Origin of the sequence: Segetibacter sp. 3557_3 (assembly GCF_004354985.1) — a bacterium.
Lineage (GTDB): Bacteria > Bacteroidota > Bacteroidia > Chitinophagales > Chitinophagaceae > Segetibacter.
The window spans coordinates 1-88,280 of record NZ_SMSK01000022.1 but is presented as its reverse complement, the minus strand read 5'-3'; the positions used below and the strand labels follow the sequence as shown (position 1 = coordinate 88,280).

At 44.7% G+C, this 88,280-nt stretch carries 73 protein-coding genes and 2 tRNA genes; 41 read left to right on the top strand and 34 right to left on the bottom strand.

Annotated elements, in window-relative coordinates; translation table 11 throughout:
* Window positions 1–143: 143 nt before the first annotated feature.
* Window positions 144–857: a response regulator transcription factor gene (locus tag EXU57_RS22570; protein ID WP_133270529.1), complete on the bottom strand. Its 714-nt coding sequence runs from the start codon at window positions 855–857 to the stop codon at window positions 144–146.
* A 176-nt stretch (window positions 858–1,033) separates the two neighbouring features.
* On the opposite strand from EXU57_RS22570, the gene EXU57_RS22565 reads away from it, so the two are divergent.
* The gene (locus tag EXU57_RS22565; RefSeq protein WP_133270528.1) at window positions 1,034–1,405 is read left to right on the top strand and encodes a co-chaperone GroES family protein; all 372 of its coding nucleotides are present in this window, start codon (window positions 1,034–1,036) and stop codon (window positions 1,403–1,405) included.
* A 368-nt stretch (window positions 1,406–1,773) separates the two neighbouring features.
* On the opposite strand, the gene EXU57_RS22560 is transcribed toward EXU57_RS22565, so the two are convergent.
* Complete coding sequence (locus EXU57_RS22560) at window positions 1,774–2,175, bottom strand: DUF3592 domain-containing protein (protein ID WP_133270527.1); 402 nt, start codon at window positions 2,173–2,175, stop codon at window positions 1,774–1,776.
* A gap of 164 nt (window positions 2,176–2,339) precedes the next feature.
* Between EXU57_RS22560 and EXU57_RS22555 the strand changes: the two genes are divergently transcribed.
* Entirely contained in the window at window positions 2,340–3,896 is a 1,557-nt protein-coding gene (locus tag EXU57_RS22555) for a helicase HerA-like domain-containing protein (protein ID WP_243745694.1), read from the top strand.
* 59 nt (window positions 3,897–3,955) lie between these two features.
* On the opposite strand, the gene EXU57_RS22550 is transcribed toward EXU57_RS22555, so the two are convergent.
* Together EXU57_RS22550 and EXU57_RS22545 are read right to left on the bottom strand one after the other, a co-directional pair.
* On the bottom strand, window positions 3,956–5,866 hold the full coding sequence (locus EXU57_RS22550; RefSeq protein ID WP_243745693.1) for an ATP-dependent DNA helicase RecQ: 1,911 nt from the start codon (window positions 5,864–5,866) through the stop codon (window positions 3,956–3,958).
* A gap of 75 nt (window positions 5,867–5,941) precedes the next feature.
* Window positions 5,942–8,059, bottom strand: coding sequence for a heavy metal translocating P-type ATPase (locus tag EXU57_RS22545; protein WP_133270526.1), 2,118 nt, complete (start codon window positions 8,057–8,059; stop codon window positions 5,942–5,944).
* A 281-nt stretch (window positions 8,060–8,340) separates the two neighbouring features.
* Between EXU57_RS22545 and tsaE the strand changes: the two genes are divergently transcribed.
* Window positions 8,341–8,760: a tRNA (adenosine(37)-N6)-threonylcarbamoyltransferase complex ATPase subunit type 1 TsaE gene (gene tsaE / locus EXU57_RS22540; RefSeq protein ID WP_133270525.1), complete on the top strand. Its 420-nt coding sequence runs from the start codon at window positions 8,341–8,343 to the stop codon at window positions 8,758–8,760.
* 100 nt (window positions 8,761–8,860) lie between these two features.
* Window positions 8,861–10,081, top strand: coding sequence for an alanine dehydrogenase (locus EXU57_RS22535; RefSeq protein WP_133270524.1), 1,221 nt, complete (start codon window positions 8,861–8,863; stop codon window positions 10,079–10,081).
* 9 nt (window positions 10,082–10,090) lie between these two features.
* Here the strand turns inward: EXU57_RS22535 and EXU57_RS22530 are convergent, their stop codons facing one another.
* The 5 genes from EXU57_RS22530 to EXU57_RS22510 form a co-directional block, all read right to left on the bottom strand.
* Complete coding sequence (locus tag EXU57_RS22530; RefSeq protein ID WP_243745692.1) at window positions 10,091–10,732, bottom strand: ATP-binding cassette domain-containing protein; 642 nt, start codon at window positions 10,730–10,732, stop codon at window positions 10,091–10,093.
* A complete protein-coding gene (lpxA, locus tag EXU57_RS22525) occupies window positions 10,710–11,516 on the bottom strand; it encodes an acyl-ACP--UDP-N-acetylglucosamine O-acyltransferase (RefSeq protein ID WP_133270523.1) in 807 nt (268 codons plus the stop codon). Before lpxA ends, EXU57_RS22530 begins: the two co-directional genes overlap by 23 nt.
* Before the next feature lie 4 nt (window positions 11,517–11,520).
* Complete coding sequence (locus EXU57_RS22520; RefSeq protein ID WP_133270522.1) at window positions 11,521–12,939, bottom strand: bifunctional UDP-3-O-[3-hydroxymyristoyl] N-acetylglucosamine deacetylase/3-hydroxyacyl-ACP dehydratase; 1,419 nt, start codon at window positions 12,937–12,939, stop codon at window positions 11,521–11,523.
* Window positions 12,940–13,205: 266 nt separating this feature from the next.
* Window positions 13,206–14,276 carry a UDP-3-O-(3-hydroxymyristoyl)glucosamine N-acyltransferase gene (lpxD, locus tag EXU57_RS22515; protein ID WP_133270521.1) on the bottom strand — a complete coding sequence of 357 codons (1,071 nt, stop codon included), beginning with the start codon at window positions 14,274–14,276 and terminating at the stop codon, window positions 13,206–13,208.
* A gap of 71 nt (window positions 14,277–14,347) precedes the next feature.
* Complete coding sequence (locus tag EXU57_RS22510; RefSeq protein WP_133270520.1) at window positions 14,348–15,559, bottom strand: HD domain-containing protein; 1,212 nt, start codon at window positions 15,557–15,559, stop codon at window positions 14,348–14,350.
* Between the two features lie 92 nt (window positions 15,560–15,651).
* Between EXU57_RS22510 and EXU57_RS22505 the strand changes: the two genes are divergently transcribed.
* From EXU57_RS22505 to EXU57_RS22480, 6 genes are all read left to right on the top strand, one after another.
* Window positions 15,652–17,211, top strand: a complete 1,560-nt coding sequence (locus tag EXU57_RS22505; RefSeq protein WP_133270519.1) for a response regulator — start codon at window positions 15,652–15,654, stop codon at window positions 17,209–17,211.
* 304 nt (window positions 17,212–17,515) lie between these two features.
* Window positions 17,516–17,791 (top strand): hypothetical protein, encoded by a 276-nt coding sequence (locus EXU57_RS22500; RefSeq protein ID WP_133270518.1) that lies wholly within the window; start codon window positions 17,516–17,518, stop codon window positions 17,789–17,791.
* A gap of 14 nt (window positions 17,792–17,805) precedes the next feature.
* On the top strand, window positions 17,806–18,582 hold the full coding sequence (locus EXU57_RS22495; protein ID WP_133270517.1) for an MBL fold metallo-hydrolase: 777 nt from the start codon (window positions 17,806–17,808) through the stop codon (window positions 18,580–18,582).
* Window positions 18,583–18,630: 48 nt separating this feature from the next.
* On the top strand, window positions 18,631–19,602 hold the full coding sequence (locus EXU57_RS22490; RefSeq protein WP_133270516.1) for a ComEA family DNA-binding protein: 972 nt from the start codon (window positions 18,631–18,633) through the stop codon (window positions 19,600–19,602).
* An 85-nt stretch (window positions 19,603–19,687) separates the two neighbouring features.
* The gene (locus EXU57_RS22485) at window positions 19,688–20,833 is read left to right on the top strand and encodes an acyl-CoA dehydrogenase family protein (RefSeq protein ID WP_133270515.1); all 1,146 of its coding nucleotides are present in this window, start codon (window positions 19,688–19,690) and stop codon (window positions 20,831–20,833) included.
* 100 nt (window positions 20,834–20,933) lie between these two features.
* Complete coding sequence (locus EXU57_RS22480) at window positions 20,934–22,862, top strand: tetratricopeptide repeat-containing sensor histidine kinase (protein WP_133270514.1); 1,929 nt, start codon at window positions 20,934–20,936, stop codon at window positions 22,860–22,862.
* Here the strand turns inward: EXU57_RS22480 and EXU57_RS25235 are convergent.
* The 6 genes from EXU57_RS25235 to EXU57_RS22455 form a co-directional block, all read right to left on the bottom strand.
* Window positions 22,859–23,014 carry a hypothetical protein gene (locus EXU57_RS25235; protein ID WP_165958246.1) on the bottom strand — a complete coding sequence of 52 codons (156 nt, stop codon included), beginning with the start codon at window positions 23,012–23,014 and terminating at the stop codon, window positions 22,859–22,861. The two genes, EXU57_RS22480 and EXU57_RS25235, sit on opposite strands and share 4 nt — an antisense overlap.
* Before the next feature lie 165 nt (window positions 23,015–23,179).
* A complete protein-coding gene (gene clpX, locus EXU57_RS22475; protein WP_133270513.1) occupies window positions 23,180–24,415 on the bottom strand; it encodes an ATP-dependent Clp protease ATP-binding subunit ClpX in 1,236 nt (411 codons plus the stop codon).
* A 169-nt stretch (window positions 24,416–24,584) separates the two neighbouring features.
* On the bottom strand, window positions 24,585–25,226 hold the full coding sequence (locus EXU57_RS22470; RefSeq protein ID WP_207955579.1) for a ClpP family protease: 642 nt from the start codon (window positions 25,224–25,226) through the stop codon (window positions 24,585–24,587).
* Between the two features lie 52 nt (window positions 25,227–25,278).
* The gene (locus tag EXU57_RS22465; protein ID WP_133270512.1) at window positions 25,279–25,971 is read right to left on the bottom strand and encodes a ClpP family protease; all 693 of its coding nucleotides are present in this window, start codon (window positions 25,969–25,971) and stop codon (window positions 25,279–25,281) included.
* Between the two features lie 194 nt (window positions 25,972–26,165).
* Window positions 26,166–27,527: a trigger factor gene (tig, locus tag EXU57_RS22460; RefSeq protein ID WP_133270511.1), complete on the bottom strand. Its 1,362-nt coding sequence runs from the start codon at window positions 27,525–27,527 to the stop codon at window positions 26,166–26,168.
* A 108-nt stretch (window positions 27,528–27,635) separates the two neighbouring features.
* Window positions 27,636–27,717: transfer RNA gene (locus tag EXU57_RS22455), tRNA-Leu, on the bottom strand.
* A gap of 358 nt (window positions 27,718–28,075) precedes the next feature.
* Here EXU57_RS22455 and EXU57_RS22450 point away from each other — a divergent pair.
* Complete coding sequence (locus EXU57_RS22450; protein ID WP_133270510.1) at window positions 28,076–30,319, top strand: RelA/SpoT family protein; 2,244 nt, start codon at window positions 28,076–28,078, stop codon at window positions 30,317–30,319.
* A gap of 173 nt (window positions 30,320–30,492) precedes the next feature.
* Here the strand turns inward: EXU57_RS22450 and EXU57_RS22445 are convergent, their stop codons facing one another.
* Window positions 30,493–30,720, bottom strand: a complete 228-nt coding sequence (locus tag EXU57_RS22445) for a hypothetical protein (RefSeq protein ID WP_133270509.1) — start codon at window positions 30,718–30,720, stop codon at window positions 30,493–30,495.
* Between the two features lie 238 nt (window positions 30,721–30,958).
* On the opposite strand from EXU57_RS22445, the gene EXU57_RS22440 reads away from it, so the two are divergent.
* The 3 genes from EXU57_RS22440 (at window position 30,959) to EXU57_RS22430 (ending at window position 34,090) form a co-directional block, all read left to right on the top strand.
* The gene (locus tag EXU57_RS22440) at window positions 30,959–32,221 is read left to right on the top strand and encodes an adenylosuccinate synthase (protein ID WP_133270508.1); all 1,263 of its coding nucleotides are present in this window, start codon (window positions 30,959–30,961) and stop codon (window positions 32,219–32,221) included.
* 87 nt (window positions 32,222–32,308) lie between these two features.
* Window positions 32,309–32,767 (top strand): hypothetical protein, encoded by a 459-nt coding sequence (locus EXU57_RS22435; protein WP_133270507.1) that lies wholly within the window; start codon window positions 32,309–32,311, stop codon window positions 32,765–32,767.
* Window positions 32,768–32,794: 27 nt separating this feature from the next.
* Entirely contained in the window at window positions 32,795–34,090 is a 1,296-nt protein-coding gene (locus EXU57_RS22430) for an anthranilate synthase component I family protein (protein ID WP_243745691.1), read from the top strand.
* Between the two features lie 11 nt (window positions 34,091–34,101).
* Here the strand turns inward: EXU57_RS22430 and EXU57_RS22425 are convergent, their stop codons facing one another.
* The 6 genes from EXU57_RS22425 to rny form a co-directional block, all read right to left on the bottom strand.
* Window positions 34,102–35,181 carry a lytic transglycosylase domain-containing protein gene (locus EXU57_RS22425; RefSeq protein WP_165958244.1) on the bottom strand — a complete coding sequence of 360 codons (1,080 nt, stop codon included), beginning with the start codon at window positions 35,179–35,181 and terminating at the stop codon, window positions 34,102–34,104.
* A 224-nt stretch (window positions 35,182–35,405) separates the two neighbouring features.
* Window positions 35,406–36,851, bottom strand: coding sequence for an Asp-tRNA(Asn)/Glu-tRNA(Gln) amidotransferase subunit GatA (gatA, locus tag EXU57_RS22420; protein ID WP_133270505.1), 1,446 nt, complete (start codon window positions 36,849–36,851; stop codon window positions 35,406–35,408).
* Between the two features lie 27 nt (window positions 36,852–36,878).
* On the bottom strand, window positions 36,879–37,112 hold the full coding sequence (locus tag EXU57_RS22415) for a twin-arginine translocase TatA/TatE family subunit (RefSeq protein ID WP_165958243.1): 234 nt from the start codon (window positions 37,110–37,112) through the stop codon (window positions 36,879–36,881).
* Window positions 37,113–37,422: 310 nt separating this feature from the next.
* Window positions 37,423–37,770, bottom strand: coding sequence for a 50S ribosomal protein L19 (gene rplS / locus EXU57_RS22410; RefSeq protein WP_133270504.1), 348 nt, complete (start codon window positions 37,768–37,770; stop codon window positions 37,423–37,425).
* Window positions 37,771–37,848: 78 nt separating this feature from the next.
* Window positions 37,849–38,484 carry a TylF/MycF/NovP-related O-methyltransferase gene (locus tag EXU57_RS22405; RefSeq protein ID WP_133270503.1) on the bottom strand — a complete coding sequence of 212 codons (636 nt, stop codon included), beginning with the start codon at window positions 38,482–38,484 and terminating at the stop codon, window positions 37,849–37,851.
* A 227-nt stretch (window positions 38,485–38,711) separates the two neighbouring features.
* The gene (rny, locus tag EXU57_RS22400) at window positions 38,712–40,277 is read right to left on the bottom strand and encodes a ribonuclease Y (RefSeq protein WP_133270502.1); all 1,566 of its coding nucleotides are present in this window, start codon (window positions 40,275–40,277) and stop codon (window positions 38,712–38,714) included.
* A gap of 394 nt (window positions 40,278–40,671) precedes the next feature.
* Here rny and EXU57_RS22395 point away from each other — a divergent pair, with 394 nt between their 5' ends.
* On the top strand, window positions 40,672–41,070 hold the full coding sequence (locus EXU57_RS22395; protein WP_133270501.1) for a hypothetical protein: 399 nt from the start codon (window positions 40,672–40,674) through the stop codon (window positions 41,068–41,070).
* A 22-nt stretch (window positions 41,071–41,092) separates the two neighbouring features.
* Here EXU57_RS22395 and EXU57_RS22390 read toward each other — a convergent pair whose 3' ends face one another.
* The 3 genes from EXU57_RS22390 to pheT are packed head-to-tail and all read right to left on the bottom strand — an operon-like array spanning window position 41,093 to window position 44,173.
* Window positions 41,093–41,404: a cell division protein ZapA gene (locus tag EXU57_RS22390; RefSeq protein ID WP_133270500.1), complete on the bottom strand. Its 312-nt coding sequence runs from the start codon at window positions 41,402–41,404 to the stop codon at window positions 41,093–41,095.
* 7 nt (window positions 41,405–41,411) lie between these two features.
* A complete protein-coding gene (locus EXU57_RS22385; protein ID WP_133270499.1) occupies window positions 41,412–41,699 on the bottom strand; it encodes a hypothetical protein in 288 nt (95 codons plus the stop codon).
* Window positions 41,700–41,749: 50 nt separating this feature from the next.
* Complete coding sequence (pheT, locus tag EXU57_RS22380) at window positions 41,750–44,173, bottom strand: phenylalanine--tRNA ligase subunit beta (protein ID WP_133270498.1); 2,424 nt, start codon at window positions 44,171–44,173, stop codon at window positions 41,750–41,752.
* Window positions 44,174–44,936: 763 nt separating this feature from the next.
* On the opposite strand from pheT, the gene dnaB reads away from it, so the two are divergent.
* Window positions 44,937–46,514, top strand: coding sequence for a replicative DNA helicase (dnaB, locus tag EXU57_RS22375; protein ID WP_133270497.1), 1,578 nt, complete (start codon window positions 44,937–44,939; stop codon window positions 46,512–46,514).
* A gap of 85 nt (window positions 46,515–46,599) precedes the next feature.
* Window positions 46,600–47,295, top strand: a complete 696-nt coding sequence (locus EXU57_RS22370; RefSeq protein ID WP_133270496.1) for an RsmE family RNA methyltransferase — start codon at window positions 46,600–46,602, stop codon at window positions 47,293–47,295.
* Between the two features lie 79 nt (window positions 47,296–47,374).
* Here EXU57_RS22370 and EXU57_RS22365 read toward each other — a convergent pair whose 3' ends face one another.
* Window positions 47,375–47,896, bottom strand: a complete 522-nt coding sequence (locus EXU57_RS22365) for a YcxB family protein (protein ID WP_133270495.1) — start codon at window positions 47,894–47,896, stop codon at window positions 47,375–47,377.
* 1 nt (window position 47,897) lies between these two features.
* Window positions 47,898–48,947 (bottom strand): quinone-dependent dihydroorotate dehydrogenase, encoded by a 1,050-nt coding sequence (locus EXU57_RS22360; RefSeq protein ID WP_133270531.1) that lies wholly within the window; start codon window positions 48,945–48,947, stop codon window positions 47,898–47,900.
* Between the two features lie 245 nt (window positions 48,948–49,192).
* Here EXU57_RS22360 and EXU57_RS22355 point away from each other — a divergent pair, with 245 nt between their 5' ends.
* The 9 genes from EXU57_RS22355 to EXU57_RS22315 all read left to right on the top strand — a co-directional run bounded on the left by EXU57_RS22355 (window position 49,193) and on the right by EXU57_RS22315 (window position 60,786).
* Complete coding sequence (locus EXU57_RS22355; RefSeq protein ID WP_133270494.1) at window positions 49,193–50,368, top strand: acetyl-CoA C-acyltransferase; 1,176 nt, start codon at window positions 49,193–49,195, stop codon at window positions 50,366–50,368.
* Between the two features lie 266 nt (window positions 50,369–50,634).
* Window positions 50,635–50,973 carry a hypothetical protein gene (locus EXU57_RS22350; RefSeq protein WP_133270493.1) on the top strand — a complete coding sequence of 113 codons (339 nt, stop codon included), beginning with the start codon at window positions 50,635–50,637 and terminating at the stop codon, window positions 50,971–50,973.
* Between the two features lie 70 nt (window positions 50,974–51,043).
* Complete coding sequence (locus EXU57_RS22345) at window positions 51,044–53,479, top strand: TonB-dependent receptor (RefSeq protein WP_133270492.1); 2,436 nt, start codon at window positions 51,044–51,046, stop codon at window positions 53,477–53,479.
* 71 nt (window positions 53,480–53,550) lie between these two features.
* The gene (locus EXU57_RS22340) at window positions 53,551–53,985 is read left to right on the top strand and encodes a DUF2721 domain-containing protein (RefSeq protein WP_133270491.1); all 435 of its coding nucleotides are present in this window, start codon (window positions 53,551–53,553) and stop codon (window positions 53,983–53,985) included.
* Between the two features lie 75 nt (window positions 53,986–54,060).
* On the top strand, window positions 54,061–55,404 hold the full coding sequence (locus tag EXU57_RS22335) for an APC family permease (protein ID WP_133270490.1): 1,344 nt from the start codon (window positions 54,061–54,063) through the stop codon (window positions 55,402–55,404).
* A 4-nt stretch (window positions 55,405–55,408) separates the two neighbouring features.
* Window positions 55,409–56,575: a trans-sulfuration enzyme family protein gene (locus EXU57_RS22330; protein WP_133270489.1), complete on the top strand. Its 1,167-nt coding sequence runs from the start codon at window positions 55,409–55,411 to the stop codon at window positions 56,573–56,575.
* 100 nt (window positions 56,576–56,675) lie between these two features.
* Complete coding sequence (locus EXU57_RS22325) at window positions 56,676–58,100, top strand: TolC family protein (protein ID WP_165958242.1); 1,425 nt, start codon at window positions 56,676–56,678, stop codon at window positions 58,098–58,100.
* 223 nt (window positions 58,101–58,323) lie between these two features.
* Window positions 58,324–59,691, top strand: coding sequence for an efflux RND transporter periplasmic adaptor subunit (locus tag EXU57_RS22320; RefSeq protein ID WP_133270487.1), 1,368 nt, complete (start codon window positions 58,324–58,326; stop codon window positions 59,689–59,691).
* 93 nt (window positions 59,692–59,784) lie between these two features.
* Window positions 59,785–60,786 carry an NAD(P)H-dependent glycerol-3-phosphate dehydrogenase gene (locus EXU57_RS22315; protein ID WP_133270486.1) on the top strand — a complete coding sequence of 334 codons (1,002 nt, stop codon included), beginning with the start codon at window positions 59,785–59,787 and terminating at the stop codon, window positions 60,784–60,786.
* Window positions 60,787–60,941: 155 nt separating this feature from the next.
* Here the strand turns inward: EXU57_RS22315 and hemW are convergent, their stop codons facing one another.
* Window positions 60,942–62,060, bottom strand: a complete 1,119-nt coding sequence (hemW, locus tag EXU57_RS22310) for a radical SAM family heme chaperone HemW (RefSeq protein WP_133270485.1) — start codon at window positions 62,058–62,060, stop codon at window positions 60,942–60,944.
* A 31-nt stretch (window positions 62,061–62,091) separates the two neighbouring features.
* Here hemW and EXU57_RS22305 point away from each other — a divergent pair, with 31 nt between their 5' ends.
* The 8 genes from EXU57_RS22305 to gldN all read left to right on the top strand — a co-directional run bounded on the left by EXU57_RS22305 (window position 62,092) and on the right by gldN (window position 73,051).
* The gene (locus EXU57_RS22305) at window positions 62,092–63,885 is read left to right on the top strand and encodes a POTRA domain-containing protein (RefSeq protein ID WP_165958241.1); all 1,794 of its coding nucleotides are present in this window, start codon (window positions 62,092–62,094) and stop codon (window positions 63,883–63,885) included.
* A 97-nt stretch (window positions 63,886–63,982) separates the two neighbouring features.
* The gene (locus EXU57_RS22300) at window positions 63,983–64,984 is read left to right on the top strand and encodes a DUF4271 domain-containing protein (protein WP_133270483.1); all 1,002 of its coding nucleotides are present in this window, start codon (window positions 63,983–63,985) and stop codon (window positions 64,982–64,984) included.
* A gap of 65 nt (window positions 64,985–65,049) precedes the next feature.
* Window positions 65,050–65,805, top strand: coding sequence for a uroporphyrinogen-III synthase (locus EXU57_RS22295; RefSeq protein WP_243745689.1), 756 nt, complete (start codon window positions 65,050–65,052; stop codon window positions 65,803–65,805).
* Window positions 65,806–65,949: 144 nt separating this feature from the next.
* Window positions 65,950–67,989, top strand: coding sequence for a thioredoxin domain-containing protein (locus tag EXU57_RS22290; protein WP_133270482.1), 2,040 nt, complete (start codon window positions 65,950–65,952; stop codon window positions 67,987–67,989).
* A 145-nt stretch (window positions 67,990–68,134) separates the two neighbouring features.
* Window positions 68,135–69,412 (top strand): SUMF1/EgtB/PvdO family nonheme iron enzyme, encoded by a 1,278-nt coding sequence (locus EXU57_RS22285; RefSeq protein ID WP_133270481.1) that lies wholly within the window; start codon window positions 68,135–68,137, stop codon window positions 69,410–69,412.
* Between the two features lie 137 nt (window positions 69,413–69,549).
* A complete protein-coding gene (gldL, locus tag EXU57_RS22280; protein WP_133270480.1) occupies window positions 69,550–70,305 on the top strand; it encodes a gliding motility protein GldL in 756 nt (251 codons plus the stop codon).
* 53 nt (window positions 70,306–70,358) lie between these two features.
* Complete coding sequence (gldM, locus tag EXU57_RS22275) at window positions 70,359–71,882, top strand: gliding motility protein GldM (RefSeq protein WP_133270479.1); 1,524 nt, start codon at window positions 70,359–70,361, stop codon at window positions 71,880–71,882.
* 14 nt (window positions 71,883–71,896) lie between these two features.
* Window positions 71,897–73,051 (top strand): gliding motility protein GldN, encoded by a 1,155-nt coding sequence (gene gldN / locus EXU57_RS22270; RefSeq protein ID WP_133270478.1) that lies wholly within the window; start codon window positions 71,897–71,899, stop codon window positions 73,049–73,051.
* Window positions 73,052–73,659: 608 nt separating this feature from the next.
* Here gldN and uvrC read toward each other — a convergent pair.
* The 4 genes from uvrC to EXU57_RS22250 all read right to left on the bottom strand — a co-directional run bounded on the left by uvrC (window position 73,660) and on the right by EXU57_RS22250 (window position 78,222).
* Window positions 73,660–75,480 carry an excinuclease ABC subunit UvrC gene (uvrC, locus tag EXU57_RS22265; protein ID WP_133270477.1) on the bottom strand — a complete coding sequence of 607 codons (1,821 nt, stop codon included), beginning with the start codon at window positions 75,478–75,480 and terminating at the stop codon, window positions 73,660–73,662.
* Between the two features lie 5 nt (window positions 75,481–75,485).
* Window positions 75,486–76,061: a hypothetical protein gene (locus tag EXU57_RS22260; RefSeq protein ID WP_133270476.1), complete on the bottom strand. Its 576-nt coding sequence runs from the start codon at window positions 76,059–76,061 to the stop codon at window positions 75,486–75,488.
* Between the two features lie 80 nt (window positions 76,062–76,141).
* The gene (locus EXU57_RS22255) at window positions 76,142–77,626 is read right to left on the bottom strand and encodes a hypothetical protein (RefSeq protein WP_133270475.1); all 1,485 of its coding nucleotides are present in this window, start codon (window positions 77,624–77,626) and stop codon (window positions 76,142–76,144) included.
* Between the two features lie 17 nt (window positions 77,627–77,643).
* The gene (locus EXU57_RS22250) at window positions 77,644–78,222 is read right to left on the bottom strand and encodes an RNA polymerase sigma factor (RefSeq protein ID WP_133270474.1); all 579 of its coding nucleotides are present in this window, start codon (window positions 78,220–78,222) and stop codon (window positions 77,644–77,646) included.
* A gap of 330 nt (window positions 78,223–78,552) precedes the next feature.
* Here EXU57_RS22250 and EXU57_RS22245 point away from each other — a divergent pair, with 330 nt between their 5' ends.
* On the top strand, window positions 78,553–79,374 hold the full coding sequence (locus EXU57_RS22245) for a universal stress protein (protein WP_133270473.1): 822 nt from the start codon (window positions 78,553–78,555) through the stop codon (window positions 79,372–79,374).
* A gap of 113 nt (window positions 79,375–79,487) precedes the next feature.
* Here EXU57_RS22245 and EXU57_RS22240 read toward each other — a convergent pair whose 3' ends face one another.
* Window positions 79,488–81,002, bottom strand: a complete 1,515-nt coding sequence (locus EXU57_RS22240) for a glycosyltransferase family 39 protein (protein WP_133270472.1) — start codon at window positions 81,000–81,002, stop codon at window positions 79,488–79,490.
* A gap of 147 nt (window positions 81,003–81,149) precedes the next feature.
* Complete coding sequence (gene gltX, locus EXU57_RS22235; protein WP_133270471.1) at window positions 81,150–82,679, bottom strand: glutamate--tRNA ligase; 1,530 nt, start codon at window positions 82,677–82,679, stop codon at window positions 81,150–81,152.
* Window positions 82,680–82,865: 186 nt separating this feature from the next.
* On the opposite strand from gltX, the gene EXU57_RS22230 reads away from it, so the two are divergent.
* The 6 genes from EXU57_RS22230 to EXU57_RS22205 all read left to right on the top strand — a co-directional run bounded on the left by EXU57_RS22230 (window position 82,866) and on the right by EXU57_RS22205 (window position 88,138).
* The gene (locus tag EXU57_RS22230; protein WP_133270470.1) at window positions 82,866–83,840 is read left to right on the top strand and encodes an ARPP-1 family domain-containing protein; all 975 of its coding nucleotides are present in this window, start codon (window positions 82,866–82,868) and stop codon (window positions 83,838–83,840) included.
* 288 nt (window positions 83,841–84,128) lie between these two features.
* The gene (locus EXU57_RS22225) at window positions 84,129–84,770 is read left to right on the top strand and encodes a polysaccharide deacetylase family protein (protein ID WP_133270469.1); all 642 of its coding nucleotides are present in this window, start codon (window positions 84,129–84,131) and stop codon (window positions 84,768–84,770) included.
* A gap of 185 nt (window positions 84,771–84,955) precedes the next feature.
* On the top strand, window positions 84,956–85,723 hold the full coding sequence (locus EXU57_RS22220) for a TatD family hydrolase (protein ID WP_133270468.1): 768 nt from the start codon (window positions 84,956–84,958) through the stop codon (window positions 85,721–85,723).
* A gap of 32 nt (window positions 85,724–85,755) precedes the next feature.
* Window positions 85,756–85,845: transfer RNA gene (locus tag EXU57_RS22215), tRNA-Ser, on the top strand.
* Between the two features lie 241 nt (window positions 85,846–86,086).
* Window positions 86,087–87,301 (top strand): site-specific integrase, encoded by a 1,215-nt coding sequence (locus tag EXU57_RS22210; RefSeq protein ID WP_133270467.1) that lies wholly within the window; start codon window positions 86,087–86,089, stop codon window positions 87,299–87,301.
* Window positions 87,302–87,547: 246 nt separating this feature from the next.
* The gene (locus EXU57_RS22205; protein WP_133270466.1) at window positions 87,548–88,138 is read left to right on the top strand and encodes a hypothetical protein; all 591 of its coding nucleotides are present in this window, start codon (window positions 87,548–87,550) and stop codon (window positions 88,136–88,138) included.
* Window positions 88,139–88,280 lie beyond the last annotated feature (142 nt).

Here is an 88,280-nt window from a genome sequence, read left to right as displayed (position 1 = left end):
TAAAGCATAACAACCAGAAAGGATCAACGAGAATATAGATAGAAAAATTCACAGTAGTATAGGAACGTATACAGCCTAATAGAAAAAGCCGCCTCAAACTTTAGTTTTGAGACGGCCTCTTTTTGATTATTTAAACAATGCTGCTAAGCTTCGGCAGGTGCAACCGGTGCAACCAACCTGAAGCCATTACCATGGATGTTTACAATTTCGATATCCGGATCGTCTTTCAGGTATTTACGGAGTTTGGCAATGTATACGTCCATACTTCTGCCATTAAAGTAAGTATCGCTACCCCAGATTTTCTTAAGTGCCTGTTCGCGTGGCAACAAGTCGTTTTTGTGCTCAGCCAACATTTTCAACAGTTCATTTTCCTTTGGCGATAGCGTGTTGGTAACGGTGCCACGGCTCAGTTGACGAAGTTTCGGGTTGAAGTGATAGCTGCCCAGGTCGAACTGGATGTTCTCGTTAATTTTGTTTTCTTCTTCATTGCGCTTCAGTATTACTTTGATCTTTAGCAGCAGAACTTCGCTGTCAAAAGGTTTTGTAATGTAGTCGTCGGCGCCAAGTTTATAGCCCTGGATAATATCGTCTTTCATGGTTTTTGCACTCAGGAAAAATAATGGAATATCCGGGTCAACATCCCTGATCTCTTCAGCAAGGGTAAAACCATCCATGTTTGGCATCATTACATCAAGCAGACAGATATCAAATTTTTCGCGCTGAAAAGCTGCAAGTCCCAACCGGCCATCACGTTCAAGCACCACATCATAATCATTCAATTCAAGGTAGTTTTTCAGTACCATTCCGAGGTTGGTATCGTCTTCGCAAAGGAGAATTTTGTATTTTCTTGATTCCATGATTTTATTTTTGAATAGTTACGTATTAAAGTTAGAACATCGCACCGAAGCTATACAAGTTGCCGGTAAATATTTGTTAATACACTATTTACGCGGTCTCAGCAATTTAGTGCACGAATAACTTTTATAAACAGCATGCCAACCCTGTAATTTTGCAGCTGGTTAAAGCATAAAGCATGGTACTAACGAACGATAATAAATTGAAGAAGGTAGTGGTAATTGGCGACCGGGTACTGATACGACTGGCGAAACCGGAGGATCGTACCGAAAGTGGTCTTTATCTTCCGCTTGGTGTGCAGGACAAAGAGAAGGTGCAACAAGGTTACGTAATCAAGACGGGTCCAGGCTATGCCATTCCGATGCCGGCGGAAAACGAGCCCTGGAAATCGGAAGAGGAGCAGGTAAAGTATATACCGTTACAGGCCAGGGAAGGTGATCTTGCAATCTTCCTGTTGAGCGGCGCAACGGAAGTAATGTACCAGGGCGACAAATATTATATTGTTCCACAGGGCGCTATTTTGATGCTCGAGCGCGAAGAAGACTTATAGTGCGAATGCAGGGATAACAGCGTCGAATGCTAACGGCTTTTTTCTGGTGATTAGCTATTGTAACATAGATGCGGCTTTGGTTACCCGCCCAGCTACGCCTAAGGTTTACCAACATCTTTTTGGTTGAAATTTTTTTAAGTACCAGCATTGTTTTTCATAGCATCATCCTTGCCCGCCCGGATGCCAGACGGACGGGCGTCGCAATCAGTTCATCGGCAAAGCAACAAGCATCTTCGGTCTTCAAACTGAAGGTTTTATTAATTCTCATGTCGTTTGAGATCGAAGTGGAATTGATTATAGACGGCAGGGCTGAGCCAGTCGGACGGGCGACGCTCCACTACATATACCGTTTCAGCTGAAGGGAGAAACTATTTAAACGTTTCCGGGAAGATGTAAGGGATGAGCACAATGCTTACACCGATGATGATCCAGATCACCGGTATGAGGTAGCCATTTACAAAGTCGTGCACCAGGAAACGGCTTGCATCGTCGGGATGAACCAGCAAGGTAAGTTTTGCTCCATCTTTATATATGGGTCTTCCGGGATTGTCTTCCCCGCAGATCATCTGTTTTAATTCGCCCGATTTATCGGTGAATTCAACAATCGGGGCATAGAAATACTTTGGTCCCATCAGCGGATCTTCTACAGTCTTGATGTCATTACCTACGATTGTTGCAGCCACCTTGTAGTAGTTTTTTACTTTACGCACATACATATAAAGCCGGTAAAAGCTAAGACCCAGGATTAAAGCAGCAAGAAACCAAAGCATAGTGGATGGATTATTTTCAATGCGTTATGTTGCATTGCTCAATAAAGTTAAACCGTACAAGAGTGCGACGCAAGTAAAGCTTCATTAGTGGTATTCTGCCCGGTCCATAAAAAATTTCCCAAATCCTAAGTTTGCGTATATCGTAACTTCCTTAAAAATTTCTGATGATGCCAGATAAACAAACGTTTGCAGCAGCTATTGCAGCCGGCTATACATTTAAGGGTGATAGTGTAAAAATTGGAGGTGCAATGTTTAACGGAGAAGTTGTACCGGGTGCTGATGTTTTCCTGCCTTTAAAAACAATGAACCGTCATGGATTGATTGCAGGGGCCACGGGCACCGGTAAAACAAAAACGCTCCAGATGATGAGTGAAGCATTAAGCGACGCAAGTGTTCCTACCCTGCTGCTTGATATCAAAGGCGACCTCAGTGGTATAGCAATGCCGGGAACCTTAAACGAAAAAATTACCGAGCGGAGCAACATGATCGGTATAAACTATTCGCCATCGGGCTACCCCGTTGAACTGATGACGTTAACCAATTCAGGCGGGGTTAAGCTGAAGGCAACGGTAACTGAATTTGGACCGGTGCTACTAACAAAGATCCTTGGATTGAATGATACCCAAGGCGGGCTTGTAGCCATAATTTTTAAATATTGCGACGACCATAAGCTGCCGCTTCTCGACCTGAAAGACTTTATAAAAGTGCTCCAATATATCGGCGATGAAGGCAAAGCAGATCTTGAAAAAAGCTATGGCAAAATTTCAACTACAAGTACCGGAACGATATTGCGTAAGGTGGTAGAACTGCAACAACAGGGTGCTGATGTTTTTTTTGGCGAGCGCAGTTTTGACGTTGATGACCTAATGCGCATAAGTGACGATGGGAGAGGGGTGATTAACGTTTTAAGGGTTACCGACCTGCAGGATAAGCCAAAACTGTTTTCCACGTTTATGCTGCAGCTGCTTGCTGAACTTTATGCAGTATCGCCCGAAGAAGGCGACCTGGACAAACCCAAACTGGTGATGTTTATTGATGAGGCCCACCTGATTTTCCAGGAAGGCAGTGCTGCATTGATGCAGCAAATTGAAACGGTCATCAAGCTCATTCGCTCAAAAGGGATCGGGATATTTTTTGTAACACAAAACCCGATGGATGTACCCGCAGGCGTACTTGGCCAGTTGGGTATGAAGGTTCAGCACGCGTTGCGGGCATTTACCGCCGTTGACCGGAAAGTAATAAAACAAACGGCTGAAAACTACCCCGAAACCCAGTACTATAAAACGGAGGACCTGATAACCGGCCTGGGCATAGGTGAGGCACTGGTAACAATGCTTAACGAAAAGGGCATACCAACCCCGCTTGTACATGTAATGCTTCGGCCGCCGCGCAGCAGGATGGATATCTTAAGTGCTAACGAAATCGAAAGCCTGACCCAAAACAGCAAGCTGGTTGCCAAGTACAACCAGGTTATAGACAGTGAAAGCGCTTACGAGATCTTAAACGAGAAGTTAGAAGAGGCTGCCTCCAAAACGCTTCGCGAACGGGAAGTGATTGAAGAAGCAAAAGCAGGTAAGAAAGCTGCCAAAGAAGAACCCGGATTTTTTGATAACCCGGTGGTAAAAAGCGTAGGGAAAACTGCAGCAAACATAATTACCCGCAGCCTGTTGGGTGCGCTCGGACTTGGCGGACGCACCAGCCGTAAAAAAAGCTGGTTTTAAAACCGGAACTGCTTGTTGAATGCGCATCAAAATAAATTGAAGGGATAACAGCTCCTTGATTATGCATGCACCCGGCTGACAATACCAGGGTTGTGCATAATCAACAGCTTTTCTGCGTGCAAGTAGTCTAACACTTTCCAGAGTTTTTCTTTTTTAATGCCCGAAAGCTGGTCGATAAGTGTCTTTACTTCGATACCTGATTCTGGTATGGTTTCAAGAATTTTTGTTTGAATAGACAGGAAGTCTTCTTTAGACAGTTGAAGGTTTTTAAGTTGAAGGCAATTATCGCAAACTCCGCAGCGGCTCAGGTTGGTATCGCCAAAATAATTTCCAATGAAAGTGCTTCTGCATGCGGCTTGTAAGCGCACATAGGCCAGCATGGCATCGATCCGTTTTTTGAACTGTAACTTTCTTTCGAAGTAAGCCGCCTGGTTGAAACTGAGGTATGCTGCGGGTGCCCTGTTCTGGTTGAAGTAGACCTGCGGGGTTTCCTTCTGCGGGTAGTATTTCAAAATGCCAAACCCTTCCAACATTGCGAACCTGGAACGTAGCACTTCCGCGTTCATTCCTGTAAGCCGGCAGAGCAATGACTCACTTATTGAAACAACATTGTCGAATATGCCATGGTATGTACGCAACAGGGTTTTTAGAAGTTCCTGGTGTTCAGGATGCGCCTGCTGAAACTGGTCAAGCGATTCTTTGTCGCAGGTGAAGCCAAGTTTCGCCGGAATAAACACCTGTTCGCTAAACGTGAGGTGCCCATCCTGCTCAAGCGCTTTTAGTGCAGCCATCACCAGGAAAATATCCAGTTCAAACTGCCGCACAAAGTCGTTAAGGTGGAATTCGAAATAAAGACCTTCGCCAGCGCCCACCGGCAGTTGAAGAAAGTTGGCGAGCGCCTGGTATATCTTCCTGATTTCATCGACGGGCGGGTAACGCACTTCGGGGGAATGAGCAAGATCCATCAACTCCCTTTCCCGGTAGAGCAATACCGCAAAAGAGCGGTTGCCATCCCTGCCGGCACGGCCTGCCTCCTGGTAATAGCTTTCAAGACTATCCGGTACATCCATATGGATCACCGTTCTAACATCAGGTTTGTCGATCCCCATGCCAAATGCATTGGTGCAAACCATTACCATTGTACGGTTCTTTATCCAGCTTTCCTGCTTCTTATTTCGTTCCTCCTGCAACAAGCCCGCGTGATAGAAATCGGCCACGATATTGTTGCGGACAAGTTCCTGTGCGATTTCCTTACACCGTTTACGCCTGTTACAATAAACGATGGCGGAGCCCGGAACTTTCCTTAGTATATCGAGTAATTTATTGAGTTTACTATCTGCATTGAACGCGCTGTAGGAAAGATTAGGCCGTTCAAACGACTGCCGGAATATGCTCGACTGTTTAAAATTCAGTTTGGAACAGATGTCATCCTGTACTGCAGCCGTTGCTGAAGCTGTTAATGCAAGAACAGGAACCTTTCCCAGCTCTTCTCTTAATTGAACAATCTTCAGATAGGCTGGCCGGAAATCATAACCCCATTGCGAAATACAATGCGCCTCATCTACAGCAACCAGGGTGATGTTTAATCTAGGAAGGAATGACCTGAACAGGCTTGTCTCGAGTCGTTCCGGTGAAACGTATAAAAACTTATACTGTCCGAATGCAGCATTCTGAAGCACCCCTTCAACGTCGAAAAACGTCATTCCGCTGTGTATGGAAAGTGCCGGAATGTTCCGTCGTCTTAGCTGCTCCACCTGGTCCTTCATCAATGCAATAAGTGGGCTGATAACAAGACAAAGGCCCGGCTGCATCAATGCGGGAATTTGAAAACAAATCGACTTGCCACCACCGGTAGGCAGAAGTGCAAGGGTGTCGTTGCCCGCCAGTACTGATGTGATGATCTCTTCCTGGATTGACCTGAAGGCGGTGTGTCCCCAATGTAGTTTGAGCAGTTCCAGCGGGGCAGGCACGATAAAAATTTAGTGTTAAGGTGTTAGGCGAAGTTAGTTGAAGAAATAACCCCGAGTTGCTAATGTATGTTGCACTTAGTCGAGTTTCTTCCAGTTTAACCAAAGTGAGTTACCGGCCAGCACCACATCGCTCAGACCCATTACAAGTGCTCCTGCGGTAGGTGTAAGTAAACCAACTGCTGCAATGGGGATCGCGATGATGTTGTACAGAAAGGCCCAAAACAGGTTGCTCTTTACCGTGCCATAAGTGTGTTTTCCAAGTTGCATTGCCATCGGTAGTTTCTTCAGGCCATTGTTCATTAACACCACAGATGCACTTTGGATGGCGAGTTGGGATGCTGCGCTCAATGACACGCTGATCGATGCTCTTGCAAGCGCAGGCGCATCGTTGATGCCATCACCGACCATTACCGTTGGGGCAACGGAACTCAGTTGATCAATTTTTTCAAGTTTCTGTTGAGGGGTTTGCCCGGCATATACTTCATCAATGTTCAATTGCTCAGCAACTGCTTTGCATTTGTCCGGCGTATCCCCGCTCAACAGGATTGTTCTGATCTGGTGCTTTCGGCAGAAAGCCATTACTTCTGCGGCTTCGGGCCTTATTTCATCGGCTATGTCGAGCCAGCCGATTACAGCCCCGTTTTTAACAACATACAACTGGTGTTCATCACTGGCGATGGCCGGATGTATCTTGCCGGAACCGATCATAAAAGTATTGCCTTCTTTATCCTGCCCCTGCATGCCTAACCCGCGCAGTTCTTCGATTTTCTTCCACTTAAGCGGATCGGTCGTTTTCCATTGGCTGGAAATGCTTTTCGCTATGGGGTGATTAGAAAACTTTTCCAGCGAATAAACGAGCCTGCGAAAACTTTCTTCATCGCCTTCGAGGTGTTTATATGCGGACACTTTAAACTGCCCGGTAGTAAGTGTGCCGGTTTTATCAAATACCATTTGCTTTACTGTTCTAAAAAGTTCCATGCTTTTTGAGTCAGTGTACAAGATGCCTTGTCTTGCTGCACGGCCAAGACCGACGGCAATTGCTGCCGGGGTGGCGAGACCCATGGCGCAAGGGCAGGCAATAACCAGCACCGCAATGGATCGCATCAGGCTCTCCTGGAACGAATGCTCAGCCAGGAAGTAATTACCGGCAATGGTTAAAACGGCAATGGAAAGAACAACGGGCACAAATATTCCGCTGATCTTATCGGCGAGTTGCTGTACCGGAGGTTTATGTCCCTGTGCCCGTTTCATCATGTCAACAATCCCATTTAAAACGGTGTCTTTACCAACTGCTGTTACGTAAGCTTTAATAGTGCCATTAGCGATAACACTTCCGCCTATAAGCACATCGTTTTGTTTTTTAAAAACAGGCAGACTTTCGCCGCTGATAATGGCCTCGTTAACTTCGGCTTCACCGGTAAGCACCTTGCAATCCATAGGCACCTGCTCACCTGCTTTCACCAGTATGAGGTCACCTACTTTTAGGTGAGTATTTTCGATTGGGAAGATGTTTTCGTTATGCTGATCGTCGTAGGCGATCATATTGGCCATAACCACCTGGTGTTTTGTAAGATCGTTTATCGACTTCTGGGTTTTTTCGATCGAGAAATCTTCGAGCCAGTTACCAAAAAATACAATGGTTAATATAGACGCCGCCGTTTCATAGAAAATCTTTGATGGGTCGTTGGTGATGGTGCCAATAATACTATATATGAAAGCTGCTGTTGCGCCAATGGCGATCAGCACATTCATATTTGGCACCCCGCTCCGCAGACTGCGTAGCGCGCTTTTTCCGAAGAAATCCATACCTACAATGTATACGGGCAGGCATAACGCCAGTTGCAGGTAGGGGTTGTGCAGAAAGTGAATTCCTGCCCACATGCCGAGGTGACCGGCCATAAGTACCAACGTAAACGGCAGGCAGAAAACGAATTTTTTCCAGGTGGTGTCCAGGAATTTTTTCTTTTTTTCCACCGGCGCCAAATGGTCGGCAACAATGGTATAACCAAGGTCCTCGATATTCTTCTTTGCTTTTTCAAGCGAACCATTTGTATCAGTCGTATTAAAGGCCACGTCGCCGGTGATTGCATTTACCGCAACATCCTTCATACCTTGCCTGGTGAGTACTTTATTTACGGAAAGTGCGCAATTGCTGCACGTCATGCCCTCTACTTTCCAATTTACCTTTTCCATAGTCGTCTGAATTACCTTAAGTTCTTTGATACTCCTCCGGCATGTTGCCGGAGGCACGGCAGTGATCCTGCCCTTTTTACAAAATTACTTTACCATTTGTGCGAAAAGGTTTGACACGGCAGTTATCTTATATACCATGTTGCAAATGAACTTTTTTATCTTTTTGATAAGTTTTCAATTGCTGTAATGGAATAAACAGGAAGTTGCTAATTGCTTCAACGTTACCCACCTCTCTCTTATAATCATTGGTTTAACTGCAATTGGTGGCGTAGGTTTGCAACATGGAGATCAGTTTCACGAAAGCCAGCCTGGAACAAGTAGCAAAACAGGTTTATGCTTTGGCTAAAGCTTACCCGGTGTGGGCTTTTCATGGCGCAATGGGCGTAGGTAAAACAACTTTCATTCACAGTCTCTGCGATGTACTTGGGGTAACATCTGCCGTAGGTAGTCCCACATATGCAATTATTAATGAATATAGCAGCCCCGGCATTGGTACCATATATCATATGGATTGGTATAGGCTCAGGGATGAAGAGGAAGCCATACAGGCCGGGGTTGAAGACCCACTTTATAGTAACAACCTTTGCCTGGTAGAGTGGCCGGATCGCGCAATTGACCTCCTGCCTGAGCATACGCTGCACCTTTATTTAAGCATACAGGAGGATGATTACCGCCGGATTTCGGCACCTGCATTAGCTTAAATACAGGAACCATATTTCCATAAAAACGTCTTAGCTTTAGTCGGGCGAATACCCGTTATAATCAATTTTTTTACTTCGAAAAACCAGTCTAAAAGGCCTCATGTCAAGTGTTAAACCTATTGTAAGTACATCATTCAATTACGAAACCCTCGAGGAAAAACTGGATGTAAAACCCCAGGGCGCTGTATTACACCTTGGCATTCCAAAGGAAACAGCTTTCCAGGAAAACCGGATAGCACTTACTCCTGAAGGTGTTAATGTACTCGTCAGTAATGGTCACCAGGTAACTATGGAACATACCGCTGGTGACGGAAGTAAATACACCGACAAAGATTATAGCGAAGCAGGTGCAAAAATCACATACGACCGCGAAGAGGTTTTTCGTTCGCCAATCCTGGTAAAGAGTGCACCTGTTATCGAAGAAGATATTCCACTCCTGCAACTAAACCAAACCATCATTTCTCCCATTCACCTTTCGGCAATGAAAAGTGATCTGCTGAGGAAGATGATGGAGAAACGCATAACCGGGTTAAGTTTTGAAAACCTGAAGGACGACAGTGGAACCTACCCGATTGTAAGAAGTATGAGTGAAATTGCCGGCGGCGCAGTCATGCTTATCGCAGGACAGTATCTCGGCAGTGCAAACAGTGGTAAAGGCGTATTGCTGGGCGGTATAAGTGGCATTCCGCCAACAAAGGTGATTATAATAGGTGCGGGAGTTGTGGGGGAATTTGCTACCCGAACGGCTTTAGCATTAGGCGCTTCGGTAAAGGTTTTCGACAATGATGTGTACCGGCTGAAGCGATTGCAGAATAACCTGGGTATCCGGGTGTGGACCAGCGTAATTGAGCCTAAAATATTGGCCAAGCAACTCAAAACCTGCGAAGTGGCGGTAGGTGCAATCAGCAATACGTACGGTCGCGCCCCACTTATTGTAACCGAAGATATGGTACAGGCAATGCGTCCGGGAAGTGTTATTATCGACGTAAGCATTGATCGCGGAGGTTGTTTTGAAACCAGCGAGATTACCACCCATGAGCACCCTACCTGCATCAAGCACGGTGTAATTCATTACTGTGTTCCAAATATCCCAAGTGGATTTGCCCGAACCGCAAGCCAGGCAATCAGCAACGTACTAATGCCTTTGCTGCTGAACGTGAGTGAAGAAGGCGGGTTTGATGAGATGGTTTGGCACAACTTCAACCTAAGGCACGGCATATACCTGTATAAAGGACACCTTACAAATTTCTACCTGAGTCAAAGGTTTGATCTAAAGTTCACCGACCTGAATTTACTGATTGCGAGCAGGGGGCACGGCTAAGCCCCTTGCTCACTTAAAATCCTGCACTTTTATGCGGTGGGTACAAAAAGCATATTCGTTGGTATCGTTACTGCTAACGACAATCGTTTTTCCTGCACCGTATTGCTCTATCAACTTATTGTACAGCCGGTAGCCACTCTCATCAAGGTTGGTGCACGGTTCGTCGAGCAAAAGAATCGGCACAGCCGAAAAAAATGCCTGGGCAAGTTTTACCCGCTGCTTCATACCTGAAGAGTAATAACGAATTTGTTTATTCCCGGCTTTTTCAAGTTCTACAATAGCCAGTATCTCGGGGATCGTGATACCCTCAGCCAGCTTTTTGAACCGGCTATGAAATTGAAGAAATTCAGTTGCAGTCATCTCTTCTATCATCTCCAGGTATGGCGCTGCAATGGCAACATACTGGTGAATGTTTTCTTTGTCGATTTCTAAGGGCGCGGCTTTGCTTGTTTGCGTATTTGCGCTCCACACGGCAGATCCTTCGCTGATCTCCATGCTTCCGCTCAGCGATTGAAGCAGGGTGCTCTTGCCGCTTCCATTCGGGCCGGTAATCGCGTAAGATTCGCCGAGATTAAACGTGTAGGTAAAATGCCTGAAGATCCAGTCGCGGTTGAAGCGCTTTCCGGCGTCAGAAAACGTTATCCTCATCATTGGAGGTTTTGGACGGTCTCCTGATGATGCCCGTTTTTGAGCTCTTTATAAAGTCCAGGATTGCATCCCGTTCAGGGCTGGTGTCGAATGTGGATGATATGACTTCCAGCGCGTGCGTAGTCGTATTTTTTTCAACAAAAAGTATGTGGTATATCTCGGAAATTCGTTTGATTACCATGTCATCGAATGCGCATCGTTGTAAGCCAACAATGTTAACACCCATATAACTCATAGGCTCTCTTGCGGCCTTTACATATGGCGGAATGTCTTTGCGGATAACGGTACTTCCGGCGATATAAGTATGCGCGCCAATACGGGTAAATTGGTGAGCACCCGAAAGTCCACCAAGAACTGCAAAGTCTCCAACCTCTACATGCCCGGCAAGTTGCACCGAGTTTGCCAGTATCACTGAGTTACCCAATATACAATCATGGGCAACATGGCTATACGCCATCAACAGGCAATTGCTTCCAACTACAGTTTTTCCGGCTGCGCGTGTTCCCCGGTTTACCGTCACACTTTCGCGGATGGTTGTATTATCCCCTATTTCAGCAGTAGTATGTTCACCAACAAATTTCAGGTCTTGCGGAATTCCACTAATAACAGCATTTGGAAAGATCCGGCAATTTTTTCCAAGTCGGGAGCCATCCATTATTGTCGCGTGCGACATGATATGTGTGCCCTCGCCAATTTCAACATCTTCATGCACTACCGCAAACGGATCAATCTTAACATTGCTCCCGATTTTGGCGTTAGGATGTATATGGGCGAGCGGGCTGATCATTAATTTAGGCTTTTGGTCTTTTTACGATTTGGGCTACCAGTACGGCTTCAGTGATGAGTTTATCACCGACAAAAATAGTCCCTTTCATTTCACATATTCCTCTCCTGATGGGCTGGAGCAGTTCCATCCGCAAAATCAGGGTATCGCCCGGAACAACCTTCTGTTTAAATTTGCAGCTTTCTATTTTTAAGAAGTAGGTATCATATTGGTCTTCAGTATCGCGTGGGATAGCGAGGAAACCACCGGTTTGTGCAAGCGCTTCTACCTGTAGTACACCAGGCATAACATAGTTACCGGGAAAGTGACCCTGGAAAAAAGGCTCATTATAGGTAACATTCTTTACGGCTATACAAACCTTTTCGGTCAGTTCCATCACCTTGTCCACAAGTAAAAAAGGGTAGCGGTGAGGAAGTGTTTTTTCAATCTCGTGAATATCGATCAGCGCCGGCTGGTTGGGATCATACTTCGGAACGTCTACCTTGTTTTTGTATTTTTTGATGTGCTCCTTAATCTTCTTTGCAAACTGAACGTTTGAAGCATGGCCAGGGCGGCTTGCAATAATGTGCGCCTTAAATGGAAACCCGACCAGCGCCAAATCGCCAATAACATCAAGGAGTTTATGTCGGGCGGGTTCATTCGGAAAACGCAGTTCCAGGTTATTTAAAATTCCCTCTGAATTAACCTTTACATCTTCTTTATTGAAAACTTTTGAGATCCGCTGTACCTGCTCTTCGGTAACAGGCTTATCAACCACCACGATTGCATTGTTAATGTCACCACCTTTGATCAGGTTATTATCAAGGAGTAATTCCAGCTCGTGGAAAAAACAAAATGTGCGGCAAGGCGCAATTTCAGTTTTAAAATCAGCAATATTCTTTAGCGAGGCATGCTGTGTACCCAGCACAGGCGAATTAAAGTCAATTAGTGTATTAACCCGGTAGCCATTATAAGGCAATGCAACCATCTCCACTTTCTTGTGCTCATCTACAAAAATGATGTTGCGGTCGATGGTGTAATAAACCTTTGGGGCATTCTGTTCAATAACCCCGGTTTGCTCGAGTGCTTCTATAAAAGGTTGTGAGCTGCCATCCAGTATGGGCACCTCTTCGCCGTCAATTTCAATCAGTACGTTGTCAATCTGCATTCCTACGAGTGCAGCCATCAGGTGTTCTATGGTACTCACCCTGGCACCATTGCTTTGCAGTGTGGTACTCCGGTTGGTTTCCACTACATTGTCAACATCTGCTTTTATGGTTGGTTTGCCGGTAAGGTCTACTCTTTGGAAGGTAATACCGCTGTTTGGTTCAGCCGGTTTAATCGTCATTGTTACCGCCTGGCCGGTGTGAATTCCTGCGCCGGAAATCGCAAGTTCTTGTTTAATAGTATGTTGGAAAGATGATCCGTTCGTATTCGTAACCTCCATAGCCACGAAAGTAGGAAAACTATCGGATTTATATCAAAAAGCTAAACCCCTGAACCAGTGCTTTAAACAAGATATTGCGTAAGGAAAAAGGCAGGTAAGGATTATGTTCCCGGCGGCAAACGGCTATGGTACATCGTTGCGTCGCACTCTTCAGCCTGCAGATCAAATCCGGGCGGATTTCTTCGGCAGAAATAAAAACTAGCGCCATAACGGGTCCGTAATAACCTTAGCGCAAGCAGAGATACAAATAAAGATCTTGCCCCAAATCACTCAACACCCGGATTTAAGATGTTTGATCGTTCTTTCAGGAGCATCTTCACCATCTGTTCGAGTTCACTAATTCTCTTTTCCAGTTCAGGAAGATTTCGCGAAACGGCCTGGCTGCGAAGTGCGCTTGTATAATCAAAGGCAGGGGAGCCCGTTACAGCTGAGCCCGGATGTTTTATGCTTTTGCTTACCCCGCTTTGTGCGTTGATTTTGGTTCCGTCGGCTATGGCAATATGGCCAACAACACCTGCCTGTCCGCCAATCATTACCTTATTTCCGATTTTTGTGCTTCCGCTTACACCGGCCTGCGCAGCAATAACGGTATGCTGACCAACTTCAACGTTGTGTGCAATTTGTATGAGGTTGTCAAGTTTTGCTCCCGTTCTGATTATGGTTGATCCGATCGTGGCACGGTCGATGGTTGCATTTGAACCGATCTCAACATTATCTTCTATTAAAACATTGCCAATCTGCGGAACTTTCTTAAAGGTTCCATCAGCCTGCGGCGCAAATCCAAACCCATCGCCACCGATTACCGTTCCTGCGTGGATGGTTACGTTTTTACCAATAACACAGTCATGGTAGATTTTTACCCCCGGATATAGAATGGTATTGTCGCCGATTTTCACATTATTGCCCACGAAAGTGCCGGGAAATATTTTTACGTGATCGCCTATTTCGGTTCTGTCGCCTACATATGCAAACGCACCGATAAAAACGTTTTCGCCCTTTTTTGCGGATGTGGATATATAAGACGGTTCCTGCACACCATTGAGCTGCTGGGTTTGTAATTGCTGGTAGTGATGTAATAAGCTGGCGAATGCAGAGTAGGGATCAGGAACCCTGATGAGGGATGCAGATACCGGTTGTTTTAACTCCAGGCTGTCGCCAATAATCACAACAGATGCCTGGGTGGTATATAGGAACTCTTCATACTTCGGATTGGCTAAAAACGCAAGCTGCCCGTCGGTAGCCTCTTCTATCCGGCCGAAACCGGCCACAGCATTTTCTGGATTTCCCTCAACCTTCCCTTGCAAAAGAAGCGCTATTTGAGCAGCAGTAAACGTCATTTATATTGTTTTAGCCTTCGCTAAGCGGCAGCTGTCATAAAATTGTAAATACGCGATACTATATATTATAACTATCGATGATAACAAATGTAAAATTTTTTAATGGGGCTTGCCAGCGTTTTATGAATTAGCGCATTGTCGATCTCCGATATATCTTTTATCGTGCCGTCTTTGAACAAGATGTTAATCCGCTCATCTTTCGTGCTATACATCGTATTGGCAGCAATGCCCGTAAAAACAAAGTATTTGCCATCGTCCTCCGAAACGTTTAGATTATGACAAGCATAGGCCAGTTTTTGTTGCACTTCGTTTTCCTCAAAAGGCTCGGCTTGTACCCTGATTTTTAGAAGATCCCTGTTTAAAATTTTCGTGCACAACAGGTGTAATACCGGGTCGGGGTGTCGACTCCAGGTTTTTACCGCATGCATAAAATCGTAGTCGTCCAACGTACAAAATTCAGTCAACGCTTCATCATTCATGGTTTCGAAATCACGTAGAAAGTAGTCCATCGGTGTGTTGGTAACAAGCCGCGAATCACTTTTATGATTTATTTGACGTACACGGCGTACAATATTTACCAGCATTTTTTCTGACACCAGTACCGTTTTATGCAGGTATACCTGCCAGTACATCAACCTGCGTGCAATCAGGAACTTTTCAATGCTATATATGCCTTTCTCCTCTACAAGCAATTCGCCTTCATAAACGGTCAACATTTTTAATATCCTGTCGTACCCGATTACTCCTTCGCTTACACCGGTAAAAAAGCTGTCACGGGTTAGATAGTCCATCCGGTCAACATCAAGCTGGCCGCTTACCAATTGGTGAAGAAAATGTTTATGGTACTTATTGGTAAAAATGGCAATTGCCATGTCGAGCCTGCCATTCATCTCCGCATTCATTCGCTGTATGATTTGCAGTCCGACCTGTTCGTGGTGCGTGCCCGGTAATAATACGCTCTCAAGCGCATGGCTAAAGGGGCCATGCCCGATATCGTGTAAAAGGATGGCTGCTTCAGTGGCAACCGCTTCTTCACTTGTAATTTCTACACCTTTATTTCGAAGTTCCGTTATCGCGCAGCCTGCAAGATGGTAAGCGCCGAGCGAATGGTGCAGCCTGGTGTGCACTGCACCAGGATATACGAGGTGGGCCATCGCCATTTGATGAATTCTCCTTAAGCGTTGATAATAAGGATGATTCATGATGCTAAAAATCAACGGATCCTGAATGGTTATAAAGCCATAAACCGGATCGTTGATAATTTTTCGGAGTGCATCAGGCATGACAAAAATGTCTTGTTAAATTTAAATGTACAAGCAGCAAATGTACAGTTGGGAAAACTAAAAAGGTATTTTCACCACAAAATCTACTGATTATGACTGCAGCGAAAATATTATGGGTGGATGATGAGATTGAGAGCCTTCAGAGTCAGAAAATGTTTTTAGAGAATAAAGGATACGAAATAGAGACGTTTACAAATGGGGAAGATGCAATAGATTATGTGAAAGACAACCTGGTCGACGTTGTATTGCTTGATGAGTCGATGCCAGGCTTAACGGGCCTTGAAACCCTTGCCAGGATAAAAGAAATTAACAGCCAGATCCCTATTGTACTGATCACTAAAAATGAAACTGAGAACCTGATGGATGAAGCCATCGGTAGCGAAATAAGCGACTACCTGATAAAGCCGGTTAATCCCAACCAGGTTTGGTTAAGTCTTAAGAAAATTATCGACAACCGGAGGCTTGTTGCAGAAAAAACAACAACAGCCTACCAGCAGCAATTCCGACACTTATTCATGGCGTTGAACGATAATCCCAATTATAATGACTGGATGGACATTTACAAAAAACTGGTTTATTGGGAGCTGGAGATGGAGAAAAGCGATAGTCCTGAGATGGTTGAAATATTACAAAGCCAAAAGCAGGAAGCCAACACCGAATTTTTCAAGTTCATCAGCCGTAACTACCTGTCGTGGGTGAACCCGAAAAACGAAGCGCCTATTATGAGCAACAACCTTATGCAATACAAGGTGCTGCCGCATGTGGAGCCGGGAACCCCAACCTTCTTCCTCTTAATTGATAACCTTCGTTTTGATCAGTGGAAGGCAATCCAGCCCATATTTGCGGAACACTTCAGGGTTCTCGAGGAAGAAACATTCTATAGTATACTGCCAACAGCAACACAGTATGCACGTAATTCGATATTCAGTGGGCTAATGCCGGTCGATATAGAAAAGCACCATCCTGAAGAATGGAAAAATGATGATGAGCAAGGTGGCAAAAACCTTTTTGAAGAGGAGTTTTTTAAAAAGTTATTAAAAAGGCTCCGAAAGGATACGATCAAACACAGTTACACCAAGGTGGTCAATAATCATGATGGTCAGCAGCTGGTAAATAATATCCATAACCTTCTTGGCAATGACCTTAATATTATCATCTACAATTTCGTGGATATGCTGAGCCATGCACGCACCGAGATGGAAGTGCTTAAGGAATTGGCCGGCGATGAAACAAGCTATAGAAGTATCACACGTAGCTGGTTTGAACATTCCCCGCTTTTTGCGGCCCTTAAAAAGATCGCAGACAAAAAAGTCAACCTTATTCTCGCAACCGACCACGGTACCGTTAAGGTTAAAACACCTTACAAAGTGGTTGGCGATAAGCAAACCACAACCAACCTCCGTTATAAACATGGTCGTAACCTGAACTTCGATCCTAAGGATGTTCTGGCTTTCAAAGATCCGCGTGTAGCTGGTTTACCCGTTCCCAATGTAAACTCTTCTTACATATTTGCTAAAGAAGACGGCTTTTTATGTTACCCTAATAACTACAACCATTTTGTAAACTACTACCGCAATACGTTTCAACATGGTGGAGTAAGTATGGAAGAGATGATTGTTCCGGTTATAAAGATGGTGAGTAAGGTTTCCTAACCTTACTCACCGCCCCCGCCTTTGGGGTAACGTTCGAAGTGTAGGTTATATTTGGGAGTGACGGGGTCCCCCGGTAATTGCTTTTCGGTTACACATTCTCGGGGCGATGATTTTGGAGGCCCAATAGAGTATGAAAGTTCAAGTGTGCGACGCAACGATGTTGCCATCTAAAACCGCCGCCCGGCTCATAAAAATCATTTCGATACTGGTCTGGATATTCGCCGCGACGATTTATCAACAGGCGGGGGAAAACATCAGTTGAGGTGTTTCAATCGTCAGCGATAAACACTGTAGTTTTGCTTTCATGAAATACAATCCTTCATCGCTGAGCAGGTTGGAAAAAATGCTCGCCGAGTCTGAATACGTGATCCGCTACGAAAGGGGAACATTTCAAAGTGGTTATTGTATCCTGGAAGAGCGTAAAGTAGTCGTCCTAAATAAATTTTTAGGGGTCGAGGGCAAGATAAATACGCTGATTGACCTTATTCCACAGCTCAGGATCAATTTCGACCAGCTTACACGCGAGTCGCAAAAGATATACGAAGAACTCATCAGGAAATCCGAAACACAAGCCCCATAGTTGTAGATTTGCCCGTGAGTTATCCTCCGATAAACATTACTTTTTTAGGTACCGGTACAAGCAGTGGCGTTCCTATGGTGGGCTGTGATTGCGAAGTTTGCACCTCGACCGACTCAAAAGACACAAGACTAAGAAGCAGCATCCTGGTTAGCTCTGCTACAACAACTATTGTTGTTGACGCAACCCCCGATTTCCGTTATCAGATGCTCCGCGAACGGATAAAAAGCATTGACGCAGTACTGATCACCCACCCGCACAAGGATCATATTGCAGGAATTGACGACACCCGGCCATTCCAGTTTTTTCAACGCTTACCAACCCAGGTGTACGGGAACAAGCTTTCCATTACCGGCATAAAAAACGAAATACCTTATGCCTTCGAAGCAATCAGGTATCCCGGCGTGCCAGCAATTACCCTGCACGAAATTACACTTACCCCTTTTTACATAGGTGACTTATATATCGTCCCGATTTTAGTATGGCACCACAAAATGCCGGTTTACGGCTTTCGCTTTGGTAAGTTTACTTATATAACTGATGCCAACAAGATAGACGAAGCCGAAAAGGATAAAATTCGCGGAAGCGAAGTTGTGGTGCTAAATGCATTGCGCAATGAATCCCACATCTCCCATTTTACATTGAACGAAGCAGTCGAAATGGTACATGAACTTGGTGTGAAAAGAGCCTATTTCACCCATATTAGTCACCAGCTTGGCCGCCATAGCAATGTAATGGACAATTTGCCGGATGGTATCGGTCTCGCCTACGACAGATTAAAAATTTCAGTTTGATCTTTGTTTTACTCGCCGTGTTTTGTAGTTTGATAGCAAAATCCCGGAATGAAACAGCGCTGGGTCAGTTTTGTAAAGGACTACCTAACCTATACCAAAAAAGATCGGGTTGGTCTGTTTGTTTTCATCATCCTGGCCACCTTGTTCTACCTGTACCCCACCTTTGTTCCCACAAGAGTTCCGGATATTCCCGATGAGGCATTTAAAAAAGAGCTTGCAAGCCTGAAGATTACTGTTGATACCTCAACAACTGGCCGGTACTACCCACATGATCTTAATATCCCTCCTTATAGCAGAAAGCATTTTGAACGGTCCGAACGGTACACTGGTGAATTGTTTTTCTTCGATCCAAACACCCTGAGTGAAACGGGCTGGAAGCGGCTTGGTGTGAAGACACAAACAATTAAAACAATTTCGAACTTTCTGGGTAAGGGTTATGTATTTAAGAGTCCGAAGGACATCAGGCGGATCTACGGTTTAAAGGCGGATGAAGCTGAACGGCTCATACCTTATGTGAGAATTAGTGCGAATCCGTCCGGCAAAAAAGACCAGGGTACATTTGAACCTTCAACCTCCACCGCGTATACTGCCCCGGTAAAGATTACCAGGCCTGTTATGCCTGCTGTCATTGATATCAATAAGGCAGACAGCAATGCGTTGATTGCCCTGCCTGGTATCGGAAGCAGGCTTGCCTCCCGCATCATTAATTTTAGGGAGAAACTCGGCGGGTTTGTTTCGGTTCAACAGGTTGGCGAAACCTATGGAATACCGGATAGTACTTTTCAAAAGATACTACCCCGGTTATCGTGTGAACAACCCGTAGTACATACCATCAACATCAATGAAGCTGATGTAACAACCCTCAGAAACCATCCTTACATTAAGTGGAATATCGCTAATGCCATTGTCAACTACCGGCAACAACATGGCAATTATCGATCGTTGGATGATCTGAAAAAAATCGTTTTAATAGATGAACAACTCTTTCAGAAAATAGTCCGCTACCTTAGTCTCGCATAGTATTGCAATTAAAAAGGATTGTTCATGTTAAACCCATGTCGCGACTTTGTTTGACGTATTTTTGCCGGCTACTAATGACAACCATATGAATTTTGAGCATTCGGAAATTACCTCCCAGGTGGCAGACATGGCCCGTGACTTTGCGCTTCAATATATCAAACCACACGTGATGGAGTGGGACGAAAAGCAAGAGTTTCCGGTAGCTGTTTTCAAAGAAATGGGTAAACTTGGCTTGATGGGTGTGCTGGTACCTGAAGAGTATGGTGGGGCTGGTTTGACCTACCACGAATACAACGCCATCATTCAGCAAATTTCGATTGTTTGCGGCTCGATAGGCTTGAGTGTTGCAGCACATAATTCGCTCTGCACCGGGCATATTTTACTCTTTGGATCAGAGGCACAAAAACATCAATACCTGCCAAAGCTTGCTTCCGGCGAATGGCTGGGCGCATGGGGGCTAACTGAACCAAATACAGGTAGCGATGCCGGCAACATGCGCACAACTGCCGTGCGTGACGGAGACGGCTGGGTTTTAAACGGCACAAAGTCGTGGATAACGCATGGAAACAGTGGAAACGTGGCTGTAGTTCTGGCCCGAACCGGTGAGCCCAGAACCAGCAATAACAGTACTGCTTTTATTATTGAACGCGGTACACCGGGTTTTTCTGCAGGTAAAAAGGAAAATAAGTTGGGCATGCGGGCAAGTGAAACTTCTGAAATGATTTTCGACAACTGCCGGATCAGTGATGCCCAGCGTATGGGTGAGGTTGGGGAAGGTTTCAAACAGGCAATGAAGGTATTGGATGGAGGAAGAATATCAATAGCTGCATTAAGCATTGGGATCGCCAAAGGAGCATACCAGGCTTCGCTGCAATATTCTAAGGAAAGGCACCAATTTGATCAGCCAATTTCAAATTTCCAGGGGGTAAGTTTTAAACTTGCCGACATGGCTACAGAGATAATGGCGGCCGAACTGCTCACAAGCCAGGCTTGCGATCTCAAGATCAGGGGCGAAAAGATGACCAAACAAGCAGCAATGGCGAAATATTATGCAAGCGAAGTAGCCGTTAAAGTGAGTAACGACGCCGTTCAGATATTCGGCGGCTATGGTTACACGAAGGATTTTCCGGTGGAAAAGTTTTACAGAGATGCAAAACTCTGCACGATCGGGGAAGGAACCAGCGAAATTCAAAAGATTGTGATTGCACGGGAGGTGCTTCAGGGGCAGTAGGCTTGGTTCAGGGAACGCTATCAAACATGGGCGATGTTGCACCAGTCCAATCGATTTCAGTGTTGTCTAAACAATCACATCTATCTATATATTCTAATGAATGAAAAACCTGGTTACAACGATATGGTGTTGTTTGACGGTGATGCTCTCCTGGAGCTGTGATAATGCTACAAACGGCGGTTCTGATAAAGACAAGAGTGTAATTCGGCTGGTCGATTCCTTGAACGAAGTAGCATTTACAACGAAGCGGTTCAACCTCGATAGTTCATTTGCGATATTAAGTAAGTCATATAATCTTGCCACGAGTCACAATTATCAGAAAGGACTTGCCATTCATTTCCTTTACCGTGCAGGCATATACCAGCAAAACGGCTTCGACAAAAAAGCCTTAAACGATTATTACAAATCGCTCGAAATTAGCCAGGCTATTGGCGACACTTTCAATATGGCCAGGGCTAATCACCAGATTGCAAATGCCCTACTTGGTGCAGGTAAAGTAACGGAAGCTGAACTGGTGTTTAAACAAGCGATGGCTGATTACCTAAAGTATGGTAAAACCGAGGAAGTTGTAAATACCAAGAATAGCCTTGGCGGTATCAAGCTGGCTCAAAAACACTATGATACCGCCCGCATATTCTTTACCCAGGCTTTGCAGGATAGTAGAAGAGCAGATTACCCTTATGGGATCAAGAAGTCATTGTATAACCTCGGTCTGCTAAGCTCCCAAACCGGGGATAATGTAATGGCCATAAAATACATCGATTCTAGTTTGGTGTTAGACCAGGAGATACCTGATCAATATGGGCTCGCGCTCGGAAACATAAAATTAAGTTCCATCGCTTTGGAACAGAAGCGATACGACGATGCAATTAGGTACGGAGGATTGGCCTACGAGCACGCAGGACTCATTAGCGCAACCAAGTTGCAGGAGGAGGCAATTTCAAAACTCCTTGAAGCCTTTAAGGAAAAGAACCAAACTGCGGATATCTTAAAATGGCAGTCCGAATTAATCGAGATCCAAAGGAAAGTTGCCGAACAGGAAAAAAGTTATGCCTTAAACTTCATAGAAAAGCTTACCGCACAACAGGAAACTCAGCTTAGGATTGAGAAAGCCTATGAGCAATCAAAATGGCAAAAGAACTTCCTGGCAACCGTTGTTGTTGCAATGATGATCCTTTCCCTGCTGGCGTATCTGTGGTTTAAAAATTATAAACGGGCAGAGTCCTACAGCCTTGAACTTGCTGACAAAAACCTCCAGATTGAAAAAAGTTCATTGTCACTCGACTTGCTGAACAAGGCCATCTCCAAGCAAAATCAACGGCTTGAAGAAAGTAATATGATGAAAGATAAACTGCTTTCCATTATATCGCACGACCTGAGACATCCGCTGGTAAATACAAAGGGAATACTTGAACTCGTAAACCTGAACCTGGTTAACCCCGAAGAAACCAAACAATTATTGGGGCAGCTCGAGAGCCAATATGTAAGAAGCCTGACTTTGCTGGATAACCTGCTATTCTGGATCAGGGGTCAAATGAAGGGCGAGGAAATCGATAAAGTAAGAATAAACCTTCGCCAACTTATGGAGGACTTAATCGAAGACCACCGCATTCCGCTGCAAAACAAACGGATCCAAACCATCAACGAAGTCCAGCCTGACCTTTCCGTGTATGGTGATAAGGAAATGCTTAAAATCATCTTCAGAAACCTGCTGTCAAATGCAATAAAGTTTACCCCCCAGGAAGGTGATATCCGGATTTATTCCTCAAATGATGGTAGCCCGGTAATCCACATAAAAGATAGCGGGGTTGGCATGAACGAGGAGGTACTGCAAAAGGTGAAAGCAAAGCAGTACTTTACCACCCGGGGAACGGGCAATGAGGCTGGCAGTGGGTTTGGGCTAATGCTCTGTAGAGACCTGATCGAAAAGCACCAGGGTACGCTTACCATCAAAAGTGAACCGGGAAGAGGGTCCACTTTCAGCGTACAACTACCTCCCGGTTCACCCGAAAGTAACAAAGCTGCTTAGGATTGACCACCGGATGGAAAAATCTGGTCGACAGCTCCACCAATCATAGGAAATTGTTCCTTAACGTAGTTGGCAATCGTTTCAACTGCTTTCTTTGCTTGCTCCTCGGTAAGATTCGCTTCGGATACCAATCGGTCGATTAAATCGTTCATACTATTTTATTTGAAAGATAAGGTGAACCGGTTGAATATCGGCCATTCTGCCGAAAAGTGTCTGGCCCCAGGATAACCTCAACCTCAACATCATTATCGAAACCAGAGCGCAAAAAAAAGCGCTGAATGTTAATTCCAGCGCTTTACAAATAGTTGTTTGATAGACTATGCGACCTTAAGCATATTCATTTTACTGCTTCCAAATTGTCGCTCTGCATACTCCATCGTAACGTGAAGTTCTTTCTGCCCTGAAGTCGGCAGTTCGTACATTGCGTCAGTTAAAATGCTTTCACAAATACTCCGCAATCCACGTGCCCCGAGTTTGTACTCCATTGCCTTGGTGACCATGAAGTTGTACACCTCGTCGTCGATCGTAAGTTTTATTCCTTCGAGTTCAAATAATCTATTGTATTGTTTGATTAGACTGTTTTTCGGTTCAGTTAATATTGCCCTGAGCGTTTCGGCATCCAGCGGATTTAAATAAGTCACAATCGGCAGCCTGCCCAGCAGTTCAGGAATAAGCCCAAAACTTTTAAGATCCTGCGCATTGATAAACTGGAGAAGGTTTTTCTTTTGGTATTCCTGCATGTTTTTGTCTACGTTAAAGCCAATTGCATGGGTATTCACCCGGCGGGCAATTACTTTATCGATACCATCGAATGCCCCGCCACAAATAAAGAGGATGTTTTGCGTATTTACCTTGATCATCTTCTGTTCAGGGTGTTTGCGACCACCCTGTGGCGGAACCAACACCTCTGTTCCTTCCAGCATTTTTAAAAGACCTTGTTGAACCCCCTCGCCACTCACATCACGGGTAATTGAAGGATTGTCACCCTTTCTTGCGATCTTATCAATCTCATCAATGTAAACAATCCCTTTCTCGGCAGCATTTACGTCGTAATTACAAGATTGCAATAACCTCGTCAGCATACTTTCCACATCCTCACCCACATATCCCGCCTCAGTAAAAACCGTTGCGTCTACAATAGCAAAAGGAACATTCAACAAGCGCGCAATGGTTTTAGCCAGCAGGGTTTTTCCCGTACCGGTTTCGCCAACCATGATGATATTGCTTTTTTCTATCTCAACTTCGCCGTCTGTTTGCTTATGTTGTAATCGTTTATAGTGATTGTATACCGCAACAGCCAATACTTTCTTTCCATCATCCTGTCCAATAATGTATTCATCCAGGAACTTCTTTATTTCGGTCGGTTTGCGAACGTTCAACTTAAGTGAAGCCGGGATTGACTCAGGTTTAAGTTGTAACTCCTGGGCAATGATCTCCTGTGCATGTTCCACACAATTCTCGCAAATATGACCATCCTGACCGGCGATGAGGATTTTAACCTCGTCGCGGCTGCGGCCGCAAAAGGAGCAATGTAAATGACTTTGTTTAGGCATAATAAACCTTGTTTGCTAATCTTTCGTCCTGAGAAGAAAGATCATCTGGTTTGAAATATGAAGGAGAATATACCTGCTTCAATAAAATATATAACACAAAAATAAAAAAACCGTTCCGTAAAGCCCTTAATAATTTAAGCAGCCCTTCCGGAACGGTTGAATTTAACAATTAAGCCAGTTTTTCCAGAACCTCGTCAACGATACCATAGGCAATTGCCTCTTCAGCATTCATCCAGTAGTCTCTGTCGAAATCTCTCATGATTTGGTCAACCGTTTTGCCGCAATTATCTGCTAAAATCTTCGCACCCATGAGCTTGGTTTTTTCAGTCTGAACCGCCTGTATCTCAAGATCTGCACTGGTACCCTGAAAATATCCACCAAGGCTGGGCTGGTGGATCATCACCTCTCCATGTGGGTAGATGAACCGTTTGCCTTTTTCTCCCACGCTTAACAGGATAGATCCCATGCTGGCAGCCAGGCCCATACAGATGGTAGAAACAGGCGAACTGATCATTTTGATCGTATCGTATATTACCATTCCGCTTGTAACAACACCACCAGGGCTATTGATGTAAAACTTAATTTCCTCGCCAGGTTTGTCCGCTTCCAGCAGGAGTAATTTATTTACAACGTCCCTTGCACTTTTATCATCTACTACTCCCCAAAGGTAAACTGCTCTTCTTTCGAAGAACTGTTTTTCCATCTTTTTAGCCAGCAATCCACCTTCTGCAGGCTTTTCTTCTTTTGGCTTTTCTTCTTCTTCTTCGTCCTCCATTCTGAAAGGCGCAATCAGGTTTTTTATGTATTCCATTTTATTTGGTCATTAATTTTCTGAAAATCAGTTTGCACAATGTGTTCTGAGACTAGTCTTTCTTTTGTTTGCGTGGGTTAATTAACAACACCTCGTCAACCAGCCCGTATTCTTTTGCTTCTTCGGCGCTCATCCAAAAATCGCGGTCACTATCCTTTGCCACCTGCTCGGCATCTTTGCCGGTATGAAAAGCGATAATTTCATAGAGCTCCTTTTTGATTTTGCGAATCTCATTCACAGTGATCGCAATATCACTCGCTTGTCCGCCAATGCCACCACTTGGTTGGTGCATCATAATGCGACTATGCTTCAATGCAGTTCTCTTTCCTTTTACACCGGCACACATCAGCACCGCTCCCATACTTGCAGCCATTCCTGTACAAATCGTTGAAATATCTGGTCCGATAAACTGCATCGTATCGTAAATGCCCAGGCCGGCATAAACGCTACCTCCGGGACTGTTGATATACATTTGAATATCCCGTGTACGATCAGTACTTTCCAGGAAGAGCAGCTGAGCTGTTACGATGTTTGCTACGTAATCATTTACGGGCTCGCCCATAAAGATGATCCGGTCCATCATTAAACGGCTGAAAACGTCCATACTTGCAACGTTTAACGGGCGTTCTTCAATGATATAAGGAGTTAAATTAGTAACCTGGTGTTCTTTGAAGCTGTGCAAGGTTGCACTGCTTATGCCTCTGTCTTTTATGGCATATTGTTCGAATTCTTTTCCAAAATTCATTCTATATGTTTTATATAAGTGAAGATAAGGGGTTGTGGGTACAGGTTGTGGGCTAGTCCAAATACTATGCAAAGTTTCCAATGCGACAAAATAGCATATTGCAGCCGGCAACACTGATGTCCTCGGGATCACTCGCTTGTATAAAAAAATAAAGCCAGACCGTGGTCTGGCTTTTATAAGCTGGGTAAGTAACCTTAGTGTTCGTGATGATGTTGCATCGCCTCCAGTTCTGCTGCACTTACTTCTTTTTCGTCTATTGATACCTGCCCTTCCAGTACTTCGAACAACTTGGTTGTTTGAAGTTGGTAGTAGGTGTTTTCAATAAATTTCTTATCCTTTAACATGCTTTCTGCATAACTATCCAACCATGGCGCATCCTGAGCGGCTTGCGGTCCAAGATAGCCGATCAGTTGTTGTTTGGCAAAGTCCTTTATTTCATCCGGTTCAACCTTTAGTTCGTGCTGGTTCATCAGTTGATTACTAATGAGCGTCCATTTCAGCGAATTGGTAAAGGCGGGGTATTCGCTTTCTGCCTCTTCCGCGGTTTTTGGCTTTTCTCCACCGTTTTGGATCCAGCGCTTCAGGAAAGACTCCGGTAATTCAATCGGGGTATTGTCGATAAGTTGATGGTAGATTTGGTCGTGCAACTGGTTACGGCTCTGCATGTCGTAACGAAATGCAATTTCCTGCCTTACTGCATCAGTAAACTCCTCTTCGGTTTTAACCCCTCTACCCGGAAAAACGGCCTCGTAAAAATCCTCATTACGCTCAGGTTTCTCTACGTTTCCGATTTTGGCGATGGTCACCTTGAACGTTTTGTCAGCTGACTCAGGGCTGGATGCATCTATTCCAAGGTCGCCGGTCAGCCATTCCCTTTCCTTTTCTTCAAACGCTTCACTTAACTTAAGGGTTACACTATCTCCAACCTTTTTGCCCATTAGATTAGGCCTGAATGCTTCTGCGAAATACTTTACCTGGAGCGGACTACCTTTTTTGATGCCTTCTTCTATAATGTTGCCTTCAGCATCAACTTCTGAAAAGTCAAGGTTCAAAACGTTCTCCTCGCTTTCCACCGTTTCGGGTTCGGTCATCTTACCATGGCGAGTTTCAAGTTGGGTGATCTCCGCATTAATCATCTCATCCGTGATCGCAACTTTATGCCTTGTAACGTGAATATTTGCGGGGTTCAGGTCGATCTGGGGTTTAAGACCTATTTCAAAAGCGAAGGTGTAGTCAGCGGGGTTATTCATATCCAACTGCCTTGCATCACTATCCAATGGCAGCGGCTGTGCAAAGATTTCGAGTTGTTCTTTGCCCATGTATTCATTTAACTCCTTCTCAACAGACTTGAAAACCTCTTCCGTGAAAACACCTGAGCCATACATCTTTTTGATCATTCCGGTTGGAACCATTCCTTTACGAAAACCTGGAATGTTTGCCTTTTTCGCATAATCTTTCAACTGCTTTTCAAAAGCAGGAAAGTAATCGTCTCTGGTAAGTGTTACGGTAATTTTGTCGTTGAGCAAGCCAATATTCTCCCGCGATACGGTAGCCATAAGTCTAAGTTAAAGTTGATAAGTTGATTGGTTAAGGCTAGAGAAAATCAGGCGGGTTACATAAAAGCCAAATCAACTTATCAACCAGTAACCAATCAACTCAAATAGTGCGGATGGAGGGGGTCGAACCCACACGCCTCGCGGCGCCAGATCCTAAGTCTGGTGCGTCTGCCAATTTCGCCACATCCGCAAAGATCACAATAGGTACCGTTGATGGTCCCTTGTAATTTCCCAAAGGGGTTGCAAAAGTAGGGGTATTTGCTAAAACTTAAAAAAAATCAGGTGCTAATTTTCAAATTCGTTTTTAGATGAGTGGTTACCGAAACCGGTTTCTAAGTACGCCCTTATCTAAAGAGTGACAAACATTGAGCCCAGGGTTTGTTTTAGCTTCCAACGGTCTTCTTTTCGTCGCGAGGCTTTCACATTGTATATACTACAGTTATGGCATTCATTATCGCCGTAAGCCTTATGGTTTTAGCAGTTGTTTATATCACCACTACCGGCCGTATTTTTCGTCGTTAAAAGCGCTTTCCGTAAATTCGTATCGTATGGAAGAGCAAGGAATAGTACTCCAGCCGGAGGTAGTTAAATACAATCTTACCGAGGAACAGGAGAAGAAGGAAATACTTCGTCACTACCGGGCGTTGCTAAGGGCATTGCGTCCGAAACTTAAAAAAGGAGATAAGGAATTAGTAAGGCATGCCTTTGAAACAGCCGCAGATGCCCACAAAACCATGCGCCGCAAAAGTGGCGAGCCCTACATTATTCACCCCATCGCGGTGGCCATGATCTGCGTAGAAGAAATCGGTCTCGGTGTTAGAAGCACAATTTGTGCACTGCTTCACGATACTGTTGAAGATACTGATATCACCCTTGAAGATGTGGAGCGGGATTTCGGCAGCGAAATCGCCCGGATCGTTGACGGACTTACAAAGATTTCAAACGTTATTGATACCAATACCAGTCAACAAGCGGAAAATTTCAAGAAAATTCTGCTTACGCTTACCGATGATCCACGTGTAATCCTGATTAAACTTGCTGACCGGCTGCACAACATGCGCACAATGGACAGCATGAAGCGCGAAAAACAACTGAAAATCTCCAGCGAAACCGTTTGGGTATATGCTCCGCTTGCGCACCGCATGGGCCTCTATAGCATTAAAACAGAACTGGAAGATCTCTCCATGAAGTACATGGAGCCTGATACCTATAAAGACATCGCCCAAAAACTTGCTGAAACAAAGCGGGAGCGAAGCCGGTATATCAACGAGTTTATACGCCCCATCAAGGAAAAGCTCGACCGCGGCCATTTTAACTTCGAAATATATGGCCGGCCAAAGAGTATCCACTCCATCTGGAACAAAATGAAGAAAAAGGGAGTGAGTTTCGATGAGGTCTATGATCTATTTGCCATCCGCATCATCTTAAATTCACCCCCCGAGAGAGAAAAGGAGGACTGCTGGAAAGTATATTCGATTATTACCGACGAATACATACCATCACCGGAACGACTGCGCGATTGGCTCAGCAATCCCAAAAGCAATGGATACGAGGCCTTACATACCACGGTTATGGGCCCGCAGGGAAAATGGGTGGAAGTGCAGATCCGCACACGCAGGATGAACGAAATTGCTGAGAAGGGATTGGCCGCACATTACAAGTATAAAGAAGGGAGCAACGATGAGGACCGTTTTGACAAATGGTTTGGACAGATACGCGAAGTACTAAGCAACCAGGAAACCGACGGTGTTGATTTTCTCCAGGATTTTAAGATCAGCTTTCTTGCTGAAGAAATTTATGTATATACGCCCAAGGGTGATGTTAAAATGCTCCCCATCGGCAGTACCGCCCTCGATTTTGCTTTTAGTATCCACAGCGCAATTGGTACCAAGTGCATCGGGGCAAAAATCAACCACAAGCTGGTACCAATCGCGCACAAGCTGCGCAGTGGCGACCAGGTGGAGATCATCACCAGCAACAAGCAGAAACCTACTGAGGACTGGCTGAACATGGTGGTTACCGCCAAGGCAAAAAACAAAATTAAAGACGCGCTTAAGGAGGTACGCCGGACCATAGCAGAGGAAGGGAAGTATACCGTCCAGCGCAAACTTGAGGGAATTGGTGCTGCTTTTCAACAGCACAACATCGATATACTGGTCGCTTTCTATAAGTTAAACTCTCAACTTGATCTTTACTACCAGGTTGCTATTAAAGGTATCGATCTTAAAGAGCTGAAGGACTTCAATGTGCTTGGCGACAAGCTGGAGCCACCTAAACCCCAAAAGGTAATCCAGGAGGTCGTACATGAGGCGCCGCCAACGTATCCTAAAAAAGATTCAGAGCTCATCATCTTTGGTGAAAGCAGCGACAAAATTCAGTACACGCTTGCGAAGTGTTGTAATCCCATTCCTGGCGACGACGTTTTCGGCTTTGTGAGTACTGGTAAGGGCCTGATTATTCACCGAACCAACTGTCCGAACGCCGCCCGGCTTATGGCCAATTACGGCCACCGTGTCGTTAAAACCAAGTGGGCAAAAAACAAGGAAATTAGTTTCCTTACCGGGTTAAAGATTATTGGCATGGACGACGTTGGAGTTGTAAACAAAATCACCACGATTATATCCGGCGAACTCCGCATCAACATTTCAGCCCTTACCCTCGAGTCGCGCGATGGCTTGTTCGAAGGTGCTATTAAGGTGTTTGTGCACGACAAGGAGGAGTTGGAAGAGCTCGTCGATCGTTTAAAACAGTTAAAGGGTATTCATTCGGTTGACCGCTTCGACGCAGAATAGTAATTTCGACGATTATTTGGGCAGTCAACAACACCGCCTTACTGGGCGATGGTCGCGGCTATCCGTTGCTACTCCGCTACAGGCCTGCGCACAAAGCCTTCAGCGGGGTATCCACTTCTATCCGCCTGCCCTCGGCAATCTAACTTTGACCAACTTCCTGGTTTCATACCCAACTACTCCTGCCCGGGGCTGATATCCCGTTTCTTTATGGTGGTATCTCTACCTGGAACCATCGTGTCCCTGGCGGGTTTTTGCGTCGTATCTAATGCGGGTAGCTTATTATTAAACTGGGCCGAACCCAGGGTCCCACCGGTACTCGTATGCGGATCCACTCTTGTGGTCACTTGCATCGGTCTGTTACACGCACTGAGAATTATAACAAGTACGATTATCGCCTTCATTTTTCATGCTTTAAGTGAGTTAATCTTCATTCATTTGTCTTGTTGAAATGACTATGCCATGATTGCTTTTGTACAAATCTTTCGGCGGCGGATACACCTAAGTAGGGCAGTTTCACCTCCATGACATCGCTCTGAAACATGGGATGTTTGGGCGGTATCGCTTCCGCAGATGCCTGTAATAAATCATTCTAAATACCGCAGTTCCATTATTTTTGCCGCAAAGCCAAAACAGCATACAATGGTTGATGTTATACTCGGTTTACAGTGGGGAGACGAAGGCAAAGGCAAGATAGTAGACTATTTTGCACCTCAGTACGATATGGTTGCACGCTTCCAGGGTGGTCCGAACGCAGGGCACACCTTGTACGTTGAAGACAAGAAAGTGGTCCTTCACCAGATACCTTCCGGTATCTTTCACCAACATACGGTTAACCTGATTGGTGGTGGGGTAGTACTTGATCCCGTTACGCTTAAAAGGGAATGTGATACGGTTGCATCATTCGGAATTGATGTAAAGAAGAACCTTTTTATCTCTGAACGCACTAACATCATTGTTCCCACGCACAGGGCTCTTGATAAAGCATCTGAAACTTCCAAGGGTACAGACAAGATAGGATCAACACTAAAAGGGATAGGTCCTGCTTATATGGATAAAACCGGCCGTAACGCACTTCGTGTTGGTGACCTGTTAGATAAATCTTTTACTACCTCCTACATTAAGTTGAGATTGAAACATCAGCGACTGCTTGACAATTTTCATTTTAACGAAGACATTTCTTCATGGGAAGAAGAGTTTTTCGAAGCACTCGAATTTTTGCGCACACTTAATGTTGTTAATGGCGAATATTTCATCAATAATAACATCAGCGCCGGCAAAAAAATCCTTGCTGAGGGCGCCCAGGGCAGCATGCTCGATATCGACTTCGGCACTTTCCCTTTTGTAACTTCATCAAACACGATTTCAGCGGGGGTATGTACAGGTTTAGGTGTTGCTCCTCAAAAAATCAAAGAAGTAATTGGTGTTACAAAAGCGTATTGCACAAGAGTAGGAGGTGGCCCGTTCCCGACTGAACTTGACGATGAAACAGGTGAGAAACTAAGAAAGATTGGAAGTGAGTTTGGAGCCACTACAGGCAGGCCACGCCGCTGTGGATGGATCGATCTTGTGGCACTGCAATATGCTTGTATGATCAATGGGGTTACCCAGGTTGTAATGACAAAGGCTGATGTATTAGACTCCTTTTCTGAATTAAACTGTTGCACCTCTTACCTCGTTAATGGTGAGTCGAAAAAAGAAGTTCCATTCCAGATGTCGAAGTTGAAGATTGAACCCGTATACGAAGCTTATAAGGGTTGGAACACAGACACCACAGCCCTAAAGAATTCAGAACAGCTGCCATCAGAGATAAACGCTTATGTCGACTTTATAAATGGATTTATCGGGGCACCTGTAAAGTACATTTCCAATGGTCCCGGACGTGACCAGATCGTAAAAATTTAGCCTCAAAAAAAACATCCGTTTGGTCTAAAAAAATTTGGCTGAGTAAAAAAGTCGTTGAAATTTTACGATACAAATCCATACTGAATTATGAAGTCCAAATCAGATAAAGGAGCTAAAGCAACTCCAAAGAAAGCGGCACCGAAAGCAGCGGCAAATACGAAAAATGAAGCTTCTAAGCCTGAGAAAGATCCTGAAGACGATGATCTGGAGGACGATGAGGACGAACTGGAAACTACCGCGAAAGTACCGGCTAAGAAGTCTGCTAAAGCAGCTTCTTCAAGCTCAAAATCAAAAGACGACGACGATGATGACGAGGATGATGCCGACGTTGCTGATGAGGCAGATGATTGGGAAAAACCCGAAGACGATGATGATGATTGGGACCCCGACTTTGATGAATTTGATATTCCGAAATCAGGAGCAAAAAAGGCCGGAGTAGCTAAGAAAGGTGCTAAGGACGAAGATGATGATTTTAAGGTCGATGACGACTTCAAAGATTTGTTTAACGATCCTGGTTACGACGACAATGATGATGATGACTATTAAATACGGTATTATGGATAAAGTAATTCCGTGACAAGAATCTTTACTTCATTCCTTGTAAACGACATACCATTAATCAAACAGCAAATGTTGAATTGGTCAAACCAGTTCAACATTTGTTGTTTTTTGGATAGCCAGTCTTATCCGTCACTTCATAAATCTTACGAATGTGTTGCTGGTATAGGTGTTCAAGCCTTCTTTAAACCAGGCGATGACTTCTTCAATCATTTGTCTCAATTTTATGCTACAACAGACGATTGGATTTTTGGTCACTTTAGTTATGATCTAAAGAACAGGATTGAAGGCCTGGTCTCAACTCACCCCGATCATGTTGGTTATCCTGAAGCCTTTTTGTTTATTCCCCAAGTTGTACTTACGCTTGCCGAAGACAAGCTCACTATCGGATCTGTAGGGGATGATCCCGGTACTATATACAAGCAGATCATGGAGGCGAAACCAATGGCATCCCTTGAGGAAAATGTTGCCTTACTTCCCCGTCTCTCCAGGGAAGCATATATCGATCACGTCAATTTAATAAAGAAGCGAATACTTCGTGGTGACTGTTACGAGATTAACTTCTGCCAGGAGTTCTATTCCGTTGGCACAGCAGTTAACCCTATTAGCCTTTATCGCGAGCTTGTAACATTATCGCCTAATCCATTCAGTGCTTTTTACAAATTGAACGAACTCACGTTGATGTGTGCAAGTCCTGAACGTTATCTAAAAAAGACAGGTTCGCATTTAATAAGCCAGCCAATCAAAGGCACGTTGAAAAGAACATCATTTGCCAACGACGACGTTTCGATAGAGCAAAGCCGGTTGTTGAATAATGCAAAGGAGCGAAGTGAAAATGTTATGATTGTCGACCTGGTTCGAAATGACCTGAGCAAAATATGCCGGGAAGGATCGGTAAAGGTTGACGAGCTATTTGGCTTATACACTTTTCCGCACCTTTACCAAATGATCTCAACCATTAGCGGAGACTTGCAGGAGGGAACAGATCTGTCCGACATGCTGCGCGCAACATTTCCAATGGGATCGATGACCGGAGCGCCGAAGAGGAAAGTAATGGAGATCATCGAAGAATACGAGAATAGCAGGCGCGGCTTGTATTCAGGCACTGTAGGTTACATTACCCCTGAGAAGGACTTCGATTTTAATGTGGTCATTCGCAGTTTGATGTACAACCAGCAAACCCGTTACCTGTCCTGTATGGCCGGCTCAGCCATCACTTACCAAAGCAATGCAGAACAGGAATATGATGAATGCCTGTTGAAAGTAGATGCCATAAAAAAAGTGCTGACAAGGCAGCACTTTAGCAATTAACTCCAATATTGTTATGGTGTAATGAGACGGATGGGATTGCCCATGAGCAACTCTACTGTTTCACTCAGGATCTCACCTTTCTTAATGTGGAATATTTTCATCTTATCTGCAGGAAGCTTAAGCTTGTACATATTTCCTGAAGCGACCCATTTATCAAAATCAGGGTTAAGCTTGTTAAACTTGCTTAGCTCCATCCCAATGTTTTTAACGAGGATCATGGAGTTATACCTGCCGGTAATGTCAGCAGATTCTATCCCTGTTTCGTTCTCAAGAGAGGTTTTAACCGGTTTCTGGTTTTCAATTGAAGCCTGAAGTGCAGCGGTCTCGGAAGCCGTTAAAGTGGTTATTCCACCATTTCCCTCGAAGATGTAATGAGTGCCGATAAATTTTTTAACGTGGTTGCGGGTTTCAAGCGGAAGGTATTTCTGAAGAACCCAAAAGTTTTTGCTGCCACTTTTCTTGATAGCCTGGCCAACCCGGCCACTGCCAGCGTTATAAGCTGCAATAACAAGTAGCCAATCGCCAAAGCGCGTGTACAGCTCCTTCAAAATTTTTGCAGCGGCATGCGTACTCTTTGCATAATTCTTTCTTTCATCAGTACGCTTGCTTACGGTAAGTCCGACCCGTCTTGCTTCAGCCGACATAATCTGCCATGGACCAGCTGCTCCGGCCACGGAAATCAATCCGGCTTTCAGATTAGATTCGATGATGGAAAGGTACTTGAGCTCCTTAGGGATACCATAAGTACTTAAAATTCCATCATACAAATCAAGATACGGTTTACCCCAGATTTTCAAACGCTCAATGTGCGCGGTATGTGTTTGTATGTATTTCTGAACGAAGGGAGCAGCAAGTGGGTTCAGTTGAGTAACGTAAGGTCTGGATGGATCAAAGATGCTCCCTGAAAACAAACTTTTAAATCCGAGTTTGTCTGTTTCTACAGAATCTTTGGTAGGTTTTTTGTCACCATCTGAGTTGGAAGAGTTGGTTTTGAATGCATTTGCAGCGAAACCAAAACCGAGAAAAAAGGTACTGAGAGCGAGTGTTTTCTTAAGCCGACGCAGCTTAGTAATAATTTTTACATTTTTCATGAAGGTCATTACAAATGTTTAGATTTTACAATAAGGGTTTTAATCGGTAAACAACTTTTATTAGTGGGGGTTTGCAACAAGGACCCTAGCCCCGGGGTTGCACAATTGTACACCGTGTTCTTTCATCGATTAGCTGAAAGGTTTGAAGTGTACCCCAATAAAATCAGTTAGTGTCCGTTTAAAATCAAGATCTGTCGGTTCTTATTAGTCTGTTGTTCCGTGATTTAAGTTCTATCTCCGGCCTGCATTTCCATTAATTGTCTTGAAAGACTGCGCAAAGCTAACTCATTAAAACGAGAAGTCAGCACTTGCAGGCCGAATGGCATGCCCGAAGAGTGCTTAAAAAAAGGTAAAGAAATGGCGGGAATTCCTACAAGATTTGCAAATACAGTATAAATATCGGCCAGGAACATCTCCACGGGATCTGTCGTTCCCTTTGACCCGATTTCGAATGCAGGGGTAGGTACCGTAGGCAAAAACACAAAGTCGTAGTCTTTAAAGATCTCTTCCGTCTTATTTACCAATACCTGGCGTACCTGTTGCGCTTTGGTGAAATAAGCGTCGTAAAATCCTGAGCTTAAAACAAATGTCCCTAACATAATGCGGCGCTTGACCTCATGGCCAAACCCTTCACTTCTGCTGTTTTTGTAAAAGTCGGCCAGACTTAAATCCTTTGAAACTGATCTGTGCCCAAATTTTACACCGTCATAGCGGCTTAAATTACTGCTTGCTTCAGCTGTGGTCAATACATAATAAGTGGGAACGATATAGTCGAGGTACTCAAAGTCAATGGGCTCTATTGAATAACCTTTGTTGATCAGGTCGCCAATATAGGACTTGATTGAGTTTGCAATCTCCGGATCCAGGCTGGGGTGATCAAGCGCTTCTTTGAAATAGGCAATCCGCGCTGTTTGGGGCAAAACGGGTTGCTCGTCTGCTGCAAGAACACGTGTGCTGGCAGTGCTGTCAAAGTCATCAGGGCCACCGATTACTTTGAGGGTTTCAAAAACATCGTTAACATTCAAACCAAAAATCCCAATTTGATCGAAAGACGACGCATAGGCAATAAGCCCATACCGGGAGATTACACCGTAAGTAGGTTTGAGTCCTATGATCCCGCAAAAATCAGCAGGTTGCCTTACTGATCCGCCAGTATCACTGCCTAGGCTAATCATACACATGCCCGCCTGTACCGCCACTGCTGAGCCCCCGGATGAACCACCAGGCACACAATTTTCGTTCGCTGCATTTCTTACCACCCCATAGGCAGAGTTTTCATTGCTGCTACCCATAGCAAATTCGTCGCAGTTCTGGCGGCCTAAGATAATTGCACCTGCTTCTAGAAGGCGTTGGGTGGCAGTTGCAGAATAAACGGCTGTAAAGTCTTCCAGGATTCTTGAAGCGGCAGATACCCGGTGTCCGCTAAAGCAGATTACATCTTTGAGGCCCACGACAACACCGTGTAACTTACCCATTGGCTCACCTAAGGCCCTGGAACGATCAAGATGTTCAGCACTTTGCATTGCTTCGGCCTCATATACCTCTAACCATGCATTCAGGTGCTTTTTTTCGTTACATAACCCTATATAATGCTGAACGGCCTCCACGCAGGTGGTTAGGCCGTTCAATAGAGAAATATGATAACTTTCAATGGATTGGAAAGTAAACAAATAGCTCAGATTTAGGTTGAAGAAGATTTAAGGCTGGGTAGGCTGAGTAGTATGAGTAGCCTTCTTGACCTCTGTCTCGTTCATTCCTTCCTCAATTTCCTTTTTAACGTTGGTTTTAGCATCGTTGAATTCCCGGATGCCACGACCCAGGCCACGCATGAATTCTGGAATTTTACGTCCTCCGAAAAGAATTAATACTGCAAGCACGATCAGTATCCATTCGCTACCGCCGGGCATACCGATAAATAAATTCGTAAACATTTGTGTGGATTTAGATAACAAAAATAGGTTTATTAAGTGGTTCAACCACCTATATGAGTGATTGTTCGGTATAGGAAAGGTATAGAATTTAAGCGTTTTCACATATCCTTTAACATAACCCGACAGCAAGCCGGTGACAGCCTGCTGATATCATATACGACAAACATTAATGCAGAGATGTGGATTGCTTCCGGAATCAGCACATCAAGGCAAGGTCCTCCGATATCTGCCTCAACCAAACCTCATGTGGATTACACTAAAACGAAAAAGCGGAACCGTGGTTCCGCTTTTCAAAAAACGTATATAAAGATTAATATCTTTTTTCTTTGATCCTTGCACTTTTACCGCTTCTTTCTCTAAGGTAAAACAGTTTGGCCCTGCGCACTTTACCGACTTTATGAACTACAATGGAGTCAATATTTGGTGAGTTCACCGGGAATAACCTCTCTACACCAACGCCATCAGAAATCTTACGTACAGTGAAAGTTGCAGTTGCACCTACACCCTGGCGTTTAATTACATCGCCTTTGAAAGATTGGATCCTCTCTTTGTTTCCTTCAATGATTTTATAGTTCACGGTGATATTATCACCGGCCTTAAATTTGGGAACCTCTTTGTTTGCAGTGAGTTGCTCATGCACGAAAGCTACAGCGTTCATATCAATTATTTTTGCGTTGGCAAAGGTAAGTGGAAAAGTTTAGAAACAGAAACGTAGAAGAATTTATTTCTAAAGTAATCACTCTTTTACAAGATAGTGCGCAGTCTTTCCACCTGAAAAGGAATGGACAACGAGTTTGCCGGGTGCAAAATAGTCGTCCACCGCGGATTTTTGCGCTTTGCTTCCAGAATAGTTTTCCAGGATAAGAATGCCGTATTGTACAATGCGCGGGTACAGGAACTCCAGCGCAGTAATTGTACTCTCGTAGTCGTTAAGATCGATATTGAGTAACACAATTTTGCTTTCGGGATTTTCGATCAGGTATTCGGGAATGGTCTGGCAAACATCCCCGGGTATAAATTCAATCTCATGCTTTACCGCACCCTTCTTCTTCAACAAAATTGAACTGCTTATTCCCTCTATTCCAACGCCCGTAGCGCCTTCATGCTTCTGCGCCTTATTTATTGAAAGTGCTTTTTTCTCAAAGGCGACCATTTTCTGGGTCAGCGCTTCGCCTACTATACTGTTAAGAAGATCAAACCTTGCAAATCCCTCCTGGTGCGTAACCCCGCATTTTACAATGATGCCATCAAGATGTTTGATCCGGCGTATGCCATCAGCATCATCCGGAACTCCCGGTTTACAAACGTCCTGTTTTACAGACGGATGTAAAACGCTTCCAAGTTCAATCGGGTAAGCAACAAAGGACTTCATACTGATTTGTTTGTTTTTGATTTGCAATCTGCGATTTATTTTCTCCTGCCTGGTACTTCGTAAAACAGCCCAATTAATCCATAAACCCTGCTACGTAGATTGATAATCAGGTACAAATGGTTGCATCCCGGTTTGCCACGACACAAAAAAACCACCGATTTCGGTGGTTTTTTTGTGTCGGTATTGTGGATTTGTGATTGGTAGCGTTGTGTTATAACGGAAAGGATTTACCTGGCAATGTTTACAGCCCTTTTTTCCCTGATCACAGTTACTTTAATCTGGCCTGGATAAGTCATTTCAGTTTGTATCTTTTGAGCAATCTCAAAACTCAGTTTATCACTGTCGCCATCGGTCACCTTATCTGCTTCCACAATAACCCGCAATTCGCGACCGGCTTGTATAGCATAGGCTTTTTCAACCCCCTGGTAAGCAAGCGCAAGGGTTTCCAATTCCTTGATCCTTTGCAGGTATTGTTGCATAATCTCCCTGCGTGCACCCGGGCGTGCGCCACTGATCGCATCACAGGCCTGGATGATCGGAGAAATTACATATTGCATTTCCATTTCATCGTGGTGCGCGCCGATTGCATTAACTACAGCCGGGTTTTCTCCGTATTTCTCAGCTAGCTTGGCACCCAATAAAGCATGGCTTAATTCTGTTTCTTCATCGGGAACCTTGCCAATGTCGTGCAGGAGGCCAGCGCGTTTGGCAAGTTTTGGGTTCATACCTAATTCCCCGGCCATTAGCGCGCAAAGATTAGCTACTTCGCGGCTGTGCATGAGGAGGTTCTGACCGTAAGATGACCGGAAACGCATTTTACCAACTATTCTTACCAGTTCTTTGTGCAATCCATGAATGCCCAACTCGATAACGGTACGTTCACCGATTTCCATGATCTGATCTTCGAGCTGTTTGCGTGTTTTCTCTACTACCTCTTCAATCCTGGCAGGGTGAATTCTTCCATCGGAAACAAGCCGCTGCAAGCTAAGCCGGGCTATTTCGCGACGCAGTGGATCAAATGATGAGAGAATAATGGCTTCGGGAGTGTCATCAACGATAAGGTCAACCCCTGTAGCAGCTTCGATCGCCCTGATGTTCCTTCCTTCGCGGCCGATAATCTGTCCTTTGATCTCGTCACTTTCGAGATTGAAAACTGTGATAGCATTTTCAATCGCCTGTTCTGCCGCAGTTCGCTGAATCGTTTGGATGATAATCTTACGCGCTTCCTTGTTTGCTTTTTGCTTTGCATCATCAATGATCTCCTGCTGCAATCCCAGGGCACGGGCATGTGCATCCTGCTTCAGGCTTTCAACCAACTGCGCCTTTGCCTCATCAGCGGTAAGACCTGCAATTTTCTCCAGCCGGCGAATATGTTCTTCCTGGTGTTTCTCCAGTTCGGTTCTCTTAAGGTTAACAACCTCGATTTGACGGTTTAAAGTCTCCTTGAATGTCTCGTTTTCTTTTATTTGTTTGTCAAGATTAGCTTCCTTTTGATTAATTGTAACCTCTTTTTGCTTAAGCCGGTTTTCCTGGTCACCAATCTTACGGTTTTTTTCAAGTACTTCTTTGTCGTGTTCAGCCTTTAGCTGGACAAACTTTTCTTTTGCTTCCAGCAGCTTCTCCTTTTTAAGGGTTTCTGCCTGCTGCTGAGCATCATTCATAAGCTTCTGTGCCTGTTGCTCAGCTTCCTCCACCTGCTTCCTGGTGTCTTTAGCAAAAATCATTTTTCCGGCTGCAATGCCAACGGCCACTCCTACGATACCGATGATAATGGATATTACTATGGGATCCATGTTTTGTTTTTTTGTTTAGGGTTCAAGATCATATTTCCTTCTCACTAAAACTTTCGTGTTTTTGTAAGCGCAAGGTTGCGAAGATAATTATAAAGATGATAAAACGAGGTTGCTGCTAAAAAGCACAAAACGTGTTTGATAGGCTCTTTTTAGCGGTCAATTTCAACCCTGGTTGTAGTACCGGAATGGGACAATTTTTCCAGCGCAGGGAAAAATCAGGCTTACTTGTGCCGGGTGCAAAATACGCGGGTAAAGTTTCTTAAACAGCATGAAAGTCAACAGCGGCAAGCCTTTCATGGCATCAAACTTACCGGGAAACTTTAGACAAATTATTCCGGCATATTATTCCTGATAGTGGCTCAAACCTAAACATCCAAATTCTGAAAACCATTTTATGAAAAGACTATCAACGCTCGTGATTGTTTTGCTTTGCTTATGTGCCTGTACCAGGCAACAGGTTTGGCCTTCTCAACCCGTATTACAGGTGCAACAGGAAACGGATCGGCGCTTTCAATTGAGCTCGTTTACAGCAGAACGTAGGGGTACCGACTTCCAGCTAACCTTTACAACAATCTGGGAGAAGGATATCGTTGAGCTCGAAGTTTTGCGCGGAACTACCCTGAAACAGTTCTGCACAATTAACAGCATTGTGCCAAAAGGTAACTCCTCTGCTCCCCAGGTTTATCAACTGCTTGACACAGTAAATGCCGGTGCAAGCGTTTATTATATGCTCAAGTACAAAACAGCAGACGGTACCTGGGGTTATAGTGCGCCCATCAAATCCGGTGAATAAATAAGCTTAGCTCCCTTTGTACTTACAGGCTGCTGCTTTCCGAACCAGCTAGCGCCTTATCGAGCAATTGATTTAGTTTATCGATTTTCTGCCTGGTTTGATCGCTGATTACCTGGTTGTTTGTTGGCTTTTGTTGTTCAGTGGCGTACCAAAGCAAGACCATTGAAACATAGTCCTGCATGTCTTTACCTGCAAACTCTGTTTTGTATTCAATAATTTTTTCGTTTATCGTTTTTATGGTTCTCCGAACAACCTCTTCATCCGAAGGGGCAATTTTCAAACGATAATTTCTATCGGCAAGTACAATATTTACCGGGATCAGCTCTTGAGACATGAGGGCATCAGGCATTTAAAAGTGAGAGGCAGTTTTCAATCTCTTTGATATAGAGGGAAATTCGTTTTTCAAGATCTTTCTTCACGTCCTCGTTTAGCGAAGTAGTATTTAATTTAAGCGCGTCTATTTTGTGTTGTAACTGGTTGACTTGTTCGGTTGCTGCCTGCAATTGCTGCGACAATCCTTCTTTTTCGCGTTGCAGTTTTATATTCTCTTTTGACAATGCCGCCTGCTTTTTGAGCAGCACCTGTACTTTGTCGTTGAGATTTTGTATTTGGTCATCCAGCAAAGTCATTCTTTAAAGATAGAATACAAAAGGTTATGGTTTGAATTATACGTGTTCCATTACGACTTCCTTACTTCGGCACCAAGGCTTTTTTCAAGTGCCCCCGTTAGCCGGCTCATCATCGACTCGACTTCTTTGTCGGTAAGCGTTTTCTCGTTGTCGAGGAAGGTAAAGTTAAGTGCCATCGATTTTTTGCCTGCACCAAGTTTAGCGCCTTCGAATATGTCGAAAAGGTTGATCGATTTCAACTTTTGGATATTCAATTTCGCAATCACTTCTTCTATCACTGCGTATTGTGTTGATTTTTCAACTACAATCGCAAGATCCCGCTGCACCACAGGAAATTTTGCCGTTTCCTGGTAGGTGATACGTGTGCCTGACGCAGCAACCAAGCCAAGCCAGTTAAAATCAATCACGAAGACGGGTTGTTTCAGGTCGAATTGTTGCAACTGCTTTGCTGTTACCTGTATTAAGTTGCCGATTTCAACCCCATCTGCTGTGATCGTCAATTTCAAATTTCCGGGTTCACCCACTGAATTCGTGAACACGATATTTGACAAACTGCATAATTCAGCAATTGATCCAGCTACAGCCTTTGCCCGAAACAGGTCATTATGGTGTATCTGCCCTTTCCAGTTCTGAGAAAGGGCACCCGTTGAATATAGTGTAAGGTGTTCCTGCTCTGAATACTTACCCAACCCTGAAGTCTGATATGTTTTTCCAAATTCAAATAACTGGAGGTGGCTGCTCCGGCGGTTAGTATTATACACAATTGCCTCCAGGCCTGTTTCAATCATCGACGGGCGTAGAACATCCAGTTCAACACTCAGGCTATTGATCATTTTTACCGCGCTGCCTAGTTGCTCCTCGCTGAAGTAGCTACTGTTTGTAATCGAATTGGTAACGATTTCGTTGAATCCCTGACCTACGAGAAAGCCGCTCACTTTTTCGCGTAGCGCTTCTTTAGCCGCGTTTTCGTCAACGGAAGGGCGTATGGTAATTGCGCCGCTCAGTTCAACATTATCGAGTCCGTCAATGCGCAGCACCTCTTCCACGATATCCGCTGGCAGACTGATGTCGGGTTTACTGTAAGGAACCGCAACATCCAGCGACTCCGGAGTCTCAGTCAATATTTCAAAGCCCAGTGCTGACAAAATCTTTTTTGTAGCTTCTGGTGAGTAGTATTTACCGCTAAGTTTTTTTAAGTAGTCAAACTTTATGTTGACCTGCTGCTTTGGCTTAGGGTCAGGATAAACATCAACAATCGGAGAAGAAATTTCGCCTCCCGCAACTTCTTTCACCAGGAAGGCCGTGCGCTTCAGCACATTAACGGTATTTGAAATGTCAACACCTTTTTCAAAGCGCGAAGCTGCATCTGTTCTTAAGCCGAATCTTACGGAGGTTCGCCTGATCGTAACCGGGTTGAACCAGGCGCTTTCCAGGAATATAGATGTCGTGCTTTCCTTTACACCGCTCTGCATACCACCAAAAACACCCGCAATACACATCCCTTCGGCAGGGTTGCAAATCATCAGGTCGTCGTTTGCAAGTTTTCGCTCTTTTCCGTCAAGGGTAATAAAGGGAGTGCCGGCAGGAAGATCCTTTACAATCACTTTTTGCTCAAGAATTGCATCGGCATCAAACGCGTGTATCGGCTGACCAGTTTCGTGAAGGATGAAATTGGTAACATCCACAACATTATTAATTGGTCGCAGGCCAATTGATTGCAGGCGGTTCTTTAGCCAAAGCGGGCTATCCCCGACTTTGATATTACGGATACTCACCCCTGCATACCGCTGACAAGCTACCGTGTTATCGATGTTTACCGAAATAGGCAGGCTATTATTATCCGCTTCGAAGCGGGTAGGATATGGACTGGTGGCGCGGATCTCCTTATCCTGGTGATACGACAGGTAAGCACAAACATCTTTAGCAACGCCGAAGTGGCTCATTGCATCCATCCGGTTTGGCGTCAGCCCGATTTCGTAAATGATATCGGTATAAGGTTGAAAGTAAGCTGACACAGAACTGCCAACCGCTAAATCGGTAGGCAAAACTAAAATACCGTCGTGATTTGTGCCAAGCCCGGTCTCGTCTTCGGCGCAAATCATACCCTGGCTTTCAACCCCACGGATTTTAGCTGTTTTCATAGTCAAAGGCTCACCATTGGTCGGGTAAATGGTTACACCTACCGGGGCAACAATCACCTTTTGACCCGCCGCAACATTTGATGCGCCACATACAATCTGTAAGGGTGCACCATTTCCCGTATCAACCGTTGTAATTTTTAGCTTGTCTGCGTTTGGATGCTGATCACAGGTTAACACCTCACCCACGATCAACCCTTTCAGCCCGCCTGGGATACTTTCAAACGACTCCATGCTCTCTACTTCCAAACCAACGGCGGTAAGTATACCAGACAATTCTTCAGGTGCAGGTATCCCGGGAATATATTCACTGAGCCAGTTATAACTTATCGTCATGGGTCATTTTTGTCGAGTTGCAAATATAATTGATGGTGTATGAATGATCCCGGAAAATGAGCAGCGGGGTTTGTATCGTCGCGCAATATGTAAACTGCAAATACGTACTAATGTCCGCCAAACATTCATCGGCTGGACCCCGCCGGGTAGGTTATCCTGCACACGAGGGTAAGGCAATGGGCGATAAGAAACGGCGAAACGAACTACGGTTTGAACCAACCGGGGTAAATGTGGTGCAACTATCATGTAGAAAAGTCGCGGATAGATGTTTTTTCTACATCTTTAAACACCTTGCTGAATAGCGGTTTGCCGTAAAAGTGAGTGACACAACGATGTTGAGCACCGTAAAAATGCTCGTGCCATACTTAGTAAAAATACGATCTGTGGGGAAAGATTTCTACGATGGCAGTTATTCGAATTTGTATACCGAACCAACATTTTGACATAAAATCTTTGTGCACAATACGTGTGCATTTTAACAGCCGAATGGATGAAAACTTTTTTAAATTGTGGAGAACCCTTTAAAAATTCTTATTAATCAAAGTTTTAAGGCGGCAACATGTGCACATCTCTGTGGATTACTATTGGATAATTATTGGACTATCAAAATTTTTTTCCTGAAAAAATTGACACCTATATTCGCCCTCCCACCAAGGTTTGGTAGTGCGTTGATGGAAAGAAATAACAATTTCGTAATGATTTGTTCAAAGTGGGTGGGCGGCCAGTTTCCTGAATTTACTAACCATACTGATCTTCATAAAGAATGGATTTAACGAACCTAAACAAGGATAGAAAGAACAGGCGGAAGCCTTCCCTGGACCTTAGCACCATGGTCTACGGAAAAATTCCACCGCAGGCAAAAGAGTTGGAAGAAGCAGTTTTGGGTGCGATCATGCTGGAGAAGAGTGCTTTTGATAATGTCGTGGAAATATTGAAGCCTGAGTGCTTTTATGTTGATGCACACCAGCGAATTTTCAAATCCTTTCAATCACTCGCACAAAAGAGTCTTCCGATTGACATTTTGACGGTGGTGGAAGAACTGAAGATGAAGGAAGAGCTTGATATGGTTGGTGGGCCTTACGGTATCACCAAACTTACCAACTCGGTAGTTTCCACTGCAAACATTGAAGCGCACGCGCGGATCATTCTTCAAAAGTTTATTCAACGCGAACTGATACGCATCAGCGGTGAAATTATTGGTGACGCGTACGAAGACAGTACCGACGTGTTTGACTTGCTGGACGAGAGTGAAAGCAAGATGTTCAATATCACGAACAACTACCTCAAGAAGAATTTCGATGATATCGGGACCGTTCTCGTTAAAACAATTAGCCGGATCGAGGATCTCCGTAACAAGCAGGAAGACATCTCCGGTGTTCCTACAGGCTTTCCGTCGCTGGATAAGGTTACCTACGGTTGGCAACCTACTGACCTGATCATTCTTGCCGCAAGACCGTCGGTAGGTAAAACCGCCTTCGCGTTGAACCTGGCGAGAAGCGCTGCACTTAATACAATCAAGCCGATGGGGGTGGCGTTCTTTTCACTGGAGATGAGCGCCTCGCAGCTGGTTCAACGTATTCTCAGTGCGGAAAGCGGGATCATGCTTGAAAAGATCAGCCGGGGTAAGCTGGAAGATTATGAGATGCAGCAGTTGTACACCAAGGGCATAAACAAGTTGAGCAGTGCACCCATTTTTATCGACGACACGGCAGCGCTAAACATTTTTGAATTTCGGGCAAAAGCAAGAAGGCTGGTAAACAAACACCAGGTTGGACTGATCATCATAGACTATTTACAGCTCATGAGCGGTAGTGGCGACCGGCAGAGCAATCGTGAGCAGGAGATTAGCCGTATTTCAAGAGATCTTAAGGGGCTTGCAAAAGAGCTGCAGGTGCCTATAATCGCACTCAGCCAGTTGAGCCGGGCAGTGGAGACCCGTAAAGAAAGCAAGATGCCGCAGTTGAGTGACCTTCGGGAGTCAGGTGCAATTGAACAGGATGCTGATATGGTAATGTTTCTCTACCGTCCTGAATATTACGAAATCAACACGAACGAAATGGGTGAGAGCAACCGCGGTGAAACCCATGTCAGAATAGCGAAACACCGTAACGGTAGCTTAGAAACCATAAAGCTTCGTGCACTGCTGCACATTCAGAAGTTTGTTGAGGAAGAAGGTGAAGACCCGGCTGGTGGTTATGCTCCTGCAGGTGGGGGTAACTGGAAGCCGGTTGCACCGGATGCAGCCGGGGGAAATGATGGCGCCAAGTTGTTTATTCAAAAGGGTAGCAAGATGAACTCCGGTGAATTCGACGAGGGCTTCGACGAACCACCACCATTTTAGGCAGGGTTTGCTCCTTTACCTATTACCATTTGTTGAACTTAAAGCAGTGGTCGCGCTATAGTCCCCTTCTTTTCTACCTTTGGGTATGCCGTTACCATTATTCTACAGCAAAGCGCCCGTACAGGCTGAATTCATTACCCTTGACGAAGACACTTCCCGTCATGTAGTGCAGGTACTTAGAATGAAGACCGGAGAGCAACTGGAACTAACAGACGGCCTGGGTGCCTCGGCCATTACGTCGATTGTAGAAGATCACAAGCGGAATTGCAGCGTGAGAGTAGTAGAAAGGGCTTTTCATCCAAAATCGCCGCGCAATATCTCTATTGCGATTTCTCTGCTGAAAAACAGCACACGGTTCGAATGGTTTCTCGAAAAAGCAACCGAGATCGGCGTTAGCGATATCGTTCCCATGTTGTGCGACCGCACAGAAAAACAACACTTCAGGCTTGAAAGAATGCAAACCATCGTGGTTAGCGCCATGCTTCAGAGCAGGCAATACTGGCTGCCACGGCTAAATGAAATTACCCCGTTCAGGCAGGTGGTGGCAGCCGCCAAATACCCGGTTCGCCTGATCGCCCACTGCGAAAATGAAACCCGCAAACACATTGGTGAATTCCCAACGGATGCCTGCCAGGTACTTATCGGTCCGGAGGGCGATTTTCGCCGTTCGGAAATTGAACTCGCGCGCCAGCATGGGTATGAGCCTTGTGTGCTGGGCGATACACGACTACGATCCGAAACTGCGGGCATTGTAGCAGCAACCATACTTTGTATTTGTTAAGTATAAAGCCTCCAGAAGGCGCCAAGGTGCTATTGCTGTATAACACGTAGCATCCGGTGTAAGCCCACCTCACGGGAAATTACACACGATAAACAGGATGCACCTGCTCATTTGCCCATGACTTAAAAGTTTCGAAATCGCCTGGTTGAAAAAAAGATTGGTGATACATCGAAAAGGATCCATTTTGTTGGTAAAGCAATACAACGGAATTGCTTATTAAAGCTTCTGTGAAGTCGCTCCACGAAGTATTCAGGGTTTCTGTTGAGGTAATACTTTTAAGGTTTTCCGCATCTATTTCCATATCGAAGCTGGAGTTTACGCCCAGTGCGGCATTAACAATTTTGCCTGACGTGAGCATTCGTTTTCGCATATAGATATAGTACCCCGCAGAGAGGGCCAGGTACAATAACCCGATGTAAAAGTTTTGTTCTATTTGCCCGAGGTGAAAAGAGGGATAAATGAGGTATACTGCTAACGCAAGCAATACCATGGGTATCCAAACCAACTTTTTTAATTGTCGTCGCCCGAGCGGGTGGTTACGATAATGTAGGGCCAAACATTCGTTGATGATTTTTGGCTCGAGGTTTACTTTTATATGCATGCTATCGGGCTAAGTATTCGCAAATATTTTTAACTATAACCGGTCCCTCGTAAATAAAGCCGGTCCAAACCTGCACCAGTGATGCACCTGCGTTGAGCTTTTCTTTTGCGTCGGCACCCGTAAAAATGCCCCCGCTTGAAATTACCGGAACACTGCCAGCTGTTTGCTGGTGAATGTATCGGAGCATCCCAGTTGATTTTTCTTTTAGCGGTCGGCCACTGAGCCCGCCGGCACCTATTTGCTGCACCAGGGTTTCCGACGAAAGCAGGTTATCACGACTGATAGTAGTGTTTGTTGCCACCAGGCCACTAAGCTTTACCGTTTTTGCAATTTCTATAATGTCGTCCACTTGTTCGCGGCTGAGGTCAGGAGCGATCTTGAGGAGGAGTGGCTTTGGTTTTAGTTTTGCCTGGTTAAGCAATTGCAGGTGCGACAGGATTTTAATCAGTGCTCCCTTTTCCTGTAGTTCTCTTAATCCCGGCGTATTGGGTGAGCTCACGTTGATGACAAAGTAGTCGACACAATCGAATAACTCATTAAAACAAATCTCGTAGTCGCGCCAGGCTTCTTCGTTAGGTGTTGCTTTGTTTTTGCCGATGTTTCCGCCGATAATCAGCCTTCCCGGCGCCTGGTTCCGGGGTTGCGAAAACCAGTTTCGAAGGCGGGCAGACACCTGTTTAACACCATCGTTGTTGAACCCCATGCGGTTTATAATGGCCTCGTCCTTTGGCAACCTGAAAAGTCGTGGTTTTTCATTGCCTTCCTGGGGCTTTGGCGTAACGGTACCCACCTCAACAAAGCCAAATCCAAGCATTTGCAATTCCTTAAGGTATAGGGCATTTTTATCGAAACCTGCGCCAAGTCCTACCGGGTTTGCAAAGTGTAAACCAAACAATTCAGTTTTCAACGTTGGGTTCGACACCCTGAACTGTTTTTCGATCAGGTGCTTAACCGGGGCAAGCCTGCCAGCGGTTCTAAGTGCATTCATCGAAAAGTAGTGCACCCCTTCTGCATCAAACCGGAACAACATATTGCGGAGCAAAGCATACATCATCGCGCGAAGATATTGCCAACCCGATAAATACGGGCTGCAGGTATTTCAGGCACCTTGTAAAAAGGGTTACCCCGCATTGCAGTTGCCAGATTTACTGGACGGTTTCCCCGTTACTTTCGAGTTTGACGTGGCGCCCCCCGGGAGCCTGTTTGCAGCTGAAAACCGAAGCTCCAATCAGATTGGTTGTTTGTGCAACTGTTTATTATTTACGTATATTTGAGTCTGTCAAAATCTGAGTTATCATGCAGGAAGCTTATATCGTTGCCGGCTATCGTACGGCAGTTACAAAGAGCAAAAAAGGCGGGTTTAGGTTTACACGTCCTGACGACCTTGCCGTGGAAGTGATTAAAGGCCTGATTGCTTCGGTGCCGCAACTGGAGGCCGAACGGGTAGATGATGTAATCGTGGGAAATGCTGTTCCGGAAGCAGAACAAGGGTTACAATTTGGACGGATCATTGCTGCCCGAGCCCTTGGTTTCGATGTGCCAGGTATGACGGTTAACCGCTATTGCGCAAGCGGCTTGGAGACCATTTCAATAGCAACAGCTAAAATACGAATGGGCATGGCCGATTGCATTATTGCCGGTGGTACAGAAAGCATGTCCATGGTGCCTACAGCAGGTTGGAAAACAGTGCCTTCATACGCAATCGCCTCCGATGAGCCGGATTACTACCTGAATATGGGGCTTACCGCCGAAGCGGTTGCAAAAGAGTACAACATCAATCGCCAGGACCAGGACGAGTTTAGTTTTAATTCGCACCGAAAGGCGATCAATGCCATTGAGCAGGGCTACTTTAAACCAGGCATATTACCAATACCCGTTGAAGAAGTTTACCTGGACGAAAAGGGTAAGAAGAAAACACGTAATTATATTGTAGACACCGACGAAGGACCAAGAGCCGACACCAGCATGGAAGCTTTGGCAAAACTAAAACCTGCATTTGCAGCAGGTGGTGTGGTTACAGCCGGTAATTCTTCGCAAACCAGCGACGGATGCAGCTTTGTAATGGTGATGGGAGAAAAGATGATGAATGCATTAGGTTTAAAACCCATCGGACGGCTGGTTGCCTGTGTAAGTGCAGGGGTTCATCCGCGTATCATGGGCATCGGCCCGGTTGCTGCCGTACCAAAAGTGCTGAAACAGGCCAATATGGCTCAGGACCAGGTTGATCTGATTGAGCTCAACGAGGCGTTTGCTTCCCAATCACTGGCAGTCATCCGCGCCCTCGATCTGGATCCGGAAAAAGTCAACATCAATGGCGGAGCGATTGCACTTGGGCACCCCCTGGGCTGCACGGGAAGCAAATTAACCGTGCAATTGCTGCACGAAATGAAAAGGCTCAATAAAAAATACGGGATGGTAACCGCTTGTGTGGGTGGTGGCCAGGGCATTGCCGGCATTATCGAAAATCTTTAGGACCATGAATCCGGTAACCCCGCAGCAGCGGGGTTTTTTGTGCCCTGCCGTTTAATGCAGCTAGTAATTAAAGTTTTTGCAACCATGTTTAAATTCCATATTCCTTCCTAATTTTATGCTTCTGCTTCCATATGTTTTTTTTTATGAGCCGGGCTTGAGATTCGTTGATGTTGCCCCTGTTGCGTCGCACTCTTCAACCGTATAACATCGCTGATCTTAGGCCTCTGCTGCTTAAAAAGCTTCGGAATGCAGCGTCACATATTACATTGAGAAAGGATACAATCATAAGATCCATTGCAGCAATTTTCTTGTTGATCGTGTTTGCCTGCGGCATCACGCCAAAGAAAACTATGCACGACCTTGTTGCGTCGCATAAAGACAGTACAATGGAAATTGGTCAGTGTCATGCTGATCACCTTAGCGTTGCTGGTCTTAATTGCAAATGCGATAACCTTGTATCTGAGTCTGTTTACTTATACACCTTAATTGAAGCCTGCGCTCCCTTACCGCAGGTTTTTTCAACCGAAGCATCAATTGCTGATGTAACGTACCCCACCACCTATTACTGGTACAACGAATTAAGAGGCCCGCCTGCCTGCTGCTAAGCTCCCCTTAATTTGTTCTAAAGCACCTGTTTTCTACAGTGGCTTATTTGTACTTCATAAAACCAGTAAAATGAAAAAAGCTTTGCTTTTTGTTTCCGTCTTAATGCTCATTCTCGATTCTTATACCGTTTATTCGCAATCTTCGGGCAACCCGGGGTCTCGCCGTAGCGTACGGGCGAACCTTACAGGAAAAGTTAGCGATGCAAAAACGGGTGAACCACTTCCATCAGCCTCAATCTACTTTCCCGATTTACGTACTGGCAGTACAACGAATGCCGAAGGGGTTTATAACCTTAAAAATATCCCGGCAGGTACCTACCTGATGGAGGTGTCTTACCTGGGGTATGCATCAGTGCTTGAAACCATAAACCTGCAGGGTGATGTAACTAAAGAATTTGCCCTTAATCCATCTTTTGTTGAGGAAAATGCGGTAACCGTTACCGGGGTCTCGGCAGCCACCTCTGTGCGCCGCACCCCCATACCGGTAAGCATCATAAGGAAGGAAGACTTTTTAAGAGGGGCTTCCACCAACCTTGTAGATGCGCTTTCGAAAGCTCCGGGTGTTGCACAGGTTTCAACAGGGCCGGCGATATCCAAGCCGTTTATTCGTGGGTTGGGGTACAACAGGGTGGTAGTAGTAAATGACGGCATCCGGCAAGAAGGACAGCAGTGGGGTGATGAACACGGGATAGAGGTTGATGAATACAACGTTAGCAAAGCTGAGATACTAAAAGGACCTGCCTCCCTGATGTATGGCAGTGATGCACTGGCTGGAGTAGTAAACTTTATTTCGATGGTGCCTGTTGCTGAAGGCACCACCAGGGGTAATTTCTTTACCAATTACCAAACGAATAACCGTCAAAGGGGTTTACATGCCGACATAGCCGGAAATTCAAAAGGCTTCATCTGGGGAGCTTATGGTTCTTACAAGGCTGCAGCAGACTATCGCAATAAATACGATGGTTATGTGTTTAACTCTAAATTCAACGAAAAGAACTTTGGTGGCTATATTGGTGCAAACAAGCACTGGGGTTTTACGCACCTATACTTAACCAGTTTCGATCAGCACGTAGGTTTAGTTGAAGGGGACCGGGACAGTGCTACCGGAAAGTTTTTGAAGTTGGTGGAGGAAAACGGTGCTGAAGAAACGCAGATTGCTAGTGGTAATGACTTTACCAGCACTGATCCGTTTGTGCCAAACCAACGGGTGAAGCATTTCAAACTGGTATCGGAGAACAGCTTCAACCTCGGCGCGGACCGGGTTACTGCTACAATCGGGTTTCAGCGAAACCAGCGCCAGGAGTTTGGAAACGTACTTGATCCAGGTGAAAAGGAGCTTTATTTTGACCTCAGGACCATTAACTATAATTTCCAATACCACTTCGGTGAAAGAAACAATTGGCGAACTACGGTAGGTGTTAACGGCATGCAGCAGTCGAGCAGGAACAAAGGTGAAGAAACGCTGATACCCGAATACGATCTTTTTGATGTGGGGCTGTTCCTGTTTGAACAAAAGCGGTTCAACCAGCTAACAATCAGCGGTGGCATACGTTACGATAACCGCTCCCTTAACTCGAAAGCTTTCAACGATGGTGGAGTTGATAAATTCAATGCTTTCACCAAGAACTTCTCCAATGTATCAGGGAGTGCCGGTCTGAGCTATGAGGCAAGTAAGCACGTTACTTTAAAGTTCAACCTGGCAAGGGGTTTCAGGGCGCCAAGTATTCCTGAGCTGGCCAGTAATGGGGCACATGAAGGAACAAACCGGTATGAATACGGCGAACAGGACCTTAAATCGGAAAGAAGCTTCCAGGTTGACGGTGGATTGGACATAAATTCTGAACACGTATCTCTTTCGGCAAGTATCTTTTATAATAACGTCCGGAATTTTATTTACTACCGAAAACTGGTTGCGCGTAACGGACAGGACTCTATCTTAAACGACGGAAGCGACCAGTTGATGGCGTTCCGGTTCGATCAGCATAATGCTGCCCTTTATGGTGCTGAACTCAACCTCGACATACATCCTCACCCGCTGGACTGGCTTCATATCGAAAACTCCTTTTCTTATGTTCGGGGTAAACTCAGCCAAACCCAGGATGGAAGCGATAACCTGCCGTTTATTCCGGCACCAAGATTACTTAACGAAATAAAGGTTGACTTACTTAAGAAAGGCAACTTGTTTAAAAACCTGTATATCGTTGCTGAGCTGGATAATACTTTCAGCCAGAACCATGCATTTACGGGCTACAACACCGAAACAACTACCCCGGGTTACAGTTTATTTAATGCTGGTTTGGGCACACAGGTCGTGCGTAAAGGAAAACCGTTGTTTAACGTTTATATTACTGCAAACAACATTACCGACGTAGCTTATCAAAATCATCTAAGCAGGCTTAAATATGTAGCCGTAAACAATGTAACTGGTCGCCAGGGTGTTTTCAATATGGGTCGCAATGTTAGCTTCAAGTTGAATGTGCCCTTGAACTTCTCCCGCGCGAATTAGCCGTAAGCACGATTAATACACCGGATAGCCATCACTCTTGTGATGGCTATTTTTATTTGTAATTTGCCCGGATGGACATTACCATCAACACACCCGCACTTCTTTTTCCCGCGATAAGCCTGATTATGTTGGCATATACCAACAGGTTTTTGGCACTGGCAAGTCGTGTCAGGGCGCTTCACACGGAATACCAGCAAAGCGATAAGAAACCTACTATACACGGGCAGATCAGGAACCTGAAATACCGGTTACGCCTGATCAAGAATATGCAGGCGCTGGGTGTTACCAGTTTTATATGTTGCATTGTATGTATGTATTGCATTTATCTTGATAAGATGACGGGCGCTCACGCTCTGTTCGGCATCGCCATGTTGTCGTTTACAGCCTCGCTCGTTATGTCGCTGCTCGAAATCCAGCTAAGTACAAAAGCGCTTGAATTAGAGCTGAGCGATATGGAAGACCTTGAGAACCCTTCGCTGGTGAATTATATAAAAAGCAAGTTTTAAACGAGTTAGCACGAATGCGCTTATCTTCCGTTTCGTTTGCCGTGGAGTCGCAAACAAGTAAAGCGTTGATCAATAATGACAGAGAAAAAAACAAAGCTCAACCTTTTCGATTTCACGATGATCGTTGTGAGCCTCGTTATCGGAATGGGGATTTTCAGAACACCGGCGAACGTTGCACATGCCGTTCCTTCACCATTCATGTTCTTTTTTGTCTGGCTCGCCGGCGGACTTGTTGCTTTATGTGGTGCGTTAACCTATGCAGAAATTGGTTCAAGGCTCCCGGTTACAGGAGCTTACTATAAAATCTTTTCTTATTGCTACCATCCTTCTGTTGCATTTGCGGTTAACTGCATCATTCTGGTTTCGAATGCTGCTTCGCTGGCCGGGGTTGCACTAATTGGGGCAGAGTATATCACCAAAGTGATTATGCCTGATGCCCAAAATGTACAAACCATCCAGATCATCATCGCTATCCTATCTATCCTGGTTTTTTATGGAGTAAACCTGCTCGGGCTAAGAATGAGTGCAAAAACCCAAAGTGTACTTACGATCATCAAAATTTCGATGATCCTGTTGCTCATTTTTCCTTTGTTTTTTGTATCGGGCGGCCAGGATCTTGCTCCCGAAATAATACAATCCGACACCACCATCTCAGCCTACCTGAAAGCTTTTGGGATAGGCCTTGTTGCAGTTTCTTTTACGTATGGCGGCTACCAGCAAACCATCAATTTTGGCGGCGATGTCAGTCGTCCCAACCGCAATATTCCGCTTGGTATATTCATCGGCATCTTTGTAATTATTGCTTTATACCTCACCATAAATTACGCTTATGTAAAGGTGATTGGTTTTAATGAGCTGAAAAACGCTAAGGGGATAGCGGCCATCATGGCCTCGCACGTTTTCGGCGATGCAGCCGGTCGAATACTGTCGGTACTCTTGTTTTTGTCGGTACTGGCCTATGTAAACGTGCTGTTGATGAGTAATCCACGGGTGATGTATGCCATGAGCGAAGACCGGGTTTTGCCGAGAGCATTTGGTGAGAAAAACCCGCGTACCAATGTGCTCACAACCTCATTGTCGGTTTTTGCCGTTATCTGCGTGCTGATCGTTTTTTTTGCAAAAGAGTTTGACGAGATCCTAAGCTTTACCATCTTTTTGGATTGTATAGGAATGGCTTTTTCGGCAGCTACCATTTTTATCTTGCGGAAGCGTACCCCGGTGCAGGAAGGGGATCCCGAGATTTATAAGATGAAGCTGTACCCGCTGCTGCCATTGATTTTTATATCGGCGTATATATTTGTTGCAATTAGTATTGCCATAGACTCGCCTAATACGGCGCTTACCGCAACCGGTGTTCTCGCTGTTTTTCTTGTTATTTATTTTGTTACTACCTACCTGACAAAGAAAAAACTCCAATAGTTCTATGGATACTTCTTTTATCTTGAATGAATTTGCAGAAGAACGCGAACAGTACTTCAATGCGGTAGCTCCGCCAATAATTCAAACGAGCAACTTTGCCTTTAGCAAGGTTAACGATATGCGTGCGGCGTTTTCAAATGAGTATTCGACATACCTGTACAGCAGGGGCCTAAACCCCACTGTTGACATGCTCCGGAAAAAACTGGCAGCACTGGACAGTGCAGAAGATTGCCTGGTGTTTAACAGCGGCGCAGCTGCAATATTTGCCGCTGTACTGGCAAACGTAAAGGCGGGTGATCACATCGTTTCAGTTCAAAAGCCATATACCTGGGCACAGCGGATGTTTAATGATATACTCCCCCGTTTCAATGTTACCACCACATACGTTGACGGAAGGTTTACAGAAAATTTTGAAAAAGCTATTCGCCCCGAAACCAGGGTGATTTACCTGGAGAGCCCAAATAGCTGGGACTATGCTATACAGGATCTTGCTGCGGTAGCAGGGCTGGCTAAACAACGCGACATTATAACCATTTGCGACAATAGTTATTGTACCCCTTTATACCAGCAACCAATAGTCCTGGGGATCGATCTTGGCATTCAGTCGGCTACAAAGTATATTAGCGGCCACAGCGATGTGGTTGCAGGTGTGTTAAGCGGGAGCAGCCAGATGATTGAAAGAATATTTAATAGTGAATACATGAATATCGGCAGCGGTATTCAGCCATTTAACGCCTGGTTGTTGTTGAGGGGATTGCGTACCCTGGGGGTTCGTCTTGAGCGGATTTCCGCGACTGCTGAAAAGGTTATTGCATTTCTGAAAGGACACCCCAGGGTAGAACGGGTACTTTTTCCACTTGATCAGTCGTTTGACCAGTATGCATTAGCGGCGAAGCAAATGAAAAAAGCAGGAGGGCTGTTGACGTTCGTGATTAAAGCTGATAAGCTGGAAGAAATCGAAACTTTTTGCGAATCGCTTAAACACGTGCTTATGGCGGTAAGTTGGGGTGGCTATGAGTCGTTGATTATTCCGGGTTGCGCGGGTAAGCCGGCAGAGGACTTTGATGCTTCGGATCCTGCGCAAAGAATGATCAGGTTATACGTGGGTCTGGAAGAGCCGGAGTATATTGTTGGCGACCTGGAACAGGCTTTTACAAAAATGCAGCTATAGGGAAAGCCGCTTCTCTCGAAAACAACATCCGAATTGCGGTGCTTTCTCCCTTTAACCGATAATTCGTTTGTAAGAAATGATTTATATTATTTTTGAGGTTATGATCCATCGACTTTTTACCCTTTTACTTACCCTGCTTGTTTCTTCGGCTTTCGGGCAGGAGAAATGGGACCTGCGCCGGTGCGTGGAATACGCCATGGTGAATAATATTACTGTGAAGCAGGCAGAAGCACAGGCTTCATCTTCGCGGCTTACGGCAAACCAGACCAGGTTAACCTTATTACCGACCCTGGGTGGCTCTCTTTCGGGAAGTTACCAGCACGGTTTGAACGAGAACCCCACAACAGGTACACTGGAGAGCGCAAACTTTTTTTCCGGGAGCATGGGGGTTCAATCGGGATACACCATTTTCAACTGGGGAGTACGTAAGAATAACATTGCCGCAAACGAGCTTTTTGCCGAGGCTGACGCTGTAGGTGTTGATAAAGCAAAAAACGACATTGGCTTGCTGGTAGCGAATGCTTACCTGCAAATTATGCTTCGGCGTGAGCAGGTTAGGATTAGTGAAGTTCAGCTAAACCAGTCCAAAGCGCAATTATCGCTTACCCGCAAGCTCGTAAATGCAGGATCGCAACCCGAATTGAATGCGCTGCAAATTGAGGCACAGGTTGCGCGTGATACTTCCGCATTCCTGGAGGCCCAATCGCTGGTTGAGCAGGGTTTTATAACGCTGAAGTCTTACCTCAACCTTGACATCGCTGCTCCGTTTGACATCGAGTCGCCCTCTGTTGAACAGATACCTGTTGAAAGCATTCTTGATCTGCAACCGGATGCCGTGTACAAACTGGCCCTCACCACACAACCGGCGCAGCAAATGAATACCATCAGGATTGATGCATCTAAAAGGCTGGTAGCAAGTGCAAGAGGAGCCATGTACCCGACGCTGACTGCTTTTGCCGGACTTAATACCCGTTTTGTGAATGCCAAAAGCCCGGTGTTTGGTGCCATGCCCGATAAAGCTACGTCGTCGTACGTGTTGATTAATGGGAGCCAGGTACCTGTTTTTGCACCACAATTTGGAGTAATGGGGTACGAAGGCATTCCCCTGTTTAGCCAGTTGAACCGGAACTTTGGTCAAAGTCTTGGGTTAAGCCTGAACTTCCCCGTTTTTAACGCAGGCGCCGCCAGAACACAATGGCAAAGAGCAAAAATCAATGTTGTACAGTACGAATTACAGGACGAACAGCAAAAGCTTGACCTAAAAGCAAACATCTACAACGCTTATCAAACGGCTTATGCATCGTTGCAGAAATACAATGCGTCGGTGAAAAACGTGGAGGCATCGCAGAGAGCCCTTGATTTTTCGCAAAAGCGCTTTGATATCGGTTTGCTAGGCACTCTAGACTTTTTGATTACCCAAAGCAATCTCTACCGGGCTAAAATTGAACAGGTAAGTAATCGATACGATTTTGTTTTCAAATTGAAGGTGCTCGAGTTCTATAAAGGACTCGGATTAAAATTATAGGTAACAGGTATTCTGTGTATTACATTTACAACCCGCGGTTGTGCCCAAGCCGGATCTGTTCAATAGCCAGATATTGCGGGTCGGGATTAAAGCCGAATAAAGCAGTAACCGTACAAGGGAGTGACACAACGATGTTTCCCAAAGCGGTAGTGCTCAGTACAAAAAAAATTTAAACAGGAGCAGGGAACGTCTCAGTTACCCGGTCATCCTCAATACAAAACTCATGAACAAAAAACTAGCGTGGATCATTGGTATCCTGGTATTGGTGATCGTAGTGCTTATTGCTTTTAAGAAAACCGGGGTTATTGGCAAAGAAGAAGGGATAAAGATTACGGCTGAAAGCGCCAGTAAAAAAACCATTATAGAAACGGTAAACGCCAGCGGTAAGATATACCCCGAGATAGAAGTAAAGGTTAGCCCGGACATTAGTGGTGAGATTGTGGAACTGAATGTTGAAGAGGGTGATAGCGTACGCAAAGGCCAGGTGCTTGCGCGTATTTACGCAGATATCTATAATACACAGCGTGACCAGGCATCAGCAGGTGTTAGCCAGATGGAGGCACAGGTAATGAATTCAACTGCCCAGCTGGGGTCACTTAAGGCGACAATGGACCAGGCCGAGGTGACCTACAACAGGCAAAAACAGTTGCTTGATGATAAAGTGATTTCCCGTGCAGAATTTGAGCAGGCGGACCAGGCATTTAAAACCTCGCGGGCACAATACCAGGCTGCTCTTGCGGGTATCCGCGGAACCCAGGCGTCGGTGCAAAGCGCTAGGGCACAACTTAGTCGTGCAAACAAAGATGTAAGCCGTGCAACACTGGTGGCACCTATGGACGGGATTGTAAGCTTGCTTGCCGTTAAAAAAGGCGAAAGGGTAGTTGGTACGGCGCAAATGGCCGGAACCGAAATGCTGCGGGTAGCAAACATGGATTTGATAGAGGTTCGGGTTGATGTAGGTGAAAATGATATTCCAAAAGTGCACCTGGGTGATAGCGCGATAGTAGAGGTGGACGCATATAACAAAAAGAAATTTAAGGGTTTGGTTACAAAGATTGCAAGCAGCAATACTTCGGCAGCACTTTCGCAGTCGGGAGGCACTACCGATGTTACCAACTATAAGGTGCACATCAGGCTTTTGCCCGAGAGCTATGCAGATCTTTTAGTTAATCGAAAGGGCCGAGCTTTTCCGTTTAGACCAGGGATGAATGCGAGTGCAGATATCCAGACCAAAACCCATCCTTCAGCCTTATCGGTACCCATAAATGCCGTAACGACCAGGGATAAGAATAGTGATAAAAAGGATTCCAAAGAAAAAGAGGGTGGCCCATCCGACAATAAAGACAACAACACCGGCTCTGATGACGACATTGAAGAGGTGGTTTTTATTGTGCAAAAAGATATGACCGTGAAGAAGGTTAAGGTTCGCACCGATATACAGGACATCAACAATATTGAAATACTCGGTGGTTTGAAGGAGGGGGATATGGTTGTTACAGGGCCTTACAGCGTGGTGAGTAAAACCTTAAAGGAGGGTGATAAAGTGAAAGTGGTACCAAAAGAAAACGTTTTTGACGAGAAGAAAGACTAAATTATTTTGATTTCAACTTTGATAAGGAAGGACAACCTTCCTTATTTTTTTGTAAACCCCAGGCTGTATGTTTGCCTTAACTAAAGCACCTGTATGCAATTTGGAATTCTTGGGAGTGGTAGTTGGGCGACAGCGCTGGCAAAGATCCTTACGGACGGCAATCATTCGATAAATTGGTGGGTTCGGAACGAAGACACAATCAGGCACCTGCAACATCGTGGCCACAACCCACACTACCTTGGTTCCGCATATTTTGTTACCTCCCTGCTGCAGCTTAGCGCCAACATCAGCGATGTCGTCCGGAAATCTGATGTTTTGATTGTGGCAATTCCTTCTGCCTACGTTGACGCCGCTTTTAAACAATTGCCGGCTGATAGCTTTAGGGGCAAAAAGATTATTTCGGCGATAAAGGGAATCCTGCCATCCTGCAATCAGTTGCTGAATGATTATCTGCTGGAAAATTACAATGTGCCGCTTGAGCAATATTTTACGGTGTTGGGTCCCTGCCATGCTGAAGAGGTGGCTGCTGAAAAGCTATCTTATCTGACCTTTTCCGGACTCGATGAAGGTGCTGCTAAGGAGATTGCTGCGCACTTTAATACCGACTACCTTAATACTGTTGTTAACCACGATATTCTTGGTGTGCAGTATGCTGCTGTTTTGAAAAACATTTACGCTTTGGGCGCCGGGATAGCCCACGGACTAGAATACGGCGACAATTTTTTGAGTGTTTATATTGCCAATAGTGCCGACGAAATGGTGATTTTTCTTAGAAAGCTGGTGTCGGATCACGCTGTTATCGACCAGATCAATTATGCTGCCTCGGTATATCTTGGCGACCTGCTGGTGACGTGTTATAGCCTGTTTAGCCGCAACCGTACGTTCGGCAACATGCTTGGCAAAGGCTACTCGGTTAAGGCTGCGCAACTGGAGCTTAACATGGTTGCGGAAGGTTATAATGCGAGTAAATGTATATACCTGATTAACCAAAAAGTTGGTTCGGAAATGCCCATTGCTGAGACCATTTTCAAAATCCTGTGGGAACATCTTCCGGCCGGAGAGGGCTTTAACAAAATAGAGACGATACTTCAATAAACTATCTGGTAACTTTAAGTATGCCCGTTTCATTTACCTTATTAGGTTCTGCATCTCTAGCACTGCTTTTTATAGTTGTGCTGATCAATGCCATCAAATCAGGACTTGATAATAAGCACCCTGAGGGCAGTTGAATATAGCAGATGCAGCAACGATCATACAAACAGATCTGCAGCAATACCATCCGCCAGCAGTTTTCCTTTATTCGTTAGTTTCAGGTGAAAATTGCTGATCTCGGCGTGCTCGCCTTCCAGATATTTTCGGGCTCCGCTAACAATTCGATGAGCCTGGTTCGCACCCCATTTCTCGTCAACCGTTTGAAGATTTATACCCCCTGAAGTACGGAGACTTGTCATCACGTATTCGTTAAGTTGATCGGCTTCAGAAAGCAACTCTACCTCTGCGGGAATTTCACCCTTTGAGATACTGCGAATATATAAGGCATTATTAGCGATGTTCCATTGCCTGCTGAAACCATTGAAAGAATGCGCGGATGGGCCAAAACCGATATATGGCTTGGACTGCCAGTAACTGCTGTTGTGTTTGCTTTCGAATGCCGGTAGTGAAAAATTTGAAATTTCGTAGTGATTATATCCCGCTGCCGTCATCCAATGCACCAGTAACTCAAAGTGCCGGGCCTGCTTGTCGGTATCTACGCCGGGTACTTTTTGCCTGGCGATCATTTTGTCGAGGGCGGTGCCCTTTTCAACGGTAAGTGCATAACAGGAGATATGTGGGATACCCATTGAGATTGCTGTTTGCACGTTGGTTTGCCATTGCTCGTCCGTAAGGGTAGGCGTACCGTAAATAAGATCGATGGTAATATTAAACCCTTGTTGGCGTGCGAGTGAAAGGGCGTTTAAAGCTTCGCTTGCGTTATGAGCACGGTTCATCCAGGCAAGGTCCTGGTCGAAAAACGACTGTACGCCAATACTCAGCCGGTTAATACCCAACTGCTTCCAGGACAGCAGTTTCTCCAACGTGATGTCGTCGGGGTTTGCTTCAAGGGTAATTTCTACCGGCTGTTCCATGGTGTAGTGTTGCTCCAGGGCGGTGAGTATGCGGCTGAGGTCCTGAGCGTTTAACAATGAAGGTGTGCCACCGCCGAAGTATATGGTAGATACGGGTTGCCCGAGGTATTGTTTCCTGAGTTCAATTTCTAACAGCAACGCCTGGATAAATTCCGGCATTGCTGAGGTGGATGTAGAAAAGTGAAAATTACAGTAGTGGCATGCTTTGCGACAAAAGGGTATATGTAGATAAATGCCTGCCATCTCGGGAAACTTTGGTAAAATTGTTTTGCTAATGGCAAAGTTACCCGGATATCGCGTGTGGGTGTTTGGATTATTGTTAATCTGGGTGCTGGTACCGCGGCCTTCTTTTTCGCAAGGGTCGCACCGGATGGTCTATCATTTTATTGATGGAGACAGTGCACGCATTAGCAATGAACTTAAACTCAAAACCTCGTTTGGCAATAAGGTTGAGTCAACAGCATTCATTTCGCGCCTACCTGCTATACTCCAGGCAGGAGGTTACCTGGCCGGTTCAGTTGATAGTTCGAGTGTCAACGACAGTATAAGTTATGTATCGGTTTATACCGGTGCGCATTTTGGAAACCGTGCCATTGGCATCAAAGAAGTTGATCGCACCTTACTGGATGATGCCGGCTATAAGATCGCAAACAATCAACCATTAAACTTTTCGCAATATCGTGAGCTGCAGCAAAAACTGTTGTCACATCTGGAAAACAACGGCTATCCATTTGCCAGGCTAATGCTCGACAGCATAAGCCTTAGACCGGGGCAGGTTAGTGCCTTTGTGCTTCTTGATAAAGGCATACCCTACCGTTTTGATAGTGTACGAATTTTTGGCTCAGCCAAAATATCGAAAAACTTCATACACCGGTATTTGGCAATTGAACGCGGAAGTATATACCGGAGAGAAAAGCTGGAGAAAGTTAACCAGCGGCTATTAGAATTACCGTACCTGGAGCAAGAACAGCCATGGGATCTGACGATGTTAAGTACCGGGAGTATCCTAAACCTTTACTTAAAACCCAGGAAAAGCAACCAGGTGGATGTTATCGCAGGGTTTTTTCCTGCCAATCAGCAAACTGGTGGTAAGTTGTTGTTTACGGTGGATGCCAACCTGCAACTGCAGAATGCGTTTGGCGGAGGTGAAAATATTGGTGTCGTATGGCAGCAGATACAGCCTAAGTCGCCACGCCTAAACCTTCAATACCAGCAACCTTATTTGTTCAATTCTCCTTTTGGCATCGACTTTAGCTTCGACTTATATAAACGCGACTCAGCTTACCTGAACATCAGCACAGAAGCCGGGTTAATGTATAGTTTAGCTTCGGGGCAAACAGGTAAACTGGTGATCCAAAACAACCGTACAAACATTTTAGAAGTTGATACTGCCCGGATCAAGGCTTTTAAAACGCTCCCGGATGTTGTAGATGTTAGCTCTGTAAGTTTAGGGGTAGAATATACATACACCAATACTGATTACCGGTTTAATCCCAGGCGGGGCAACGAGTTGGAACTTTTCGCAAGTGCGGGCAACAAGAAGATACGGCGAAATAATACGGTTCTCCAGATAAAAGATACGGCATACAATTACGGTCGGCTCTACGATACGCTTAAATTAAATGCTTACCAGGTACGCCTGAGGCTTAGGGGAGCACACTACTTTCCGATTGGCAAGCAGGCTGTGATTAAAACCGGGCTCAATGCCGGTTGGTTTGAAAGTCCCAATTACTTTAGAAACGAACTTTTTCAAATTGGGGGTTACCGACTATTGAGGGGCTTTGATGAAGAGTCGATTTTTACAAGCCGGTATGCCGTGGGTACATTCGAATACCGGTACTTGCTTGGGTTAAATTCGTACTTCTTCGGATTTAGTGACTTTGGATGGAGCCAAAATAAAAGCATCAAAAACGCTCGCGGAAATCGTTATGTAGGTGGGGGAGTTGGCTTAGCTGTTGAAACAAAGGGTGGGATCTTTAACCTGAGTATTGCTGCTGGAAAAAGAAACGACCTGGACTTCAGCCTCAGGCAGTCTAAAATACACCTTGGCTATGTAAGTATATTCTAAGGGTTTCTTATGTGAGGGGGTATTGCGCACCAGGATACCTGAAATACTTTTCACCTTCTCATGCTGCTGGGATATTTTTGCGCTTACAATTATTTCCTTGAAAGGTATTTTATTCGTTGCATTTTTCGTCGCTTTCGTGTTCCAGTCTGTAGCGCAGACAGATACGATAATTGCCACGGACACTACTGGCACAAACCAGCAGCAGCCAACAGTCAGAAGATCTGTTACCCGGGCAACTAAAGACAGCAATCGGGTTGTCTCACGCGTAACAAGGGACACAACGGGCAAAAGCATCCCAGATACAGCACAGAGGCTTGATACAGCAACAATCGCCACAATAGTTCCCTCAAAGCCATTTGATCCTTTTTACAGCAGGTTTATGAATCATCCATACCTGCCTATCGGGCAGGAGCCTATTTACAGGATAGCGAACGAGCGAAAGCGGTGGTCGAAGGATGAATTGTTTTACGCCGTTGCGGGTTTGATCATGTTTCTTGCGCTTAGCAGACTTGTGTTCAATAAGTATTTTAAAAATATTTTCCGCCTCTTTTTTCAACCTTCTTTCCGGCAGAAACAAACCAGGGAACAACTTGTGCAAAGCAATTTACCCTCGCTTGTTTTCAACCTGTTTTTTGTTGCTTCGGCAGCCATTTACGTAACCTTACTGCTACAACATTATGCCTTGTTAAAGCTTAATTTCTGGCTTTTATTTGCTTATTGTGCGGCAGTGCTTGGGATCCTTTATATTTCTAAATTCCTGTTTGTGAGCTTTAGTGGGTGGGTGTTTAACGTTAAGGAAGCGGCTGATACCTACATCTTTATTGTGTACCTGATCAACAAAATTGTAGGGGTGGTATTGGTCCCATTCATCCTGGTAATCGCCTTTTCACAGCTGACGGTAATCAATGTTTGCATTACAATATCCTTCCTGGTGCTCGTAAGCCTTTACGTATACCGTTACGTAGTCTCCTATGCGCCAATAAGTAAGGAAGTGAAAGTAAGCCCGTTTCACTTCCTTTTTTATATTTTAGCTTTCGAGATTGTTCCGCTTTTACTCATTTACAAGCTCTTAATGCTTTATTTGGCCAGAACTCACTAATTTTGCATAAACCTCGAATGTTAGCAATGGTAAATAACGGGTCAACCACTGTGAAAACCGGACTTGTGAAAAAAATCCTGATTACTCAGCCCCGGCCTGATAATGATAGGTCGCCATATTTCGAGCTTGCCAGGAAGTATGGTATCGAACTTATCTTCCATCCTTTTATAAAACTCGAGGGAATACCCGCCAGGGATTTTCGCAGGCAAAAAATCGAAATCTCGCAATTCTCCGCCGTCATTTTTACCAGTCGAAACGCCATTGATCATTTCTTTCGCATCTGCGAAGAAATGAAGATCACCATTAGCCAGGACACTAAATACTTCTGTATTACTGAAGCTGTAGCGCTTTACCTGCAGAAGTTTATCCTGTATAGGAAGAGAAAAGTGTTTTACGGAGCAGATGGCAGTAATAAAAGTATGTTCGACGTTATCAACAAGCATAAAGAGAACGAAAAATTTCTTTATGTATGTAGCGAAAATCAACAGGACAACGAGATTGTAAACTGGCTTAAAACCAATAAGTGTGAGTTTGCCCTTGCATTTATGTACCGAACCATCAGCAACGATATACAGGCGGTTATGAACGAGGGTGAATTTGACGTAATCTGTTTTTTCACACCCAGTGGAGTTAAGAGCTTGTTTGATAATCTTCCTACATACCAGCAAAATGGCACAAGGATAGGTGCGTTTGGCGGAAATACTTCTAAAGCTGTTGAGGACGCTGGTTTAACCCTTGAAATCAAGGCGCCTGCTCCTCAGGCACCGAGTATGGTTGCTGCTCTAGAACAGTTTCTATCACTTGAATTAAAGAAAAAGTAACGACGAATCAATACTTTTAAATGCCCGGGCTTGCCCGGGCATTTTTATTTTGTAGGATAGTGCTGCTGTTGTCATGTCAGGCTTAGTGTTTGTATAGTACGTACAGCCTAACACTTGCAGCTCGAGGCTCTATTCATTAATATTATGCACACAAACAGGCTTATCAACGAAAGCAGTCCCTACCTGCTGCAGCATGCACATAATCCTGTTGACTGGTACCCATGGGGGGAAGCGGCACTTTCCAAAGCAGTGTTGGAAGACAAGCCCCTCTTAGTAAGTATCGGATATTCAGCCTGTCATTGGTGTCATGTGATGGAGCGGGAAAGCTTCGAGGATCCAGCAGTTGCAGGCATTATGAACGACAGATTCGTGAATATCAAAATAGACCGGGAGGAGCGACCTGACATAGACCATATTTACATGGATGCCGTGCAGGCCATGACCGGGAGTGGTGGCTGGCCGTTAAATGTCTTTCTCACGCCAACCGGTAAGCCTTTTTTTGGTGGTACATATTTTCCGCCGGTAAGGGCTCACCAACGTAGCACCTGGCGTGAAGTTCTTCTTGCCGTGAGCGAGGCTTACCAGCAGAGAAAAGCCCAGGTTGAAGACCAGGCGGAGTCATTAATGGAACATCTTCGATCTACAAATCTCCTGGCAATTGCAGGTGACGGAGGGGTGGATGCTGCGGAGGTTGCACACCTGGATGTAATTGCTGGCAACCTGCTCGCAACAGCCGACACATCCTGGGGAGGATTTGGCGCAGCGCCAAAGTTCCCGAACACGTTTAGTTTAATGGTCTTATTAAGGCATTATCATTATACCGGGCAGGATGCTGCGCTTAACCATGTTTTGTTAAGCCTGGATAAGATGATCGCCGGAGGGATTTACGATCAGTTGGGCGGAGGCTTTGCAAGGTATAGTACCGATAACGAGTGGCTTGCCCCGCACTTTGAAAAAATGCTGTACGATAATGCTTTGTTAATAGTGCTGATGGCTGAGGCATATTTATTAACAAACAAGGAAATTTACGCCCGGAAAATACGTGAGACAGTTGGGTTTCTTACGAGAGAGCTGATGGATGAGGAAGGAGGATTTTATAGTGCGGTTGATGCGGATAGTGAAGGTGTTGAGGGAAAGTTTTACACCTGGTCAAAAACAGCGATTCAGGAGATACTTGGTGAGCATGCCGGCTTATTTTGTGAGTTCTATGGTGTGAAGGACGAGGGAAACTGGGAAGGCACGAACATCTTGTGGGTAACACAACCCATGGGCTTATTTGCTAAAGAGAAAGACCTGGTGCCTGAAGATTTATCGAGAAAGTTGGATGACTGTTGCAGAAAGTTACTATCTGCAAGGGATACGCGTACCAGGCCGGCCACAGATGATAAAATTCTACTCGGCTGGAATGCTCTTGTAAATGTTGCACTCACCAAGGCTTATGCGGCCACGGGAGAAGAGGAGTACAAACTTCTTGCGGTGAAAAACATGGCCTTTCTCGAGAAGACGCTCAGGGAACCCAGTGAAAACAAATGGTTCCATACAACAAAAGAAGGTACCTCCCGTTTTCCTGCTTTCCTAGATGACTACGCAACTCTGATACTGGCATATATCCTGCTCCAGGAGATTACCGGCTGCCAGGAGTACCTCGTGAAGGCGCGACGGGTTTGCGAAGAAGTTTTCAGCCGGTTTGAAGATGCGTCCTCAGGTTTTTTCTTTTATACTCCGGTTGAACAAACCGACGTTATAATGAGGAAAATAGAGGTTTATGATGCAGCAGTTCCGTCGGGTAATTCAACAATGGCGATCAATCTTCATTACCTGGGCATCGTTTTCGACAGACCCGGTTGGATTGAAAAGTCTCGTTTAATGACGCACCAGCTGTTGCCAATGATTCTGAAGTACCCCGGTTCTTTTGGTCTCTGGGCGGTAAACCTGCAGAATCTTGTGATGGGGATGAATGAAATCGCAGTTGTTGGGAAAGATTACGGGGAAGTACTAACAGAAGTGTTGAAGCTTAAAGTTCCAAACCGGGTTTTACAAAGCACCACGGGTGAGTCGATGGATTTACCCTTACTCCAGGGAAAAAAAGTGGGTCCGAATGTGCTGATGTACCTGTGTAAAAACTACCAGTGTTTGCAGCCTGCAGCTACTGTCCCGGAATTGGAAAGGCTTTTACAAATTTAGGATTTGTTAACACAATAAAGGTCGGGACGCTCCGTTTTACCTTAGTTAGGGGTGTAAATGCCCGAGGAACTTTAAAAAACGAGCTCAATTTTTTAAATAAGATATTTTGTTACATTTGCTTATACCTTTTAATAGATACAATAGAATGAGAAGTCAACTGTTTACACTGGCAGCTATATCGGCTGTTGCTTTGGGTTTAGCTAGTTGTGGGAGTAAGGGCAAAGCCAAAGGAGTTCCTGATAATGGACAGTTGGTCGGCGTAACCTACAGCACACGTGCAAGCATGGGCAAACCCATAGGCATGGTATACGTGCCACCTGGAACTTTTCACATGGGACCAAGTGACGAGGACATCAATTACAATTTCACCGCCAGAAACAAACAGGTATCTATCAATGGCTTTTGGATGGATGCAACCGAGATCACCAACAGCGAATACAAACAATTCGTTTGGTGGGTACGTGACTCATTGGCTGCAAAGGAACTTGGATATGGAAAAGAAGTTGATGGCAGTTTTGCTGTTGACTGGAAAAAGGCTAACGCCATCAAATACGGCGATAAAGCCGTAATGGAAAAAATCTCAAAGCTTACCTTAACTCCGGATAACCGGTTATATGGTAAAAACGAGATTGATCCTGATAAAATTAACTTCCGGGTTGAGTATTTCGATTTAAAAGAAGCTGCAAAGCTGGAGAACCGCGGAAAGCCACGTAGCACATACATTGTTCGCTACGATGAAAAAGTTTACCCCGATACCCTTGTGTGGATGAGAGACTTCTCTTATTCTTACAATGAGCCAATGGCTAAACGTTACTTTTCACATCCTTCTTTTGGAAACTACCCGGTTGTGGGTGTAAGCTGGAAGCAGGCAGTGGCATTTAGCCGTTGGAGAACCAATTATATGAATAGCTATCTTGAAAGAAAAAAGAAAGCTGTTGAAAGCGATTTCAGGTTGCCAACAGAGGCAGAATGGGAATATGCATCAAGAGGTGGCCGTTCACAGTCGATGTATCCATGGGGTAACTACTACCTGAGAAATAAGAAGGGATGCCTGTTGGCTAACTTCAAGCCAGGACGTGGTAACTATGCAGAAGACGGCGGGTTTTACACTGTACGTGCTGATGCTTACTGGCCGAACGATTTTGGTTTATACAATATGTCAGGAAATGTTGCAGAATGGACCTCATCCCTATTTTACGAAGGTGGTTACAACTTCCAACATGATATGAACCCTGACATCCGCTACGATGCGAAAGACTCAGATGCACCCCGTATGAAGCGTAAAGTGCTTCGTGGTGGCAGCTGGAAAGACGTTGGTTACTTTCTCCAAACCGGAACCAGGTCTTATGAGTACCAGGACACAGCGAAGTCTTACATTGGTTTCCGTTGTGTGATTGATCTTCCTGCAATGTCAAGAAGATAACAATAGCCCGCCTATTAAAAGAAATTTAGCAACTACTTATTTAACAAATTATAGAGCGTGAGGATACCCGTTTATCCTCACCTTTATCATGCCTTCTATTATTCTATTTATCCGTAACATTAAACAAATCCTTTATTATGGCTTCAGGTGTTTCTCCCGCTACAAACAGATTAGTTAACGTTGTTGTTTGCGTTGGTGCAGCAGTAGTAATCTTTGGCGCATGGGCCAAAATTTTGCACAAATCATTTGCCGACATTATGTTGACAGTAGGTCTGTTAACTGAAGCGGCTATCTTCCTCATCTATGCCATTCTTCCACCACCTGACCAGGGATCACCAAGCGTAGCGGTACCTGTTGAATCAGATAAAGGAAACCCGGCACTTAAATCAATGGAAAAGATGTTGGGAGAAGCAGATATTACTCCTGCAAATCTTTCGAAACTGAGTTCTGGTTTTCAAAAATTGGGAACAACTGTTGACAAGATGAGTGAAATTGGTGATATCGTGCAAGCGACCGGTGACTATACCGCTAAAACTAAAGCTGCTTCAGCCGCCTTGGATACTGTGCGGGATGCGTATACAACAACCGCGAATTCCTTATCTTCTTTTAACCTTGCTGCTGAAGGCACAAGGCAGTTTCACGACCAGGTTCAGGTGTTAACTAAAAACCTTTCTTCGCTGAACACAATCTATGAATTGGAATTGCAGGAAAGCAACAATCACCTGAAAGCGTTAAACAACTTCTATGGTAAACTTGCAGAAACTTCCAGTGCAATGCAGGGTAGCGTAGAAGATGCTAAGAAAACAAAAGAGCAATTGAACGTTCTGGCAAGAAATCTAAGTAGCCTGAACAACGTTTATGGCAACATGTTGACTGCAATGCAAGGCAGGTAGTCGATGCATGCGGGTCTATAATCTTAATAATAAATTTTAATCCATACTTACTAATGTCCTTACCCAAAGAGCCCAGGCAGAAGATGATCAATATGATGTATCTGGTGCTTACTGCTTTGCTCGCGCTGAACGTATCGTCGGAAATATTAAACGCCTTTAAAACCGTAAATAGCAGCCTTCTTAACGCTAACGGAATCATCGATGCAAAAAACCAGGGAATTTTTACTTCATTCGACCGCAAGGTAGCGGACCCTAAAACTGCAGAAAAAGCAAGGATTTGGAGAGAAAAGGCAAACCAGGCGAAAGTACTTGCTGATGATATGAGTACCTATATTGAGGGCCTGAAAGGGGACCTTATGAAGGAAGCCGGGCAGAAGGTTGCCGGTGGTGAATTCAGGGAAGATAACCTTGACGCTGCAACAAGAATGCTTGTTGAAGGTCCTAAAGGAAAGGAGCTTAACCAACGCCTTGAAAAGTACCGCAACGATCTTCTGGCAATTGATCCGGAGATTAAAGCAGGTTTTGCAAACTCTCTTCCAATAGACCTGAGCATTCCGAAAAGCACGAATGAAGGTAATAAGGGATGGGAAGCTGCTTATTTTAGAATGACACCAACAATTGCTGCGATCACCATGCTGAGCAAGTTTCAGAATGACGTTAAGAACAGTGAGGCGCAGGTGGTTGATTTTTGCCACCGTAAAGTTGGTGAAGTAGAGGTTGTTTACAACGAGTTCCAGGCATTTGCCGGTACCAACTCCCAATACCTGATGCCAGGCCAGGAATTGGTAATTACCGCTGGCGTGGGTGCTTTTAGCAAAGCTGCCAAGCCGAACATCTCCATTGATGGGGCTGGTGTTGGTTTAAATACTGAAGGGGTTGCAGAGTACAAAACCAAAGTTGGCGGACCTGGTACTTACACTAAAAATGTGAACATTTCGTTTATCAAACCGGATGGTACAACTTCTACAATATCAAAGAAAGTTGAATACACCGTTGGCTCTCCTACCGGCGCGAGTGTTAGTGCTGATGCAGTGAAGGTGTTGTACATTGGCCTGCCCAATCCACTAACAATCACCGGCGGAACAGCAGGTGCTGAAAAAACAAGTGCGAGAATTGATAATGGTAACCTTACTGCCCAGGGCGGGGGTAAATATATCGCCACGGTGAGCTCACCCGGAAAAGCAACGATCAGCGTAACTGTAGAAGGTAAAACAACACCATTCGAGTTTCGTGTAAAACGTGTACCCGATCCGGTGGCTATGATCGGAGCAAGTACCGGTGGAAGAATTCCTGCCAACTCACTTAAGGCGCAACAAGGTGTACGTGCCGATTTGAAAGACTTCGTTTTTGAAGGCGTAAAATTTGACATCGTAGGATTTACACTTTATGCAACCGGAGCCAACTTTCTTGAGGCACCCGGCATTTCACAAAATGCAGGAGCTTATTTTAACGCGGAGTCAAAAAGAATTTTGGAAAGATCACGTCCCGGATCAACTATTGTAATAGATGAGATACGAGCCAGGGGACCTGGAGGGGATACCAGGCAATTGCCAACAATGGCTTTCAACTTATATTAATAAACGCTGTAGTTATGAAAACGAATTGGTTAAAAAGCTGTGTGATCGCGTCGCTGGTGGTTCTTGTTGCGGCAGATATCAATGCACAAACAAAGCCGAAACCCAGGGGCACACGGCAGTCTACAAGCAGGCCGCAGAGCGGTTACGGCAACAGCGGGTATGGTAACGCCGGCTACGGCAGTGGTTACACAACCCCTGCACGTCGGGATACTACCAAGCCACGTTCTACAACACCAGCTGGTGGTGCAGCAACCGGAACAAGCGCTTACGGAACAGGTGGTTACGGTAGTTCTGCTACACCCACTCAACAGCCATCATATAATCAGAACCTGCCTATTGAAGTAATCAAAGGTGGAAGCAGTGGAATAGGCGACTCAGTTGCGCCATCCTTGAGGTTGGACAACGCTATAGAAGGGCAGCTGATTAAAGACCGTACCCCACTTGCTTACGAGCACATCCGGGAAGATGATGCGGTTTACAAACAGCGTGTTTGGCGCGAGATTGATACGCGTGAAAAAATGAACCTTCCTTTCAGGTATGCTGCAAATGAAGATAACGGTAATCAAAGGTTTATTTCAATACTGTTCGACGCTATACAGGCTGGTAATGTTACTGCCTTCAATGGTGAAGACGACCGGTTTACAACCCCGATGACCAAGGAGCAGGTTGCTGGCATTATTACTGGCGGAAATGATACTTTACCCGTAACGGATATCAATACCGGTGAGGTTATCAAATATGAAGTTCGTCAAAGAATGATTGAGCCAGACTCAATCTATCGCTTCCGCCTTAAGGAAGAGTGGATCTTTGATAAAGAGTCATCAAGAATGTTTGTAAGAATACTTGGTATCGCACCTGTGATGACCCAGTATACATCAACCGGCATTCCAATTGGTGATAGAACCCTATTTTGGGCATATTACCCTGATCTGCGACCAACTCTTTCCAAGTACGAGGTGTACAATGGTAAAAACTTTGCCGGCAGAATGAGTTGGGAAGAGTTATTCGAAAGCAGGTTTTTCTCAAGCTATATCACGAAGTCAACTATTGATAACCCGTTTGATTTAAGTCTGAAGTCGTTCGTAAAAGACCCGCTTTTCAGGCTTCTTGAAGGCGAGAACATCAAAGAAAAAATATTTAATTACGAGCAGGACCTTTGGTCGCACTAATTGAAATTACGTTTTAACAAAAAAGAGCCTTGAGAAAGGCTCTTTTTTTATGCCGGTATTTACGGGCTTATGCTGAATTGCAGTGGGTAAATGCATCGTATTTACAACATTATAACTGTCAAAAAAATAAATAAGCAACATTGCATTATTGTGAAGTTTACTTATCTTTGACACGGTTTTTCATAGGATATTGGATTTTAAAAACGGGGCTGGATCTTCATCCGGGCCCCTTTCTTTTTTTAGCACATTCCTATTTATTGTCCTCGTTTGAATTGCCTCCTTAAAATCTTACGCCGGGATCTTGTTCGACATTGTTGCGGGCTGTGAGCGATACCCGTACTACTGTTAATTACTTGTAACCTTTCCTGCCATTCACCAGCTTTCTAATCTTAGTGTTATAAGGGTATCTACACGTGCCTCCTCCTGGTTTGTGCGTCCCCTTACCTAATTAATCTGCTCTTATTCCTTTCTATAAAAATTCTCCTGATGAAGACACGAGGACGGGATTGCAAACAGCCATTTACAAGGATCAAAAACCAGTTAACTTCAAAAGGCTTCCATTTCCAGGCTTTAATCGTTGACCTAACATAACCGTACTTTGTTAAACTCTACAATGCAGATTTTTCCGTTTCATTGAAGTGCCGGAATACCAATTCAGCTTTTGCTTTTCCTATCAGTGCCGCAAGCTCTTCAACCGTTTTAGCCCTAATATTTTTTACAGATTTAAATTCTTTGAGTAGGGTATCTGCCGTATTTTTTCCAATACCAGATATATCCTGCAATTCATTTTTAAATGTTCCTTTACTTCGCTTTTGCCGGTGAAAGTTGATGCCAAACCTATGTACCTCATCCCTGATCCGTCGTATGAGTTTAAGGCTATCACTATCCCATGGCAGCTTAATAGATTCCTGGTCACCAGGGAAAAAAATCTCCTCTTCACTTTTTGCCAGGCCGACTACGGTCATTCGCCCGGTAAGGCCTAATTCAATTACCCCTTCCATAGCGGCGCTTAACTGCCCCTTGCCGCCATCAATTACCACGAGCTGCGGTAGAGATTTGTTTTCATTCAAAAGCCTGCTATACCGCCGCAAAACCACCTCCCGCATCGTTGCGAAATCGTTGATGCCGGTAACGGTTTTAACGTTATAGTGCCTGTAATCGTTTTTACTTGGTAAACCATCTCTGAAACACACCATTGCGCTAACCGGATAGCTACCCTGGAAATTGGAGTTATCGAAGCATTCGATATGAACAGGAGCTTCCTGTAACTGGAGGTCTTCCTGTAATTTAAGCAGCACTTCCTTTTTTTGCACGTCGGACTTGCCTTCGAGCTGGAGCATTTTTTTCTTTCGTATTTCTTCTCTGAAGTATTCGACATTCTTAACAGAAAGTTCGAGCAACTTCCGCTTATCGCCTCCCTTTGGAACCGTAAGCACAACACCTTCAACAGGGAACTCGATAGCAAAAGGGATGATGATTTCGGTTGCCGGACTGTTTAGTGTTTGCCGCAGGTGATTGATGGCGATAGGAAGCACTTCCTCCTCCGTTTCCTCTAGTTTTGTTTCAAACTTTACCGTGTGTGTTTGCACAATGGTGCCGTTTTGAACCATCAGGTAGTTTACATAAGCCACGTCTCCGTCTTTCAGAATAGAGAAAACGTCTACGCTGTTCAGGTGCTTACTTACAATAATTGATTTAGACTGGTAGTTCTCGAGGTGTTCAATTTTCTTCCTAATTATTTCCGCCTTCTCAAACTTCATTTCCATGGCGCATGCAGCCATTTCTTTCTTGAAGTGCTGGATGACCGGAGATATGTTTCCTTTGAGGATGTTGCGGATCTGTTGCAGCGCCAGGTCGTAGTCGCTATCACTCTGCTTATTCTCGCATGGGCCTTTGCAGTTTCCAAGATGGTATTCGAGGCATACTTTAAACTTGCCTCTTTCGATATTTTGTTTGGTGAGGTTAAGTTTGCAGGTTCTAAGGGCGACGTTTTGCTTTATGAAGGTAAGAAGCTCCCGAACCTTTGCAACAGACGTGAATGGGCCAAGGTACTCTGAGCCATCATTAATCTTTCGCCGTGTTAGAAACACCCTCGGAAAAGGTTCTTTTTTGATGACGATGTAAGGAAAACTTTTGTCGTCCTTAAGATCGATATTGTACCTGGGTTGAAATTGTTTGATGAGTGAATTCTCGAGAAAAAAGGCATCCTGTTCGCTATCTACAATGGTAAACTCAACCCTATGAATTCGTACAACAAGTTCGTGGGTCTTGTAATTGGTAAAGGTTTTGGTAAAGTAAGAAGAGGTGCGCTTTCTAAGATCTTTTGCCTTGCCTACATAGAGCAGCTCGTTGTGTACATCAAAGTATTTATAGATACCGGGTTGGTGAGGGATCGTGTGTGCTATCTGTTGAAATTCCTGTGCTGTCATTTTCTTTACTCCTTATTATTCCAAACAACGATGAGTTCTTTTTCCGACTCCGTTGCGTCTTCATGCCGGGTTAGCCGGTTAACCTGGAAGCGCTGACGTGGCTTCCAGCTCAACTGTTCTATAACGGAACTGTCGCCGTAGTCGTAAAGCTTCCTGATGAATATTCTTTTTACGGTTTGCGCGTCTTCATTCAGTAATACGTCGACACTTTGAACGGGCAGCGCTTTGTTGGTGGTGGTATAGTTGAGCGTATAGCTCTTAGTCGTTTGGTCGTGAAAAACATTTTCGTCATAGTTTGCCTTCAGCGAAGGGTCATTGATGTCGGTTTGCAGGAAAGCTTTTGAGAGTTGGTTAAACACTTCATTGTTTATCGCCGTGGAATCAAGTTTTCCGTCCTGTTTTTCGATTTTGTAAATGAAATATGGTGTTCTGTTCACTTCATTGATTTCAGCCTGGATGTAATCTCCGACCTGAAAAAATGAGATGGTGTCTTTTGCGTTAGTTTCAGTTTTATCATCAGCCGGATTTTGCCTGCATGCTAATAAGAAGGATATTAGTAGTAAGCTTACGAAAACTTTCATTCAGCAAAAATACGCAAAGCGTTAACCTTAAAAAAATACAGGCTGCATATGCAGCCTGTAACAGATATCATCGGAGGAAATTATTTGATTGTTGTAGAAACACCCAGCTTAACACCATAGTCTACGAGGTATTCCCGGATCGGGTAAGCCTTGATAAACGTTGGTAAATTCTGGTACCGGACCTGTGGCCCAAGTTGCCATTTGAAGTCGCCGCTTTTGAGCGTAATAAATGTTTCGAGTCCAGCGTTGATGTTCCAGGGGCGGACAATACCAGGGTTCTGGGTGTAGTTCTGGTAATCGGTTGAGATAAGGTAGGTGTTCCTGTTGAGGAAGTAAGTAGGTTGTACGGTTGCTGCCACATGCAATTGAACGCTGCGGTTACCCAGCACTTGCCATTGCAGCCCTACCGGCAATGAAACCTGGTAATAACGATTTACCAGTTCTGTAGGTTTATAACCATTGGAATTGCGATAAACGGCATATGAACCTATTGAGTCGATGCCACCGGAACGATTGATCAGCCCAATGGTTGCAACTTCGGTAGTGGCCATGTAAGCTTCCATTGAGTACTGGCGGATGTTAAACTGAACACCTGCAGTGGCTTTTAACTTGTCGGTAATGCTGTACATGAAGTTTACCCCTGCTTCAATGCCGGTTCCAGGTTTATGCCTCACAACCTTGTTGATGTCTACCAGATTATAAAGGGCGACAGGGCCTGGTTTCCCACCTGTTCTGTTTATATCGTTTTCAATTAACTTTCTATAGCTGTTAGAAGGAGTAATGTAAACGGTATAGCCTATTTTATTCTTGAGTTTACGGTTGGATTTTACAGGTGTCGGAATTTGTACATCGTGGGAAGAACGGGTTAAGTAGTCGTCTTCAAAAGCGGTATTTGGTTTTTCAGCCCCGGGTTTGGTTGAAGCTGGTACAATAGCCGGTTCTAGTGGGGCATGAACCTGAAGTTGCCCGGCACTATCACCTAGCAGGTGTTCGCCGTTTGGATCCGTATCTGAAAGTGCCAGATCTGCCTGCAAATATTTTGGTGAGCTCATACTGACAACCGGGGCCAGTGGATGCAAAGGAATCAACCTGGCAGGTGTATTGTCCATTTCGACTTTGCCGGCAACTATGGATAGGGTTTCAGGTGGGGTAGACGGGGTTGATGAAGATTGAACCATTTTTCGTACAACCTCGTCTGCGAGCTCAGGATTATCATCATCGTCTCCTACAAACGGAATAACCTGGTGTGGATGGTTTTCTTTACGTGGTGCAGCTGCAACAAGATCGCCTGCTTTGGCAAGTGTGTTTTTTGTTTTGGAGACAGGTGAAGATTTTACACTTATTGTTCGTTCGTCTATTCCGGGAAAGGGTGAGAAGTAAAAACTAATTGCTATAATGGCTGCTAAAAAGCCAAATGCAGCAATGGTAAGGCCAGGCCAGTTGGTATCTCCGTGAACTTCTTTGTGAATTTTTCTCCAAAGCCCGTCCGAAGGATACATCTTGCTATCCTTTACCTGCTGTTGCAAGAATTCTTCAAAGCCATCATTGTAAAAATTATCTTCCATCTACACGTAACTTTTGGTCACCTTTTTAAACCAGCAAGCCAGGTGAACTGCGGCTTAGGTTTTTCAAGAATATTTTTCTTAACTAATACGTTCTCCAGCATCGCCCGGGCTCTCGTGTACTGACTTCTACTCGTGCTCTCTTCGATATCGAGCATTTCTGATATCTCCCTGTGGCTATACCCTTCAATGGCATACAGGTTCAATACGGTCCGGTAACCAACCGGTAACATCCTTATGCATTCTGTCACCTGCTTTGCCTGCATCATAGAAGGGATCGTTTCTTCCCTGATCTGCAAGGTTCCCGCATGCGCCAGGTCAACGCTGTCGTTGAACTTTTTGTGTTTCTTCAAAAAGTTTATACAGGTGTGAACGATGATCCTCCTTATCCAACCCTCAAATGCACCTTTGTTTTGAAAAGTGTGAATTTGAGTAAACACCTTTATAAACGCTTCCTGCAACATATCTTCAGCATCCTCACGGTTCTGAGCATACCGATAACAAACCGCCAGCATTTTCGGGCTGAAACGATTATACAGCTCTCTTTGTGCTGAAGGATTGTTTTGCAAACAACCAGCAATAATAAATTCTTCTGTCATTCAGGGGGTTAATCTGGTAATCCCTAAAAGTAGACAATTTAACTGTTGAAATGCTGCATATACTGAACAAAATTTCAGACCTTTTTGGTGTGTTTACCGCTGCTTTATAAAAGCTTGTCGCTGCTTCAACAACATATATTATCTTCCGGAATTGTTACCCCGTATTGTATTCGAAAGCGTTGCTGCCACAGCATTCTGCGGTACAAGTGAGTGACACAACAAAAGCCGGGAAGCGTGAAAAAAGCTCGTCCCCAAAAAGAAAATTGCAGCGAAAACGTTATGGTTTTCGTGAGCCCTAATGTTTAGAAGACGATATTAAAATCAGGTGCTATGAACACTATTCTTGTACCCACAGATTTTTCGGAAACGGCACGTAATGCGAGCCGTTATGCTTTTGAATTTGCGCGGCACGTTTCTGCCACCAAAATCGTTCTTTACAATGCCTACCAGGCACCTTATGCAGGCGACCCTACGTTACCGGTGGTACAGTTGTTCGACTTTGAAGAAGTAAAGAAAAGCAGTACCGAACGACTGGAAAGTTTCAGGCGCGAATTACTTCCCGTTGCTCCGGAAGGACTAGCCGTGGAAACACGCTCAACGTTTGCAATCCTGGCGGGCAACATCGAAGAAACCTGCGAGGAGACCGCGGCAGACCTGATTCTAATGGGAATTACCGGTGGCAGCGGGTTGGATGTATTGATTGGAAGCAATACCCTTAGCGTTGCCGAGCAAAGTAAGGTTCCGGTGATTATTGTGCCTTCGAATGCGGTCTATCGCCCAATCCAGAAATTGCTCCTGGTGTTGGACAACAACAAGGTTGCGCATTCCGGTCCGGTAAAGTGGATAAAGAAAATGATTGATGAGACGGGTGCACGACTACAGGTGTTGAACATTGACCACAGCAGAAATACCCCTGATAATGGGGTTTTACGCGAAGCCTTAAGTGATTATGATCCCGAGTATCACCATGTTGACTATAATAGTTTTTGGGAGGCGACCAATAATTTTGCCGGCAAACAGCAGGTAGATATGATTATTGTGATTCAAAAGAAGCATGGCTTTTTTGATAATATATTCCGCCATAACCACACAAAAGAACTCGCATTTCATACCCATGTACCGTTGATGTGTATAAGCGAGCAATCCAGGTAGGTTGTCTGTTTTGCGGTGACCAATTGTTTACAACAGCTCAGGGCTTGTATAGATCAGGCTGGTATTTGTCATCATTGCTTATTACGGTCGGCGGAAAACGGATTTTTTATCGTTTATGCTCTTTTCGATAAGCCCGTTGACTTTTGAATTTCCATTACGATAAAGAATGATTTTAACGCCAAACTCTCTTGCAAGGGGATTGTTATACTGTCTCGTACTTCGTATGACTCAAATTGTTCAAACACAACGTCGCCGGGCGGTGGGATTCTATGGCCGACAAACAAAAGATTGCTGATGTTGTATTGGTCAGGCATCCAAAACAAAAAACTTGCATTATCGGTATGCACCTGTGGCAGTTGTTTTCCGAAATAAGTTGCTGCTCCTGCCTGTGCATAATTCCGGCAAAACACCAGCGTTTTTTCCCGTTCCTGTATTGGCAGCGATAAGTATGCTGTGGTCATTTTATCGGTCAGTTCCTTCCAGCTGATCATATCGGCGAAGTCCTGCGGAAGTGGATGATCCCGGAGGTCCTCCCACCTTAAAACACCCGACCTATCCAACCCGGTTTTTCGATAGTAAGCCGCGAGTGCATCCGGCTTCCATACGGGTAAGGCTACAGGAATAATGGCAACAAAAATGATTAAGATGGCAGCCACTGCCGTATACCTTAACCATAGGGTGCGCTTTGTAACCAGTTCGAACCAAACACCTCCGGCGGCAAACAACATCGGGTAAGCACCAAGGGTGTAATAATCTTTGCCGTTTGTAAATGTTAGCAATAGTAGCACCAGCAAATAAGTGTAGCCGATTAGCGCATAACGGCTACCCCTACGGGTAAACAACCAGCAAAGCCCACCCACCCAAACAAAGAAACATGGGAGGTGCATGAGAAACTGGTTTTTTAAGAAGTCAAATGGCTGTACATATTGCAGCTGTGTTTCGCGCAACTCTTGCATATGATGTACAACAGGCCAGTCGTGTTGGTATTGCCAAAACAGGTTAGGTGCAACGAGGATCATAAATACTAAGGCAGCGAGGTAAAGGTGTTTGCTCCCAAAGTATATGCGTTGTGGTGTAAGCGGCAGCGCTCCAAACACCGACGCGATAAAAAATACCACTGAGTATTTTGCATAGAAGCTGAAGGCAAGACAAATGGCAAGTTGATAGAGGTATTTGGCGCGATCGTATTTGATTAGCCTGACCAGCAGCAAGGCGGCAAGACTCCAAAAGAATATTTCGAGAAAGTTTGGTTGAAAGAGGAAGTGTACGCGCAGGTAAGCTCCGGTGATCATACACATACATGCAAGAAATTGTGCAAAGCGATTGCCGCCCATTTCCTGCACCATCCTTCCAACGATAAATAAGTTTATCGCTCCCAAAAGAGCCGGCCAGAACTTAACCCAAAAAAAGCCATTACCCAGCAGCTGGGTCACTGCTGCAAAAAGCGAGAGCAGTGGTGGAACCTCCATGTATCCCCAGGCGAGGTGTTTGCCTTCAGCAAGGTAAAGGTATTTGTCGCGATGGAGCTCGTACATAGGATGCTGCAACAGGTATGGCAGCACAAACTTTAGCAAAGCCAGGAAAAGGATGATCCTGTGTTTTTGAAACCAGTTGATTGATGCTGTCATGGCAAACGAAAGCGTGCATTTAAAGTAAAGGTGGCAATTGTAGTTGCAAAAACTAAAATAGGGATGCAGTGCGAAAGTTTCAATCCCATTTATAAAAAAAAGGCTGCGCAGTAAACGCGCAGCCGATGTATTAATTAACCAAATATTTTAAAGCAGGGTTAGTGCAAATTTAATGCGGTTAATGGTTTCCGCTTTCCCGATTGTTGCTGCTATGTCAAACACCCCGGGCCCAAATTTACCGCCAACAAGCATCACTCTAAATGGCAGTTGTAACTCACCTAGCTTAATGTTTTTTTCCGTTGCTGTTTCTTTAAAGAGTGCTTCTATTGCGGTAACATTCCATTCTTCAATCAACATCAGCTTTTCGCTAAGTATGTCGAAGAACATAAACTTGTCGTTGGTCCACTTTGGTTTGATTGCGGCTACATCGAGGGTAGCCGGGGCCTTAAAAAAGAACCCGCCTTGTTCGTAAAAGTCGGTCAGTAGTGTGCACCGGTCTTTAATCATATCAAGGACCTTTACGAGCACTTCATCGTTGGCCACCGTTATCCCCTTGGCGGTAAAGTCCGCTTTAACCCTTTCAGCGAGGTAAGGTGACGGAAGCCGCTTGATCCATTCATGATTAAACCACTTTGCTTTTTCGTAATTAAATTTTGCCCCGCCTTTATGAACCTTGTCCATGGAAAACTTTTGAATAAGTTCATCAATGGAAAATATTTCCTGTTCGCTACCGTCGTTCCAGCCAAGCACGGCAAGCAGGTTTATAAAAGCTTCGGGTAAAAAACCAAGCTCGCGAAAACCGGTGGTCAAATCATTGCTCCTGGGATCGTACCAGTTCATCGCAAATACGGGGAAGCCCATCCTGTCGCCATCGCGTTTACTTAATTTACCATGACCATCAGGCTTTAAAATCAGTGGAAGGTGTGCCCACATGGGCATGTCGGCTATCCATCCAAGGTACTTCCAAAGCAGGATGTGAACAGGTGCGCTGGGCAACCACTCTTCGCCACGAAAGGCATGGGTGATTTTCATCGCATAATCGTCGACCACAACGGCAAGATGATAGGTGGGCATACCATCGGCCTTCAACAACACTTTATCGTCGACAAGAAAGGAGTTAAAACTGACTTCACCCCTGATCATATCTATAAATGTAAGCGTTTCGTTTTGCGGAATTTTAATGCGGATGACATAAGGGGTGCCAATGCTGATTAACCGGCTCACTTCATCAGCCGGCAACGTTTCAGCATTGCGCATTTTCAACCGCGTTTGATAATTGTAGGTGGGGGACGGGTTGTCTTCTGTTTTAAACTCCAGTCGCATTGCATCCAGTTCCTCAGGGGTATCAAATGCATAGTATGCATTTCCCTGGTCGATAAGTTGTAATGCAAACTGCCTGTACAGGTCCTTTCTTTCGCTCTGCCGGTAAGGTGCATACGGGCCGCCATGTTGCGGACTTTCGTCGGGCTCCAACCCACACCATTGCAGGCAATCCTGTATATATTCTTCTGCCCCTGGTACAAAGCGGCTTTGATCGGTGTCTTCTATACGTAATATGAATTTGCCCCCATGTTGTTTGGCAAAAAGGTAATTGTACAATACGGTACGTACACCTCCAAGGTGCAGGCCGCCGGTGGGTGATGGCGCAAAACGTACCCTTACATTAGTATCGGTCATAGTGCAAATATAAAACAGAACCTGAAAGACGACTTGCGAATCGGCGTGATTGCTCTTATGTGCCTTTCATCTGCCTCCGGGTTGCCTGTACAAGAAGATCATATAAACTAGTATTCAAATCCTTTATGAGGATACTGTTGCAACGGAAAATTTGTACTCCGGTGCGCCTCGCTTATTTTTAGGTACATGAAAAGCCACCGGTTATTGTTGCTGTTGATGACTGTTTGCTTTCAGCAGGTAGTGCAGGCGCAACTCACGTATGAAACGGTGTGGGTGCAGTATGACTCAGCCTGGACGTATAAGGATCTTCAACTTATACCGCTGCGCTTCAAATCGCCGGATGGTTTAAAGGCAACTGTTCCCGTTCTAAATGGCAAGTTAATTAGCTTGCCGGAGGCGATACAAAAGGGCAAGGTTAGGATACGGGAAGTACAGGATAGTCGTGGGGCATCGGTAAATACGCTGGAAATTTTCAACCATTCAAAAGACAACATCCTGTTGAATAGCGGGGACCTGCTTGCAGGTGGAAAGCAGGACCGGATGATTGGTGAAACGCGCATTTTATCGCCAGGGAAAGCAGCAAGTTATGTGGATGTATTTTGCGTGGAAAAGGGCAGGTGGGACGATAAACAAACGGCATTTAAGCATAAAGGGACTGCTGATATTTCGCTAAAAAAAGTAATGGATAAAACGGGGAGGCAGTCGCATGTTTGGAAGGAGATAGAACGTCAATTTATGGCAGTTCGAAAAAATTCAGAAGTATGGCCGTATCTACAATTGCATTCAGCTAAGCCAATTGCCGATAGTTTTTATTTACGCTATTTCATGGATAAATACCGGAATAGCGACAGCTTATTTGCGGGGTTTATTGCAATTACAAAACAGCGTATAATCAGTTGCGAATTATTTTCAAGTACGGATATGACTACGATTGCTTACCCGTTTTTCTTACCTGGATTTATTAATGACGCTGTAAGAGAGGGTGGCATTCCTGTTCAACAACAAGAAAAGATAACCCTGTTTATGGATCAACTATTGTTAGATGAACATACGCAAGAAGCTTTGTTGCAAGTCATGGTAAAATACACCGGCAGGGAACCAGGGTTATTCACATTGTTGTTTATGGAGAATAGCATTTTAGTAATCATAAAATTTGCGTAGGAATTCTATTGGTATTTAGTTGAATTGTGAAATAAATGAATTGCATTTATCGATGAATAATTTTGAGTTGTTGAATTCGGGTTTTTTTTGGACTCGGCTGTATTAATTCTATTGGGCATCCTTGCGTCGCACTCTTGTACCAAATCTCATTGCGCGGCCTTAAAGAAACTAGGATAGCAGCCAGAGATATGTCCGTGCCATATGAGTGATAGTTTACTTTGAATGTATAAGATGAACCTTATTGTAAATGCTGCAGGTGTTAGATAATTATAAACGTAAGCTCAAGATATGTATTTAGTAAAGTCGCCGTGGTGGTTAAAGCGGTTGTATTCAAAACTCACCTGGGATATCCCTTCTGAAGAGAAGGAGATTTACCTGACGTTTGATGATGGCCCACACCCGGTTGCAACCCCGTTTGTACTTGATACACTCAAAGCCTTCAATGCAAAAGCAACATTTTTTTGTATCGGCAAAAATGTACGTCTAGCGTCTGCGATCTACAGGCGTATTGCAGATGAAGGGCACGCAATCGGTAATCATACGAATAACCATTTGAATGGTTGGCAAACAAGAGATGACATCTACCTTAAAGATGTGATGGAAGCCAGGAAGTACATCGACAGCAGTCTTTTCAGGCCGCCGTATGGAAGAATATCAAGGTTTCAGATACAACAGCTTGAGCCAACGTTTGAAATCATTATGTGGGATGTTTTAAGTGGCGACTTTGATATCAAGCTAACCCCGGAGAAAAGTTTGAGTTATGTAATTGAAAATACAAAGCCGGGATCAATCGTTGTTTTTCACGATAGTGAAAAGGCCTTTGAAAGAATGCAGTATGCTTTGCCACGGATGTTGGAACACTTTGCTGAGAAAGGCTATGCCTTTAAGAAGATTGTACGGAGTGAGTTAAAAAAGAGAGGGCCTGGGTAGAAACCCTGGCCCGTTTAATCCGTACCCTATGAAAACGTGTTTGTGTTTGGTTGTTAAAGTTTTGCTTGTTGTGTTAAGCATGGTATAAACGCAGGTTGTTTCCGTTTTATTTCTTTGTGCTCATAATTATTTAACGTTGTTGTTAATGCGCGTCAGCCCGCGTTTAAAAGGTTGATATTTGCGATATGAAATTGATCGATAGTCACTGTCACTTGTATTTAAAAGAATTTGCAAATGATCTCGATGATATTATACAAAAGGCACGAAACGCAGGCGTAGCGCGGTTTTACCTTCCTTCAATTAATAGCCGGGTCGTGGATGATATGCTAAAATTGGAGACCCTCTATGCAGGGGAATGTTTTCCCATGATGGGATTGCATCCCTGTTCGGTAAAGGAAGATTATAAAGATGAATTAATGATTGTTTCAGATTGGTTAAGCAAGCGAAAGTTTGTTGCGGTAGGTGAGATTGGTCTTGATTTTTATTGGGATAAAACCTTTGTTCGTGAGCAATTGGAAGCATTTAATATGCAGATGGAATTGGCGCTTCAATATCAACTACCGATTGTCATTCATTCGCGCAATGCAACCGCCGAAACCATAGCAGCCGTTAAGCCATTTGCCGGTCGGGGGCTTCGGGGTATCTTTCATTGTTTTGGTGATGGTTCTGCTGAGGCTACAGCCATTGTCGATATGGGTTTTCTGCTGGGGATAGGCGGGGTAGTAACGTATAAGAAGTCGGGGCTTGCAGAAACGCTGAAAGGCGTAAGCCTTGAGCACCTTGTGCTGGAAACGGATGCGCCTTACCTGTCGCCTGTTCCATTCAGGGGTAAGCGCAATGAGCCGGCCTACCTGGGGCACATTGTTGAAGCTATTGCGCAAGCGAAGGGTGTCAGCGGGGAGGAGGTTGCGATGGTAACATCTGCCAATGCCGAAAAAATATTCGGTCACTAGCCTGCAATCATTATTTTTGCAGGCCTCAAACTGGAGACTTGTCCGAGTGGTTGAAGGAGCACGCCTGGAAAGTGTGTATACTCGAAAGGGTATCAAGGGTTCGAATCCCTTAGTCTCCGCCAGATAGCACATCAAACTGTATCAAAAGCCCGCAAACTCAGTGTTTGCGGGCTTTTTACTTAGGAGACGGTGCTCAAAACATTCACCGTTTCTCAAAAAAGTGGTGAGTGATTCGGTGAGTTCAAAGTTCAGCCTAGTTTTACTCACCAGATTGGCTGTTTTACCACCTACATGTTCATCTGATGAACATCTTGTCTCCCCTAACCCGCAATGCTAATTTTGTTCACCTTTAATGATTATGTCATGAATTCCAACTTTAGCTTACTTTTCTATTTGAAGAAGCCAAAAAATTACACAGCGGGGCCAGTACCAATTTACCTCAGAATCACTGTTGACGGGAAAAGAGCAGAAATCAGTGCAGGTCGGGAGTGTGATCCGTTACGATGGAACAGCAAAGCCAGTCGGCTGATCGGCACAAAAGAAGAAGTGAAGAGCTTAAATGCCTTGCTAGACAACTTGCAGTCCAAAGTGTACGATGCTCATCGAAGATTGTCCGAGCAACGAGAGACGATTACAGCGCTCGATATCAAAGATGTCTTTACAGGCTCTGGAGAGAAAAACCGCATGCTTATGGAAACTTTTAGCGACCATAACAGAAAGATCGCGGCTCTTGTGGGTAAGGAATTCGCAAAAGGTACATTGCAGCGTTATGAAACTTCGTTTAGGCATACGCGAGAGTTTCTTAGGTATCGATACGGTGTGAGTGATATCGACATCAAGAAAATTGATCATTGCTTTATAGAGGATTATGATTTTTACCTTAGGACAGTTTGTAACTGCCTGAACAATTCGGCAGTTAAATACGTCAAGAACTTTAAAAAGATTATTCGAATTTGCATGGCCAATGGTTGGATTGTCATGAACCCTTTCTCGAACTATAAAGGTAGAGTTAAAACCGTCGATAGGATTTGTCTTACCGCCGAAGAAATTCAACGGATTACAGAAAAGAAGTTTGCTACCGATCGTTTGGAACACGTTCGCGATGTGTTTCTTTTTTGTTGCTACACCGGCCTTGCCTATGCGGATGTAAAAAAGTTGAAGGCTTGTGACGTCAGCAAGGGTATAGATGGAGAATTATGGATTTTCACATATCGGCAGAAAACGGAGACTCGTTCAGCAGTTCCATTGTTGCCGGCTGCAGTAGAGCTCATCGAAAAATATGCGAATGATCCTGTTTGCTTGAGCAGAAACATTCCACTTCCCGTTCCGAGCAACCAAAAGATGAATGACTATTTAAAAGAGATTGCTGCAGTATGTGGAATAAATAAAATGTTGACTTCCCACATCGCCAGACACACGTTTGCAACCACGATTACTTTAACAAATGGTGTTCCTATTGAAACTGTCTCCAAAATGCTTGGGCACTCTTCATTGAAGCAAACTCAACATTACGCAAAGATTATCGACTCCAAGGTAAGTTCCGACATGTTAACACTGAGAGAGAAACTATCAAGATAGCATTTGACCATCTCATTACTGTTATAGAAATTATTTTTTTGTGAGATATCTAAACTGTTGAAATAGACCTCCCGAGATGAACAAGCCAGAGCATCTGACTACGGATCAGAAGGTTTTAGGTTTGAACCCTAACGCGGTCACTAAGTTGAAAGGCAGTACAGCACTGTCTTTCAGCATTTTTTATTATCTCCTTGTTCTGTAGCTTTTTAATAACAGTTTATAAAATCGTTAATAAAAGCTACAACTATGATTTCTCCACCTATTGGTTGCAGCTGCAGCGAGATTACTGTTTACCCGAAAAATTGGAACCTTAAGGGAGCTTCGCTCGCTAAAGACTGGTATATACAATACTACTTTCACGATCCGAGTTTCAAAACAGATCCCAAACTTAAATATGGCAAACTTTGTATTGTCAAAGGCGGCATCAATAGATTTAAAACGTTGGCCGAGCGGAGAAACGCTGTAAAGGTCTTAATGGACAACGAATTAAACATTGTTCTTAAGTCTGAAGCGTATAACCCGATTACCCGTACGAAGAGAACATCAAACCAGGAAGATGATCCCGTAAAACTAAACTTAGTTGATGCGTTAACGTACACTGTCGGCAAGCTCGTTTGTTCCAAACACACCCAAGAGGATCTTAAAAGTGTACTGAAATATGTTATTAAGGCTGCTAAATTCTTGCAGCTAGATTTTCTCCCTATCGATCAAGTGAAAAGGAAACATGTCAAACTAATCCTTGAGAAGTGCGGGGAGATAAAGCCGCGCTGGAGCCCGAATACGTTCAACAGCTATAGAGCTTACCTTTCGATGAGATCAGCAGAATATACACCATGAACTAAATCATATACGAAGGTCAGAGCCGGAATAATTTCAGTACAGAAATGAGCATTCACCGAGATTTTTTGATCTTCCAAAAAGGTGCTGATTGGTTGACCAATCAACAGGCGCGGAACTTGAGCTACGCACTCAGCTAAAG

Excerpts from the sequence above, each read along its gene's own strand:
- EXU57_RS22305 (WP_165958241.1), top strand. The coding sequence starts at position 62,092 with ATGGCAAAGTTACCCGGATATCGCGTGTGGGTGTTTGGATTATTGTTA.
- EXU57_RS22570 (WP_133270529.1), bottom strand. The coding sequence starts at position 857 with ATGGAATCAAGAAAATACAAAATTCTCCTTTGCGAAGACGATACCAAC.
- hemW (WP_133270485.1), bottom strand. The coding sequence starts at position 62,060 with ATGGCAGGCATTTATCTACATATACCCTTTTGTCGCAAAGCATGCCAC.
- EXU57_RS22555 (WP_243745694.1), top strand. The coding sequence starts at position 2,340 with ATGATGCCAGATAAACAAACGTTTGCAGCAGCTATTGCAGCCGGCTAT.
- EXU57_RS22285 (WP_133270481.1), top strand. The coding sequence starts at position 68,135 with ATGAGAAGTCAACTGTTTACACTGGCAGCTATATCGGCTGTTGCTTTG.
- EXU57_RS22405 (WP_133270503.1), bottom strand. The coding sequence starts at position 38,484 with ATGAAGTCCTTTGTTGCTTACCCGATTGAACTTGGAAGCGTTTTACAT.
- EXU57_RS22290 (WP_133270482.1), top strand. The coding sequence starts at position 65,950 with ATGCACACAAACAGGCTTATCAACGAAAGCAGTCCCTACCTGCTGCAG.
- EXU57_RS22505 (WP_133270519.1), top strand. The coding sequence starts at position 15,652 with ATGACTGCAGCGAAAATATTATGGGTGGATGATGAGATTGAGAGCCTT.
- EXU57_RS22535 (WP_133270524.1), top strand. The coding sequence starts at position 8,861 with ATGTCAAGTGTTAAACCTATTGTAAGTACATCATTCAATTACGAAACC.
- EXU57_RS22500 (WP_133270518.1), top strand. The coding sequence starts at position 17,516 with ATGAAATACAATCCTTCATCGCTGAGCAGGTTGGAAAAAATGCTCGCC.
- tig (WP_133270511.1), bottom strand. The coding sequence starts at position 27,527 with ATGGCTACCGTATCGCGGGAGAATATTGGCTTGCTCAACGACAAAATT.
- EXU57_RS22450 (WP_133270510.1), top strand. The coding sequence starts at position 28,076 with ATGGAAGAGCAAGGAATAGTACTCCAGCCGGAGGTAGTTAAATACAAT.
- EXU57_RS22385 (WP_133270499.1), bottom strand. The coding sequence starts at position 41,699 with ATGACTTTGCTGGATGACCAAATACAAAATCTCAACGACAAAGTACAG.
- EXU57_RS22355 (WP_133270494.1), top strand. The coding sequence starts at position 49,193 with ATGCAGGAAGCTTATATCGTTGCCGGCTATCGTACGGCAGTTACAAAG.
- EXU57_RS22360 (WP_133270531.1), bottom strand. The coding sequence starts at position 48,947 with ATGTATGCTTTGCTCCGCAATATGTTGTTCCGGTTTGATGCAGAAGGG.
- EXU57_RS22445 (WP_133270509.1), bottom strand. The coding sequence starts at position 30,720 with ATGAAGGCGATAATCGTACTTGTTATAATTCTCAGTGCGTGTAACAGA.
- uvrC (WP_133270477.1), bottom strand. The coding sequence starts at position 75,480 with ATGACAGCACAGGAATTTCAACAGATAGCACACACGATCCCTCACCAA.
- EXU57_RS22325 (WP_165958242.1), top strand. The coding sequence starts at position 56,676 with ATGATCCATCGACTTTTTACCCTTTTACTTACCCTGCTTGTTTCTTCG.
- EXU57_RS22490 (WP_133270516.1), top strand. The coding sequence starts at position 18,631 with ATGAAACAGCGCTGGGTCAGTTTTGTAAAGGACTACCTAACCTATACC.
- EXU57_RS22425 (WP_165958244.1), bottom strand. The coding sequence starts at position 35,181 with ATGAAAAATGTAAAAATTATTACTAAGCTGCGTCGGCTTAAGAAAACA.
- EXU57_RS22330 (WP_133270489.1), top strand. The coding sequence starts at position 55,409 with ATGGATACTTCTTTTATCTTGAATGAATTTGCAGAAGAACGCGAACAG.
- EXU57_RS22205 (WP_133270466.1), top strand. The coding sequence starts at position 87,548 with ATGATTTCTCCACCTATTGGTTGCAGCTGCAGCGAGATTACTGTTTAC.
- EXU57_RS22470 (WP_207955579.1), bottom strand. The coding sequence starts at position 25,226 with ATGGAATACATAAAAAACCTGATTGCGCCTTTCAGAATGGAGGACGAA.
- tsaE (WP_133270525.1), top strand. The coding sequence starts at position 8,341 with ATGGAGATCAGTTTCACGAAAGCCAGCCTGGAACAAGTAGCAAAACAG.
- EXU57_RS22220 (WP_133270468.1), top strand. The coding sequence starts at position 84,956 with ATGAAATTGATCGATAGTCACTGTCACTTGTATTTAAAAGAATTTGCA.
- EXU57_RS22365 (WP_133270495.1), bottom strand. The coding sequence starts at position 47,896 with ATGCATATAAAAGTAAACCTCGAGCCAAAAATCATCAACGAATGTTTG.
- EXU57_RS22560 (WP_133270527.1), bottom strand. The coding sequence starts at position 2,175 with ATGCTTTGGTTTCTTGCTGCTTTAATCCTGGGTCTTAGCTTTTACCGG.
- EXU57_RS22260 (WP_133270476.1), bottom strand. The coding sequence starts at position 76,061 with ATGAAAGTTTTCGTAAGCTTACTACTAATATCCTTCTTATTAGCATGC.
- EXU57_RS22240 (WP_133270472.1), bottom strand. The coding sequence starts at position 81,002 with ATGACAGCATCAATCAACTGGTTTCAAAAACACAGGATCATCCTTTTC.
- EXU57_RS22225 (WP_133270469.1), top strand. The coding sequence starts at position 84,129 with ATGTATTTAGTAAAGTCGCCGTGGTGGTTAAAGCGGTTGTATTCAAAA.
- EXU57_RS22390 (WP_133270500.1), bottom strand. The coding sequence starts at position 41,404 with ATGTCTCAAGAGCTGATCCCGGTAAATATTGTACTTGCCGATAGAAAT.
- gldM (WP_133270479.1), top strand. The coding sequence starts at position 70,359 with ATGTCCTTACCCAAAGAGCCCAGGCAGAAGATGATCAATATGATGTAT.
- EXU57_RS22315 (WP_133270486.1), top strand. The coding sequence starts at position 59,785 with ATGCAATTTGGAATTCTTGGGAGTGGTAGTTGGGCGACAGCGCTGGCA.
- EXU57_RS22250 (WP_133270474.1), bottom strand. The coding sequence starts at position 78,222 with ATGACAGAAGAATTTATTATTGCTGGTTGTTTGCAAAACAATCCTTCA.
- EXU57_RS22255 (WP_133270475.1), bottom strand. The coding sequence starts at position 77,626 with ATGGAAGATAATTTTTACAATGATGGCTTTGAAGAATTCTTGCAACAG.
- EXU57_RS22520 (WP_133270522.1), bottom strand. The coding sequence starts at position 12,939 with ATGGAGGTTACGAATACGAACGGATCATCTTTCCAACATACTATTAAA.
- EXU57_RS22480 (WP_133270514.1), top strand. The coding sequence starts at position 20,934 with ATGAAAAACCTGGTTACAACGATATGGTGTTGTTTGACGGTGATGCTC.
- gldL (WP_133270480.1), top strand. The coding sequence starts at position 69,550 with ATGGCTTCAGGTGTTTCTCCCGCTACAAACAGATTAGTTAACGTTGTT.
- dnaB (WP_133270497.1), top strand. The coding sequence starts at position 44,937 with ATGGATTTAACGAACCTAAACAAGGATAGAAAGAACAGGCGGAAGCCT.
- clpX (WP_133270513.1), bottom strand. The coding sequence starts at position 24,415 with ATGCCTAAACAAAGTCATTTACATTGCTCCTTTTGCGGCCGCAGCCGC.
- EXU57_RS22370 (WP_133270496.1), top strand. The coding sequence starts at position 46,600 with ATGCCGTTACCATTATTCTACAGCAAAGCGCCCGTACAGGCTGAATTC.
- EXU57_RS22465 (WP_133270512.1), bottom strand. The coding sequence starts at position 25,971 with ATGAATTTTGGAAAAGAATTCGAACAATATGCCATAAAAGACAGAGGC.
- rplS (WP_133270504.1), bottom strand. The coding sequence starts at position 37,770 with ATGAACGCTGTAGCTTTCGTGCATGAGCAACTCACTGCAAACAAAGAG.
- lpxD (WP_133270521.1), bottom strand. The coding sequence starts at position 14,276 with ATGACGTTTACTGCTGCTCAAATAGCGCTTCTTTTGCAAGGGAAGGTT.
- EXU57_RS22565 (WP_133270528.1), top strand. The coding sequence starts at position 1,034 with ATGGTACTAACGAACGATAATAAATTGAAGAAGGTAGTGGTAATTGGC.
- EXU57_RS22485 (WP_133270515.1), top strand. The coding sequence starts at position 19,688 with ATGAATTTTGAGCATTCGGAAATTACCTCCCAGGTGGCAGACATGGCC.
- EXU57_RS22510 (WP_133270520.1), bottom strand. The coding sequence starts at position 15,559 with ATGCCTGATGCACTCCGAAAAATTATCAACGATCCGGTTTATGGCTTT.
- EXU57_RS22230 (WP_133270470.1), top strand. The coding sequence starts at position 82,866 with ATGAAAAGCCACCGGTTATTGTTGCTGTTGATGACTGTTTGCTTTCAG.
- EXU57_RS22435 (WP_133270507.1), top strand. The coding sequence starts at position 32,309 with ATGAAGTCCAAATCAGATAAAGGAGCTAAAGCAACTCCAAAGAAAGCG.
- EXU57_RS22415 (WP_165958243.1), bottom strand. The coding sequence starts at position 37,112 with ATGTTTACGAATTTATTTATCGGTATGCCCGGCGGTAGCGAATGGATA.
- EXU57_RS22440 (WP_133270508.1), top strand. The coding sequence starts at position 30,959 with ATGGTTGATGTTATACTCGGTTTACAGTGGGGAGACGAAGGCAAAGGC.
- rny (WP_133270502.1), bottom strand. The coding sequence starts at position 40,277 with ATGGATCCCATAGTAATATCCATTATCATCGGTATCGTAGGAGTGGCC.
- EXU57_RS22545 (WP_133270526.1), bottom strand. The coding sequence starts at position 8,059 with ATGGAAAAGGTAAATTGGAAAGTAGAGGGCATGACGTGCAGCAATTGC.
- pheT (WP_133270498.1), bottom strand. The coding sequence starts at position 44,173 with ATGACGATAAGTTATAACTGGCTCAGTGAATATATTCCCGGGATACCT.
- lpxA (WP_133270523.1), bottom strand. The coding sequence starts at position 11,516 with ATGATCAGCCCGCTCGCCCATATACATCCTAACGCCAAAATCGGGAGC.
- EXU57_RS22395 (WP_133270501.1), top strand. The coding sequence starts at position 40,672 with ATGAAAAGACTATCAACGCTCGTGATTGTTTTGCTTTGCTTATGTGCC.
- EXU57_RS22345 (WP_133270492.1), top strand. The coding sequence starts at position 51,044 with ATGAAAAAAGCTTTGCTTTTTGTTTCCGTCTTAATGCTCATTCTCGAT.
- EXU57_RS22210 (WP_133270467.1), top strand. The coding sequence starts at position 86,087 with ATGAATTCCAACTTTAGCTTACTTTTCTATTTGAAGAAGCCAAAAAAT.
- EXU57_RS22340 (WP_133270491.1), top strand. The coding sequence starts at position 53,551 with ATGGACATTACCATCAACACACCCGCACTTCTTTTTCCCGCGATAAGC.
- EXU57_RS22335 (WP_133270490.1), top strand. The coding sequence starts at position 54,061 with ATGACAGAGAAAAAAACAAAGCTCAACCTTTTCGATTTCACGATGATC.
- EXU57_RS25235 (WP_165958246.1), bottom strand. The coding sequence starts at position 23,014 with ATGAACGATTTAATCGACCGATTGGTATCCGAAGCGAATCTTACCGAG.
- gldN (WP_133270478.1), top strand. The coding sequence starts at position 71,897 with ATGAAAACGAATTGGTTAAAAAGCTGTGTGATCGCGTCGCTGGTGGTT.
- gltX (WP_133270471.1), bottom strand. The coding sequence starts at position 82,679 with ATGACCGATACTAATGTAAGGGTACGTTTTGCGCCATCACCCACCGGC.
- EXU57_RS22320 (WP_133270487.1), top strand. The coding sequence starts at position 58,324 with ATGAACAAAAAACTAGCGTGGATCATTGGTATCCTGGTATTGGTGATC.
- EXU57_RS22245 (WP_133270473.1), top strand. The coding sequence starts at position 78,553 with ATGAACACTATTCTTGTACCCACAGATTTTTCGGAAACGGCACGTAAT.
- EXU57_RS22530 (WP_243745692.1), bottom strand. The coding sequence starts at position 10,732 with ATGATGAGGATAACGTTTTCTGACGCCGGAAAGCGCTTCAACCGCGAC.